This window comes from Streptomyces sp. SAS_270, assembly GCF_052543295.1.
Genome location: NZ_JBMNDS010000001.1, coordinates 1 through 109,547, shown reverse-complemented (window position 1 = coordinate 109,547; position 109,547 = coordinate 1). Strand labels below are relative to the sequence as shown.

Sequence of the window (109,547 nt, the reverse complement as noted above, 5' to 3'; positions counted from 1 at the left end):
CGGTCCCGGACAAGGGCGCCACGCTGCACGTCGTGCCGCGCCCGGGCGAGATCCACGTGTTCTCGACCTCCACGGGCGAGCGCCTCACCGACTGACCGTCGGAGCCGCTCCCACCCCCGTAAGGGGTGAATTCCCCCAAGTTGACGAAGAAGGCCCCGCAACCTGCTGCGGGGCCTTCTTCGTTGTCGACAAATACCCCGGCAGAGCGGTCATTTCGATACGTGTACGTCAACCCGCTACCCCGAATTCGGCACTTTCCCGTCCCTCGAATTGGTGACTAAATGTCGCCAAATCATCACCCCGCGCTACCCTCACTCGCGTGAAGCACTCCACCACTAACCAACGGACCCGGCATGGCCGTGGCCCCGCCCGCCGGATCGGCCGCACCCTCGCCCTCGTTCTGCCTGTCGTCCTGGTGCTCTCCGGGACACTCGCGGTCACCCGAGTCAACTGGTCGGGGAACTCCTCGGACTCGGTGCTCACCGCCTCCTCCGAGGACGTGTCCGCGCGCGCCTCGTCCCGCGCCCCGCAGGACGTCCTGCGCGACAGACTCCTGCTGGAACTCCAGGAGGACAACCCCGGCGTCGCCCTCACCCATCTCCAGGAGGCGGTGAACGGTCACCCGTCACTGACGAAGCACTGCGTCTCCATCGCCCGCGCCCTCGGCCGCGCCGCGGTCCGCGTGTACGGGCCCACCCGCGCCCAGTCGTACGCCCGGCCCGTCTGCGACACCGCCTTCGCCTCCGGCGTCGCGGCCCGGCAGAGCTGAGCGGCGGGCAGCGGCTGATCAAGGAACGGTTGCCCCAGAAATTCGCGGGCGGGGCGCGACGTACAGTTCGGTCATGACCGATCCGAACGCCGCGTCGCGCCCCGTTCAAGCCGTTGTCCTGGCCGGCGGCCAGGGCTCTCGGCTGCGTCCCTACACCGACGACCGGCCAAAGCCGATGGTCGAGATCCCCGGCACCGGGACCCCGATCATCGGCCACCAGCTGACCTGGCTGGCCGAAGAGGGCGTCACCGACGTGGTCGTCAGTTGCGGCCATCTCGCCGATGTCCTCCAGAAGTGGCTGGACTCGGCCGACCTTCCGGTGAACGTCACCACGGTCGTCGAGAACGAGCCCCTCGGCCGCGGCGGCGGCCTCAAGTACGCCGCCGCGCATCTGCCGCACCCGGACAAGCCGTGGTACGCGACCAACGGCGACATCTGGACCCGCTTCTCGCTGCGCGACATGGCGGACTTCCACACCGAGCGCGACGCGGTCGCCACCCTCGCGCTGGCCCGCCCCCGCATCCCGTGGGGCGCCGTCCAGACGGACGGCTTCGGCCACATCACGGACTTCATCGAGTCCCCGCCGACCCCGTTCGAGATCAACGCGGGCGTCTACGTCTTCGCCCCCGAGTTCGCCTCCCTGCTCCCCGAGCGCGGCGACCACGAGCGCACCACGTTCCCGCACCTGGCCCGCGAACGCCGCCTGGCCGGCTTCCCGCTCCCGCAGGGCTCCTACTGGCGCGCCATCGACACCGCCAAGGACCTCACGGAGGCCGCCAAGGAGCTCGCCACCCTGGGGCGTTGAGCAGCCGCCACAGAGCCTTGTGTACGTCGATGGGGCCCCGCACGTCACCGTGCGGGGCCCCATCCTCGTACTGCCCGACGCCGGCTACCCGAGCAGGCCGCCCACGAGGCCGGGCTGGCCGGAGGAGCTGCTGCCGCCGGACGAGCCACCGGTGGACGTGCCACCCGTGCCCCCGGAGGACGTCGGACCCGCCGTCGTGCTGGGCGCCTGCTGGGCCGGCGACGACTGCTGCGGCGGTGCCTGGTTGGTGCCCTGGGTCTGGCTGGGACCGCTGGTGGCCGTGCCGCCGGTCTCCCGGGCCGCGCCCGGCGTGGTCGTCGCGTCCGACGGGGCCGAGGAGGTGCTGCCCTGAGTGGGCGCCTCGGAGGCCGACGGGGAGGCCTTGTGGTGGCGCTTGCCGGGGGTCTCCGGCAGCGGGGAGCCCGGCAGTTCGTTGCGCGGGGCCTCGCCCGGTCCCGGGACGACGACCCGGTCGGCGTCGCGGACGGCTCCGCCGAGCAGCGAGCCGATCAGCAGCGTGAGCCCGACGACGATGGCCGCGACGAGCGCGCCGCGGCGCAGTACGCGTCGGCGCAGCTCCCAGATCTCGGCGCGCGGTCCGAGGGTGCGCCAGGCCTCGCCGGCGAGGCGTCCGTCGATGGAGTAGACGGGGGCGCCCGCGATGATCAGCGGCGACCAGGCGGCGAGGTAGATGATGTCGGGCGCGTCGTAGGCGGGGACCGTCTTCCAGCTGACGGTGACGATGAGCGCGGCGGAGAGCAGCGCGCCGACCACGGCGGCGACCCGCTGCCAGAGGCCGAGCACGGTCAGGACGCCGACGATGACCTGGAGGAAGGCGATGACGAGGCCGGCGCCGACGGGGTGCTGGAGCGCGAACTGCCGCAGTGGCTCGGCGACTTCCCACGGGTGCAGGGTGTTGAGCCACTTCATCATGGAGCCGCGCTTGCCGCCGTCGAAGTAGACGGGGTCGCAGAGCTTGCCCATGCCGGCGTAGATGGAGATGAAGCCGAGGAAGACCCTCAGCGGGAGCAGGACGACGCCGAGGTTCATCCGGCGGCCGGGGTAGTAGGCGTGCCGGACGGGGTCCGAGCCGTGTCGCTTGGCGGGCGCCTCCTCGCCGTCCTCGACGAGGTCGTCGTCCGCGAACTCCCCGTCCACGAACCCGGGTTCGTCGTACGTGCTGTCCACGCTGCGCATGTGCGGCAGCAGCCGGGTCTCGCCGGAGGCGGGTGGGCGCTGGCTGCCGACGACGGGCGTCTCCACCGTCTCGTCGGACACGTCGTCGACGCCGATGCGCGGGATGACCTGGGTCGCCCCGGCGTCACCGGTCGGGGGCTCGCCGTGGCGCAGGCTGGTGCCCCGCACGGCTTGCAGCAGGCGGTGGGCGCCGGTGTCGTCGGGCGCGGACTTGCCGCTCCAGACGACGGGTGCGCGCCGCCGCGCACCGGCACCGGGGGCGCCCGCTCTGCCGGCCGTACCGGCGACGGGGACGCGCGCGGCGTCCTCGGTGGAGCTCAAGTGCCGTGAGATGCGCGGGGACTGGCTCCGCGGCGTGGCGGCTAGCTGCACGCGGAAGCTCGCATGATTGACGATGACCTGCGCCGGATCGCTCGGCACCTTCACCATGCTCAGCGCGGGAGCGTCGTCGAATCCCGACGAGAGGTCCCCCGTGGGTGTGCGGGGTGTTCTGGTGTCCACACTCATCTAACCGAGTGACGTGTGTTTAGGACACTGCTTTGACCGGGCGGATCTGTCCGGACCGCGTCAAGGTCGTTCCGAACATCCCGAACATCCCGATCGCCCCACGGGAGTAGGCCCTGAACCCCTGCTCAGACGCGGCGCCGCGACGCCTCGTACAGCACAACTCCCGCCGCGACACCGGCGTTCAGCGACTCCGCGCCACCGGGCATCGGAATCCGCACCCGGAAGTCACAGGGCCCCTCCTGTCCGCCGCCCTCGCACGCTCCGCGGCTTCGGGACGGCTGCGCCGGACTCCGTCCGTCGGCCTCCGGCGGCCGCCCGCAGCACCTCAGACGCGACGACGCGACGCCTCGTACAACACAACCCCGGCCGCGACACCGGCGTTCAGCGACTCCGCGCCACCGGGCATCGGAATCCGCACCCGGAAGTCGCAGGTTTCGCCCACGAGTCGGGACAGGCCCTTGCCCTCGCTGCCGACGACGATGACGACCGGGCCGCCCAGGGCGGCCAGTTCGCCGACCTCGGACTCGCCGTCCGCGGCGAGGCCGACGATGGTGACACCGGCCTTCTTGTACGCCTCCAGGGCGCGCGTGAGGTTGGTGCAGCGTGCGACGGGCGTGCGGGCCGCCGTACCGGCGGACGACTTCCAGGCGCCGGCGGTCATGCCGGCGGCGCGCCGCTCGGGTACGACGACGCCGTGGCCGCCGAACGCGGAGACGGAGCGGACGACGGCGCCGAGGTTGCGCGGGTCGGTCACCCCGTCGAGGGCGACGATCAGCGGGTCCTCGCCCGCGTCGAACGCGGCGGCGACGAGGTCCTCGGGGTGCGCGTACTCGTACGGCGGGACCTGGAGGACCAGGCCCTGGTGGTTGAGTCCGTTGGTCATGCGGTCCAGCTCGGGGCGCGGGGCCTCCATGAGGTGGATGCCGCCGCGCTGGCCGACGAGCTGGAGCGCCTCGCGCACCCGCTCGTCGTTGTCGATGAACTGCTGCACGTACAGCGTCACCGCGGGCACGCCCTCGCGCAGCGCCTCGACGACGGGGTTGCGCCCGACGACCATCTCGGACGTGCCCTTGCCGCCGCGGCCGCGGGGCGCGGGGCGGCGCGCGGCCTGCTTCGCCTTGGCGTTCGCGATGCGGTTCGCCTTGTGCTTCTTGCGCATCTCGGCGGGCGGGGTCGGGCCCTTGCCCTCCAGGCCCTTGCGTCGCTGGCCGCCACTGCCGACCTGCGCGCCCTTCTTGCCGGACATGCGGCGGTTGTTAGCGGCCATGACCTACCTGTTCTGTGTTGAGCGTCGATATGTACCTGTGCGGACGCACGCGTGAATACGTACGTCAGTGCCAGTGTGCCGCCCGGAACGCCGGGCGGCACATCAGGCGGTGAACCGCTAGCGCGGCCCGAGCGTCCAGCGCGGTCCCTGCGGGCCGTCCTCGATGACGAGGCCCGACTGGTTGAGCTGGTCGCGGATGGCGTCGGCGGTGGCCCAGTCCTTGCGGCCGCGGGCCGCCTCGCGCTGCTGGAGCACCAGGCGTACGAGGGTGTCGACGACGCCGTGCAGGTCCTCGCCGCGGTCGCTCCCGTCGGCCCACTGGGGGTCGAGCGGGTCGAGGCCGAGGATGCCGAGCATGGCCCGGACCTCCGCCAGCCGTGCCACAGCGGCTTCCTTGTCGTCGGCCGCCAGGGCGCTGTTGCCCTGGCGGACCGTGGTGTGGATGACGGCGAGCGCCTGCGGGACGCCCAGGTCGTCGTCCATGGCCTCGGCGAAGGCGGGCGGCACCTCGGCCGAGGGCTCGACGGCTCCCCCGGCCTTCTCGACGACGCGCTGCACGAAGCCCTCGATGCGCGCGAACGCCGACTCGGCCTCGCGCAGGGCCTCTTCGCTGTACTCGATCATCGAGCGGTAGTGCGGGGTGCCGAGGTAGTACCGCAGCACGATGGGCCGCCAGTGCTTGACCATCTCGCTGACGAGGACCGAGTTCCCGAGGGACTTCGACATCTTCTCGCCGCTCATGGTGACCCAGGCGTTGTGCAGCCAGTACCTGGCGAACTCGTCGCCGTACGCCTTGGCCTGGGCGATCTCGTTCTCGTGGTGCGGGAAGATCAGGTCGAGTCCGCCGCCGTGGATGTCGAAGGCACTGCCCAGGTACTTGTGGGCCATGGCGGAGCATTCGAGGTGCCAGCCGGGGCGGCCGCGGCCCCACGGCGTCTCCCAGTCGGGCTCGCCGGGCTTGGACGCCTTCCACATGGCGAAGTCACGCGGGTCGCGCTTGCCTGCGACGCCCTCGTCGGGCTGGCGCAGGTCGTCGATGTCCTGGTTGGACAGCGCGAGGTAGCCGGGGAAGGACCGCACGTCGAAGTAGACGCTGCCGTCGGCCTCGTACGCGTGACCGCGTTCGATGAGACCGCGCATCATCTCGATCATCTCGGGGACGTGCCCGGTGGCGCGCGGTTCGTACGTGGGCGGGAGGCATCCGAGGGCGTGGTAGCCGTCGTTGAAGGCCCGCTCGTTCTCGTAGCCGATCGACCACCAGGGGCGGCCCTGCTCGGTCGACTTGTTGATGATCTTGTCGTCGATGTCCGTGACGTTGCGGATGAACGTGACGTCGTAGCCGCGGTGGGTGAACCAGCGGCGCAGGATGTCGAAGTTGAGATACGAGCGGACGTGCCCGATGTGCGGTGCCGCCTGGACAGTGGCGCCACAGAGGTAGATCGAGACACAACCCGGTGTGAGCGGGGAGAAGTCACGAATCTGCCGGGCGCTGGTGTCGTACAGGCGAATGGTCACCACACCAGGGTAGTGGCCCCCGGGTAGTGCACCATGCCCCTTCCGGTACAAGAGGAACGCATTCGTGATCGCCGTGGGCCCGTCCGCCGTTTCAGGGCGAGAAACCCCGAGGCTCAGTCGAGCCGCACCACCAGCGCCGTGGCGACTGCCATCAACCCCTCGTCGCGCCCCGGGAAACCGAGCCCGTCGGTCGTGGCGCCGGAGACCGAGACCGGCGCCCCGGCCGCATCGGAGAGGACCTTCTGCGCCTCGTCACGACGCTTGCCGATCTTGGGGCGGGGTCCGACCACCTGGACGGCGACGTTGCCGATGGTGAAGCCGGCCTCGCGGACGATACGGGCGGCCTCGGCGAGGAGCGCGACCCCCGGCGCCCCGGCCCACTCGGGCCGCCCGGTGCCGAAGTGCTGCCCGAGGTCACCGAGTCCGGCGGCGGAGAACAGCGCGTTGCAGGCGGCGTGCGCGACGACGTCCGCGTCGGAGTGCCCGGCGAGGCCCGGTCCCTCGTCCTCCCACTTCAGGCCCGCGCACCACAGCTCGCGGCCCTCCTCGAAGGCGTGGATGTCGGTGCCGATGCCGACCTGCGGCAACGCCACCCGCGGCTCAGAAGCCATCGTTGAGCCTCCTGCGGGCGAGGACCGCCTCCGCGAGGACGAGGTCCAGCGGGCGGGTGACCTTGAAGGCCTCCTCGTGCCCGGGCACGACGACGACCTGGAGGCCGAGCTGCTCGACCATGCTCGCGTCGTCGGTGACGTTGTCGGTCACCGTCGCGTGGGCGCGCACGAGCGTGTCGCGGTCGAAGCCCTGCGGGGTCTGCACGGCCCGCAGCCGCGCCCGCTCAGGTGTCGCCACGACGGGCTCGGGCCCGCCCGGGACCGCCGCGGGCTCGACCTGCTTGACGGTGTCCGCGAGGGGCAGCGCCGGGACGACGGCGGGTGCCCCGTCCCGTACGGCCTCGATGACGGCGTCCACCGTGTCGACCGGCACCAGCGGCCGGGCGGCGTCGTGCACCAGCACGATGTCGTGGCCGGGCGGCAGTGCGTCGAGGCCGAGCTTCACGGACTCCTGGCGCGACTCCCCGCCGGGGACCACGAGGAAGTCGGTGCGCTCGGGCAGCGCGTGGGCGTCGAGCAGTGATTTGACCTCGGCCGCTCCGTCGGGCGGGGCCACGACGACGACCAGGGAGACCGCGCGGGACGCGGCCATGGCGCGCACCGCGTGGATGAGCATGGGGGTGCCGTTCAGCGCGCGGAGCGCTTTGGGGGCGCCCGGACCGAGGCGCACGCCTCGTCCGGCGGCCGGAATCACGGCCGCGGTGCGAGCCCCCGCAGGCGAAGGGCGCGATTCGTCAGACATCGGTTCCTGTCAGGTTTGTGTACTCGGGGTGCGTGGGTATGGCCTCACCGAACGGGCGCTGGGCCTTGACCGGGGACCCTTCCGTGACCATCCGGTCAAGCCGAGCCGCCCGTCTCCCGGTACGTGTGCGAACGTATCCGGGCCGGTACGCGTCCGGCCACTTCCGGATACGAACATGCCGCAGCGCCCGGCGACAGCTAATGCGTCATCGGGCACCGCGGCATTTCATTGCGTCATCGCGCCGGTCTCCGTGGGCTCGCACCCTCGTGGGCCTGCGTCAGGACGCGAGAACCTCGTCGAGAAGAGCCTCGGCCTTGTCCTCGTTCGTGTTCTCCGCGAGGGCCAGCTCGCTCACCAGGATCTGGCGCGCCTTGGCCAGCATGCGCTTCTCACCTGCGGAGAGTCCGCGCTCGCGCTCACGACGCCACAGGTCACGCACGACTTCTGCGACCTTGATGACATCGCCGGAGGCGAGCTTCTCCAGATTTGCCTTGTAACGACGCGACCAGTTCGTGGGCTCCTCGGCGTACGGCGCGCGCAGCACCTCGAAGACCCGGTCCAGCCCGTCCTGACCGACCACATCACGTACGCCGACGAACTCCGCATTGTCCGCTGGCACACGCACCGTCAGGTCGCCCTGGGCGACCTTCAGCACCAAGTAGGTCTTGTCCACGCCTTTGATCTGGCGAGTTTCGATGGCCTCGATCAGCGCGGCCCCGTGATGGGGATAGACCACGGTGTCGCCAACCTTGAACGTCATGTGACAGGTACCCCTTCCGTGGCTATCCAGGGTAACACGGAAACTGCGTGTTCTGAATGGCGTTTTCGCAGGTCAGGGCATATCTCGGGGCTTGACAACCGCAACAGGAACGTGCTTCGGAGCGGGAGCGGAAGGGGGTATTCGCAGGTCGGAGCAGCTCTCCGGGCGACGAGAAACGCGTACGTTACACACACCAGAAGCCTCTGACCAGCGCCTGAACGTCCACTTTTGTCCCACTCCAGGAGTGCGACTTCCGCTACTCCGTTCGGTGACCGGAGCCGGGTACGAGACGAATCCGGAATTGATCACGGCCGTTGATGATCAATTTTCCGGACCGCCATGCATTCCTTACGCGCCCTTACGCATCCTTACCGGAAAATCCGCAGGCCGAAGTTGACTGTCGGCGCTTATGTGAATGGCGGACGGACAAGAGGCCGAAGTGGCTGATGGGCGATGTGGGAAGTGCGCGGTGAACGCTTCACCGGGACGGCGCGACGTGGTCCGTACAAGCGGGTCCGAGCCCGTTGAGGCGTCCCTGAACTTCACCGGGGTCGCTCAGGGGGCTTCTGACGGATCAGCGCGGAAGAAGGAGCGGGGTTCGGTGCGTGCTCTCGGCGTGCCGGGCGGATGTCCTCGTAGCGGAGCCACTAGGGCTTTCGTCCGGTGCGGCGAGAGTGCGTGCCGGGCGTCGCGACGCCGCGAAGATCCGTCAGAAGCCCCCTAGGGGCGGGTCGGGTGCAGCGGTGCGGGAACGGCTCGGTAACCTAAGGCCGCTGACAGACCCTTAGGGCGGCTTTACAGCCGTACGGCCGCCCGGACCCCGTACCGCCCACGTTCTAGGAGTTGCCGCCGCCGTGAGCAGCAGCCTTCGACGCGGCGCTCTCGCCGCCGCCGCCATCGCGTTCTCGATCGCCTCGCTCGCCGCGTGCGCCGCCGGAAACGACGCCCAGACGCTTGAGGTGAAGCCGGACAACGCCGCGGTCACCGTCGGCGCCATCAAGCTCCAGAACGTCTCCGTGATCACGCAGCCGGACCTGGAGTCGACGGGCCCGGCCGTGATCACCGCGACCGTGTTCAACAACGGCACCACCGCGCAGACGCTGGACTCCATCACCATCGCCGGCACCGGCAAGACCGCCGAGCTCCACTCCGCCAAGGGCAAGGGCAAGCTGGTCGTCCCGGCCGGCGGCTCCATCGTCATCGGCGGCAAGGACAACGCCTCCGCGGTGCTCCCCAGCAGCCGTGAGGCCGTCAAGGACGGCAACGCGCAGAAGGTCACCTTCGGCTTCAGCGAGGCCGGTGACGTGAGCCTGCGGGCCTTCGTCGTGCCGGCCGACCGCTACTTCAAGACATGGGGCCCGACCGAGCTGCCGACGCAGCCGTCCGAGTCCGCGAGCCCGAAGCCGACGGGGTCGGCGTCGGGTACGCCGACCGACGCGGCGTCGTCGAGCGCGACGGCCACGGCGACCTCCTCCGCCACCGCCACCGCCACGGAGTCCGCCGCTCAGTGACGTAGCCGTACAGAAGTCCAGACGTACGCATGCACGAAGGGCGGTACCCCTCCAGGGGTGCCGCCCTTCGTCGTGCCGTCGTGCCGCACGCGCGCGTGAGGACCGGTGGGCCGGTTTACGGCTCGAACTTGTATCCGAGACCACGCACCGTCACCAGGTACCGCGGGGCACCCGGGTCCGGCTCGATCTTGGCGCGCAGCCGCTTCACGTGGACGTCGAGGGTCTTGGTGTCACCGACGTAGTCGGCGCCCCAGACCCGGTCGATGAGCTGCATACGGGTGAGCACGCGGCCCGCGTTGCGCAGCAGCATCTCCAGGAGGTCGAACTCCTTGAGGGGAAGGTCGACCTTGGAGCCGGAGACGGTGACCACGTGACGGTCGACGTCCATACGGACCGGGCCGGCCTCCAGCGCGGCCGGGGTGACCTCCTCCGGCTCCCCGCGGCGGCGCAGGACGGCCCGGATGCGGGCGACCAGTTCGCGCGAGGAGAAGGGCTTGGTGACGTAGTCGTCGGCTCCTATTTCGAGGCCCACGACCTTGTCGATCTCACTGTCCTTGGCGGTCACCATGATCACCGGAACGTTGGAGCGGCCGCGCAGCTGGCGGCAGACCTCCGTGCCGGGCAGGCCCGGCAGCATCAGGTCGAGCAGGACGAGGTCGGCGCCGTTGCGCTCGAACTCGTCCAGCCCGTCGGGCCCGGTGGTCGCGATGGCGACCTCGAAGCCCTCCTTGCGAAGCATGTACGACAGGGCGTCGGAGAAGGACTCCTCGTCCTCGACGACGAGCACACGGGTCACGGAAGGACCTCCGGGGCAGGGAGCGGTTCATACGGGGATGTGACGGTGGTCGTCCCGTCGGGCTGTGCGAGGTGGTGCCCGGTCTCGTCGTCTTCGTCGAGTCCGGAGATGTGGTCGGTCACGCGGTCGCGGGCCGCACCCGCCTCCGGCAGCCGCAGGGTGAACGTGGAGCCCTGTCCCTCGGAGCTCCACACCGTGACCTCCCCGCCGTGCGAGGCGGCCACGTGCTTGACGATCGCGAGACCCAGACCCGTACCGCCGGTCTGGCGGGAACGGGCCGGGTCGACGCGGTAGAAGCGCTCGAAGACGCGCTCCTTGTCCTTGTCCGAGATGCCGATGCCCTGGTCGGTGACGGCGATCTCGATCAGGTCTCCGCCGGGCGCCGTCACGCGGCGCGCGGCTATGCCCACCCTGGTGCGGGCGGGCGAGTAGTTGACGGCGTTCTCGACGAGGTTTCCGAGGGCGGCGGCCAGCTGGCCCCTGTTCCCCCAGAGGCTCAGGTCGGCGGGGCCTCCGGCGGCCATGGTGATCTGCTTGGTGCCGGCCTGGTGGCGGCACCGGTCGATCGCCTCGGCGACCAGTTCGTCGACGCGCACCGGTTCGGCGTCCTCAAGAGGGTCGTCGTTCTGCACCCTCGACAGGTCGATGAGCTCCTGGACGAGGTTGGTGAGCCGGGTGGCCTCTATCTGCATGCGTCCGGCGAAGCGCTCCACGGCCTCGGGGTCGTCCGAGGCGTCCATGACGGCCTCGGAGAGGAGGGAGAGCGCGCCGACGGGGGTCTTCAGCTCGTGGCTCACATTGGCGACGAAGTCGCGTCGTACGGCCTCGATGCGCCGGGCCTCGGTGAGGTCCTCGACGAGCAGGAGCACGAGCCGGGAGCCGAGCGGGGCGACGCGCGCGGAGACGGCGAGGGCCTCCCCGCGGCCGGTGCCGCGCCGCGGCAGGTCCAGCTCCACCTGACGTATCTCCCCGTCGCGGCGGGTGTCGCGGGCCATCTTGACCATGGGCTCGACGGCCAGCTTCCCGCCGCGGACCAGCCCGAGGGCGTACGCGGCGGAGCTGGCCTTGACCACGGCGTCGGCCTCGTCGAGGACGACGGCCGAGGACCGGAGCACGGAGAGCACCGTGTCGACGCCCGGCGGAAGCACCGGGTCCGTGTGCAGAGAGGTGCGGGTGGGGCGTTTCTGGTCGCGTTCGCTCCAGCGGAACGCCAGCATGGCGATGACACCGGTGAGCACTCCGGCGATCGCTGCCGCTGCGGCGACCGCCGCGTTCACGTCCATGCATCCAGGTTAGGCATGTCGTCGCTCCTGGCCACAGCCATCCGGGTGCGACCTCGAACACTCGTCGCCCAGAGTTCACCTGGGAGCTAGGGATGGTTCATTTGGGATGCCGGAAACGGACGCGTACAGGCCGGAACGTGGGAGCGTGGGGTTCACAGGGCCGGTTTTACGCCAGTCCGTGGCTCCCCGGAACCCCCCGAGGCACACGTATGAGAGGGACATCCTGATGCGGGACGCGTACCACGAGGAACTTGACTCGATCGGCGAGGGCCTGGTCGAGATGGCCCGGCTCGTCGGGTCGGCGATCGGGCGCGCCACGACGGCCATCCTCGACTCCGACCTGAAGCTGGCCGAGAGCGTCATCGCGGCCGACGACAAGGTCGACGACCTTCAGCACGACCTGGAGGCCCGGGCGATAGCCCTGCTGGCGCGCCAGCAGCCGGTGGCGACGGACCTGCGGATCGTCGTGACGTCGCTGCGCATGTCGGCCGACCTGGAGCGTTCGGGCGACCTGGCCCAGCACGTCGCGAAGCTGGCCCGGCTGCGCTTCCCGGAGCGCGCGATCCCGCACGATCTGCACGCCACCGTCCTGGAGATGGGCCAGCTCGCCCAGCGCCTGATGGCGAAGGCGGCCGAGGTCATCATCACCAAGGACGTCGATCTCGCTCTCCAGCTGGAGCAGGACGACGACGAGATGGACCTGCTGCACCGCACCCTCTTCCAGCACCTGCTGGACGACAAGTGGAAGCACGGCATCGAGACGGCGGTCGACGTCACCCTGCTCGGCCGCTACTACGAGCGCTTCGCCGACCACGCGGTGTCCGTCGCCAAGCGCGTCGTCTTCCTCGTGACCGGTGAGCACGCGGACGACATCCAGCCCGACATCCAGCCGGTGACGGGGGCGGAGGGGGCCTGACCGCACGCCCCCGGGGGCGCGGGCGAGCCTCCGTGCGCCGTTGATGCGCCCGAGGATCTGGGCATGCACTGGTCGCAGGCATCCGCCTTCGAGGAGGGACCCATGGCCGAATCCCCCACCACGACCGATCCGACGCAGGAACGCGAGTCGCAGCAGCCCGCCGAGATCAAGAGCCTCCCGCTCTTCGGCGCCTGCGGCTGCGGCTCGGGCTGCGGCTGCGGTTGCCAGTCCGGCAACCCGTGCCAGTGCGGCTGACGGCCCACGCCGTCGCACACCCCGTACGCCACATCTCGTACGTCCCGTTCCGTACGACCACGAAGGGCCCCGGCACCACGCCGGGGCCCTTCGTGGTGCGCGACCCGTTCTCCCGTTCGCCGGTACGGCCGTACGGGCGCAGCATGGAGAGGACGGACCAGCCGAGGCCGTACGGAAGGAGGTGGGGAGACCATGACGCAGTTCATGGACGTCCACCACGGAATGGCGGGCATCACGGCCGAGCAGCTCATGCACGCGCACCAGGCCGACCTCGCCATCGAGAAGCAAGAGGGCGTGCACTTCGAGAAGGCCTGGGCGGATCCCGCCTCCGGCACTGTCTACTGCCTGTCCCAGGCGCCCTCGGCCGAAGCGGTTCAGCGCATCCACGAACGCGCGGGCCACAAGGCCGACGAGATCCACCCGGTACCGCTGTCGGTCTGAGACCGAGCGGGCGGAAACGTGGAGTGCTCCCCGGTTACCTGGTAGCGTCGACCCGGAAAGCGGGGAGCAGTCCCCGTTACCGGGGAGGGTGGGCATGGCGGACACGGCGCTGGTGTTGGGCGGGGGCGGGCTGACCGCGTACGCGTGGCAGGTCGGCGTACTGGCGGGGCTGGCCGAGGCCGGGGTGGACCTCAGCGGTGCGGACGTGCTCGCCGGCACCTCCGCCGGTTCGCTGCTCGCGGTGGAACTGGCCGACGGAGCGGCACCGGCTGACCTGTACGGGGTTCAGGTCAGCCGGAAGCGCGCCATGCCGGAGGTCGACTTCACCCTCGCCATGACGGTCAAATACCTGTGGGCGGCGCTCGGTTCACGCGATCCGGAGACCGTGGTCAAGCGGCTGGGCAGGCTCGCGCTGAGCATGCGGGGCGTGCCGGAGACGGTGGTCTTCGACGCGATGCGCTCCCAACTGCCGGTTCCGGAGTGGCCCGAGCGGACCGTACGGATGTTCTCCGTGGACGCGCTCACCGGCAAGGCGGCCGGCTTCGACGCCGGCAGCGGGGTCGATCTGGTGCGGGCGATGGCGGCCAGCTGCGCACTGCCGCCGCTGTACCCGCCGATCACGATCGGGGCGGGCCGCTGGATCGACGGGGGCGCACGCTCCACGACCAACGCCGATCTGGTGACCGACTGCCGCCGGGTCGTCGTACTGGCCCCGATCCCCAAGAGCCCGGGCGCCAGTCCGGACGTCTGCGACCATGTCGCCTCCCTCACGGCGGGCGGCGCACTGGCCACCGCCCTCACCCCCGACCGGGAGGCCCGCCGCGCCTTCGGCCGCGACCCCCTGGACGCCTCCCGCATCCCCGGCGCGGCCCGCGCGGGCCTGCGCCAGGCGGTCGAACACGCCGACCGCATCCGCACGGTGTGGCACGGCTGACCCTGCCGTACTCGGCTCTACGTCCGGCCGGTCACGGGGGCGGAGTGGCGGTCGACTCGTCGACGAGCTGGGCGAATGCGAAGCAGGGGCTCACGAGTTCCCTTCCCCGGCCTCGGCCGGGACGTCGAGCGGCCGCAGGAAGCGGCGTTCGTAGCGCTTGATGCAGCGGGTCTCGCGAGCCAGCTCGAACGCTTCCTGGCACTCCGGGTCGGCCATGCTGTCCGTGCGGTACTGCTCGTACGCGGCCAGGCTGGGAAACGAGAACAGCGCGTAGGCGATGTCGCTGTCGCCCTCGCTCGGCAGGAAGTAGCCGTGGTGCGTCCCACCGAACCGGTTCACGAGCCGCACCCACCGCCGCCCGTACTCCTCGAAGTCCGCAACCTTGTCGGCGTCGATCTCGTACTTGAGATGAATGGTGACCATGCCTGCATGATCCCGCAAGCCGGCCGTCAACAGCCGTGCCCGGTATGGACGTTGCTTCGAGCGCATGCCACGATGTCGCTTCTGTGCAGGCCTGATCATTGCCCAGGAGCGATCGGACCTCCACCCGGGCGCCCTCACCCCTCGAGCAGCTGTGGTCGGAGACCGCCCATGAAGAAGCAGATCGTGTTCACGCTCGCCACCGCCGCGTTGCTCATGGGAGCGACGACCACCTCGGCGAACGCGACCGTCACCAAGGCCGGGGACTACGCCGTCTCCATTCACATCGGAACGGCCGAATTCTGCCGCGCCAACACCCTCAGCCAGGGCGGCGCGAACTCCGACATCAAGGGACAGTTCACCGCGTCCAACGGCGGCGCCTGCCAGGCCTGGCTGGAGCGCAAGCGCTACAACGACGACGGCAGCCTGCAGTACAACTGGACGAAGATCTCGGACTACTACTTCCTGCAGAGCGGTGACCAACGGGAGACAGGCTGGCACTGGAACGGCGCCAACACCGGTTCCCGCGTCTGCGTCATCCTCACGAGCACCAGCGAGAAGGGTTGCTCCAACGGAATCTGGTAGACCGCGAAAATGCCCCCGCTCCGCGCCATGAGCGCAGGTCGGGGGCATGATCACAAAGGCTACTTCTTCTTGCCCTGATTCTTGACCGCCTCGATCGCCGCCGCCGCGGCGTCCGGGTCGAGGTAGGTGCCGCCGGGGTTGAGGGGCTTGAAGTCGGCGTCCAGCTCGTAGGAGAGGGGGATGCCGGTGGGGATGTTCAGGCCCGCGATGTCGGCGTCGGAGATGCCGTCGAGGTGCTTGACGAGGGCGCGGAGGCTGTTGCCGTGGGCCGCGACCAGGACCGTACGGCCGGCCAGGAGGTCGGGGACGATGCCGTCGTACCAGTACGGAAGCATGCGGACGACGACGTCCTTGAGGCACTCCGTGCGCGGGCGCAGCTCCGGCGGGATCGACGCGTAGCGCGCGTCCTCGGACTGGGAGAACTCCGTGCCGTCCTCAAGGGCGGGCGGCGGGGTGTCGTACGAGCGGCGCCACAGCATGAACTGCTCCTCGCCGAACTCGGCGAGGGTCTGCGCCTTGTCCTTGCCCTGGAGGGCGCCGTAGTGGCGCTCGTTCAGGCGCCAGCTGCGGTGGACGGGGATCCAGTGGCGGTCGGCGGACTCCAGCGAGAGCTGGGCCGTGCGGATCGCGCGCTTCTGGAGGGACGTGTGGACCACGTCGGGCAGCAGGCCGGCGTCCTTGAGCAGCTCACCGCCGCGGACTGCCTCCTTCTCGCCCTTCTCGTTGAGATTGACGTCCACCCAGCCGGTGAACAGGTTCTTCGCGTTCCATTCGCTCTCGCCGTGGCGGAGGAGGATCAGCTTGTACGGTGCGTCGGCCATGAGGTCGAGCGTAATGGACCCCGCTGATCGCTCGCGCGTCCGCCCGAGGACCGGACAGTTGACGGCATCTGTTAATTGAGTGGCTCTCCAGTACCGACCCCTCGTAAGTTGTGCTCACTGCTTGAGCCACTTACACAACTGCCTGACCGTGGGGGTCCCGTATGTCACTCGTCTCGCTGAGACGCGCCGCCCGCGAGACCGTTTCCGGGCTCCCTCGCGAGTTCTGGTGGCTGTGGACCAGCACCCTCGTCAACCGGCTGGGCGCGTTCGTCGCCACGTTCATGGCGCTCTACCTGACCCTCGACCGCGGGTACTCCGCCTCGTACGCCGGCCTCGTCGCCTCCCTCCACGGCCTGGGCGGCGTCGTCTCCTCGCTCGGCGCGGGTGTGATGACCGACAGGCTCGGCCGGCGGCCGACGCTGCTCATCGCGCAGTCGTCCACCGCCGTCTCGGTGGCCGTGCTCGGCTTCATGCACGACCCGGTCTCGATCGCGGCCGTCGCCTTCGTGGTGGGCATGGCGTCGAACGCCTCCCGGCCCGCCGTGCAGGCGATGATGGCCGACATCGTCCGCCCCGAGGACCGCGTCCGCGCGTTCTCCCTCAACTACTGGGCGATCAACCTCGGGTTCGCGATCTCCTCCATGGCGGCCGGTTTCATCGCCGAGTTCAGCTATCTGGCCGGGTTCATGATCGAGGCGGGCATGACCCTGGTCTGCGCGGTCGTCGTCTTCCTGAAGCTGCCGGAGTCGCGGCCGGTGCGCACGGCGACGGAGAAGGCCGCCGAGGAGGTCGGCCTGGGCACCGTGCTGCGCGACGGCCGCTTCATGAGCGTCGTCGGCCTGTCCTTCCTGGTCGCCGTCGTCTTCCAGCAGGGCTCGGTCGGTCTGCCCGTCGCCATGGGCACGGCCGGCTTCACCCCGGCCGACTACGGCCTCGCGATCGCGGTGAACGGCATCCTCATCGTCGCCCTGCAGATCCCGGTCACCCGGTTCATCGAGCACCGGGATCCGCGCCGCCTGCTCGTGATCTCGTCGATCCTCGCGGGCTACGGCTTCGGTCTCACCGCCTTCGCCGGGTCGGTCGGCGTCTTCGCCCTCACGGTGTGCGTGTGGACGCTGGCGGAGATCGTCAACGCCCCGACCCAGACCGGACTGGTCGTCCGCCTCTCCCCCGTCCACGGCCGCGGCCGCTACCAGGGCATGTACACCCTCTCCTGGTCCCTCGCCGCGCTCGTCGCCCCCCTGATGTCCGGCCTCGTCATCGACCGGTTCGGGGCCGAGTGGCTGTGGGGTCTGTGCGCGGTCGTCGGTACGGCGGCGGGGCTCGGCTACGGGCTGCTGATGCGGGGGCTGCCGGTGGAGGAGCCGGCCGTCGAGGCGCCCGCGGCCGCGAAGCCCGAGGTCAGCGCCGTCTGACGGGCTCAGGGATGCATCCGTGAGCCCTTCACCACCTTGTCCACCGCGTTCCGCGGCCCGTACACGGCGAGCCCGACCAGGTCCAGCTCCCCGGTCGGGACGGCCCGTACGGCCGCCCGGTTGTCGCGGTCGTTGCCGGTGGTGAACAGGTCGGACGTGAACACGGCGCGCGGCACGGCCCGGGACAGGGCCCGGCTGTGGGCGGCCTTCAGCGTCTCCTTCGTGGCCTCCAGGACGACGACCGGCTGGCGGAACATCGAGAGGTAGGAGACGCCGTCGGCGTCCTCGTACGGCTCGCCGATCACCTCGGGGACGGCTGTCCCGAGGCCGCTGACGAGAAAAGCGGTCACATTGAGTCGCTGCCAGGGCTCCAGGTCCTCGCGGAGCAGGACGGCGATCTTGGTGTCGAAGCGGAGGGGTGCGGGCGTCGGGGTGCTCATGAGGTGAGACTGCCGAACGTCGTACGACACCGTCTTGTACGTTCTTTGCATGGCCGCTCAGCGCGAGGTCTCCGCCTGGCGCCCGCGCGTTCCGGGCGTCGTGGAGGTCTTCCACGCCCACTTCACGCAGTACGCGTACCCGATGCACGTCCACGAGGCGTGGACGCTGCTGATCGTCGACGACGGCGCCGTGCGGTACGACCTGGACCGGCATGAGCACGGCACGCCGCACGACACGGTGTCGCTGCTGCCGCCGCACGTGCCGCACAACGGCTCCCCGGCGACCGAGGACGGCTTCCGCAAGCGGGTCCTCTACCTCGATGGCACGCACCTCGGCGAGGACCTCATCGGAGCCGCCGTGGACGGGCCCGACCTGCGGGACCCTGTCCTGCGGCAGCGGGTCGGCCGGTTGCACACCGCGCTCGCCCTTCCCGGGGACGAGCTGGAGGCCGAGAGCAGGCTGACGCTGATCGGGGAGCGGCTGCGCGGGCACCTGCGGCCCGGCGCCGTCCGCGCGGCCGCGCGCCCCGACCACGGCGTCGCCCACCGGCTGCGCGAACTCCTCGACGAGCGTGTCGTGGACGGCATCGGCCTGGACGAGGCGGCCCTGCTCCTGCACGCCCATCCCGCCCACCTGGTGCGGGCGTTCAGCGGCGCGTTCGGGATCGCGCCGCACCAGTACCTGATGTCACGGCGGGTGGACCGCGCCCGACGGCTGCTGCTGGAGGGCGGCCGCCCCGGCGAGGTGGCCGCCACGACCGGTTTCTACGACCAGTCCCATCTGACGCGGCACTTCAAGCGGTTGGTCGGGGTGTCCCCCGGGCGCTACCGGCTCAGCTCCCGCTGAGCCTCGTACAGATTGCGCGGCCGTACGACGTCCGTGGTGCCGTAGAGCTCCACGCGCGCGTGGAGGTCGCCGGAGAAGTCGGGGACGTCGATCTGGTCGAACTCCGTCACTTCGTTGAGGCCGACGGTGGCGGACCAGGGCGCGAGGCCGTCGATCTTCATCAGGCCCGCGCGGCCGTTGGTGACACGGACGTTCCAGTGGGTGAAGCGGGCGCCGAACAGCGGCCCCGCGCTGGCGTCCCCGCCGTGCCGGCCGTTGTTGTCGACGGTGATGTCCGTGCGGACGTTGGCGAACGGCATCCCTCGGTGCGAGTCGAAGGTGCCCATCCGCATGTCCCCGCGCGACCAGACGTTGTGGGACGACAGGCCCTCCACGTTGATGCCGTGGAGCTGGGTTCCGGCGGGGGTGGGGACCGTGCGCTGCTCGATGGTGAAGTCCTCGACGAGGTTGTCGTGCGAGCCCTCGCGGCAGAAGTACGGGTGGTGGGAGCCGCGGCCGGCCACGCGGGTGCGACGCAGGGTGCAGGAGGAGGCGGCCACGAGTCCGAAGCCGTTGTCGACGTGCCGGACGGTGACGTCGTCCACCCAGCAGTCGTACGCGCACTGGAGCGCGACTCCGTTGTAGCCCTTGTCGAGGAGGTGCGGGGACTGCGGGGTCTCGACGGCCTCCAGGGTGAGGCCCTCGACGCCGGAGCCGGTCAGGGGTTCGACGTGGGTGGTCAGGCGCGGGTCCCACTCGGGGCGCACGTCGAGCGGCAGCGGACGTTCGAGGGTGACCTTTTTGCCCTGCACGCGCGCGATGCGCACCGGCCACTCGTAGGGGACGTAACTCGTGAGCTTCGTCTTGTCGTCCCAGTAGTACGCCTCGGGGCCCGGGCCGCCGCCCGCCATGTGCTCCAGGAGGGTGTGGTCCGCGTCGTCCGCGAGACGGAGCAGGACGAGCCGGCCCGCCTTCAGCCGTGAGGCGTCGGCGACGGTCACCGACCACGAGCCTCGGGTGGCCGGGGCGAGTACCGTGAGCGTCTCCCACTCGTCGCGCTTGTTGCCGGTCCAGCCCTCGAAGGGCCATGCCTTCGCCTTGATGGCGGTGGTCAGGGAGTCCCAACGGGCGTTCGGGGCCAGCCAGATGAGGCCGCCCGCCCAGGACCAGGAGGACTTGTCGCCGCCGTAGCGGGAGCCGTAGACGCCGATCAGCTCGGTGAGGCTGCGGGTCGCGTGCAGCGTGGTGCGGGCGCTTCCGGCGCCGCGCAGGACGACGTTGTCGTATCCGATGCGGATCAGGCCGTCGATGCGGTAGGTGCCGGGCGGGATGAGAACCGTGCCACCGCCGGCCCTTCCGGCGGCAGCGATGGCACGGTTGATCGCGGGGGCGCAGTCCGTCGTGCCGTCCGCGACGGCTCCGTGGGCGCGGACGTCGGCGACGGCGGGGCGGCGGGGGAAGCCCCCCCCCCCGCCGCGGTAACCGGCCCGGCCGACATAGGGGATCTGCGGGTGAGTGAAGGGGGTGCGGGCGAACTCGTGCCAGAGGGCGGGGACTTGTCCCGCCGCCCCGGGCTCGGGTCTCTCGGTCCGCGTGGCGGCCGTCGCCGTGCCGCCGGTCGCGGCGGCGGCCGCCACGGCTATGGCGCCGCCGAGCAGGCCGCGTCTGCCGATACCCGCGCCCCGGTGCTCGTCCCCGTGTCTGTACTTCCCGGTCATGCCCGCACGCCCTTTCCAAGGAGGTGCATTTCCATGGATGTGAACGACGTTCAGATCTGCGTCGGCGGTGAGCATGCCACGGCGCCCGGGAGCCGGGAAGGGGGCGTGCAGCAGTTACTTAGTACGGACCTATATGGGCTGGGAAGTCAGCCAGTGGGGCGCTGGGTCAGATGCGTGAACGCGTCCAGGTTGCGTGTCGACTCACCGCGCGAGACCCGCCACGCGTACTCCTTGCGGATCGCGGACGCGAAACCGAGCTCCAGAAGGGTGTTGAAACTGCCGTCGGCGGCCTCCAGGACCGAGCCGAGCAGCCGGTCGATCTCCTCCGGGGTGACCGCGACCAGCGGCAGCTTGCCCACCAGGTACACGTCTCCGAGCCGGTCGACCGCGTAACTGACGCCGTAGAGCTTGAGATTGCGCTCCAGGAGCCAGCGCTGGACACCCTCTTCGTTCTCGTCGGGGTGGCGGATCACGAAGGCGTTCAGCGAGAGCGAGTGCCTGCCGACGATGAGGGAGACGGTCGTCGAGAGCTTGCGGGTACCGGGCAGCTTCACGACGTACGAACCGGGCCGCGGGCTCTCCCAGTCGAGCTCGGACTCCTTGAAAACCTGCTCGATGACCTGTCCGGCCCGCTGTACGTCAGCCATGGGGCGAGCGTACGTCAGGCCGAACGGTGCCGGTACGTCAGCCCGTACGGCCGGGCGCCGGGTCAGCCCAGGTGACTGCGGGCCCGGCGGCGGTGGGCCTGCATCGCCGCCGTGTACACGTCCGCCGTCGCGGCCGCGGACGTGTCCCAGCCGAAGGACTCCGCGTGCCGGGCGGCGGCGTCGCCCATCCGGGCCGGAAGCGTCGGGTCGTCCGCGAAATCACGCAGCACGCGCGCGTAGGCCGCGGGATCGTGCCCCTGCACCAGGAACCCGGTCCGCCGGTCGCGTACGGCGACGGGAAGGCCGCCGACGGAGGCGGCGAGCACCGGCGTACCGGCCGCCTGCGCCTCGATCGCCACCAGCCCGAACGACTCGTTGTACGACGGCATGACCAGCACCGAGGCGGCCCGGAACCAGTCCGCGAGCTGCTCCTGCCCGACCGGCGGCCGAAAGCGCACGACGTCCGCGATACCGAGCCGCGCGGCCAGCTTCTGCAGCCCCTCGGGCTTGGCGAGGCCGCTGCCGCTGGGTCCGCCGACGACGGGGACGACGATGTGCGAGCGCAGCTCGGGGCGCTCGTCGAGGAGGACGGCTACCGCGCGCAGCAGCACGTCGGGGGCCTTGAGCGGCTGTATGCGGCCGGCGAAGAGCGGGATCAGGGCGTCCTGCGGGAGGCCGAGACGGGCGCGGGCGGCGGCGCGGCCGTCGGCCGGACGGAAGCGTTCCAGGTTCACGCCCGGGTGGACGACGGCGACCCGGCCGGGGTCGGCCTCGTAGTGGCGTACGAGTTCGTCGGCCTCTTCGGCGGTGTTCGCGATGAGGCGGTCGGCGGCGCGCACGATCTGGGTCTCGCCGATGACGCGGGCGGCGGGCTCGGGCGTGTCACCGTCGGCGAGCGCGGCGTTCTTGACCTTGGCCATGGTGTGCATGGCGTGCACGAGGGGCGCGCCCCAGCGTTCGGCGGCGAGCCAGCCGACGTGGCCGGAGAGCCAGTAGTGGGAGTGCACCAGGTCGTAGTAGCCGGGGCGATGGCCGGCCCAGGCCTGCATGACGCCGTGGGTGAAGGCGCACAGCTGCGCGGGCAGCTCCTCCTTGGCGAGGCCTTCGTAGGGGCCCGCGTCGATGTGCCGTACGAGGACTCCGGGGGCCAGCTCCACCGTCGGGGGGAGGCCACCGGTCGTCGCGCGCGTGAAGATCTCCACCTCGATGTTGATGGCGGCGAGCCGCTGGGCGAGCTCCACGATGTAGACGTTCATGCCGCCCGCGTCGCCCGTGCCGGGCTGGTGCAGCGGCGAGGTGTGCACGGAGAGCATCGCGACGCGCCGGGGGCGCCGGTGGCCGACGGGGAGCCTCAGCCGTGAGGGTGCCGCCGGGGAGCGACGCCCGAGCCTGCTCACGTACTGGCTCACGTGGCGTTCCTCCTTGCTGCCTTACTGCGGGCATGCCGGTCGGGGGACGCACTGCGCCCTCCAAGACTCGGAACACCGGAGCGGTCCGCTCCATTTCCCGCTCGCCGCGCCTTCGCGCGTCTTTGCCGAATCATTACTGCAGGTAGCTCAACTGTTCGATGTCGGATTGCGTTCGTGTCGCCGTCGGCTCCGGCCGCCGGAGGGTTGTCCACAGGCCGGACCGGCCGTCGCCGAAGCCGCCTACTCTCGTACGCATGACAACCCGCGCAGCGTCCCGGCCCGTGGGAACGGTGACGCGCGGGACGACGAACCCCAACCGCCTGCGCCGCATGGACCGCTGGATCACGGCCGTGCACGGCGCCGAACTTCGCAGGTCGCACGAACCGGTCGCGGTCGACCTCGGCTACGGCGCGGCGCCCTGGACGGCCGTCGAGCTGCTCCAGCGGCTGCGGACGGCGGCACCCCGCGTCCGCGTGGTCGGCGTGGAGATCGAGCCTGCCCGGGTCGCCGCCGCGCGGCCGTACGAACGCGAGGGGCTCGTCTTCCGGCACGGCGGCTTCGAAGTCCCGGTGCAGGGGCGGCCGTCGCTGATCCGCGCGGCGAACGTGCTGCGCCAGTACGACGAGGAGCAGGTGGCCGCGGTCTGGGAGCGACTGTGCGCCCGGCTCGCCCCGGCGGGACCGGGCGGTCGGGGCGGACTGCTCGTCGAGGGGACCTGCGACGAGATCGGGCGTCGGCACGTGTGGGTCGCGCTCGGCCCGGAGGGTCCGCGCACCGTCACTTTCGCCACCCGGCTCGGCTCCCTGGACCGCCCGTCCGACCTGGCCGAACGCCTGCCGAAGGCGCTGATCCACCGGAACATACCGGGCGAGCCGGTGCACGCGTTCCTGCGTGACTTCGACCGCGCCTGGGCCGCCGCCGCGCCCTACGCCTCGTACGGCGCACGGCAGCGCTGGATAAGGGCGGTCCGTGACCTGAGGGCCGACTGGCCGGTGGCGGACGGGGTGTCGCGCTGGCGGCAGGGCGAAGTCACGGTGGCGTGGGCGGCGTTGGCCCCGAAGGGCTGACCTGCGGGGAACGTTCCGTGTGAGTCCTTCGTCACACAGGTGGGGAGATCGCGTTGAGGGGGCGCGAAGGGGGGAAGGGAGTTCCTGGCCGCCTCTGTACCGCCTCTGTCGCATTGTGCGACGGCATGGCACGATCCCCCAGACGTCCGTAAGTTACTGACGGTAAATCAGTTTGGGGGCGGAGTAATGGGATCCGGCAAGCAGAGCCTGACCATGGCGGCCATGGCCCTGGCCTGCGCCTGCGCGGTGCTGGCGGCACCGGGCACGGCGTATGCGAATCCTGCGTCGCACGCGGCGCGGACCCCGAATCCGGCGCCGACGCCCACACCGGCTCCCTCTTCGAGCACCACTCCAACGCCCCAGAGCACCAAGGATCTTGAGGCGGTCCGCAAGAAGCTGGACGACCTCTACCACGACGCCGCGGTCGCCACGGACGCGTACAACGCCGCGGAGGAGAAGGCCGACAAGCAGTCCGCCGAGATCGTCGATCTGGCCCGCGAGATCGTCAAGGGCCAGGCGAAGCTGGACAAGTTGAAGGACCGCGCGGGCGCGGCGGCCCGGGCGCAGTACCGGGGCGGCGGGCTGCCGCCCGAGGCGCGGCTGTGGCTGAGCGACGACCCCCAGCAGTTCCTGGACGGCGCGGGCCGGGTGCGGCAGGGCGAGCACGCGACGAAGGGCCTGCTCGCGGAGATGACGCGCACGCAGCAGGACCTGAAGCAGTACCAGAAGGACGCCTCCGCCCAGTGGAAGAAGCTGGAGGCCAACCGCAAGGCCAAGGCCGAGGCCAAGAAGAAGATCAAGAAGCAGATCGCCGCCGCCGAGAAGCTGGAGTCCCAGCTCGAGAAGGAAGAGAAGGCACGGCTGGCGAAGCTGGAGGAAGAGGCCGCGCAGAAGGCGCAGACTGCGTGGCTGAGCTCCGGCGTCCTCGCGGAGATCAACACAAAAGCGTCCGAACAGGGCAAGAAGGCCGTGAAGTTCGCGACGGACCAGATCAGCAAGCCCTACGAGTGGGGCGCGGAGGGTCCGAGGTCGTACGACTGCTCGGGGCTGACCTCGCAGGCCTGGCTGACCGCCGGACACGGCATTCCGCGGACCTCGCAGGAGCAGTGGAAGCAGCTCACCCACGTCGACGTGAAGGACATGCGCCCCGGCGACCTGATCATCTACTTCGACGACGCGAGCCATGTCGGGATGTACATCGGCGACGGCGCCGTGGTGCACGCGCCCCGGCCCGGGCGGACGGTGACGATCACCGGGGCGGGGTCCATGCCGATCCTGGGAGTCGTGCGGCCCGACGCGTGAGGGCGGGCCCCTGGCGCGGGGCACGCACGTGACGCACCGCGCGTGACGCACCGCACGTGACCTGGCACACGTTCCCCGAGCCACGCAACCTCGTGGACGTGACGTTCGTCATCCCCTCGGAAGGCGCGCCATGTCCAAGTGCGTTACAGGATGCGGCATATGACGGTGGCCCTTTGCCGCACCTGGTGTCCCACACCATTCCGTTGCGGCGCCGGCTAACGCTATGGTCCCCGTCGGCAGGTCGAGGTTCTTCGGTCCGCCACGCCCTCGGGGGGAGGGAAGGAAATCCAGACGATGCCCGTACCCGTGCCGCGGCAGAGAGCGATCCCGGCCGTGGAGTGTGGTCAGGCTCAGGCCGCGCTCACACCCGGCGGCCCCTCCTCGGAAGGAACCGCCCGCACCATCAAGGCCCCCGCCGACAGCGCCGCCCATCTGACCCTGCTGGTCATCGAGGACGACCCGGCCGGCTCGCTCGGCGTCCCCGAGATGCTGGACGCGGCCGGCAAGCCGATCCGTATCCGCACCGCCCGCAACCTCACCGAGGCGGAGCGGCTGCTCACCGACGACGTCCACTGCATCCTGCTCGACCTCACGCTGCCGGCCCCCGGCCGGGCCACCGCCGAGGCGCAGGACGAGCTGGCCGCGCTCAAGCACGTGCTGCGGCTCGCGCCCCGGCACGCCGTCCTCGCGCTCACCGCCTCCGGCGACGCCGAGGGGGGCGCCGAAGCGGTGCGCGTCGGCGCCCAGGACTATCTGTTCCGCGACGAGCTGGACGCCCGGCTGCTGAGCCGCGCGATCCGCTACGCGGTGGAGAGGAAACGTTCCGACACCGCCGAGCGGCGGCTCACGGAGTCCCGGCTGCGCGCCCAGGAGAACGCCCGTCTGGAGCGCGGCCTGCTGCCCAAGCCCCTCCTGGAGGGCTCCCCGCTGCGCTTCGCCGCCCGCTACCGCCCCGGCCGCTCCCGCGCGCTGCTCGGCGGCGACTTCTACGACACGGTCCGCACGCCCGACGGCACGGTGCACGCGATGATCGGCGACGTCTGCGGGCACGGGCCCGACGAGGCGGCGCTCGGCGTGGAGCTGCGCATCGCCTGGCGCGCGCTGACGCTCGCGGGCCTGTGCGGCGACGAACTGCTGTCCACGCTTCAGCAGGTGCTGGAGCACGAGCGCGCGGACGACGAGATCTTCGCGACGCTCTGCACGGTCGACATCGCTCCGGACGGCCGCCGCGCCGGGCTCTGCCTGGCCGGCCACCCGTCCCCGCTGATCGCCCGCCCCGGCCGGCCCGCCCAGCTGCTGCCGTACCAGAACAACGGGCCCGCGCTCGGCCTGCTGCCCGGCGCCCGCTGGCCGCGCCAGCAGGTGGAGCTGGGCGGCGCCTGGAGCCTGATGCTCTACACCGACGGCCTGATCGAGGGCCGGATCGGCGAGGGCCGCGAACGCCTCGGCCAGGACGGCATGGTGGAGATGATCCGCCGCCAGCTCGCCCAGGGCCTGACGGGCGAGAAGCTGCTGCGCGCCGCGGTGAACGAGGTCCGCGAACTCAACGGCGGAGAACTGACGGACGACGTGGCGGTACTGCTGCTGGATCGCGTGCGGTAGCCCTTGCCGGGCTGAGCGGGGGTCGCCCTTGCCTGGCCGGACTGGGTCGCCCTTGCCGGGCTGGGCCGGGCAGCCTTTGCCGGGCCCGGGTGGGGGGTTACCGGCCGCCGTTGTACGGGCCGTACGGGCCGTCGCTGCTGGAGCCGCGGCGGCCGCCGCGGCCTCCGCCGGAGACCTGCCGCAGGGCCGGGCGCACGTCGACGATGTAGACGATGCTGGCGATGACGCCGAGGATCGGCAGGAAGGACAGGATCGAGAACAGGTAGCTCACCACCAGGGCGATCCCGAGGATGACCAGCCAGAAGATCTTGTTCTGCTTGTCCGCGGCGCGGAAGGCGTCCTCGCGCCGGAACGCGGCGTCGAACAGCCCGAACGCGGCGAGGGCCATGAGGACGATCTTCAGCAGTCCCAAGAATCCCGCGAAGCCCAACATCAGCATGCTGCCACCCGCCCGTTCCTTCCCGACTCCCTTTGCGGCCACCGTACCCGTAGAACGGGCCGGGCACCCCAGAGGTGCCCGGCCCTGTCCCATACGGTCCGCCTGCTTGCCCGTACCGCCCGCTGGAACTACTTGGCCGGCGGCGTGGTCTTCTTCGCGGTGGTCTTGCGGGCCGGAGCCTTCTTCGCCACCGGCTTCTTCGCCGCGGAGTCGGCCGCGGTCTCGGCAGGCTTCTCCTCGTCCTTGACCTCGACGGGCTCCGCCTTCGGCTCGACGGCGACGGCCAGCTCCTCGATCTCCTCGGCCGCCTCGCCGCGCCAGGCCTTCACGGTCTCCTCGCCGTGCTCGGCGACCTTCTCGTACGTCTCCCGGGCCTTCACCGCGTACTCGGCGGCGACACCGACACCACGCAGGGCGAAGTCCTGGGCCGACTCACCGATCTTCTTCAGGTCGGTGTCGAGGGTGCCGAGGAACTCCGTCACCTTGGCCTGGAGGGTCTCCTGCGCCTCCTTGGCGCGGGTGGTGGCCTTCTCCTGCACGGCGGTCGGGTCGATGTTGCGGACGCTCTCGATGCGCGCCGGCGCCTCGGCACGGATCTGCTCGACGATCGCGGGCACCTTCTTGGCCTGCTGAACCGCCAGGTCGGCGGTGCCGGCGAGGAAGTAGAGCGGGGTCGGGTCGGCGGCGGCCTTGCGGATGTCGTCAGTGATGGCCATGGTGATGGTCCTCCCGGATGCGCTTTCGGTTGAGGGTTTTGGTCCTGCGTGGTGTGCGCGGCGAGACCGCACTGTCTGCCGTTGTTCCGGTCGTGCCCCACCGAGGACGGTGGGTGTTGCTCGCCCGCTGCTCGTCTGTCGCCCGTCAGCCGGCGGTCTGCTGTGGATCGGCATCACTGCCGTCGGCCGGAGGCGTGCGCCTCCGTGACCGCGACTGCGATGTCGACTTCGATTGCGATGGTGGCTCCGGCTCGGGCTCGGCGGTCTGCACGTCCTCGCTCGCCTGGGTGATCTCGAACCCGTTCTCCTTGCGGAAGGACTCGTAGATCTGGAGCAGCACCTGCTTCTGCCGCTCGTTCAGCGTGGGATCGGCGAGGATGACGGCGCGCGTCTCCACCTCGTCCCGGTCCCGCTCGGCGTCGAGGATGCCGGCCCGCACGTACAGCGTCTCGGCGGAGATCCGCAGGGCCTTGGCGACCTGCTGCAGCACCTCCGCGCTCGGCTTGCGCAGCCCGCGTTCGATCTGGCTCAGGTACGGATTCGACACCCCGGCGGCGTCGGCGAGCTGCCGCAGCGACAGTTGCGCGGTGCGCCGCTGTTCCCGCAGATACTCACCGAGATTGCCGACGTTGAGTGATGCCATGGCTCCACCCTGCACCACCGCCGCTAACTATTGCAAGCACCTGCTTGCAAAAGTGTGCCACGCCACTTCGGGCTCCCTGTCACATTCCCTCGCCTCCGCGGTTCATGACTGCAGAACCCCGAAGGAACCAAGGAATTGACGAAGGAACTGGAGACGACGATGACCACCACCTCCCCCATCCTGGTGACCGGCGGCACGGGCACGCTCGGCAGCCATGTAGTCCCGCTGCTGCGGGACGCGGGACACGAGGTAAGGGTGCTCAGCCGGCACGGCCGCGCCGCCGAGAACGGCGTCTCGTACGTGGCCGCCGATCTGCTCAAGGGCGAGGGGATCGAGGCCGCGCTGGAAGGCGTCGAGACCGTCCTGCACCTCGCGGGCGGCCCGAAGGGCGACGACGAGGCGACCCGCAACCTGGTGCGGGCCGCATCGCGAGCCGGGGTCCGGCACCTCGTCTACATCTCGGTGATCGGCGCGGACCGGCTCCCGGTGAAGTGGCTGCAGTCCAAGCTGGCCGCCGAGCAGGCGGTGAGCGAGTCCGGGATCCCGTGGACGACCCTGCGTGCCGCCCAGTTCCACGACCTGACCCTGAAGATGGTGCGGGGCATGGCGAAGCTTCCGGTGGTACCGGTGCCCGGCGGCCTGCGGCTGGAGCCGGTCGACTCCCGCGAGGTGGCGGCCCGGCTCGTGGAACTCACTCTCGGCGAGGCGGCCGGCCTGGTGCCCGACATCGCCGGACCGCGGGTGTACGACATGGCCGAGCTGATCCGCGGATACCTGAAGGTGAGCGGCAAGCGCCGGCCGAAGCTGCCGGTCCGGCTGCCGGGAAAGACCGGTCGCGCTTACCGGGCCGGCGAGAACCTGGCCCTCGAAGGGTCCCTCACGGGCAAGCTGACCTGGGAGGACTTCCTCGCCGAGCACGCGGGATAGCCCCCACATGCGTCGCTCCTCGCCGAACACCCGGGTCGGTTCCCACATGCGTCGCACCCGAGCGTCACCTGTCAGTCTCCTGACCGGGCGGGTCACCCAGGGCGGCTCACCAGGGCAGTGGGCGGCTGTGCACCACGTCCAGCCGGGACACCGCCCGCGTCAGGACGACGTACAGCCGGTGCAGTCCGCGCTCCTCCGCCTCGACCACGGTCGCGGGCTCGACGGCCACGACATGGTCGTACTCGAGGCCCTTGGCGAGGGCCGCGGGCAACACCGTGACACGGGCGCCCAGTTCGTCAGGACCGACGGTCCCGATGTCCGCCGCGTGCAGCGCCTCCCGCAGCCGTACGACATCCTCGTCGGCGACGATGACCCCGATGGAGCCCTCGTGCGCGAGCGCGTCGCGCACGGCGTCGACGGTTCCGGCGGGCAGGTCGGTCACCTCGCGGATCCTCAACTCCCCGTCCTGGCGCAGGGATCGGGCCGGTTGAACGCCCACGTCCAGTTGTTCCAGCAGGCGGTTGGCGAGTTCCACGACGGCGCCGGGCACCCGGAAGCCGATCGTCAGCGGCACCACCGCGGCATCCGGTTTGCCCAGGTGGCCGAGGAGTTCGGACCAGTCGCGCGCCGCCCAGGGGGTCGTGCCCTGCGCGAGATCACCGAGCACGGTCAGTGAACCGAACGGCGCACGGCGCGCGATCGCCCGGCACTCCATCGGCGACAGGTCCTGCGCCTCGTCGACGACCAAGTGGCCGTAACCCTCGGGGTGTTCGATCAGACCGGCGACCTCGTCGAGAAGAACAAGGTCGGCGGCCGACCACCGGGCCGACTTGTACGAACGCGGCGGCTTCGCCCAGAGCAGCGCCTTCTGCTCGTCCGCGTCGAGCATGCCGTCCGCGGCGGCGGCGAGCGCCTCGGGGTCGGTGAACAGCTCGGCCACCACCTCCTCGGCCCGGACCCGGGGCCAGACCGCGTCGACGTACGCCCCGACCGGCCGCGACCGCGCGATCTTCTGCACCCAGGCGTTCGTGCACGGCCCGGCCCGCAGCTCGGCCTGCGCCTGCAGATACCGGACGGCCCGGGTACGCACCCGCTCGCGCCCGATGGCGTACGGCGGCTCCTCGGCCCGTACGTCGTCGACGATCCGCCGCAGTTCCCGGTCGGGCACCCGCCAGCGGTACGAACCGTCCGGCACGACAACGGAGTTGACCTCCGCCGTCGCCGGCGCGACCCGCGCGTACAGGGCCCGGCGCAGCACCTCGGCCATGCGGGCGTCGTGCTTGACGCCGGCCGTGCGCGGGTCGTCCTCGGCGCGTACCGGATGGCGCGCGATCTCGTCCCCGATGGTCGACTGCCGTACGCCGGTCTCGCCGAGGGCGGGCAGCACCTCCGAGATGTAGGAGAGAAAGGTGCGGTTGGGGCCGAGGATGAGGAGGCCGCTGCGGCGGATGCGCTGCGGGTAGGTGTAGAGGAGATAGGCGGCGCGGTGTAGGCCGACGGCCGTCTTGCCGGTGCCCGGTGCGCCCTGCACGCAGACGGAGACGGCGAGTTCGCCTCGTACGAGATCGTCCTGTTCGGGCTGGATGGTCGCGGCGATGTCCCTCATGGGGCCGACGCGCGGCCGTTCGATCTCGCCCGCGAGGAGCCGGCTCTCCACCGCCTCGCCCGCTGCCAGGCGCTCGTCCTCAAGACCCGTGAGGTCGGCGGAGTCACCGCGGCTGCCGGGTGCCCAGCCGAAGCGCCGGCGGACTGCGACGCCCTGTGGATCGCGGGCGCTCGCCTGGTAGAAGGCGCGCGAGACGGGTGCGCGCCAGTCGACGACGAGGGGCGGGGCGGCGGGGTGCTCGGAGATGCGCAGCCGCCCGATGCGGTAGCTCTGGCCGGCGTGCTCGCGGTCCGCGCCGTTCTCGTCGCGGTCCAGGAAGTTCAACCGCCCGAAGAACAGGGGGCCTTCGGGCAGCTCGCGCATCTCCTTGGCCCGGCTGCGGAACTGGTAGCCGAGCACTTCGGCATCGGCACCGGAGGCGGAGACGTCCTCGCCGATGACGACCTGTTCCTCGGCGCCGTCGACCATGGCCGCGAGGGCGGCACGACAGGTGTCGTGGTAGACGCGTTCGCGGGCGAGGGAGGCGGCGAGGGCGGGGTCGGGTGACGTCATTCCACCAAGACTAGCGGAAAACGTAACCGAGTAACATTATGTACCGAGCCTCATCCGTGCGGCCTGCCCCGAGATCCGTGCCACCTGCCCCGAGATCTGCGTGATCTGACCCGAGATCCATGTGATCCGATCTGACCCGATCCGCTCTCAGGCGAACCGCGGCAACCCCGCCGCGAGCTGCGCGAACACCCGCTCGGCCGCCTCCACCGCATCGCCGCGCACCTGCTCCGCGCTCTCCCCCTCCGCGATCCGCCGCCAGTTGTCCAGAGCGAGAATCCGCTGTACGGCGATGATCTGCCCGGCGGCGACCCGCGCGTCCAGGTCTCCGCCGAGGGCCTCGCCGAGCGCGGCCTCGGACCGCTCCAGGTAGCCGTGCAGCCGTGCCGCCAGGGACGGGGTCCCGTAGAGCAGCCGGTGGAAGGCGAGGACGCCCGGGGCGTCGTTGAGTCCGGTGACCGGGTCGCACCGCTCCAGCCCGTCGAGGAAGTTCTGCCGCAGAGCCGCCAGCGGGGAGGGGCCGCGCGCCGCGACGCGGGCCGGCTCGTCCTCGTGGTCGGCGAACCGGTGCAGGACCAGGTCCTCCTTGGACGGGAAGTACCGGAAGAGGGTCGGCTTGGAGATCTCGGCGACGGCGGCGACCTCCGCGACGGACACCGCGTCGAACCCCTTCTCCAGGAAGAGCCCGATCGCGATGTCGGACACGGCCTGGTACATCCGCTGCTTCTTGCGCTCGCGCAGCCCGCTCTCACCCATGCCCCGAGCCTACGCACCGCATCGCGCCGCCCCTGCCACCCCTTGACCTCAACTCGACTTGAGGTCGAAGACTCCCCAACGACACCGTTCACGAACTTCGAACTTTGATCTCCGACGGAGTGATCCCATGCGTGCAGCACAGGTGAAGGAATTCGGCGGCCCCGAGGCCCTGGCCCCGGTCGAGGTACCGGACCTCCAGCCGGGACCGGGCGAGGTCCTGATCGACGTCGCATACGCCGACACGATCTTCGTCGAGACCCAGATCCGGGCGGGCTGGGGCCGCGACTTCTTCCCGGTGACACCGCCGTACGTCCCCGGGGGCGGCGTGTCGGGCGTGGTCGGCGCCCTCGGTCCGGACGTACCGGCCGAGTGGCTGGGCCGCCGTGTCACCGCGTTCGTGACCGGCAGCTACGCGGAGCGCGCCGTGGCCGCGACCTCGGCCCTCACGGTGGTCCCCGACGACCTCGACCTCCTCCCGGCCGCGGCCCTGGTCCACGACGGCGTCACCGCCACCGGCCTCCTCGAACTGACCGCGATCGGCCCCACCGACCGCGTCCTGGTCCTCGGCGCCTCCGGCGGCATGGGCACCCTGCTGATCCAACTTGCACACGCCCGCGGCGCACGGGTGGTGGGCGTGGCCCGGAGCGCCGAAAAGCTCGCCCTCATACGGGAGTTGGGCGCGGACGCGGCCGTCGACTCCACCTCACCCGACTGGCCGGACGCCGCCCGCGCGGCCCTCGGCGGCGCCGCCGACGTCGTCCTGGACGGAGTCGGCGGCCAACTCGGCGCAGCCGCCTTCCCGTTGACCTCCGACGGCGGCCGCTTCTCGGCCCACGGCGCCCCGTCCGGCGGCTTCTCCGCCGTGGACCCGGAGGAGGCCACCCGCCGGGGCATCACCCTCTACGGCATCGCGGACGTCCAGTTCGACCCGGCCGACCTGCGGCGCTACACGTCCGAGGCTTTGGCGGAGGCCGCGGCGGGGCGGTTGCGGCCGGTGATCGGCGAGGTGTTCCCGCTGGAGCGGGCGGGGGAAGCGCACGCGGCCATTGAAGGGCGGGGGGCGGTGGGGAAGGTGGTGTTGGAGGTGTGAGGGGACGGAACGAACCGGCATCGTCTGAAGGGCAGTACGCCGTAAGGGCGTTGGCGAACGGAGGCGGGACGGCCCGACTCAGGCCGCCGCCGAGCCGGCCGAACCGCCCGCCCCGGATCCGCCCGCACCGGATCCGGCCGTACTGCCGGCGCTGCCCGCACTGCCTGCACTGCCCGCCCCTGCCGATCCGTCCGGCCCGGCAGGCCCGGCAGGCCCGGCAGGCCCGGCAGGCCCGGCAGGCCGCCGCCAACTCGGCTTCAGCGACAGCTTCCACAGATCGTCGAGATGCTGGTTCCAGGTGGCGACCACGGCCCTGGCGTCATCCCCGGCCCCTCGGGACCAGACGCTGAGGTCGGTGCGGTAGCCCTTGGGGTCGTAGAACTCGGGGCCCGCACTGCGGAGCATGGTGCGCGCCGCCATGTTGTAGAGACCGTGGAGCACATGCTCCTGGTTGAAGACGCAGATCTTCTCCCTCGGTATGCCGGGATAGACGCGGTACTCGCACTCCGCGCTCACCCGCCCCAGGGCGTTGAGGCGCTCCTCGATCCCGGACAGCGTCTCGTCGTACTCCTTGCACTTCAGCTCCAGGCGGTTGCGGAAGTCCGGGTCGTCCACGGGCACGCCGTGCTCGCCGACGCGCGAGGGCACGGTCATCGGCAGTGCGAAGTCCGGGATCAGCACCCTGACCGAGACATGCCGGGTCGGTCCGGGATCCTCCAGGAGCCCTTCGAGACGGTGAAAGAGCTCGTTGCAGAGCGTCTCTCCCGTGTAGCCGAGGAAGGAGATCTCCACTTCCCGGGCGTGGAACGCCTCGTTCACGAAGCTGCCCAGTTCCCGGGACTCGACCTGGATGCGCGGTGGCAGCCGGATCGACACGGCCAGGTCCTTCACCGTGTCGTACAGCACGTAACCGACCAGACTGAGCAGGGCGCCACCGAGGAACGCCTTGTCCTGCAGGGCGTCTCCCACGGGCTTCACGAACTGGGCCGTCAGTCCGGTGACGAAGATCGCCATCAGCAGGAACCGCGTGAACGCCGGCTCGTAGCGGGACTGGAACCGCTTCAGTCGATCGCCCATCGTGTCGTCGACCGTCCTGCTCCCGCCACCGGACATCCGCAGACCCCTCCCCCAAGGCCAAGGCGCCCGGCGGTGGTTCAGCAGTCCGCGGGGACCCCGGCTGTCCATCGACCTCCATGGTCGCCGTGCGGCAGCGCACGGGCAAGATAGGGGTTCGCCGTCGACTTGCCCTTCAGCCCGAGTGCCGCCGTGGCCGAGGCCAGGGTCATCGCGTACGTGTCCACGGCGCGCCGGACGTTGGGGGCGTCCAGGCTGTCACCGGTCACCAGACGGTCGAGGTCGACGTAGGCCGAGCGGACCACCTCGATCCACCGGTAGACCTGCCAGTCGTCGCGCCAGCCCTTGGTGCAGTCCTCCGGCAGACGGGCGGCCCAACGGGCGAACAGGCGCTCGCGGATCTCAGGCCGTGTCGGGGTGAGGTGCATATGGCGGACCAGGTCGTACAGCGGGTCGCCGACCATCGCCATCTCCCAGTCGATGAGGGTCAGGCCGCCCTGTTCCCTGCGGACGAGGTTCCACGGGTTGAGGTCACCGTGCAGGAGCACCGGCCGACGGGGGGTCAGGATATGGCGGTCGAGGATCTCCCCCAGCCGGAAGCTGCTGGGCAGTCCCAGCTCCCGCGCCAAGTCACGTGTCCCGGTGGGAAGTTCATTCACCATGCGGACCAGCTCGTCCTGGAGCTCCCGGTGGAAGTCGAGTCCCCTGCCGGGACCCACTTTCTCGCAGTCCACTCTGGTCAGCGCGCACAGCTGGTCCACGAGATCGTCCGCCTCATGGGGCCGGAGGCCATCCGCGGGGTGATCAGGCGGGCTCCCGTCCGCGGGCCCTTCATAGGAGTGGATCGTGAACGGTTCCTGCAGGCCGCTGGTGCCCAGGGCCAGCACCCGGGGCGCCCGTACGGAAACGCCGGACCGCTCGATCGCCCGCAGCACCGCGTGCTCGTTGAGAAACCGGCGTTCCCGGGGGTTCACCGACCCCACCTTCCGGCGAACCATGACCGGGAAGTCGACTCCCTGCACCCGAACCGCCGTACTGAGGTGAGCCGTTCCCTTGAACACACGGTCCGCGGAAGCGGCGCCCTCCTCGAACAGCGCCCTGCTCACCGCCGACAAGGTGAACTCCGGATGCACAGGAACCCTGTAGTCGCGCTGCCAGACGATCTGCGACACGGACCTGCGCTGATTGCGCCGGCCTCCGTGTGACTCGTTCCACCGGTAGAGAATGCGCTCGATCTCGTTCTCGTCAGGCACGCTCTTGAGCTGCAACGGTTCCTCTGCCGCGATCAGCGCACGGAACACCGCCTGGGTCGCGGCATCAAGATCCCGCTGGCCGAAGGAGTCGCCGAGCGCGGTGGCGGCGCGCATCACATCCGGGTAGACGGACTGGGCACGCTCAAAGGCGACGTAGTGCTTCAGATCCCGGTCGAGTCCGTTGACGGCCTTGCTGCGGCGCTCGCCCATGACCTCGCGCCAGGCCGCGATCACCTCGGGCCACTGGTAGTCGGGGTACTGCATCCGCACCAGGTGCGTCGCGAGGTCGTGCAGCGGATCGCCGTAGGTGGCGAGTTCCCAGTCGACGCAGATCAGAGGCGGGTCACCGTGATACGAGACGATCACGTTGTCCCGGTGCAGATCGGTGTGGAGCAGGCTGAAGGGGCGGCTGATGAGCCTGGGCACCCGCTCCGCGAACCGCACCATCGCGTTCTCGGGGATGCCCAGCATCGCGAACAGCCCGCCGAACTCCGCCCAGTTGCGCTGCCTGATCTGTTCTTCGGCCGCGAACGCCAACGCACGCAGGAAAGCACTGCTGTCCCGGCTGGAGCGAGGCCAGGACATCGGTACGGGGGGCAGATCCTTCCTGCGCACCTCGGTCATGTCCGCGAGGAGGTGGGCGAGGGCGTGGATCAGATCGGGGTCCACCGGCTTGCCGCCGGGGCAGATACTGGACAGCGGCACACCCTCGACATAACTGAGGATGGTCATGTCCCGGCGCTTGACCAGGCATTGCGGGACATGCGGCAGCACGGCACGGATCGTGTTGAGGATCTCCGCCTCGTCCTGCCACGTCCTGATGACCACGGGCAGCGCCGACGGAATCCGCAGCCGCACGGTGACCGGCTGCCCGCTGTCGCCGCCCACCAGACGGGACTGGGCCTCGGTGAGCGGCCGCACCATGTAGTTCAGGTTGTGGTGCCCACGGCCGAACGACCCGAAGGCCCGGGCGTAGCGCACGAAGTCTGCGTACGCGCCGTCCACCCTTTCCAGAGCGGGCAAACCGGGCCTTGGTGGACCGCCCACGGGTCACTCCTGAATAACTGTGTGTCGCCGCTGATGTTCATGCGCCGCGAGAGAAGTGAGCACACCTTAGTGCCCGCCCACAGGTACGGCTGCGAGGACTCCGGCATTCGATACCGACTTGAGAGGGATACCACCCGTGAGCCTCACGCCGTTCGAAGTCCGCTGGATTCCGAGCGGGTTTCAGACCGGATCGGCGAGGAGTTCCCAGCAGGAGTCGAACCAGTCCTGCATGCTCCCCATGAACACGGAACCCGGGGCGTCCGGGTCGCCCTCGTCGTTGACGAAGCGGGTCAGCGCCGAGCCCAGGCCGAGGACGTCCAGGGCGGCGACCTCGGTGCCGTCGTCCAGCAGGATGGGGCGCTCGATCACTTTGTACGGGCCGAACAGGGCCTCGACCCCCGGACGCAGATACAGCTTGAACGTCGGGGTCAGCCGGACGTGCCGAATCTCCACGCTCGCATGGGGCACCAGACCTTCCGCCTGAAGGTCGCGCAGTGCGGTACGCAACGAGGTCGTGTGCCGGCGGGTGATGCCCCGCAGCCGCTCCTGCAACCGATTGGGCTGGTCGGGGTCCTGCCGCGGCCCCTCCTCACCGTTCGGCTGCTGCGCGCGGGGATACGGGTGATCGAACGACTCCGAGGGCAACAGCATGCGCAGCGTCACGCGTTGGGGCGCGATCTCGCCGAGGCGGATCCGCTCCGCCTGCAGCCGGATGTGGGCGTCCAGGGACTCGGACGTAAGAGTGAAGACGTCCAATTGGACGGTCGGCTGAGCGAAGGCTCGCGCGATGAAGGTGCCCAGGGCCGCCCGCACCCGAGGTGCCTCCGGCTCCGAGGCCCGCAGGTGAATGGGGCTCTTCACCACCCGCGATCCGCTGCCCTGACGGGACTTGATCCAGCCCTCGCTGTTCATCTCGCGCATGACGCGCTGCACGGTGTCGCGCGACACCCCCAACTCATCGGCGAGTTCACGTTGCGGTGGCAGTTGAGTGCCCTCCGCGTACGTGCCGTCGGCGATACGGGTGCGCAGCACATCCAGGACACGCTCGAACTCCGTGCCGCTGCCGCCACCGCCTCCGTCGCCGCGCTCTTCGCTCACATCGCGACCGTACCGCGCTCTGCCTTCGGGCAAACGCTTCCAGTCACATTGGTGGCTGGATCTGCCGGTCGGCACATCCATAAGCGGCCTGGAAGTTAAGGGATCTAGCAGGTAGGGCAGACCAACTTCAAGGCAATCAGTCCAATTGGACGGGTAGTTGATCGAATCACTGAAGTGGACAGGTGGGGGACATGGTTTTCTTTCAACTCTTAGGTGCGGCTGTCGAATTCTCAGCAACGCAATTGGTGCAGACGAGGCTCGGACTCGTGGGCCTGGTCCTGCTGACCCTGCTGCTGGTGGGCATCCGGGCGGGCCACCCTCGCCTGGTCGGCTGGACGGCCTTCGCGCTCCTGCTGCTGATCCTTCAGCTTCAGGCCTGACCCCGCAACACCCGCAACACCGGCTCCAACGACCCCACCACATCCTCGGCGCCCGCGTCCCGCAGCCACTTCTCCTTGTCGGCGTTACGCGCGTAGCCGAGGAACGGAACGCCGGCGCGCCGGGCCGCGGCCAGGTCCGAGGGGGCGTCGCCGATCATGAGGGCGGTGGAGGGGGCGGCGCCCAGGGCGTTCAGGGCGCGGTTGAGGCAGTGGGGGTGGGGCTTGAGGTGTTCCAGTTCCTGGGTGCGGCCGTAGATGTTGGGGGCGAAGCAGTCGGTGAGGCCGCGGGTCTCGAGGTAACGGGCAGCGGTGCCCGCCGAGTTGTTGGTGGCGATGGCCAGCCGGGCTCCGACGGCGCTCCAGGTCCGTATCAGCGGGTCCGCGTACGCGGTGGGCCAGGCGGAGGGCACCGCCTTCAGCTCCTGCTGGGTGAGCCGCTCCTCCAGCTCGGTCACCAGATCGCTGTGCGGATGGCGCCGGTTGACCGCGTACAGGACGGCCATCGGGTCCGGGTGGACGCGCTCCTCCTCGGTCAGCAGTCCGCGCAGTCCCTGCCGCCCGAGCCACTCCACCAGATCCTTCGCCACGTCCTCCGCCGAGTGCCCCGCGAACAACCGGCAGATCGGTCCGTCGAAGTCGAAGAGCACGAAGCGAGCGCGTTCGATCACTTTCCGCAGGTTCTCTGTCTCCGCTGCCACTTGTTCGGAAGCCACCTGTTCGGTCTGCGCCGTATCAGAAGTCACTAGGAGAGTGTCAGGTCAGTGGTGATGGTTTCCCAGAGGGCGTTGAACCACTTCTGAGATTCCTCCACAAACGCGGCGTCCCGCTGGCCGGCCCGCTTCTCGAAGGAGAACAGCAAGGACTTGCCGCCGAGCGCGTCGTACATCTCCAGCGTCCCGTCGCCCACCTCCTCCTCGCGCTTGGTGACCATGTAGTACGCGAAGAGGGCCTCCGCCTCGTTGAGCAGGTACAGCTTCATGGGCGGGGTGAACGGCAGCGCGCGGAACGTCACGCGGACGTCGATGCCGTGCGAGCGGCGCAGCGCCTGGAGGTTGTGGCGCAGGACGTGCCCCTGGGCGTTGCGCTGGTCGAGCCAGCGTTTGTGGACCGGGTCGCCCGCGCCGGTGGTGTCCACCGGTGCCGGGAAGGCGAGGTCGATCTCGCGGCTGGGCAGCAGGATGCGTACGTCGATCGAGTCGGGGCGGATCCGGCCCTCGTGGATCAGGCGGACCGGCTCGCCGAGGGCCAGCATCAGTGTCTCGGCGGTGAGGCAGGCGGCATCGACGCGGACGTCCGGGGACGCGAACGCCTCGGCCAGCCGGGGCGCCAGCGCGACCATCGTCGGCTGCGGTTCCCCCCGCGTCGGCGCCACCTCGGCGATGCGCGGCGGGCTTCCCTTGCTCACGTTGCTCAGCAGCCCGTCGTCCTGGAGGGCGCGCAGCGCCTGGCGGACGGTGCCGCGTTCCACGCCGAACTCGTCGGCCAGTTCGGCCTGGGTGGGCAGGCGGTCCCCCGCCCTGAGGTCCCCGGTCCGGATCCGGTCCCGCAGGACGTCGGCGATCTCCTGCGGCGAGAGCCTTCTGCTGCCGTTCACTGCAACGTTCTCCTGGGTCACGACCAAACGCTACAACTTCCATCCATCTATGGGGAGTTGCTTGAAAGTTGTTTATGACTGGTAGCCAAGTGGGGACAACTTAATCAGAGTTGGTTACCAACTTAGCCAAGTTGGCGGAAGTTTTGCCTCCGGAGGTACCACGCCACCCATGTAACAGAAGAAGCAGGAGGAACCACCATGCCCGTCATCGCCCTCCTCTCCGCCGTCTTCGTCGTCGGCTTCGAGCAGATCGTCCAATGGCAGTACGGGCCCTCGGGCATCGTCGGACTGCTGCTGCTCAGCATCGGCATCAAGGCCAAGAGCCCCGCGTGCAGCTCCATCGGGGCGGTCGTCCTCGCCCTGACGGTCACCGGCCCGACCCTGTGACCTGCACGGATCCACACGCCGCCGCACAACGACACGGTCGCACAACCGCCCGCACGCGCACGAACGGCCCGGGAGGCCTCAGCTCGTCAGGACAAGGTCCGAGCTGATGGTCTCCCACAGTGCGTTGAACCACAGATGGGACTGCTCGACGAACGTGGTGTCCCGCAGCCCGGTCCCCTGCGCGAAGGGGAACAGCATCGACTGCGTGCCCTCCGCGTCGTACATCTCCAGATACTCGTGGTCGATCTCCTCGCCCCGCCGCGTGAGCGTGTAGTACGCGAAGAGCGCCTCGGCCTCGCCCAGCAGGTACAACTTCACCGGCGGCGTGAACGGCAGCGCGCGGAACGTCACCCGTACGTCGACGCCGTGCGTGGAGCGCAGTGCCAGCAGGTTGTGCTGCAGGACCTGCCCCTGGGCGTTGCGCTGGGCCAGCCAGCGGCGCTGCAGCCGGTCGTCGTCGGTGTCGTCCACCCTCGCCGGGAAGGCGAGGTCGATGTCCCGGCTGGGCAGCAGCACCCGGACGTCGATCCTGGCCGGTTTTATTCGCCCCGAGTGGATCTGGCGCAACGGCTCACCCATCGCGAGCGTGAGCGAGACACACGTCAGGCACAGGGCGTCGATCTCCACATGAGGCTTCGCGAAGGCTGCGGTGATCCGCGGGCCGAGCGCCACCGTGGTGGGCTGCGGCGGGGCTTCCGGCCCGGTCAGGGCCCTTCCCCAGCTCTGCGCGACGGTCGCCGGGCTGCCCTTGGAGACGTTCACGAGCAGATGCTCCGACTGCAGGATGCGCAGCGCCTGGCGCACCGCGCCGCGCTCGACACCGAACTCGTCGGCCAGCTTGGCCTGCGTGGGCATGCGCTCGCCCGGCCGCAGCTGCCCGGACCTGATACGGCTGCGCAGCTCGTCGGCCACCTCGTGGTGCGACCGCGGCGGCCGTGGTGACCTGTTCCGCCCGTTGACGGCGGCATGTTCCGGCTCCACAACCAAACACTACAACTTCCCGCCATCTTTGGGGACTTGATGGATAGGTGGTTATGAGTCGTCCCAACGCGGAGATAAGTAAGAGTAAGTTGGTCGCCAACTTCAGCAACATGGTCAAACTTCAAAGGGGTTGGCCACCGTAGACAACTTTGTCGACCAGGTGAGCCAAGCCCCCAGCGGGGGCCCGCCTCCCCGTCCCGAAGGAGGGACCGCATGCCGCTCATCGCCATCGCCGTCGCAGCCCTCGCCATTGGGTTCGAGCAGCTCATCCAGTGGAAGTACGGGCCGATGGGCATCATCGCGTTCGTCGCGCTGTCCATCGGACTCAAGGCCAAGAACACCGTGATCAGCGGCATCGGGGCTGTGATCCTCGTGATGCTGCTCGCCCAGTCCGGCTGACCGGGCACCGCCTGGCAGTCCGGCTGGCCGGGCTCCCCTCCGGAGGGGAGCCGGGAGCTCGGCCAGTCCGCACCACCGCACAACAACTTCATCGCTACGGATACGGCACCACCCACCCGCACGGAGGGAGCACCGCTCAGGAGAGTTCAGGAGATCAGAAGATGTCCGGGCACCAAGGCCGCCTGGACGTGCGCAGCAGGGCGTCGGCAACGGAGGCGGCGCCCGCTCGTTCTTCCCGCACCCGGCCGAGCGCCGCAAGCCGCACCGCCGACTCGTCGCCCAGCCACAGCGCCGCCAACTCGCCGACATCGAGGCTGAGTTCGGCGGCGTCCTGCGTGTTCGGCACACACCGGGCACCGTCCGGCCCCGCCGCGTCGAGCCGGTACCGCCCGGCGGACAGCCCGTCCCGGTCGGTCACCTCCAGGACGAGACTCCCCGACCCCTCGTACGTACGCGCTTCCATCGCCCGTACGACGTCCAGGATCCGCACCCACAGCCAGTCCGCCTGCGAGGTGATCCGGGCGGCGCGCGGATCGGGCAGGAGGTGCGGCAGCAGATCGTCGGGTGCGCGCCGGCCCGACTTGAGGCGGACGATCCAGTCGATCGAGCACAGGTACTGCCACAGGGCCCGCTCGGCAGCAGGGGTCACCGCGATGAGCCCCTTCACGGTCGCCGTGTTCAACGGCTGCTTGGCGTCGCCCCAGTTGTCGTCGCACGTGTACGCGACCAGGCCGTCCACCTCGCCGCCCGCCGAGCGGTACACCGCGTAGAAGGGCTCCGCCCACGGGGCGCGGTCCAGCCTCAGCGCACCCGTGCTGACCTGCCACCAGCGCTCGTCCCGGCTGACCACGCCCGGCTGCGCGCTCCGCAGCCGCTCGTGCAGTTCGGGGCCGACCTTGCGGACGTCCGCGGCGTCCACGAGGTCGACACGGCCGCCGTCCGCGGGGCCCGACCAACGGGGATCCAGGCCCGTACGCGGTACGTCGACGGTCCACTCCGTGGCGTGTGTGACGGGGCCGAAGCCGAAGCGGCCGTAGATCGGGTACTCGGCGGCGATCAGCGTCGCGACGACGTCGCCGCGTGCCTTCGCCGCGGCCAGGTCCTGGCCCATCATGCGGCTGAGGAGGCCACGGCGGCGGTGCGTGGCGGTGACCGTGACGTTCGAGATGGCGTCCGCGGGGACGGGGCGGCCACCGACCGCGGTGAGCTCCTGCGGGAACGAACGGAAGGTCGCCACGCAGCGGGTGCCGTCGAAGGCGCCGAGGGTCCGTGACGGCAGGATGTACGAACTCCGGTCCTCGACCTCCCGGTCCGACACCGTGGGGGGCCTCAGGAACCCGGTGTTCAGCGCTCTGATCCAGTCCGGGATCTCGGCCTCGGTGATCGGGCGTACGTCGATGTCCTTGACGTCCTCGCGGCGGCTCATGGGACCACGCTAGGCGTACGGGGCCGGGGGCGTCGCGGGGTTTTCCCCGCCTCAGAACGCCGCCCTGATCTCCCCCACCTCAAGCGCCCCGCCCATCAACGGCGCCCGTCCGATGCGCGTCACCACCGGTGCCTGCACGCCCAGCAGGGCGAGGCCGCGGGCCAGTACGGGGCCCAGGGCCCGTCCCGCGCCGTCGTCGATCTTGAAGGCGAGGGCGCGGCCGTCGGGGAGGGCGACGGCCTGGACGGCCTCCGCGCCCATCTTGGACAGGGCGCCCGGCACCTCGTGCATGAGCCAGGTGTCGGGGCGCCGGGTGCCCGCGACGTACTCGGGGTGGGTGCGCATCGCGTCGGCGACGCGGCGCTCGGCGGAGCCGTCCTCGGCCAGGACGAAGGAGCGGAAGGCGCGGGCCAGGCCCGTCAGGGTGATCGCCATCAGCGGGGCGCCGCAGCCGTCCGTACCGACCGCCGCGACCTGCTCCCCCGACGCCTCCTCGACCACGGTGCGGATCAGCTGCTGGAGCGGGTGCCCGGGGTCGAGGTAGGAGTCCAGCGGCCATCCCCGCTGCGCGCACACCGCGAGCATCGCCGTGTGCTTGCCGGAGCAGTTCATGGTCACCCGGTCGCGGACACCGCCCGCGGCGAGGTACGTCTCGGTCTCCACCGGGTCCAGCGGCAGGTCGGGCGGGCACTGGAGCTGCGCGGCCGTCAGCCCGTGCTCGGTCAGCATCTTCTGGACGAGGTCGCGGTGGAAGGTCTCACCGGAGTGGCTGGCGGCGGCGAGGGCCAGCCGCTCCCCGCTCAGCTCCAGCCCGGCCCGCAGGATGCCCGCCGCCTGCATGGGCTTGTTGGAGGAGCGCGGGAACACCGGTGCGCTCACGTCCCCGAGCGCCAGCTCGACCGATCCGTCGGCGGCCAGCAGCACCAGGCTGCCCCGGTGACGGCCCTCGACGAAGCCGGACCGTACGACCTCGGCAAGAACGGGTGCCGCGGCGGGCACGGGGGATATGACGGGGTCAGCGAGGGCGGCGGACATCGGCGGTGGCCTTCCGGGACGAGGCGGTGCGGGAACGCGGGCGGGTGACGACCACCCCCACTCCCGACTTCGCCGAGCGGCGGGGGACCCCCGTCCGCGGCGACTGACCGAAACCGCCATCCGGAAGGCGCCCCGGTCGGGGCCCCGGATCACGCCGGCCGTCGGGCACCCGGGATCACCGGGGGCCACCACGTCACATGAGGAGGTCGTCCACTTGTGCTTCCCCTTCACGGTACCTGCGCGCGATCTCCGCGCTGCAATCGTCGGCCGTGCGCTGCAGCACCTGCCGCCTGCGGGACACCTGCTGCTCGTAGCGGACCAGTCGCCCCATCCCGGCGCCGAGCTCGTCGTCCGTACGCGCCTCCAGGTCCGACAGCTCGACCTCGCCGAGCATGTCCGCGGCCAGCCGCCGGTACTCCTCGCCGTACGGAGTGCCCACCGTCACATGGCGGGCCGACGAGCGGTGCCGGGCCGGCGCGTCCGTGAGGATCTCCGAAAGCCGCTCCATGACCCCGGCAGGCGCCGCCAGGCCGCCGCGGCGCGCCAGCTCGGCCCGCAGGATGTCGATGCGCCCCTGGAGGAGCCGTCGCACGTAGCTGAGGTCGGCCTCGTCGCGCTGGGCGTCGCGGCGCAGCGTGCGCAGCTCGGCCAGCCGCAGCACGGCGAGGTCGTGGAGAGGCGGCTGCGGCGCGAGCAGCGTGCTGTCGGTGCGCTGCGCCGGCGGCCGGATCACGACGCCGCCCGGCCGCCCGCCGGTGCCCGCGGCGCCCCCGTTCCGCTCCCGTGGAGTCGCCCGGGTCAGTGACACGGTCCCGGGCGGCTGCTGCCCGTACCTCGGTGTGCTCATGTGCCTCTACCGTCCCCTCGACCGGCGCGGTCCACCCCGCGGATGCACCGCAACACCCCGCATCGTGCCACCCCAAGTGGTCGCTATGTGACCGAGTGCCCCCGATCGGCCCCAGATGGGGGGTTCGAGACCCCGGAAATCACGCGAAGGGCCCGCACGGCGGGTGGACCGGACGGGCACGGCATGATGGTCGTCATGCGTGCGGTGGTGCAGAGAGTGGACGGCGCGAGCGTCGTCGTCGAAGGCGAGACGGTCGGCGAGATCGACGGCGAGGGCCTGTGCGTCCTCGTCGGGGTGACGCACGAGGACACCAAGGAGAAGGCGGCCCAACTGGCCCGCAAGCTCTGGTCGATCCGCATGCTGAGCGACGAGAGGTCGTGCAGCGACATCGACGCCCCGCTGCTGGTCATCAGCCAGTTCACCCTCTACGGTGACGCCCGCAAGGGCCGCCGCCCCACGTGGAACGCGGCGGCTCCCGGCGATGTCGCCGAGCCCCTCGTCGACGAGGTGGTCGCCCAACTCCGCTCACTGGGCGCGACGGTGGCGACGGGCCGGTTCGGCGCGCAGATGCGCGTCTCGCTGACGAACGACGGCCCGTTCACGGTCCTGCTGGAGATGTGAGCCCCGAGCCACTGAGCCGCTGAGCCGCTGAGCCCTAGGGCTCGACCACCGTCTCCTGCGCGGCGGCCGTCGTGTCGGCCAGCAGCGGCGCGTCCACGGGCACGTTCCGCTTGACCAGGGCCAGCGCGATCGGGCCGAGTTCGTGGTGGCGTACGGACGTGGTGATGAAGCCGATCTTCCGGCCGTCGGGTCCCTCGTCCGCGCGGCGCAGTTCCGTGCCGTGCGGCGGGAGATGGACCTCGCTGCCGTCCAGGTGGAGGAAGACGAGGCGACGCGGCGGCTTGCCGAGGTTCTGCACGCGGGCGACGGTCTCCTGCCCGCGGTAGCAGCCCTTCTGGAGGTGAACGGCCGTGCCGATCCAGCCCAGTTCGTGCGGGATGGTGCGGTGGTCGGTCTCGAAGCCGAGGCGCGGCTGGTGGTTCTCGACGCGCAGCGCCTCGTGGGCGAGGAGCCCGGCCGCGGGACCGGCCTTCTGCGCGTACGACTCCAGGTCCGCGCGGGGCAGGAACAGATCACGCCCGTACGCCGTCTCGCGTACGACGGCGCCGTCCGGGACATCGGCGATCGAACCGGCCGGCAGGTGCACCACCGCGAACTCGTCGGTCCGGTCGGCGACTTCGACGCGGTAGAAGAACTTCATCGACTCCAGGTAGGCGATCAGCGCGTCCTGGGTGCCGGGTTCGGTGTGCATCCACACCGTGGCGCCGTCGTCGACGAGGTACAGGGCGTGCTCGATGTGGCCGTGCGCGGAGAGGATCAGCGCCTCGGTGGCGCGGCCCGCCGGGAGATCGGTGACGTGCTGGGTGAGCAGCAGGTGCAGCCAGCTCAGCCGGTCGTCGCCGGTGACGGTGAGGACCCCGCGATGCGAGAGGTCCACGAATCCGGTTCCGTCGGCGAGGGCACGCTGTTCGCGGAACAGGTCGCCGTAGTGGGCGGCGACGCCTTCGTCCACGCCCTCGGCGGGGACGGCGCCGGGCAGGGACAGCAGGGGGCTCTTCATGTGCCTAAGCCTACGACTCGGTAGTTGAATTCTTCAGCGAGCTCTTGCGCGTGCAGTCCTTGCACCGCCCGAAGATCGCGAAGTGCTTCATGTCGGTGTCGAAGCCGAACGACTCGCGCAGCCGTGCCCGGAAGTCGTCGGCGACCTCGACGTCGGCCTCGATGACGTTGGTGCAGTCCCGGCACACCAGGTGGATGTGGTGGTGCCGGTCGGCCAGGTGGTACGTCGGCGCCCCGTGCCCGAGGTGGGCATGGCTGACCAGGCCGAGCTCCTCCAGGAGCTCCAGCGTCCGGTAGACCGTCGAGATGTTCACGCCCGACGCCGTCTTGCGCACTTCGACCAGGATGTCGTCCGGGGTCGCGTGCTCCAGCGTGTCCACGGCTTCGAGCACAAGCTGCCGCTGCGGAGTCAGCCGGTAACCGCGCTGCCGCAGATCACTCTTCCAGTCGGTGCTCACCACGCCGCCCAGTCTAGGACCCCAGGATCTGTCGCACGCGCGTGACGACGTTCTCCAGGTCGAAAGGCTTGGGGAGGAGGACGACCGGGACGTCGTGGCCGTCCTCGCGCAGGATGCGGACCACCTGGCGGCTGTCGAGGTCCGGGAGCCGCATGTCCAGGACGACGACGTCCGGGGCCCGGCTGTAGACGGTGTTCAGCGCGGCGACCCCGCCGGCGACGGTGATGACCTCGAAGCCGGCCAGGCCGAAGGTCTGTGCGAGCAGCTCGCGGACGGCGGGCTCGTCGTCGACGACGAGGACGCTGGCGGCGGAAACGCGTGTGGGACCGGTCACTCCAGCAGAGTTACCGGCCCCACATCAAAGGAGCGTGAACGTTCGCTTGATACGGCTTGAGAGATGCCGTACGCGAACGGCGGGCGTCCGGGGTGCGCGTCCTACTTGAAGAACGCGATCCCGTCGTCCGGCATGTCGTCGGGCAGGTCCTTGGCCCAGCGCTCGACATCCTCCGGGGTGACGACCTTCTTCAGGTGCGCCGACATGTAGGGGCGCAGCTCGACCTCGGGGGTCTGCTTCTCGCCGACCCACATGAGGTCGCTCTTCACGTACCCGTAAAGCCGCTTGCCACCGGTGTACGGGCCCGAGGCCGCCGTGCGTGCGACGGCGTCCGTGACCAGGTCGATCTGCGGCTTCTTGTCCGCCAGGTCGCCGTACCAGATCTCCACGACACCGTCGTCGCGGGTCATGACGACCTCGACCTTGCGGTTGTCGTCGATGCGCCAGAAGCCGGACTCGGTCTCCAGCGGGCTGACCTTGTTCCCCTCGGCGTCGAGCACCCAGGTACGCGAGTGGTACTCCAGGAAGTCCCGGCCGTCGTGGCTGAAGGTGACCTCCTGACCGAAGTTGCACTTCTCGGAACCCGGGAAGTCGTGCACGCCGGCACCGGCCCAGTCGCCGAGCAGGAAGGCCAGGGGGACCAGGCCCTTGTGGAGGTCGGACGGGATCTCGATCATGAGGTCGGCAGTTCCTTGATGGGGGTCAGCGCTGGCCCTGGTACAGCTTCTTCACGGTCAGACCGGCGAAGGCGAGAACGCCGACGCAGACCAGGACCAGCAGGGTTTCGAAGAAGATCTCCACGGGTGCTCCTCGGATGAGCGGGTGCGCGTATGTACACAGGACCGAGCCCCAATCCTAGTCGCCCGGGGCCCGGCCCTCTCCATGAGGTACGCCATGCAGGCTCAGCTCAGCAGCTGGCTCTGCAGCACCACCGTCTGCTGGAACGGCACGGCCTGCGCGGTGCCCTTGCGGGACTGCACGATCAGGGCGAGGGTGTCGCCGGCCGTGAGATACGCCTGCCGCTCGTTCGTGGCTCCGTACGGCTTCGCCTCGGCGTACACGTAGTGCTGCACGTCCTCGATCGTCGCCTTCTCCGGGAAGCCCTCGTCGGTGTGCACCTCGGCGGCGCCCCGCACCATGTACCGCGGACTGTCGAAGCCGAACACGTCCTCCTGGATGCTGTCCACGACGGCCGCCGTATTGAACTGGAGCAGATAGATCCGCGTGTGCGTGCCGTCCCCGGTGGTCCAGCCGCGCGCCGCGACGTGCCGCAGGCCGTTGTCGGTCAGCAACCCGCCGAGTTCCTCGCGGTCGTCCGACACCGGGTACTCCGCCAGGAAGTCCTTCGTCCGCAGCCAGCCGTCCTCGCCGCGCAGCGCCTTGTCGGCCTTGGCGCCCTTGGGCGCGGGCAGGACGAGTTTCCGCAGGTCCGCGTAGTGGGCACCCGCCACGTTCTCGTCGGCGAAGGGACCGGGGCTGCCGGCGGGCAGCGGCGGCTTGCTGATCGTCGGGTAGTCCCAGCGCCCGTCCGACTCGGTCGCCAGACCGGGTACGTCCGTCCGCTCCATCCGCGTGATGCCATACGCGGCCGACGTACCGACTGCCCCGAAGACCACGACGGCGGCGGTCCACCGCAGGACGGCACGCAGGACCCGGCGGTCCTTCCTGACCTTGACGGGAGCCACGTCCGCGAGCTGCGCGTCGGGAGCCACCACCACTGTCTGCGGGTGCTGCTCGGCCTGTTCCATCTGCTCGGTCATACCGCCTCCCCGGGTTCTGCGATGCGGTCGAGCTGTTCGCGCAGCAGCGTCGCGACGAGAGTGGTGTCCATCGACTTGACCGCATGCGCGGTGAGGCTGACCAGCACGTCGCCCTGGTAGGCGGAGCAGACCATCGTGTCGAGCTTCTCGCCCGCGATCTTGGGCGGCAGGAAGCAGTGGGCGTTCTTGTAGCCCTTGATCTCCGGGCCCTTGCGGAAGATCTTGAGGGCGCTGAGAAACTCGTTCTGGAACTTCACGCTGTCCCGTATGGCTGCCTTGTTCTCCATCTGGGAGAGCACGATGCTCACAGTGGGGGGATCGATGTTTATCGAGTCGTAGTAGCTGCGCATCGCCATGCCCTTGATGCGCTCCTTGTCGATCTCCTTCTCCAGCTGCCGCCGCGTGGAGCGGGGCAGGTCGCGCAGCGACTCCTTGCGCAGGGCGGTGGCCTGACGTCCGCTCAACTCGGCGTCGGAGCCGAACTCGGCGATGTCCGGGCCCCGGTTCCAGCCGTCGGGACCGAACGGCACGAGCATGCCTGCCAGTCCGGAGCCCTCCTTCACCTTCACGACGCCGTGCTCGGCCGCGGGGAGGCGCCAACGCGGCGCGCCCGCGTCACGGTCGGCATCCTGGACGGTCACGACGGTGTAGCCGACGCCGCCGATGACGGCTCCCAGCAGGAGGACGGCACCGGCGACGGCGGCGACACTGCCGGGCCGCAGGCGCTTCTTCTTCGGTGCCTGCTCGGGATCCTGTACAGGGGCCTGCACCGGCGGTTCCTGAACAGGGGCCTGCACCGGCGGTTCCTGAACAGGGGTTTCCTGTACGGGCTCCACGGGTGTCGTCGGTTCCATGGGCGCGGTCGGGTTCTCGTTCACAGCCGCCCCATCTGCCGCTCGGCCAGGTCCATGATCGTCTTCTTGGGGATCGGCTTGCTGTCGTAGACCCAGATCTCCATGGCGATGTCGCCGCGGTAGGCGTGCGCTTCGGCCTCGTACAGCGGCAGATAGCCCGGCCTGGTGTCGGGGTCGGCGTGGACGTACGCCATGCCGTCCCCCGTGCCGGGGATGGACCAGCTGTCGGTGCCGCTGTCCTTCTCCGCCCAGAAGAGCGAGTTGTCGAACTCGTCGGAGGCGCCGATGCCCTCCTCCTGGCGGTACTGCACGAGACGGATCTCGACGCTGTACGTGCTCCCCCTCTGCCAGCCGGTGACGGCGGCCCGGCGGAACTCGTCCTGGACGAGGTTCTTGAAGCCGACGTCCGGCTTCTTGAACGACTCCGAGTAGTCGGCCACGTCCATCCAGCCGTCCTTGCCCGTGAGGTACTTGGACGCCTGCGTCCCCTTCGGCCGCTTGACCAGCAGCCTGCGCAGGTCGCCGTCGACCTTCACCTTGCGGTCCTGCGCGGCCGACAGCGGCTCGGGGCCGTCGCCCTTGGCCTGCTTGACCACGGGCTGCGAGAGGTACGGCAGCTCGGTGGGCTCGCGGTCGGCCTGGACGAGATAGCCGGCGCACGTGCCGGCGACGAGCCCCAGCACGGCGGCGGTGGCGATCAGCAGCGTCGTACGGCCGCGCCGGCGGACCCGCGGAGCACCTGCCGCGACTTCGGCCACCCCGGAGGCCTCCGACGCCTCGGGTCTTTCCGTGACTTCCGCGACTTCCTGTACTTCTGGCACTTCTGGCACTTCCAAGACGTCCCCCCACAGAACGTGAAGCGCGGATTCCGTATTCGCGCGCACAGGAGACTCACGGGTGACACACGGGGTTGCGCGCGCGTTGGTTACGATTCGGACTACCGTTCGGGGCATACGATTCGGGCATGGCGAAGAAGCTCGTGATCAAGGTGACGGCGGGGGCCGACGCCCCCGAGAGGTGCTCCCAGGCGTTCACGGTCGCGGCGGTCGCCGTGGCCAGCGGTGTCGACGTCTCCCTCTGGCTGACCGGCGAGTCCGCCTGGTTCGCGCTGCCGGGCCGCGCCGCCGAGTTCGAGCTGCCGCACGCGGCCCCGCTCCCCGACCTGATCGATTCGGTCCTGGCCGCCGGCCGCGTCACCCTGTGCACGCAGTGCGCGGCCCGCCGCGACATCACGGAGAAGGACGTCCTCGACGGCGTACGCATCGCGGGCGCGCAGGTGTTCGTCCAGGAGGCGATGGCGGACGAGACGCAGGCACTCGTCTACTGATCTCGTCCACTGGTACCGAGCCCCGGCCGGACGACGGCCCGGTCACCGGCTCAGACCTACTGGCGGCGCTTCTTCCCGTCCAGCTCGTCCCACCAGTCGTCGGACTTCGGGTCGCCGGACGGGTCGTCCCACCAGCGGTCCTCGGGGCCGCGCCGGTTGGCGACCATCGCGGCGAGCGGCGGAATCACCATCGCCACCACGCACATCCCGACGGCCGCCGGAATCGACCAGAGGCGCACGACTCCCCAGGCCAGGACGAAGAGCCCGATGCACGTCCCCATCATGGCGAAGTAAACGTGTCGCCTTCGCGCGTACATACGTCCAGCGTATGCCGGACGCAGCCGAAGGGCCGCACCCCGATCCGGTAAGCGTCCAACCCCCGGGGGTGCGGCCCTTCGGCCGTTCATGACGTACGGCCGTCACACCGTACGAACTGCCGTCAGACGGCGATGGCGACCTCCGCGAGGCCGCCCGTCTGGGCGACGACCGTACGGTCCGCGGTGCCGCCGGGGACCAGCGCCCGGACGGTCCAGGTTCCTTCGGCCGCGTAGAAGCGGAACTGACCCGTCGCGGAGGTGGGGACCTCCGCGGTGAACTCGCCGGTCGAGTCCAGGAGACGGACGTAGCCCGTCACGGGCTCGCCGTCGCGGGTCACCTGACCCTGGATCGTGGTCTCACCGGGCTTGATCGTCGAGGCGTCGGGGCCGCCGGCCTTCGCTCCACACATGTTCGTTTCCGTCCTTCAGGCCTTGACTACGAGGATTACTTGTTGGCGCCGAGCTCGATCGGGACGCCGACCAGGGAGCCGTACTCGGTCCAGGAGCCGTCGTAGTTCTTGACGTTCTCCACACCGAGCAGCTCGTGCAGCACGAACCAGGTGAGCGCGGAACGCTCACCGATACGGCAGTAGGCGATGGTGTCCTTGGCGAGGTCGACCTGCTCCTCGGCGTAGAGCTCCTTGAGCTCGTCGTCCGACTTGAAGGTGCCGTCGTCGTTGGCGTTCTTCGACCACGGGATGTTGCGGGCGGACGGGACGTGGCCCGGACGCTGCGACTGCTCCTGCGGAAGGTGCGCCGGGGCGAGCAGCTTGCCGCTGAACTCGTCGGGCGAACGGACGTCGACCAGGTTCTGCGAGCCGATCGCGGCGACGACGTCGTCACGGAAGGCGCGGATCGCGGTGTTCTGCGCCTTCGCCTTGTAGTCGGTGGCGGGGCGGGTGGGCACCTCGGCGACCAGGTCGCGGGAGTCCAGCTCCCACTTCTTGCGGCCGCCGTCGAGGAGCTTGACGTTCTCGTGGCCGTACAGCTTGAAGTACCAGTAGGCGTACGACGCGAACCAGTTGTTGTTGCCGCCGTAGAGGACGACGAGGGTGTCGTTGCCGATGCCCTTGGCCGAGAGGAGCTTCTCGAAGCCCTCCTGGTCGATGAAGTCACGGCGGACCGGGTCCTGGAGGTCCTTCGTCCAGTCGATCCGGATCGCGTTGGTGATGTGGTTCTTCTCGTAGGCGGACGTGTCCTCGTCGACCTCGACGATGGCCACGCTCGGGTCATCCAGGTGCTCCTGGACCCAGTCGGCGTCTACCAGGACGTCGCTGCGGCTCATGCTCGTTCTCCTCCGGGGCAGTTGCGGCGGGGTGGTGCGTCAGAGAGGGGTGCGCGCTCGGGCCTGGAAGCGGCGTACGCGGCGCACGAGGGCCCTGGCAAGAGGGCCGGGGAACGCGGAAGTCGGCGCTTCCGCTCAGAAGGAGCGACAGAGCATGGCGGCGACGCGGCACAGGTCTACTGCCCGCCGCTTCGTGAGATCCGCCTGTCGCTTCATGTCGTCGATCGTAGGGACGCACAGGCGGACATGTCACCGGCGTGTCGCATGGTGAGACGCGATCGTCCGCAATGTGAGACCAGTGAGGGGTCGACGCCGCTCCCGCAGGGGTTCCGGGCCCTTGTATCCGTCGTCACACCTGCCGGACGGACGGGGGCGTCTCGCCTTTCGGACGCCTGTCCGCCCACGGAGGGGTCCTACCCGACCAGCTTGACGTCCGAACCCTTCACCGTGATCTCGACACCGTTGGGGGCCGCCTCGACCTTGTCGAGCTGGATGCCGCCGGGCAGTTGGTCGATCTTCTGCTGGAAGTCGGTGATCGCGCGGATCTTGCCCTCGGCGAGCTCGACGCCCAGCCTGGGCAGGGAGTCGGCGTGCACCTTGACCGTTTCGCCCTCGACGCTGACCGAGCTGAGCACGGAGACCGGCTGGGGCAGCTTCGTGCCGAGCACGGTCGCCTCGACCTTGACCTTGATCTTGCCGTTGCCGCCGTCCGAGAGGCCCACCACCTCGGCGGTGACCCCGGGGCCGACCGCGACGGGCCCGGACTTGGCCGCCTTCAGCAACTCGTCGTACGCGATGCTCGCGGTGCCGCTGGCGCTGTTGGCGGTGGCGGAGCTGTAGTCGCCGTCGAAGACCACGCCGTGCATCTCGGCGCTCAGGTCGTCGATGCGGATCTTGGCCGTGGCGGCACTGGTGCTGCCCGTCACCGCCTCGTAGCTCTTGATGCCTATCTTCACGTCGTCGAGCTCGCCGCCGGCCACCTGGGTGAGGAACGGGAAGCCGTCGATGGACACGTCGGGGGTGCTGGACAGACCCTCGGTGGTCCTGATCCGGTCCGCGGCCTTGTCCTCGGCGAAGCCGACCGCCACCCGGTCCGCGATCACGAACAGACCGCCCAGGATGACGACGACGATCAGAAGTATTCGCAGTGCGCGCATGCTCGGTGTTCCCCCACCTCGGCCGGATCTCACGTCCTGACGACCCGAGTGGCCGTCTCGCGCGAGACTAACCCTGGCCGAGGCCTTGGCCGGAGGGTTACCCGGAGTTGTCGATCACCTGTGACAGGCGGCCGTCGACCCGTCGAGCCCCTCCGGCCGGACTACCCGAGCGCCCTGCCCAGTACGTAGATGGCCGGAGCCGCCGCGGCCAGCGGCAGCGCCACCCCCGCCGTGAAGTGCACGAAACGGGACGGGTAGTCGTAGCTGGCGACCCGGTGGCCGACCAGCGCGCAGACGCCCGCGCCGAGGCCCAGGAAGGCTCCCTGGGTGCCGAGGTCCGTCATCCCGCCCACGGCGATACCGGCGCCCGAGGCGGCCAGCAGGGCGACGACCACCGAGGCCGGCGTGGGCAGCGGCAGCGCGCGGGCGAGGACCGCGACGGCGACCGCGGCCGCGCCGACCGAGACGGCGTCGGGGTCGGCGGCGAGGTGCCCGGCCGCGACGATCGCCAGCGCCGCCGAGGCGACGGTCGCCATCAGGCCGGACATCCGGGTGTCGGGGTCGGCGTGGCTGCGCAGTTGCAGGACGAGGGTGAGCAGGACCCACACGCCGAGGGTGCCGAGGATCGCGGCGGGCGCGTGTTCGCGGCCCGCGGCGAGCAGCGCGACGTCCGCCGTGAGCGCGCCCGCGAAGGCCAGCGCGATGCCCTGCCGGGCGGGCCACATCCCGTTCAGCCGGAACCAGCCCGCGGCCGTCACGGCCTGCAGCAGCACCAGCGGTACGGCGAGCGCGTACTCCCCGACCGGGGCCGCCACCGCGAGCAGCAGCCCGAGGACGGCGGTCAGGGCGGCGGGCTGGATCCCGGGCTCGATGATCGGCGACCGGCCCTCGGCACGGGCGCGCTGGGCGTCGGTGACACGGGTGTTGCCGGTGGTGGTGGCGGGGCCGTAGCCGGGGTCGGCGCCCTCTTCGGCGGCGGCACCGGAGTGAACGCCGGGCGTCGTGCCGCCGGGGCGGGCGGAGTGCGCGTGGGCGAAGCCGTCGGCGCCCGGTGCCTGGTGGGCGGCCTGGGCGTGCTCGGGCGTCCACTGCGGCGTCGGCGCCTCCGGCGGGAGGGAGTGCGCGGCCGCGCCGTAGGGCTCGGCGTATCCCTGCGGAGGCAGGTACGCCGTGTCCGCGGCGGCCGGGGGCTGCTGCGCCTGGGTCTGCGTCTCCCAGGTCTGCCCCTCCCACTGCTGTGTGTACTGGTGCTGCTGCGAGGGGTCGTCGTATCCCTGCTGCTGCCCGGGCCACCCGGGCTCCTGCGGCGGCTGGTACGGCTGCTGCTGCTGTTGCCCCTGCTGCGGGTGCGGCTGCGGCTGATACGGCTGCTGGTGCTGCGGGTGCTGGTACGGGTCGTAGCCCTCGTACCCACCGGGTCCACCGGACCCTTCGTACCCGCCGGCCCCGTCGTACCCCTCGTACCCGTCGTACGGCTGTTGGTTGCTCATCGTCTCGCTCACCCTCCTGCGAACGGCGGGAGCACCTCGACCGTGCCGCCCTCGGCCAGCCGTACCGTCTCATGTCCGCGGGTCCCCACGGGGTCACCGTCGATGAGGAACGAGCATCGCAGCAGGACACGGACGAGTTCGCCGGGGTGTCGCTCGCGGGCGGTGTCGAGCGCCTCGGCGAGCGTGCCCGCGTCGTACGGCTCCTCGGCGACGCCTGCCGCGGCCTTGGCGGCGGCCCAGTAGCGCACTGTGCCCTTGGCCATCTCATTCCTCATTCAGTGGTTGCTGTGAACACCGCCAGGCTAGCTCTCGTCGGTGCCGGCCCGGCCCGCGTGGGCGGCGGCCCAGTCGCCGATGCGGGTGAGCAGTCCGTCGTCCGCCGCGTGCTCGGCGTGCCCCATGCCGTGCTCCAGCCAGAGTTCGGCGTGCCCGTCGGCCGCGGCGGCCAGCATCCGCGGGTGGTCGACGGGGAAGTAGCCGTCCCGGTCGCCGTGAACGACGAGGAGCGGGGTCGGGGCGATGCGGGGGACGGACTCGACGGGTGAGAGCGGCACCGGGTCCCACTCCTGGTGGTGGATGCGGGTGCGCAGGCCGTAGCGGCCGACGGCGCGGCCGACCGGGCGGGTTACCAGCCAGTGCAGGCGCCGCATAGGGGCGGTGCCCCGGTAGTACCAGCGGGCGGGAGCGCTCACCGAAACCACCGCGTCCGTACGCGCCTCCGTGCGCCCCGCGTGCTCCTGCCCCGCCGAGCCGTACAGGGCGGCATGGCGCAGCACCACGGAGCCGCCCATGGAGAAGCCGACGGTCGCCACGCGCGTGTGCCCGAGTTCGCGGGCCCAGGCCACGGCGGCCGCCAGGTCGAGGACCTCCCGGTCGCCCACCGTCGAGTGGCCGCCGGAGGCCCCGTGACCGCGGAAGGAGAATGTGACCACCGCCGCAAACTGCGCGAACGCCTGTGCGGCACGGCGTACGTGCGGACGTTCGAGGTCGCCGGTGAATCCGTGCGCCACGACGATCGCGAGGTCTTGGGAGGGCCCGGTTCCGGGGTCGTACGCCGCATCGATGGTGACGCCGTCCACCGTCCGAAGAAACGTCCGAGCAGGGGCTCCGCGGCCCGTCTCAGTAGGTGGACCATTGGAAGATCGCGTCGTTTGACCTGCCGGACCTGAGCTCATGTGGGCTATTCTGCTGGGCAGAGGACTCGGGCAGCGTAGCCCCCGGGTCCTTTTGTGCTTTCTGAAGCGTTGTATACGAAGCGGGAAACCGCAGGTGTACGAAGGTGGGGAATGCATGGCGGCTCCCAAGGCGCGCGGGAACCGCAGTACGAAGCAGTGCCGCAAACGTCCTCGCAGGGACCGAGGAGGAGACGACGTTATGGGCGAGCGAACCGTGCACGATCTCAGGACGACCCGGGCAGGTGGGGCGCGATGAGCTCTCTGCTGCTCCTTACGAATGCCCTTCAGCCGTCGACGGAGGTGCTTCCCGCCCTCGGCCTGCTGCTGCACAACGTGCGCGTCGCCCCGGCGGAGGGCCCCGCACTCGTCGACACCCCCGGTGCCGACGTCATCCTCATCGACGGCCGCCGCGACCTCCCGCAGGTGCGCAGCCTCTGCCAGCTGCTGCGGTCCACCGGGCCCGGCTGTCCGCTCATCCTCGTGGTCACCGAGGGCGGCCTCGCGGCCGTCACCGCCGACTGGGGCATCGACGACGTACTCCTCGACACGGCAGGTCCGGCCGAGGTGGAGGCCCGGCTGCGCCTCGCCATGGGCCGCCAGCAGATCGTCAACGACGACTCCCCCATGGAGATCCGCAACGGCGACCTGTCGGTCGACGAGGCGACGTACAGCGCGAAGCTCAAGGGCCGGGTCCTCGACCTGACCTTCAAGGAGTTCGAACTCCTGAAGTACCTCGCCCAGCACCCGGGCCGCGTCTTCACGCGCGCCCAGCTGCTCCAGGAGGTCTGGGGCTACGACTACTTCGGCGGCACCCGCACGGTCGACGTCCACGTACGGCGGCTGCGCGCGAAGCTCGGACCCGAGCACGAGTCGCTCATCGGAACCGTCCGGAACGTCGGTTATCGATTCGTTACGCCGGAGAAGGTGGACCGCGCCTCGGACGAGGCGAAGGCCAAGGCGGCCCAGCCAAAGCCGGATGATGCGGACGAGACGGCGCACCTGGACGCCGTGGAGGCCGTCGAGGTCACCGCGGAGCCTTAGGAAGCCTGCTGTACGCCCTGCCCAGGGGCGGTCCATCCGCGTAGACTCCGCGCGTGGCCAAGGTGACTCGGGATGACGTAGCGCGACTGGCAGGGACGTCGACTGCCGTCGTCAGCTATGTCATCAACAACGGACCCCGGCCGGTTGCCCCGGCCACGCGCGAGCGCGTTCTCGCCGCGATCAAGGAGCTGGCGTACCGGCCCGACCGGGTTGCCCAGGCCATGGCCTCGCGCAAGACCGAGCTCATAGGCCTGATCGTGCCGGACGCACGCCAGCCCTTCTTCGGGGAGATGGCGCACGCGGTCGAACAGGCCGCCGCCGAGCGCGGAAAAATGGTGCTGGTAGGCAACTCGGACTACATCGCGGAGCGCGAGGTCCACTATCTGCGGGCCTTCCTCGGGATGCGGGTCTCCGGACTGATCCTGGTCAGCCACGCACTGAATGACAACGCTGCCGCGGAGATCGAGGCCTGGGACGCCCGGGTCGTGCTGCTGCACGAACGGCCCGAGGCGATCGACGACGTCGCGGTCGTCACGGACGACATCGGCGGCGCCCAGCTCGCCACCCGCCACCTCATCGAGCACGGTCACGAGTACGTGGCCTGTCTCGGCGGTACGGCAGATACGCCGTCCGTCGGCGACCCCGTCTCCGACCACGTCGAGGGCTGGCGGCGCGCGATGCAGGAGGCCGGGATCCCCACCGAGGGCCGCCTCTTCGAAGCCCCGTACAACCGCTACGACGCCTACCAGGTGGGCCTCCAGCTGCTGGCCGGGCCCGACCGCCCGCCGGCCATCTTCTGCTCCACCGACGACCAGGCCATCGGCGTGCTGCGGGCCGCCCGCGAGCTGCGCATCGACGTCCCGGGCGAGCTGGCGGTCGCCGGCTTCGACGACGTCAAGGAAGCCGCGCTCACCGACCCGCCGCTGACCACGGTCGGCACGGATCGCTCCGGGATGGCCCGCGCGGCCGTCGACCTCGTCCTCGACGACGGCCTGCGGGTCGCCGGGTCGCGGCGCGAGCGGCTGAAGCAGTTCCCGTCCCGGCTCGTGGTGCGCCGGTCCTGCGGCTGCGGCTGAGCCGGACACCCCTGCCTCCCGGGCTCCTGCGCCTTTATATCGGGCATACGAGCTTCTGTCGGGCTTCTCAGGGGGCACTCAGGGAGCTCTCATGATCGGGCGACAAGCTCTGTTCCATGACCGAGAGCTTCCGCCGCAGCGGCGAGTACGAGAACCCCCAGGGTCCCGACCAGCAGTCGGCGTACCCCCAGCAGCAGCACGCCTCTTCCCCCGTGAACCCCGAGTGGCCGCCCCCGCCGGCGTACGAGCCGGCCCAGCCGGGGACCGCCGAGACCCAGGTGCAGCCGCAGGTCCAGCCCCAGGTGCAGCCCCAGCCCCAGGCTTCGGCCGACGGCGGTTACGGCGGCGGGCACGACGGCGGCGGTACGGCCCTTCTCGGCGCACCCCCCGTCCCCATGGCCCCCGCCCCGGCTCCGGCCCCGGCTCCGAAGAAGCGCGCCAAGGGTCCGCTCGCCCTGCTCGCCGCCGTCGCGATCGCGGCCGCCGCGGTGGGTGGCGGTACCGCGTACGCCTTCCAGGAGCTGACCGGCAAGGACACCGTCTCCTCCAGCTCCACCAGCACGAACGTGATCCCCTCCAGCGCCAAGGGCACGGTGTCCGGCGTCGCCAAGGCGGTCACCCCGAGCATCGTCGAGATCAGCGCGGCCTCGAACTCCGGCTCCTCGACCGGAGCCGGCGTGATCATCACGACCGGCGGCGAGATCATCACCAACAACCACGTCATCTCGGGTGCCTCCTCGATCAAGGTGCAGCTGAGCAACGGCAAGTCGTACACCGCGAAGGTCGTCGGCACCGACAGCAAGAAGGACCTCGCGCTCATCAAGCTGGAGGACGCGCCGTCCGGCCTCACCGCCGCCACGCTCGGCAACTCCGACGGCGTACAGGTCGGCGACCAGGTCGTCGCGATCGGCTCCCCCGAGGGCCTGACCGGCACCGTCACCAGCGGCATCGTCTCGGCGCTGAACCGCGACGTGACCGTCTCGACCGACGAGAGCCAGGGCCAGGAGCAGCAACAGCAGGGCGGCGGCAACGGCCAGTGGCCCTTCTCGTTCGGCGGTCAGCAGTTCAACGGCGACACGGGTTCGTCGACGACGACGTACAAGGCGCTCCAGACGGACGCGTCCCTCAACCCCGGCAACTCCGGCGGCGCCCTCATCGACATGAACGGCAACATCGTCGGCATCAACTCCGCGATGTACTCGGCCGCTTCGGACTCCTCGTCGTCCTCGTCGAGCGCGGGCAGTGTCGGCCTCGGCTTCGCCATCCCGATCAACACGGTCAAGGCCGACCTGGCCACGCTGCGGGCCGGCGGCTCGGACAGCTGACCCTGCTCGCCCCACCCCTCTGCGACCTCTGGAGGTCGACATGACCGAGACAGTGAAGATGATCAAGAGCGTCACTCACACCGTCGTCGTCGGCAGCGACCCCGCCGGGTTCGGCCTGGCTCTCGCCGTGGCCCGCGAGCTGCACGCGCCGGTGGCGCGGGCGCCCGAGGTGGCGACCTCCGCCGCGGGCGCCCGGCCCGCCCTCAGGGCCTCGGCCCGCCGCCGTACCGTACGCGGCTGATCCTTTACCGGACCGCCCGCTGACGTGCGAGGCTGATGGCACCCGACCCCGCCCCACCGCATCCGAGGAATCCGAGCCCATGAGCCCCGCCGAAGGCGACCGTGAACCCCAGCGCATCCTGATCGTGGACGACGAGCCGGCGGTGCGCGAAGCGCTCCAGCGCAGCCTCGCCTTCGAGGGGTACGGCACCGAGGTCGCCGTGGACGGCGCGGACGCACTGGAGAAGGCGACCGCCTACCAGCCCGACCTGGTCGTGCTGGACGTGCAGATGCCGAGGATGGACGGCCTGACCGCCGCCCGCCGCATGCGTGGCGCGGGCACCACGACGCCGATCCTCATGCTCACCGCCCGCGACACGGTCGGCGACCGCGTCACCGGCCTGGACGCGGGCGCCGACGACTACCTCGTCAAGCCGTTCGAACTGGACGAACTCTTCGCCCGGGTCCGGGCCCTGCTGCGGCGCAGCTCGTACGCCTCCTCGGCGGGCGCCGCCCCGGACGACGACGCCCTCACCTTCGGCGACCTCCGCATGGACCTCTCGACCCGCGAGGTCACGCGCGGCGGCCGCGCCGTCGAACTGACCCGCACCGAGTTCACCCTGCTGGAGATGTTCCTCGCCCACCCGCGCCAGGTCCTCACGCGGGAACAGATCCTGAAGGCGGTCTGGGGCTTCGACTTCGAGCCTTCGTCCAACTCGCTCGACGTGTACGTCATGTACCTGCGCCGCAAGACCGAGGCGGGCGGCGAGCCCCGTCTCGTCCACACCGTGCGGGGCGTGGGCTACGTGCTCCGATCGGGCGGCGCGGAGTGAACAAGGTGGTACGCCGCTTCCGCTCCCTGCCGATCCGGTCACGACTGGCGATGCTGGTGGCGGCGGCGGTGGCGTTCGGGGTGGCGGCGGTTTCGGTCACTTGTTGGTTCATCGTCCAGAAGAAGCTGTACGACGAGGTCGACGGCCAGCTCAAGAGCCAGGCGACGCGCCCGCAGCAGCGCAGCGTCATGGACGCCATCAACAACTGCAACCAGGCCGGCTCGTCGACGACGAACGAGAACAGCTTCCACCCGCCCTCCGAGTACTACTTCCAGCTGGTCAGGGACAACGGCAAGTCCTGTCTGCCCTCGGACTCCCCCGGCACGGTGAAGGTCACTGGTTCCGACACCGAAGTGGCCAAGAACCCGACCGAGGGCATCATTCACAACGGGACCGACACCGACGGAAAGTCCGTGCGGGTGTATACCGTGCCCCTGGTCATCATCGACGACGGTGGAAACCGATCGGTGTTTCAGGGCGCCGCCCTCATGTACGCCCTGCCGCTCAAAGGCACGGAGTCCACTCTCAACGAACTCGCCCTCGTCCTTCTCGCCGTCTCCGGCATCGGAGTCGTGGGCGCCGGAGCCGCAGGCCTCTGGGTCGCCCGCGCAGGCCTACGCCCCGTCGACAAACTCACCGACGCCGTGGAGCACGTGGCCCGCACCGAGGACTTGACGATCCGCATCCCCGTGGAAGAGGACAGCGAGGACGAGATCGCGCGCCTCTCGCGTTCCTTCAACTCGATGACCTCGGCCCTCGCCTCCTCCCGCGAGCTGCAACAGCAGCTGATCGCGGACGCGGGCCACGAACTCCGCACCCCCCTCACCTCCCTCCGCACGAACATCGAGCTGCTCACCCGCAGCGAGGAGACCGGCCGCCCCATCCCCGAGGCGGACCGCAAGGCGCTGCTCGCCTCCGTGAAGGCGCAGATGACCGAACTGGCCGCGCTGATCGGTGACTTGCAGACGCTGTCGCGGTCGGACGCGGGCCAGCAGGCGAACACCGTCCAGGTGGTCGCCCTCCAGGACACGGTCGAGGCGGCGCTGCGCCGAGCGCGACTGCGCGGGCCGGAGCTGTCGATCTCGGCGGATGTGCAGCCCTGGTATGTCCGGGCGGAGCCCACCGCGTTGGAGCGGGCGATCGTGAACATCCTGGACAACGCGGTGAAGTTCAGCCCCGAGGGCGGCACGATCGACGTCGTGCTCAAGGACGGCGAACTGACCGTCCGCGACCACGGCCCCGGCATCGACGCCGAGGAACTCCCGCACGTCTTCGACCGCTTCTGGCGCTCCCCGAGCGCCCGCGCCCTCCCCGGCTCGGGCCTCGGCCTGTCGATCGTGGCCCGTACGGTGCAGCAGTCGGGCGGTGAAGTGTCCCTGACCCCCGCCGAGGGCGGCGGCACGGTGGCGACGGTGCGCCTGCCGGGGGCGGCTACGCCTCCGCCGGAGACGCTCTGACCGCGGCTCCGCGGACAGTCGCCTTCGCGCCCGCAAGCCCGGCCGGCGAGGCGAGCCGCGTGTACACCCCTGCCCGCGCCATCAGCTCCTCGTGCGTACCCGCCTCCACCAGCCGGCCGTCGTCGACGACGAGGATGCGGTCCGCGTCGGGGGCGAGGCTCAGGTCGTGCGTGATCATGATCGTTGTGCGGCCCGCCATCAGGCGGCGCAGGGGCTGGAGCACCCGTCGGGCGGCGATCGCGTCGAGGCCGGCGGTCGGTTCGTCGAGGACGAGGACGGGGGCGCGGCGGAGCATGGCGCGGGCGATGGCGATGCGCTGGAGCTGGCCGCCGGAGAGGGCGGCCGTGCCGGGGGCGATCTCGGTGTCGTAGCCGTCCGGGAGAGCGGCGACGAAGTCGTGCGCCGCCGCCTCCCTGGCCGCCCTCACGATGTCGTCGTCGCTCGCCCCCGGCCGCCCGCACTCGATGTTCTCGCGGATCGAGCCGTGCAGGATCAGCGTCTCCTGGGGCAGCAGGGCCACGTTCTCGCGCAGGAACTCCAGGGGTACGTCGGTCAGCGGGACGCCGTCGAGGGAGATCACTCCCGCCGAGGGGTCGTAGAAGCGCGTGAGGAGTTTGGAGAGGGTGGACTTGCCGGCGCCGCTCGCGCCCGTGACCAGGACCAGTTCGCCCGGGCCCGCCGTGAACGTCACGTCGCGCAGGGACTCCTTCGCCGCGCCCGGGTAGCGGAACGACGTGCCGTGGAAGCCGACCCAGCCGCGGACGGGCCACGGGCGGACCGGTTCGGCGGGGTCGCTCACCGCGGGCTCGGTGTCGAGGATCTCCTGGAGGCGTTCCGCGCCGGCCGTGGCTGCGGTGAGGGTGAGGCCGAGTTGGCCGAGGTTGCGGATCGGCGGGTAGAGGTAGCCGAGGAAGGCGGCGAAGGCCAGCAACTGGCCCAGCGACATGCGCCCTTGGGAGATCTCCCAGGCACCGAGACCGATGACGGCGAGGACGCACAGCGTCTCGACGACCTCGACGAACTGCTCGTACATCTCGCTCGCGCGCGCCCCGCGCACGGACGCCCGCATCCACGCGCGTGCCTCGCGGTCGAGCCTCCTCTCCTCCGCCCGCCGGCGGTTGTACGCCTGGGTCAGCACCACATTGCCGAGGGACTCCTCGACGACCGAGGTGATCGCGCCGTCGGCGGCCCGCTCGTCCTGGGACGCCTTCCTGATACGGCCGGAGAAGCGACGGGCCGCGAGGAGGAAGAGGGGCGCGAGGAGGAACGTGACGAGGGCCAGGTCCCAGCGGAGCCAGAGCGCGGCGGCGGAGTAGAAGACCGCCGAGAAGAGCGCGGAGACCGTCCCCACCACTCCCGACACGACCATCTGCTCGATGGCCTCGACGTCACCGGTCAGACGCTCCACCAGATCACCCTGGCGGTGCTTCTGGAAGAAGTCGGGTGGCAGGTCCTGCACATGGCGGAACACGCCCGCGCGCAGCCGGAGTACGAATCTCTCCGCGGTCCATACGGCAAGGGAGTTGCCGAAAAAGCCGACGAGCGCGCCGAGTACGGCGACACCCAGCCAGGCCCCGGCCGGACCCCAGAACGCGGAGACCGAACCGGCCTTCAACGCATGGTCGGTGAGCTCCGCGAAGAGCAGGATCGACGCGGTCTCGGCGAGCGCGGCCACGATCACGCAGCCGATGATCAGCGCGAGCCATTTACGGTCGCCGCGCGTGAGCGGCCAGAAGCGCGTGAACGCCCCTTTCACTTCCTGCATTCCCTGTTCCTGCCTTCCCCGTTTTCCCTTTCCGGTCCCGAACACGCCCGAGGCGGGCCCCCGCGTCGGAACGCCGGGGCCCGCCTCGAAGGGGGTGTCAGCAGCCCTTGCCGCCACCCTTGCCGCCGACCGGGCGGCGGTTGGTGCGCTGCGCGGCCGGGGCGGCCTTCTTCGGCGCGGCCTTCTTCGGCGCGGGGGCGGCCTTGCGGTGGCTCTTGACGGGGGCGACCTTGTGGAAGCTCATGGGGTTCTCCTTCTTCCTTCGGGTGAATTCCCTTTGCCGTTCGCGCTGTTCGCTTTCGACATGGAAAACACTACGGGAGCCTGGAGCAGGGAGTCACCAATTCCCCTTAGACCTGAATGAATTGCGACTGAGATCAATTTTCAGGCGACTCGGGGAACCGACTCCCACTTCACACAGGGTTTATTACAGGCCTCACTTGGAATTTACCGAGCCAATTGCCAGGGAAGACCCCGTCACCCGCACCCGGATCCCGTCCTTCTGCACCCGCACATCCCGCAGGCGCACCTCCCCGTCCGCCGGATGCGGGAGACGGAAGCCGAGGGAGAGCTGGTCGACGAGGACCGGGCGGGTGAGCCGGGACAGGCCGTCGAGGAGGGCCGGGTCGAGGCCGAGGCGCTTCAGCAGCAGTGGGTGGCCGACGGCCACGTCGACGAGGTTGAGGCGCATCGCCTGGCGGACGAACCGTGCCGAACCCGTGAGCCGCGCGAGCTTGGTGTCGTCGCGCAGCGCCTCACGCACCGCCGTGTCCGGAACCCCCAGGCGGTGCACGACCGCCGGGACGGAGAGCAGGGCCCTCGCCTTGCCGGTCTCCTTGCCGAGGCGCGCGGCCGAGCGGGATGTCAGGTGCAGACCCTCGGAGGCGCGGACGCCGGGGCGGTATGTCGCCAGGTCACCTATGTCCAGGCGCATTCCGCCGATCTGCGTCGAGATGCCGCGCTCGCCGTCACGGCGGATGCGGGCGTCGGCGCGCAGCCGCAGGTCATGGCCCGCCACCGGCAGCCTGCCGCGCGCCCGGACCTGATCGCCGCCGTGGCCCGTGAACGTCACCTGGGACGCGCCGAGTTCACGGTTGAGGTCGGCGAAGGAGAGCAGCACCTCGCCGTGCAGTTCGGGGATCCGGGCGCCGCGCACGGTGGTGGGCCCGTCGGCGTCGAGCCGTACGTCCGTCGCGGTCGCCGTCACCCTGGCGAGGGTGACCCGGTCGGCGGCCACGTCCGGCACGGTGACCTTCACGCGGTCGAGCCGGTCGTCGGCCAGCTGGGTGAGGAACGGGAAGCCCCCGATCTCCACCTCGGGCGCGGCGCTCAGGTCCAGTTCGCCCTGGAGTCTGTCGGCGGCCTTCCGCTCGGCGTACAGCAGTGCCCAGCGGTCGGCGAGGGTGAGGAAGGCGGCGAGGACGAGGACACCGATCACGGCCTTGAGCGCGAGGGGCAGTCCGGCGAACCGTTTTCGGCGCCGCCGGGAGCCGCGCCGGTGCTGGGGCGGAGCCCATTCCTCCTCGGGCTCCGCCTCCTCCTGGAGGAACTCCTCCAGTGGCCCTTGGTCGAGGGCGCCCAACTCTTCGTAGGCATTCGGATAGGGATGCACTGGTATGCGGTGGGGGGTGCGCATCGTCTCACCCGACCATGCGTACCCCCCCTGCCCGCAACCGCTACAGCCCGTATGCGATCTAGGTCACTAGCAACTGCCCACTGCCGTATGCCTACTTCACGACCGTGATCCGGTCGGCCGTCGGCACCGGATACGGCGTCGTGGCCGAGGAGTTGGCCTTCAGGTAGGCCTCGAAGGCGGCCAGGTCGTCGCCGCCGACGACGACGTTCGCGCCCTTGCCGAGTTCGGTGAAGCCGTCGCCGCCGCCCGCGAGGAAGGAGTTCATCGCGACGCGGTAGGTGGCGGCCGGGTCGATGGCGACGCCGTTGAGCTTCACGGAGTCGGCGACGACGCGCGCGGCGCCCGTCTTGGTCAGGTCCAGGGTGTACGTGAGTCCGCGGGAGATCTGCAGGATCTTCGGCGCGGCGTCGTTGCCACCGCTGACCTGCTGCTGGAGCGCGGTGACCACCTGAGCGCCGGTGAGATCAACCAGGTTCACGGTGTTGGCGAACGGCTGGACCGTGTACGCCTCGCCGTAGGTCACCACGCCGTCGCCCTCGCCGCCGCTCGACGTGTAGGTGAGGCCGGCGCGGATGCCGCCCGGGTTCATCACCGCCAGGTCGGCCGACGGGTCGACGGACTTGGCGTACGCGAGCTGCGCGTCGGCGATCAGGTCGCCGAGCGGGGACTCGTTGCCGATGTTGCCGATCTCGCCCGCGATGTAGCCGATGGGGCGGGAGGCGACCGGCGCGGAGAGGGTCTTCCACTTGGTGATCAGGTTCGTCATGTCGGCGGCCTTGGCCACGTCACGGGTGACGACGTGGTTCGCGGACTTCACGGCCGTACGGGCGATGTCGCCGGTCCGGCGGTCGTACGTCAGCGTCGTGTCGGTGTAGAGACGGCCGAAGGACGCGGCCGAGGTGACCATGCGGGGCTTGCCCGACGGGTCGGGGATCGTGCAGGCGTACGCCTGGTGGGTGTGGCCGGTGACCAGCGCGTCCACGGCGGGCGTCACGTTCTTGGCGATGTCGACGATCGGGCCGGAGATGCCGTCACCGGCGCCGGGGCTGTCGCAGTCGTAGTTGTAGGCGCTCGACGCGGGCGCGCCGCCCTCGTGGATCAGCGCGACGATCGACTTCACGCCCTGCTTCTGCAGCACCTTGGCGTACTTGTTGATCGTCTCGACCTCGTCGCCGAACTTCAGGCCCTTGACGCCGTCGGCGGACACGATGTTGGGCGTGCCCTCCAGCGTGACGCCGATGAATCCGACCTTGACGCCGTTCTTCTTCCACACCCAGTAGGGCTTGAGGATCGGCTTGCCGGTCTTCTCGTTGGTCACGTTCGCGGCGAGGTAGGGGAAGTTGGCGCCCTCGAACTTCTCGCTGTTGTTGTAACAGCCGTCCGTGGGGTGGCATCCGCCGTTCTGCAGGCGGGCCAGTTCCTTGGCGCCCTCGTCGAACTCGTGGTTGCCGACGGAGGTGACGTCGAGGCGGAGCTTGTTCAGCGCCTCGATCGTCGGCTCGTCGTGGAAGAGGCCGGAGATGAGCGGCGAGGCGCCGACCATGTCGCCGGCGGCGGCCGTGATCGAGTACGGGTTGCCCTTGCGGGCGGTCCGCAGGTGCGTGGCGAGGTACTCGACGCCGCCCGCGTCGATCGTCTTGGTCGTGCCGTCCGCTTCCTTCTCCGTCACACGGCCCGAGGAGCCGGTCGGGGGCTCCAGGTTGCCGTGCAGGTCGTTGAAGGACAGCAGCTGTACGTCCTGGTAGCGGCCGCTGCCGGGGTGGTGGGCCGGGGTCACGCTCCGGCTCTGGCCTGCGCTTGCCGGCATCGCGGCGGCCAGTGCGCCCACGGTGGCCAGGCCTGCGGCCGCGGCGAGTATCCGGTACGTGCGTCTGGGTCGTGGCGTGGACGCCATGTTCCCCCCTGGGAGTCGTGAGGCGGCTGTGGCTCCCGCGCAGCCTAGATTCAACGCGCGTAGCGCAACAGAGCCTTGACGTTACGGACTGGTTGCCGTCACCTGACAAACCCCGCGCACCCGGCGTTGTTGCCGGCCGGGGGTGGGTCTCGCAGCCCGGCGCTCACGGGGCGCCGCTGCGCCCACCCGTGCCGCCCCTGGCGGCACGATTGCCCGCAGTGACGAGGCTCCGCCGGCCCCCGGCGACAGGCGCCCCCGCCAACTCCCTTGTCCAGAAATCGCCGAGCCGTACCCTCGTATCCATGACCAGCAACGACACCGCATCGGCTGCCCTTTCCCGCTCCATCGAGACGTACTCGGAGCTCCCCGCAGAGCTGGCCGAGGCCGTGCTCGTGCTGCTCGACGAGGCCGCCCGGGCCGACGGCCGGCAGTCGGTGTCCGAGCAGGGGCGGCTGCAGCTGAAGGGCGGCGCGCGCGGCGGCGTACGGCATCTGCTGCTGAGCGTCGGCGGTGTACTGGCCGGATACGCGCAGCTGGAGGACACCGACCCGGTGGAGGCACCGGCCGCCGAGCTGGTCGTCCACCCCTCCTACCGAGGGCACGGCCACGGCCGGGCCCTCGGCGCGGCCCTCCTCGCGGAGTCGGGCAAGCGCCTGCGCGTATGGGCGCACGGCGGCCACTCCGCCGCACGGCACCTCGCGCAGGTCCTCGGCCTGACCCTGTTCCGCGAACTGCGCCAGATGCGCCGTCCGTTGACGGACCTGGACCTGCCCGAGCCGACCCTCCCGGACGATGTGAGCGTCCGTACGTTCGTGCCGGGCCGGGACGACACGGACTGGCTCACCGTGAACGCGGAGGCGTTCGCACACCACCCCGAGCAGGGCTCCCTCACTCAGCGCGACCTGGACGACCGCAAGGCGCAGCCGTGGTTCGACCCGGCCGGGTTCTTCCTCGCCTTCCGCGGCGACACACTCGTCGGCTTCCACTGGACGAAGGTCCACGCGCAGGAGCAGCTCGGCGAGGTGTACGTCCTCGGCGTCCGCCCCGGCACCCAGGGCGGCGGCCTCGGCAAGGCCCTGACGACGATCGGCCTGCGCCACCTCGCCGCCCAGGGCCTGCCCACCGCGATGCTCTATGTCGACGCCGACAACAAGGCGGCGGTGACGGTGTACGAGCGCCTCGGCTTCGTCACGCACGAGACGGACCTGATGTACCGCACGGAGTCGTGAACGAACCTCAGCGCCCGGCCGGCGAAACCCGACGCACCCAACCCCCCACCCGAGCCGGAACCCGCCCCCGTACAGGTTCCATGACCAGGTAAGCCCACGCCGGCACGGCCGCAGCAAGCGCACCCGCCCACCGCGCATGGGCGGCGTCCCAGTGCACGGAGCCCACCTGCACCAGCAGCGGCCACCGGTCGGGCAGCAGCAGCGGCACGGCCACCGCGAAGGCAAGGAACCCGGCCGCGACGACGGTCCCCGGCTCGGCCCCGCCGGACAGCCGCACGGCGGCGGCCGCGCCGGCCAGGACGAGCGCGGCGACGGCGGCGGCCTCCAGGGTGGCGCCGCCCACCGGGGGCCGCGCCCCCTCCGGTACGAGGAGCAGCGCGGCCGTCCACCAGAGCGCGGCGAGCGGAAGGACGAGGGCCAGCCGCAGCCCGGCGCGCAGCGGCCGGCGGGCGGGCACCGCTTCGGTGGTGTGCCGGGCCGGGTCGTCGAGCAGGAACGCCAGCCCGAGGGCGAAGGCGAGCGCGGCGGCCCGCAGCAGGTTGAGGTTGAGCCGGGGGTCCTGCCCACCGGAGGCCATCCGGGTGCTCCAGGCGGCCAGCAGTCCCGTGCCGGCGCCCGCGGCGAGGGCCCGCCACGGCAGGGTGCGTGCCACGGGCCGCAGCAGGGCCCGGGCCATGGCGGCTACTTCTCGCACCATTCACCGTCCCCGCTGCCCTTGGGCGCGGCGGGCACGCCCAGCAGTTCGGCCACCCGTGCCATGGACGTCTTGGGAGAGGTGAGCTCGGTCCAGTGGGCCTTCACGCGGGCGGTCACGCCGTAGCGGGGCATGTTCAGCAACTCCCTGACGATCCGGGTCTGTTCGGTGCTCATGATGAGCGGCGCCGTGGGGGCGAGGACGAGGCTGGAGCCGGTGACGTTGTCCTCGAGACGGACGTTGCGCAGGGCGGCCATCGGGTCGGGGTCGGCGCCGAGTGCCAGCCACATGATGGTCACCACGCGGCCGTCGCACACCGTGCCGCCGGACCGCTCGTCGCCGCCCACCAGGACACCGGCGAGGCCGACGGCGAACTCGGGGACGCGGTTGCCGCCCCAGCGGGTGCCGACGGTGACCTGGCCGCGCCCGGTGAGCGGATCCATCGAGGCGCCGCCCTCCAGCCCCTGACGGGCGTCGACACGCTGCCGTACGGTCAGCCGTTCGCCGCCGGCGGCGCCGCCCGCGAGGGACTGGACGCGCTTGACCACGGCGGCCCAGTCCTCGCTGCGGCCTGCCCACTCGGGGTAGGCGCAGTACGTCGTTGTGCCGATCTCCCGGCAGGACTGGACCTTCTCCGGGTGGAGGTACGCCTTGGCGCGGGCCGCGGTCAGTGCGGCCGAGTCCCCCGGGGACTGCCCGGCGATCCCTGCGACGGTGGCGGCGAGGGCGACGGCGGTGGCCGCCTTGACCAGCCGTGTCCGGCCACCGGCGCGCAGTACCGCCGCGCCGAGGACGAGCGCGACGAGCCCCGCCAGATACAGCGCGTGCCAGGCGGCCGGGCGGCCCATCAGGTCGGAGGGGAAGGCGTCGGGGCCGGTCTCGTCGACGACCGGGGACAGCCAGCGCAGCCAGTGGGCGTCGGTGACGAGCTGGGGCACGACGGCCGTGGCGACGAAGCCGGCGATCACGAAGAGCGGTCCGCCCAGCACCGACGGGATCAGGCGGGCGAGCAGCACGCCGAGAACACCGGCCAGCAGGACCGTCAGCGGGCTCACGACGAGTTCGAGGACCGAGCCGTGGCCGACCGCGCCCGGCTTCAGCGCCGCCCAGGTGAAGTCGAGGGTGACGGTCAGCGCGACGGCGGCGGCCAGGGGTACGGCCGACAGCGCGTGTGCGACCGTACGCCGCCACGGGTCCATGACGAGCGTCTCGAAGTGCCGGTCGGTGTCGCGGCGGCGGGAGAGCAGCGTGGCCCGGTTGACGCCGGTGAGCACGAAGACGGAGACGAGCAGGGCGCCGTTCTGGGTGGCCCGGTCGACGTCCTGGAGGGCCGGGTAGTCGTTCATGCCCTCGTGCTTGAAGAACAGCTTCCAGCAGGTGGCGCCGAAGTAGAGCAGGAAGAAGACGAACACCGGTGCCTGGAGCAGCAGTTGGCGCGCCTCGAACCGGGCGAGGACGAGGACGGCCGCCCCGCGGTTGCGGCGGCCCGGCAGCGGCTCCACCCCCGTGGGTGCCGCTGCCACGCCCGCGCCCTCGCCCGCCCCGGCCCCCGCACCCGTACTCATACGCGTACTCGTGCTCATCAGGCAGCCACCTCCGCCGTGCTCTCCCCGTCGAGGGTGAGCAAGTAGCCGTCCTCCAGGGTGGGTTCGAGCAGGTCGGCGCCCTTGGGCGGGTCGCCGACGTTACGGAAGGTGCCGGCGCCCGTACGCCATCCGGCGCGCGCCCCGGGGTCGCGTTCGGTGCTGCTCCACACTCGTCCGGCCGCGCGGGCGGTCAGCTCGGCGGGGGTGCCCTCGAAGCGGACGCGGCCCTGCGCCATGACGACGACGCGGTGGCAGAGCATCGCGACGTCCTCCGTCTGGTGGGTGGAGAGCAGGACGGTGCGCCCCTCGCCCGCCTGGGCGATCAACTCCCGGAAGCGCATGCGCTGTTCGGGGTCGAGGCCGACGGTCGGCTCGTCGAGGACGAGGAAGCCGGGGTCGCCGACGAGCGCGGCGGCCAGCGCGACCCGCTGCCGCATCCCGCCGGACAGCTTCTTGATGCGCTTGCCGCGTACGCCGGACAGGTCGACGGAGTCGAGTACGCCGCTCACCGCCCGGTGCCGGGCCCTGCGGTCGGTCATCTCCTTCAGGATCGCGACGTAGTCGACGAACTCGAAGGGCGTGAAGTCCGGGTGGAAACCGGGGGTCTGCGGCAGATAGCCCAGCGCCCGCCGTACGTCCAGGCGTCCGGCCGTCGTACCGGGGTCGTTGCCGAGGACCGTGAAGGCGCCCCGGTCGGCGGGCACGGCGGTGGCGAGCACCCTCAACAGGGTTGTCTTGCCGGCCCCGTTGGGCCCGAGCAGCCCGGTGACGCCTTCGTACAGCCTCATCGACACGTCGTCGAGGGCGGCGGTCCTGCCGTAGCGCAGGGTCAGCCCGGAGGCGGAGAGCGTGGGAATGGTCATGCGTTCGCTGGTCACGCGAAGCTCCTGTGGAAGAGAGCGAAGGGGTGGAGGAAGGAGCGGGCAGGCACCGGGGCCGTCACGAGTCACCGCCGCCGTCGTCCCCGTCACCACCACTGCCCGAAGACGTGCGCGACGAGCTCGTGAGCACGACGTACAGCACCTCGGCCACCACCACGGCCACCGCACCCACCGCGTACAGCGCCGCCTTGCCCCACAGAACCCACCGCCGGGAAGACCCGCCGGGCCTCTTGGTCACCACGTCACTCATGGCGTCACTCATCACGCCCTGCCCCCGTCCGAAAATCGGTCAAACGATCCGAAAGATTCCAGTGCCGTGCGCGACGACTCGAACCGGTCGCGCACCACGTACAGCAGCCCCGCGGCAAGCGCCGCCGCCCCCGCCGCGACGCCCTGCCCCGCCGCCGTGAACGGCGCGAGGATCACGTCGGTGCCGTCGGCCGAGAGCCGGGCGGCCACCAGCAGTCCGACCCATGCCCCGCCGACCAGGCCGGGTGCGAGGACGGGGCCGAGGCGGGGTGTCAGGGCGAGCCCGGTCGCGGTGAGGGCGAGGGCGGGCAGCAGCCAGGCGAGGGCGCGCAGGCCGTACTCGGGCAGTGCGAGCGTGGCGAGCCCGTTCAGGCCGAGGCCGACGGCCAGCACGGCGAACGTGCGGACCATCAGCAGCCGGAAGCCGTTCATCGGCGCGACGACGGTCATCTCGTACGTCGGGTCGAGGACGGGCCCGTACGACAGTGCGACCCCGGCGAGCGGCAGCAGCGGTGCGAGGGCGAGGAAGAGGGTGGGCGAGGACGCGGTGCGGACCGCGTCGGCCGCCGCCACCGTCATCATCAGGACCGCGGCGACGGCGCCGAGCCAGGACCGGCGCAGCACAGGCGTGGCGGCGAGCAGTCGCGCGGTGTGGTCGGCGACGCCGATCCGCACGAGCAGCGACTCGACGAGGCCGGGCCGCGGCGCGTCGAGTTCGGCGTCGAGCCGTTCCCATCCCGCGTCGAGGGCGACCGGATCGCTCACCTCGGCCAGCGCGGACCGGCAGCGGGCGCACGCGGCGAGGTGGGTGTCGACGGACCAGAGCCGGGGAGCGGTCAGCTCGCCCTGGACGTAGGCGCGCAGATCGTCGCCGTCCGCGTGCCAGGCGCCCTCCCCGGAGGGCTTCTCGTTGGTGCTGTTGACGCTCACGCCAGCTCCTCCCGCAACTGCTTGCGGGCCCGCAGTGCCCGCGTCTTGACCGTGCCGGGCGGAATGCCGAGCAGGACGGCCGCTTCCCGGGTGGTGAGCCCGTCGATCACCGTGGCCTGGAGCACCGCCCGCAGTTCGGGCGAGAGCCGCACCAGCGCGCCGGCGAGATCGCCGTGCTCGACGCCGGCCAGCACCCGTTCCTCGGCGGACGCCTCGTCGCGGTGGCGCAGCCGGGACAGCGTCTGCCGCAGCCGGCCGCGTGCCCCGTCGCCGCGCAGCGCGTCGATCAGCCGCCGGGAGCCGATGCGCCAGAGCCAGCCGGCCGCGTCGCCCTCCTCCCGGTAGCGGGCGGTGCCGCGCCACACGGCCAGGAAGGTTTCCTGGACGACGTCGTCGACGACCCCGGCGTCGGCGCAGCGGCCGCGCAGCCGTGCGGTCAGCCAGGGCGCGTACCGCCGGTACAGCTCCTCGAAGGCGCGCCGGTCCCCGTCCGCCGCGATGGCCCGCAGCAGCTCCCCGTCGCTTCTTGTTTCCCTCACGACCCCTCATCGGACGAGCCCCCGCGATCGGTTCACGGAGACGGACTTGACTTCGGAGGAAGTCTTGCATCACCCTTTCACTACTCAATTAGTGAAAGGGGGGTTACGCCATGGGGGAACCCGGCATCGAGTACCGCATCGATCGCCGCAGCGGCGTCGCCACCTACGTCCAGATCGTCCAGCAGACCAAACAAGCCCTCCGTCTCGGCCTGCTCGAACCCGGCGACAAGCTCCCGACGGCCCGCGAGGTCGTGGAGGCCACCGCCATCAACCCGAACACCGTCCTGAAGGCCTACCGCGAACTCGAACGAGAGGGTCTCGTCGAGGCCCGCCGCGGCCTCGGCACCTTCGTGCAGCGTTCCCTGAGCACCACCCCCGCCGATTCCCCCCTGCGCGCCGAACTCGACGCCTGGGCGAAGAGCGCCCACGCCGCGGGCCTCGGCCGCGAGGACGTGGCCGCACTGTTCGGCTCCGTGATCGACACACACTTCCCGAAGGGGGACCAGTGAGTTCCACCAGCACCACCCCGGCCGTGGCCCTGGAGGCATCCGGGCTCGGCAAGCGGTACGGAAGGCGGGCGGCCGCCGCCCTCGACGACTGCTCCTTCCGTCTCCCCGCCGGCCGGATCAGTGCGCTGGTCGGCCCCAACGGAGCCGGTAAGTCCACGCTGCTGGCGATAGCGGCCGGCCTGCTGCGGCCCTCCTCCGGAACCCTCACCGTGCTCGGCGCGGCCCCCGGCGAGGCCCGCGACCGGGTCGCCCACCTCGGCCAGGACAAGCCGCTGCACCCCCAGCTGACCATCGCGGACACCCTGCGCATGGGCGCCGAGCTCAACCCGGCCCGCTGGGACGCGACGTACGCCTTCTCGATCGTCGAGCAGGGCGACCTCGACCCCAAGGCGAAGATCCGGGGGCTCTCCGGCGGCCAGCGCACCCGCGTCGCGCTCGCCCTCGCGCTCGGCAAGCGGCCCGAGCTGATGCTGCTCGACGAGCCGATGGCCGACCTCGACCCGCTGGCCCGCCACGAGATGATGGGCACGCTGATGGCGGACGCCGCCGAGCGCGGTACGACCGTCCTGATGTCCTCGCACATCGTCTCCGAGCTCGCCGACGCCTGCGACCACCTGCTCCTGCTGAGCGACGGCCGCATCCGGCTCGGCGGCGGCATCGACGACCTGCTCGCCGCGCACACCCTGGTGACCGGCCGCGGCACGGCCGCCGACCTCGCCCCGCACACCGTCGTCGAGTCCCGCGCCACCGGCCGCGGCCTCACCGCGCTGATCCGCCTCGACGGCCGCCTCGACGACAGCTGGGAAGCCACGCAGCCGTCCCTGGAGGAGCTGCTGCTCGCCCACCTCCGCTCCCCCGCCACCCCGGCCCTGATCACCCCGGGCACGTCCGCGATCCGTACGGCGGTGACGGCATGAGCGCCGCCACCCTCTCCGCCCCCGTCCGCCGCTCGCTCCCGCGCCCCCGCGGCCTGCTCTGGACCGTCCTGCGCCTGCACCGCACGGCCCTGTGGATCTGGCTCGCCTTCGTGGCCGCCACCGCGGCACTCCTGCTGTGGCTGCTGGGGCCGGGCGCCGACGCCACGCAGCACAAGCTCGACACGTTCGGCTACGCCGGCGTACTGGATGACGCCTACTCCGCGAAGACGCTCCTCGCCTTCACCTCGGGCACGTACAACGACCTCTTCTACGACCCGGCGACCATGATCAACATCGCCTCGTTCGCGATCGCCCTGTTCGCGGGCGGCCCGCTCATCGCCCGTGAGCTGGAGAGCGGCACCGCGCGGCTGGCCTGGACGCAGTCCGTCTCCCCGGCCCGCTGGCTCGCGGCCAAGCTCGTCGTGCCGGCGTCCTTCATCGTCCTCGGCATGACCCTGCTGGTCGTGCTGTACCGGCAGCTGTGGTCCGCGCACAGCAACCTCCTGATCGCCGGTATCGGGCCCAGGTCGATCTACTTCGCGATCGGCCCGTCCACCGTCGCCGCACCCCTGCTGGGCCTCGCCATCGGCGCGCTCGCCGCCGTTGCGCTGCGCCGCACCCTGCCCGCCCTCGCGGTCGCCGGCTTCGGGTACTTCCTGGTCTACGCCTTCCTCGGCAACCACTGGCCCTTCCAGGGCCGCCACCAGCAGCCCGAGGTCTCCTCGCGCAGCCATGCGATCACCTCAAGCGGCGCCCGGATCGCCGACCCGGGGTGCTACGACAGCCAGGCCTGCCTGGCCAAGCACGACATCGTCCGCTTCACCCGCGAGTACCTGCCCTCCCCCGACTACTGGCCCCGCCAGCTCCTGGAGACCGGCGTCCTGCTGGCCCTGACCGCCCTCCTCGTCACCGCCGCCTTCGCCGTCCTGCGCAGAAGGGGAACCACGACATGAGCTCCCTCGCCCTCAAGGACCTCCGGCGCCCGTCCGGGCTGACCTGGACCGTGCTGCGCCTGCACCGCTCGGCCCTGCTCATCTGGGGCGGCTTCGTCCTGGCCACCGTCGCGACCCTCGCGTGGACGGTCTGGATCACCGCGGACACCGCACTCCAGGAGCGGGCCTACTGCCTCCACCACTCGCCCTGCTCCATCCTGACGAGCCTCCGCTACAGCGAGCGGATCGGCTACGTCGGCACCGCCGCCTGCTACAGCTTCCTGGCCGTCGCCGCCTTCGCCGGCGGTGCGCTGATCGGCCGCGAGCTGGAGAACGGCACCGCGCGGCTGGCCTGGACCCAGTCGGTCACCCCGGTGCGCTGGCTGGCCGCCAAACTCGCCGTGCCCGCAACTCTGATCACCCTCGGCGGCACCGTGCTCGTCGTGGCGTACCGCTGGGCCTGGTCGGCACACCCCGGCCTGACCGACCGCGACTGGACGTTCCAGGACGCCTTCGTCGCACGCGGCCCGCTGATGGTGGCGTACGCCCTGTGCGCCCTGGCCCTCGGAACGCTCACCGCGCTCGTACTGCGCCGCGCGCTGCCCGCCCTGGGCGTCTCGCTGGCCCTGCTGTTCGCGCTGAACTTCGCCCTGACGAGGCTGCGCTGGGACCTGTGGCCCACGCTCACCCGCGTCCAGGGACCCGACGACCCCTTCTCGCTCCCGACGTACGCGAAGGTGGCGGAGTGGGGTGCGGTCACCACCTCGGGCGCGCACCAGGAAGGCTCCTCCTCCTCCTGCCTCGGCTTCGAGTCCGCCGAACGCAGGCGGTGCCTGACGGAGCACGGCCTGACGGGCACCTACGTGAAATACCACCCCGAGTCCCACTTCTGGCCCCTCCACCTCGTGGAGACCGGCATCGTCCTCGCCGTGGCCGCCGCCGCGACGGCCGCCGCCTTCTGGCTGCTGCGCCGCCGCACCGCCTGAGCCCGTACGCCCCTCGCGGGGGTGAGGGCGTACCCGGCCCCCGGTCGTGTCGACGTCCGGGGGCCGCCCCCCGATATCCCGCACGTCATGTCGCCGTAACCATCGATTCAGACGGGCTTGCGACGCTCGGCGAATGAAGCCCGCCGTGCCTGAGCCTTCGCCACCGCCGGACCACGAACACCGGCCCCCGGCGGAGAACGAGCCCGTGCGAGGGACGCAGAGCACCGTCGTCCGCCTCGCGGAGCTCCCCCGTGCGCTCTCCGACGCGCCCGTCTCGCCCTCGGCGCGGAAGAATGGGTCCATGAACCAGCCCAGCGCCCAGGCACAGGTCCAGCATCCGCAGCCGTCCGTCGGCTCCATAGCCGCGCACCGCCCGCACACCGTGTCGGCCGTGGTCTCCGATCTCGAACCCGACCTCGACGCCGACCTCGACGCGTACGAGGACACGGTGCAGGACGGCATCCAGTTGCCGCAGGGCCGGTTCCTGGACCGGGAGCGCAGCTGGCTCGCCTTCAACGAACGCGTGCTCGAACTGGCCGAGGACCCGAACACGCCGCTGCTCGAACGGGCGAACTTCCTGGCAATCTTCGCCAGCAACCTCGACGAGTTCTTCATGGTCCGGGTGGCCGGCCTGAAGCGCCGTATCGCCACCGGCGTCGCCACGAAGTCCGCCTCCGGCCTCCAGCCCCGCGAGGTGCTGGAGATGATCTGGGCCCGCTCGCGCGAACTCATGGCCCGCCACGCGGCCTGCTACCAGGAGGACATCGCCCCCGCGCTCGCCGAGGAGGGCATCCACCTGGTCCGCTGGAGCGAGCTGACCGAGAAGGAGCAGGCGCGCCTCTTCACGCTCTTCCGGCACCAGATCTTCCCGGTCCTCACCCCGCTGGCCGTCGACCCCGCGCACCCCTTCCCGTACATCTCGGGTCTCTCCCTGAACCTCGCGGTCGTCGTCCGCAACCCGGTCTCCGGCCACCGCCACTTCGCCCGCGTCAAGGTCCCGCCGCTGCTCTCCCGCTTCCTGGAGGCCTCCCCCAACCGCTACGTCCCCATCGAGGACGTCATCGCGGCCCACCTGGAGGAGCTCTTCCCGGGCATGGAGGTGCTCCAGCACCACACCTTCCGCCTCACCCGCAACGAGGACCTGGAGGTCGAGGAGGACGACGCCGAGAACCTGCTCCAGGCGCTGGAGAAGGAGCTCATGCGGCGCCGCTTCGGGCCGCCGGTGCGCCTGGAGGTCGAGGAGTCCATCGACCGGTACGTACTCGACCTGCTGGTACGGGAGTTGAAGATCTCCGAGGCCGAGGTGTACCCGCTGCCGGGCCCCCTCGACCTGACCGGCCTCTTCGGCATCGGCGGCCTCGACCGGCCCGAGCTGAAGTACCAGAAGTTCATCGCGGGCACCCACCGCGACCTCGCCGAGGTCGAGTCGGCGTCCGCGCCCGACATCTTCGCCGCCCTGCGCGAGCGCGACGTCCTGCTCCACCACCCGTACGACTCCTTCTCCACCTCCGTGCAGGCCTTCCTGGAGCAGGCGGCGTCCGACCCCGACGTCCTCGCCATCAAGCAGACCCTGTACCGGACTTCGGGCGACTCGCCGATAGTCGACGCGCTCATCGACGCCGCCGAGTCCGGCAAGCAGGTCCTGGTCCTGGTGGAGATCAAGGCCCGCTTCGACGAGCAGGCCAACATCAAGTGGGCCAGGAAGCTCGAGGAGGCCGGCTGCCATGTGGTGTACGGCCTCGTCGGCCTGAAGACGCACTGCAAGCTGTCGCTGGTGGTCCGCCAGGAGGGCGACACCCTGCGGCGCTACTCCCACGTGGGCACGGGCAACTACCACCCGAAGACGGCCCGCCTCTACGAGGACCTCGGACTGCTCACCGCGGACCCGCAGGTCGGCGCGGACCTCTCCGACCTCTTCAACCGGCTCTCCGGCTACTCCCGCCGCGAGACCTACCGCCGGCTGCTCGTCGCCCCCAAGTCCCTGCGCGACGGCCTGATCGCCCGGATCAACAAGGAAGTCCAGCACCACCAGGCGGGCCGCCCCGCCCACGTCCGCATCAAGGTCAACTCGATGGTGGACGAGGCGCTCATCGACTCCCTCTACCGCGCCTCCCAGGCCGGAGTGCCGGTCGACGTGTGGGTGCGCGGCATCTGCGCCGTACGGCCGGGCGTCACGGGCCTGTCCGAGAACATCCGGGTCCGCTCCGTCCTCGGCCGCTTCCTGGAGCACTCCCGGGTCTTCGGCTTCGGCAACGGCGGCGAACCCGAGGTGTGGATCGGCAGCGCCGACATGATGCACCGCAACCTCGACCGCCGTATCGAGGCCCTCGTGAGGGTCACCGACCCGGCCCACCGGGCGGCCCTCAACCGGCTGCTGGAGACCGGCATGTCCGACACCACCTCCTCCTGGCATCTGGGCCCGGACGGCGAGTGGACGCGGCACGCGACGGATTCCGAAGGCCAGCCCCTGCGCAACGTCCAGGAGATGCTCATAGACGCCCGGAGGCGCCGGCGTGGCACAGCAGCACCTTGATCCCCCCACCGACCCCGCGGCCGTTACCGGGTCCGCGTCCGCGGACGCCCTCGCGTGCTATCTGCGGGCGCAGGCCACGGAGTTCCTCCGCGCGCTGCGCCAGCACCGGGAGACCGGCGGCAACGGAGGTCTCCCCGCCCGGGCGCAGGCCCGCACCGCGGAGGGCGGCGCCGAGGAGACGGCCGATGCGGCGCGCGCCCTGCGCCGCTCGGCACGCCGCATCAGCGGCACCCTCCACACCTTCCGGCCGCTGCTCGACACCGACTGGTCGGAGGGCATGCGGCCCGAACTCGCGTGGCTGTCCGGCACATTGGCGCGCGAGCACGCGTACGCGGCACGCCTGGAGCGGCTGCTGCTCGCGCTGCACCGGCTGTCGGGCTCGTCGGCGTTCCCGCAGCAGCCCGCGGCGCCGGCCACGCAAGCCGTCGGCACCGGCCCGCGCCCCCAACTCACCCCGGACCGCGGCAACCTGACGGTGGGCGCGGCCAAGGCGGGCGCCCTCCTGGAGCGCCAGCTGACCCTCGCCCGGACCCGGGCCCACTCGGCGGCCCTGCAGGCCCTCGGCTCCTCCCGCTTCCACGCGGTCGCCGACAACGTGGCCGTACTGGCCAGCGAGGTCCCGCTGACCCCGGGTGCCGCCGGCGCCGACCTGCGCCCGCCCGCCGCGGCTGCCGAGGAACGGCTGTGCGACGCGGTCACCGCGCTGCCCCTGGTCACCGCGGGCCACCCGTACAACGCGGAGGCCCTCGTGCACGGCCTCTCCGCCGACACCGCGCCCCACCCCCAGGACGCCCCCTGGCACCAGGTACGCCTGCTGCTGCGCCTGCACCGCTACGCCCGGGACGTCCTGCACGGCGAGGACGCGGCCGTGGACGTACGGCTGCTCGCCGCGGGCCAGGCTCTCGACCGGCACCGGGACGCGTCGGAGGCGGCCTCGGCCGCGGCGTCGGCGGCCCGCACCCCGCGCATCGCCCCGGCGACGGCGTACGCACTCGGCGTGCTCCACGCCGACCAGCGCCACGAGGTGGAGGCGGCGCGCTTCGCGTTCCAGCAGTCCTGGCAGAAGACCCCGGCGGTCGCTCCATAGGCCACGTTGATCCCGTGCGGGCGAGGGAGGTCCCATGACCGACGACACGATCCTGGCGGCGGGCTGCGTGCTGTGGCGCCGCTCCCCTGTCGACGGCGAGCTGGAGATCGCCCTCGTCCACCGGCCGAAGTACGACGACTGGTCGCACCCCAAGGGCAAGCTGAAGCGCGGTGAGAGCGCCCTCGCCGGCGCGCTGCGCGAGGTCGAGGAGGAGACCGGATTCCGCTGCGAGCCGGGCGCCCGTCTCCCCTCGGTCCTCTACTACGCGGGCGGCCGCCGCAAGTCGGTGAGTTACTGGGCCGCCGAGGCCGCCGAAGGCCACTTCACCCCCAACCGCGAGGTCGACCGGCTGCGCTGGCTCTCCCCGGCCGCCGCCCGCACCCGCCTCACCCAGCCCCGCGACCAGGACCTGGTCGACGAGCTCCTGGCCGTGCTCCGCCACGCGTAGAGCCGGCGTTCCGAACACCTGAGCCCCTCGATGTCCGCGTGAGTGACACACGGGAAAGCGGAGGCGAACGGGGGATGTCCGGAACTCCGTAGCCGTACGCACACGATCAGGTCCGATCGGTTGCGTACCGTCACGAGCCACGCGTGAGCGGCCGGAATGACTCCGTGTCCTCGGCGTAAGCGTTCCGTTACCTCACCGCACCGTCCGCAGGGGTTCACCCCCCGTTCACTTCCGGCCATCGGCGCCTTCACCTGTTCTGCCTACTTTCGGCCTTACCGATGCGAGAGGCGTCCTGGATGCCTCCCCGTGTCTCGCAGACTCCGCACGCCGCCGAATTCAGGACGGCGGCTCCTGGAAGGAACTCCCTCAGTGAAGCTTCAGCGCATGAACCGGCGGGCCCTCACCCTCGGTGCTCTCGCCGTCTCCGGCGCCCTGGCCCTCACGGCGTGCGGCTCCGACGACACCGGCAGCAAGGACAACGGCGGCAAGACCTCCACCGCCGCTGCCGGTTCGATCAAGTGTGACGACGCCAAGGGCCAGCTCCTCGCCGACGGCTCGTCCGCGCAGAAGAACGCGATCGACGCCTGGGTCAAGGCGTTCACGCAGGCCTGCTCGGGTGTGCAGATCAACTACAAGGGCGGCGGCTCCGGCGCCGGCGTCACCGCGTTCACCCAGGGCACGGTCGCCTTCGCCGGTTCGGACTCCGCGCTGAAGCCCGAAGAGGTCGCCGCCTCCAAGAAGGTCTGCTCCGGCGGCACGGGCATCGACCTCCCGATGGTCGGCGGCCCGATCGCCGTCGGCTACAACGTTCCCGGTGTCGACGGTCTGGTGCTGGACGCCCCGACCCTCGCGAAGATCTTCGACAGCAAGATCACCAAGTGGAACGACGCGGCGATCAAGAAGCTGAACCCCGACGCGAAGCTTCCCGACCTCAAGATCCAGGCGTTCCACCGCTCGGACGAGTCCGGCACCACGGACAACTTCACGAAGTACCTGATCGCCGCGACGCCCGACAACTGGAAGTACTCCGGCGGCAAGGCCTGGCAGGCCAAGGGCGGCCAGTCCGCTCCGCAGTCCTCCGGTGTCGCCCAGCAGGTGAAGCAGACCTCCGGCGCGATCGGCTACATGGAGCTGTCGTACGCCAAGGACGGCATCACCCCGGCCAAGCTCGCCACCGGCGCCTCCGCCCCGGTCGAGGCCAGCGTCGACAGCGCCACCAAGGCCATCGCGGCCGCCAAGGTCGTCGGCACCGGCAAGGACCTGTCGCTGAAGATGGACTACGCGACGAAGGCCGAGGGCGCCTACCCGATCACGCTCGTCACCTACGAGATCGTCTGCGACAAGGGCAACAAGGCCGACACGCTGCCCGCGACGAAGGCGTTCCTGCGCTACATCGCCAGCGAGGACGGCCAGAAGGTCCTGTCCGGCATCGACTACGCGCCGGTCCCGACCGAGATCATCACCAAGGTCCGTACGACCATCGACGGCCTTAGCTGACCCCAGCGTGCGGCCTGGCCCCCCAGCGGGGCCGGGCCGCACCGTCCGGTGCACCGCCGCCTGGAGCCGTACGTCGCGTATGGCTCCGCAGACCGGAGATCCCGATGGATATATCGACGCAGAACACCGACGCCCCTCCCCCCACCCCCCTGCCTTCCGCGGTCGAGCCGAAGGGCACGAGCCGCGGCGCCACCCGCCCCGGAGACCGGATCTTCCTCGCTCTCTCCCGCGGGTCCGGCATCTTCCTCCTGGTGATCATGGCCGCCATCGCGGTCTTCCTCACCTACCGTGCGTCCCTCGCCATCAGCAAGGACCACGGCAACTTCCTCACCACCTTCGAGTGGAACACCAACCTCGTCCCGCCGACCTTCGGCATCGCGGTGCTGGCCTTCGGCACGGTCGTCTCCTCGATCATCGCCATGGCCCTCGCGGTCCCGATCGCCGTCGCCATCGCGCTGTTCATCACGCACTACGCCCCGCGCCGCTTCGGCGGCCCCATCGCGTACGTGATCGACCTGCTCGCCGCCGTGCCGTCCATCGTGTACGGCCTGTGGGGCGCCCTCATCCTCGTGCCGCACATGACCGGCCTCTACGGCTGGCTCGACACCTACCTCGGCTGGACCGGGATCTTCGAGTGGCAGGGCGGCGCCCCGCGCTCCATGCTCACCGTCGGCATCCTGCTCGCGATCATGATCCTGCCGATCATCACCAACGTGAGCCGTGAGGTCTTCCGGCAGGTGCCGCAGATGCACGAGGAGGCCGCGCTGGCCCTCGGCGCCACGCGCTGGGAGGTCATCCGCATGTCGGTGCTGCCCTTCGGCCGCTCCGGCGTGATCTCCGCCTCGATGCTCGGCCTCGGCCGCGCCCTCGGCGAGACGATGGCCGTCGCCACCGTGCTCTCGCCGGACTTCCTGATCCACGGCAGCCTGCTGGACCCGGGCGGCGGCACCTTCGCGCAGAACATCGCCAGCAAGTTCGGCGAGGCGACCGAGCAGGGCCGTGACGCCCTCATCGCCTCCGGTCTGGTGCTGTTCGTCATCACCCTGCTGGTCAACGGCGCGGCCCGCGCGATCATCGCCCGCCGCAAGGAGTACTCGGGGGCCAACGCATGAGCAACGCCGTCGTCACCGAAGAGCGCCCCAGCACCCTGCGCGGCGCCCGGCTGCCCAAGTGGGGACCGTGGGCGATCGCCCTCGGCTCCGTCGTCGTCGCGATCGGGATCGGCCTCGTCGCCGACCTCGACAGCAAGGTCCAGCAGGGCCTGATCGCCGCGATCCTCTTCCTCCTCGGCACGTTCGGCATCGCCGCCCGCGTCGAGGGCCGCCGCCAGGCCAAGGACCGCATCGCCACCTCGCTGGTCTGGGTCGCCTTCCTCATCGCGATCGTCCCGCTGGCCTCGCTGATCTGGACGACCGTCTCGCGCGGTGTGAAGGTCTTCGACGTCTACTTCCTGACCCACTCGATGGGTGTGGTCGCCGACTCCGAGACCGGCGGCGGTATCTACCACGCCATCATCGGCACCCTGGAGCAGGTCGGCCTCGCCACCCTGATCGCGGCGCCGATCGGTGTGCTCACCGCGGTCTACCTCGTGGAGTACGGACGCGGGAAGCTCTCCACCGCCATCACGTTCTTCGTCGACGTGATGACCGGCATCCCCTCGATCGTCGCGGGCCTGTTCATCCTCAGCCTGATGCTGATCTTCGAGATGCAGCCCTTCGGCTTCGCCGGTTCGCTCGCGCTGGCCATCCTGATGATGCCGGTCGTGGTCCGCTCCACCGAGGAGATGCTCAAGCTCGTCCCGAACGAGCTGCGCGAGGCGTCCCTGGCGCTCGGCGTGCCCAAGTGGCGCACCATCCTCAAGGTGGTCCTGCCGACCTCCATCGGCGGCATCACCACCGGCATCATGCTGTCGATCGCCCGCATCACCGGCGAGACCGCGCCCGTACTGCTGCTGGTGTGGGGCACGAACTTCATCAACACCAACCCCTTCGAGGGCGCACAGGCCTCGCTGCCGCTGTACATCTACCAGCAGTACGCGAACAGCGCGGGCTCCAACGCGGCGTACGACCGCGCATGGGCGGCGGCGCTCGCCCTGATCGCCTTTGTGATGATCCTCAACCTGGTGGCCCGCGGCATCGCCCGCTGGAAGGCCCCCAAGACGGGCCGCTGACGCGGCCGATCAGCGACCCGACGTACTTCCCCCTCGAAAGAAGCAGTGATCCCCATGGCCAAGCGAATCGACGTAAGCGGTCTGACCGCCTACTACAGCGCTCACAAGGCGATCGAAGACATCTCCATGACCGTCGAGCCCCGCTCGGTGACGGCCTTCATCGGCCCCTCCGGCTGCGGCAAGTCGACGTTCCTGCGCACCCTCAACCGTATGCACGAGGTCACCCCCGGCGGCCGCGTCGAGGGCAAGGTGCTCCTGGACGACGAGGACCTGTACGGCTCCGGCATCGACCCGGTGTCGGTACGCCGCGAGGTCGGGATGGTCTTCCAGCGCCCGAACCCGTTCCCCACCATGTCGATCTTCGACAACGTGGCGGCGGGCCTGCGGCTCAACGGCTCGTACAAGAAGTCGGAGCTGGCGGACGTCGTGGAGAAGTCCCTCAAGGGCGCGAACCTCTGGAACGAGGTCAAGGACCGCCTGAACAAGCCGGGTTCCGGTCTGTCCGGTGGTCAGCAGCAGCGCCTGTGCATCGCCCGCGCGATCGCGGTCGAGCCGAAGGTCCTCCTCATGGACGAGCCCTGCTCGGCGCTCGACCCGATCTCCACCCTCGCGATCGAGGACCTGATCGGCGAGCTGAAGGAGCGCTTCACGATCGTCATCGTGACGCACAACATGCAGCAGGCCGCCCGCGTCTCCGACCGCACGGCGTTCTTCAACCTCTCGGCGGTCGGCCAGCCCGGCCGGCTCATCGAGATCGACGACACGGAGCGGATCTTCTCCAACCCGTCCGTCCAGGCGACCGAGGACTACATCTCGGGCCGCTTCGGCTGAGCCACCCAGACCCCTCGCGGTGCTGCATGGCGGTGCCACCGCGAGGACGAGAAGGGCCCGCCCCCTGGCTCCCAGGGGGCGGGCCCGTTTCAGTTGTGCCCAGCCCGTCCGGCGTAGATATCCAGCCCCTCCGGCGTTTGAGGAGCGGGGGTTCGGGGGCAGAGCCCCCGAGTACGGGACGGGTAGGGGCGGAGGGGGCGAAAACCCCGTAGGGCCCACCCCCAGCACCCACCCCTACAGGAACGCCAGGTTCACGACCCAGAAGCTGGCGGCAGCCACCAGCGCTGCCGCGGGCATCGTGATGAACCAGCCCAGGATGATGTTCTTCGCGACACCCCACCGCACGGCCTTCACACGCTTCGTCGCCCCGACGCCCATGATCGCGGACGTGATGACGTGAGTCGTCGAGATCGGCGCCTTGAAGATGAACGCCGTGGCGAACATGATCGACGCCCCCGTCGTCTCCGCGGCGAACCCCTGCGGCGGATCCAGCTCGATGATCTTGCGACCGAGCGTCCGCATGATCCGCCAGCCACCCGCATACGTACCGAGCGACAGCATCAGCGCACAGGCGATCTTCACCCACACCGGGATCGGGTCGTCGGCACCCTGGACGTCCCCGATGACCAGGGCCATCACCACGATGCCCATCGTCTTCTGGGCGTCCTGAAGACCGTGCCCGAGCGCCATACCGGCCGCCGACACCGTCTGTGCGATACGGAAACCGCGCTTGGCCTTGTGCGGGTTGGACCGCCGGAACAGCCACATGATCGCGCACATCACGAGATAACCGGCGATCAGACCGACCACCGGCGAGATGAACATCGGGATGACGACCTTGTCCAGGACGCCGGACCAGATGACGTCCGTACCGCCCGCGAGCGCCGCGCCCACCATGCCGCCGAACAGAGCGTGCGAGGAGGACGAGGGAAGACCGAAGTACCAGGTGACGAGGTTCCAGACGATCGCGCCGATGAGGGCGGCGAACAGGATCCCCATCCCCTTGGAGCCGTCGGGTGTCTCGATCAGGCCCTTGCTGACCGTGTGCGCGACCCCGCTGCCCAGGAAGGCACCGGCGAGGTTCATCACGGCGGCCATCGCGAGCGCGGCCCGCGGCGTCAGCGCGCGCGTCGAGACCGAGGTCGCGATCGCGTTCGCCGAGTCGTGGAAGCCGTTGGTGTAGGTGAAGCCGAGCGCGACGGCGATCGTCACGACCAGCGCAAAGGTGTCCATGAAAGGGTCAGGACTCCTTGACCGCGATGGTCTCCACCGTGTTCGCCACGTGCTCGAACGCGTCCGCCGCCTCTTCCAGCACGTCCACGATCTGCTTGAGCTTGAGTACCTCGATGGCTTCGTACTTGCCGTTGAAGAGGTGGGCCAGCAGCTTGCGGTGGATCTGGTCGGCCTGGTTCTCCAGGCGGTTGACCTCGATCCAGTACTCCGTGAGGTTGTCCATGGTGCGGAGGTTCGGCATGGCCTCGGCGGTCAGCTCGGCCGCGCGGGCGAGCACCTCGATCTGCTGCTCGACACCCTTCGGCAGCTCCTCCACGTTGTAGAGGACGACCAGGTCGACGGCCTCCTCCATGAAGTCCATGATGTCGTCGAGGGACGACGCGAGGTTGTAGATGTCCTCACGGTCGAACGGCGTGATGAACGAGGAGTTCAACTGGTGGAAGATCGCGTGCGTGGCGTCGTCACCGGCGTGTTCCGCGGCCCGCATACGCTCTGCGATCTCGGCCCGGCCGGCGGTGTCCGCCCCGAGCAGTTCCATGAGGAGCTTCGAGCCCGTGACGATGTTGTCCGCGGAGGCGGAGAACATGTCGTAGAAGCTCGTCTCCCTGGGGGTCAGACGAAAGCGCACAAGGGGTCCTCGGGGTGCATCGGTTTCGGTCAGGCTGATGCTAGGCGCATCATCCGGCCACGGCTAATGGGCCGTCCCCCAGTGTCGCCCATCAGGCAGAGTGATCGACACGGGGGCGGTACGGGGTCCGGCCAGGGCCGTCACCAAGAGCCATATACCCTGCGAAGTTCGATACCATATACCCACCAGGGGTATCTGTCGGTATCCGATACGAGGAGGACGCCATGACGACCACCGAGGCCGACGCGACGGCGCCCTCCGGCGACGGCCCGGCCCAGGAGCTGGTGACCGACCACGACCGGGGCGTCCACGGCTACCACAAGCAGAAGGACGAGCACCTCAAGCGACTGCGCCGGATCGAGGGCCAGATCCGCGGCCTGCAGCGCATGGTCGACGAGGACACCTACTGCATCGACATACTCACCCAGGTCTCCGCCTCCACGAAGGCCCTGCAGTCCTTCGCGCTCCAGCTCCTGGAGGAGCATTTGCGCCACTGCGTCGCCGACGCCGCGGTCAAGGGCGGCACCGAGATCGACGCGAAGGTCGAGGAGGCCACGAAGGCCATCGGGCGACTGCTGCGCACGTGAGCGACGCGTATGCGAGAGGCGCGTACATGAGAGGCGGGGCGTGGCGGGGGCCCGGCCACGCCTGGTGCGTGGGGGTTCGGCCTACCGCGTGCCGGTGTCCCCGGGCGGGGACTCGTGGGCGCGCTCTTCGGCCACTTTCAGCACCTCGTCGATGCTCTCAAGGCTGAGCCGGTCCTCACGGGCGGCCGAGGCCGCGATGATCAGGTCGCCGCACAGCTCGATCTCGGCGAGGGCCACGTGGTCCTGAACTGCCGTACCGCCGACCGGAGCCACGTGCATCACCTCTTCCTGCCGTCACCGACTTCCTAGAGTAGGGAGCGGCCTACGCACCGCGCATGGCACGGAAGGGCCATTTCCAGCCCCCCAACTCCTCCTACGCCGCCCCCACCGCGGCTACCCTCGACCGCTCCCCGTACTCCCTCCCTGTCCCGCCCCTACTCCGCGATCTTCCCGGCGTAGATGTCCCGGGCCCGCGGCAGCCGTACGTCCGCGCGGACCCCGAAGTCGTACAGCAGCGTCGTCGAGGCGACCGCGACGGTGCCCTTCTGCTGTCCGTTGACGAAGCTGAAGCGATGCCGGACCTTGCGGATGCGCCCCTGGTCGTCGAGGTAGGCGTCGAACGGCACTTGGGCGGTGGCGAACCCTTTCGCCGCCGCCCCCAACGCGTTCCGGTTGCCCTTCGACGCGCTCCGCGCGGCCACGGTCAGATCGGCGGTGCCGCGGTAGTGCCGCACCGGCGTCCCGGCCACCTCGGTCTTGCCGATGTACGTCGCCGTCCGCGCCCCCCGCAGCAACTCGGCGGCGGCGAACGGGTCGGTGGCGCCGCCCGTCACCAGGTTCCCGTCGGAGAGGCCGGCCGTGTCGACGCGCACCCACTTGTCGGCGGGCACACCCGCTCCCCTGTTCTTCATGAACAGGGCGCCCGGGGCGAGGAGTTCGGTGATCGGCCGGTGCTCGCTGGTGCCCGCCGGGTCCTGCGGCAGCAGCACCTTCATCCGGCCCAGCTGCTTCGTGTAGTCGTACACACCCGCGCCGCGAATGGTGACGCGGGTACCGCCGGTGGCCATCTCCATCGACGTACGGGCCTTGGAACTGCCCGCCCGCACCAGGGTGTCGGCGGCCCGGTGCAGGGCGTCGACGGGAGCGGCTGCGGCGCGCGCGTCCTCGCCGCCGTCCCCGCCGCCCGCGCATCCGGTGGCGCAGATCATGAGCCCCGCCGCGGCCGCGAGGACCCCTGCGCCCGTACGCCGCCTGTGCTGCTGCCCCACCATCGCCTGCCGACCCCCAGCCGGTCCGTACCGGGTCCTTCCGTTGTCCGGTTAACGACGAGTAGGGGCCACCGTCACGCGGGCACGAATCGTTCACTTGCCTTGGGTAACGTTGTCGGTGTGGCGCAGCACGACGAGGTCGACACCTCCGCGGAACACCGGACGACGACGATCGAGCAGGGGCGCTTCTGCCTGGCCCGCTGCACCTGCGGCTGGCGCGGCCCGGCCCGCCGGGCGCGGAGCCTGGCGAGAGCGGACGCGGAGGGACACGACGGGCTGAGCCCCGGGGCCTGATACCCCCCGGTGTCGTGGAGGTTCCGGGAAAGTCGTCTTGGAACCCCTGGGACCGGAGACTCGTCTCGTTCCACGGGAACCAACAGGAGGCGGGGCGCACATGCAACGGCGTACGTTCATCGGCGGCGCGGCGGCCGCGATCGCGACGGCGGCCACGTCCGCGTGCAACGGCGACGACGGCGGCGGCAAGGCGGCGGGAGCCGGCGAGACCACCGGCACGACGACCGCGACAGCGACCCGTACGTCGACCCACACGTCCGCCACCGGCGCGAGCACCGGCACCCGTGCCGCCGCCGCGAACCTGAGCGCCCTGGCCAGGGACCTGGACGGCGCCCTGATCCGGCCGGGCGACCGCGCCTGGGCGGCGGCCCGCCAGCTGTACAACACCCGCTTCGACTCCCTGAAGCCCACGGCCGTCGCCTACGTCGCGCACGCGGACGACATCCGCACGACGCTGGCGTACGCACACGCCCACAACGTGAAGGTGTCGATCCGCAACGGCGGCCACTCGTACGCGGGGTGGTCCTCCGGGAACGGCCGGCTCGTTCTCGATGTGTCCAAGCTGAACAAGATCCGGGCGAGCGGCGGCACGGCGGTGGTCGGCGCCGGTTCCAAGCTGATCGACGTCTACCGCGCCCTCGCCGCGCAGGGCGTGACCATTCCCGCGGGCTCCTGCCCCACCGTCGGCGTCTCGGGTCTGACCCTCGGCGGCGGCCACGGTGTGGTCTCCCGCGCGTACGGCCTGACCTGCGACAGCCTCACGCAGGCGACGCTGATCACGGCCGACGGCAAGCAGCTCACCGCGAACGCCACGGAGAACAAGGATCTCTTCTGGGCGCTGCGCGGCGCGGGCAACGGCAACTTCGGTGTCGTCACCGAGCTGCGCTTCAAGACCCACCCGGCGCCGCAGGCCGTCTCGGCGTACATGACCTGGCCCTGGGCGAAGGCCGCCGCCGTGATCAAGGCCTGGCAGGAGTGGGGCCCCAACCAGCCGGACGAGATCTGGTCCTCGTGCCACCTCGCGAACGCGGCCGGGGGGACGCCCACGATCTCCATAGCCGCGTTCTCGCTCGGCACGTACGGCGAACTCCAGAACGCGGTGGACCGCCTGGCGGACAGGATCGGCGCCCCGGCGCGCAGCGTCTCGCTCAAGCGCCGCTCGTACGAGGACTCGATGGAGGTGTACGCGGGCTGTTCGTCCTTCGCCACGGACGCCCAGTGCCACCTGCCGGGTTCGACACCGGGCCGCTCCCCGCAGGGTGCGCTGGGCCGCGAGACGTACGCGGCCCGCTCGGACTTCTTCGACGTCTCGCTGTCGGCCGCCGGCATCCAGACCCTGATGAAGCAGATGACGACGGTACGGGGCGGCGCGGGCAGCATCGCCCTGACGGCGCTCGGCGGGGCGGTCAACCGGGTCTCGCCCACGGCGACGGCCTTCGTGCACCGCCGCTCGCGGATGCTCGCCCAGTACATCGTCTCCTGGCAGGCGGGCACCTCCGGCACGACCGGCCAGTCCTGGCTGACCGCAGCCCACACCGCCATGGAGCCCTACGCCTCCGGCGCCGCCTACCAGAACTACACCGACCCCACCCTCACCAACTGGCGCGAGGCCTACTACGGCCCCGCCGCCTCCCGCCTGAAAACCCTGAAGAACCAGTACGACCCAAACCGCTTCTTCACGTTCCCGCAGGCGCTGTAGGGGGTTCAGCCCGTCCGCCGCTTGATCTTTCAGCCCGTCCGGCGCTTGAGAACACCCCACCATCCCCCACCCACCCGATGGGGGCGCATTTCAGCCCGTCCGGCGTTTGAGGACGAGGCCGTTCAGGCCGAAGCGGGGGAAAGGGGGCGCAGCCCCCAGGTCAACGGGAAGGGTAGGGGCGGAGGGGGCGAAAAACCCTCCGGCTCAGCCCTACGCGGCGAGATCCCGCTCCTCGGCAGACGCCCCCGCCCGAGCCCCGGGAATCGCCGCCTCCTGCCCCACAGCCACCGCACCCCGCGCCCGAACCAGCCACCCCACCCGAGGCGACCGCTCCACCGCTTTGGCCACCGGCGTCAGCAGAAGCATCGCGAGCGGCGACAGCAGCAGAGCAACCGCCGTGCCGAGCGCGAACCCACCCACGACATCCGTCGGATAGTGCACGCCCATGTACACCCGGCAGAACCCCTCAAGCAGCGCCAGCCCGATCCCCACCAGCCCGAACTTCCGGTTCGCGACGAACAGCGCGACCCCCATCGCCATGGTGAGCGTCGCGTGATCGCTCACGAACGAGAAGTCGCTCTTGCCGCTGACGAGCACGTCGAGCCCCTGATGGTCGACAAAGGGCCGGGGCCGCTCCACGAACCCCCGTATCGGCACGTTCACGAGCACAGCGATCCCGGCGGCGAGCGGCGCCCACACAAGCCCGGCCACGGAAGCCGCCGCGCCCTCGTCGCCCCGGCGCCGCACGGTCCACCAGCACCACAGCACGAGCAGCACCATGGCGAGCAGCAGCCCGTACTCACCGACGAACTCCATGACCCGGTCGAACCAGCGCGGCGCGTCCTTGGCCAGGCCATTGATGTTGTAGAGCAGCTCGACGTCGGGGTTCGAACCGGATTCGGCGAGTCCAGCCATGGTGCTGCGGCCCCTTCGTCGTCATGTTCTCGCGGGCGCACCTTTCGCGCGCCGCTCGTCCCACCCCCGTGGTCGTAGATCCGCGTCGAAGACTCGCCCCTACGTGAACGTCTACTGAAAAGGAACGCACGGCTTCCTTCAATACGTTCCACACTCCACCGAATGATCACGCAGACGTTATCGAAGAGAGACACATTGCCGCAGCTCAGGGGGTGGGTTCACGGTGGGTTCACACCGTGGTGGGCAATGCTTTCGCGCCATCTTCGGTGACCCGGGTCGCCCCGAAGTAGTCGGGGGTGTCGATGGAGTCGAAGCGGATGACGGCGCCCGGTTTCGGCGCATCAATCATGTATCCGCCGCCGACATAAATCCCCACATGCCGGATGGCCCGGGAATTGGTGAGGTCGTCCGAGAAGAACACGAGATCCCCCGGAAGCAGCTCTTCCCGCTTGGGGTGCGGCCCGGCGTTGTACTGGTCGTTGGCGACCCGCGGCAGGGTGACCCCGACGGCGTCGTACGCGGCTTTTGTCAGCCCGGAGCAGTCGAAGCGTCCGCCCTGGTCGGAGGTGCCGTTGCCACCCCAGAGGTAGGGGGTGCCGAGCTTCTTCTGCGCGTAGTAGATCGCTCCGGCCGCCTGTTTCGAGGGGTCCACCCGGGTCACGGGCGCGGCGAAGCTCTTCTCCAGACTCGTAATCGTCTTCACGTAGTTCTGGGTTTCCCGGTACGGCGGTACGCCCCCGTACTTGATGACGGCGTACGCCCCCGCGTTGTACGCGGCGAGCATGTTCTCCGTCTGGTTGCCGGGCGCGTCCTTCACGTACGAGGCGAGCTTGCAGTCGTACGACGCGGCCGACGGAATCGCGTCATTGGGGTCCCAGACATCGCGGTCCCCGTCGCCGTCGCCGTCGATTCCGTGCGTGGCCCAGGTCCCCGGAATGAACTGCGCTATTCCCTCCGCCTTCGCCGGGCTCTTGGCGTTCGGATTGAACCCGCTCTCCTGATACAGCTGGGCAGCCAGCAGCGCAGGATTGATGGCGGAGCACAGGTTGCCCCACTTCTGCACGACCGTCTGGTACGCGGCCGGTACGGCGCCCTTGGCGAGCGCGACGGCACCCTGCCCGACCCCGCCCGCGAGGTTCCCCGCGACCATGTAGACGCCGACGACGAGCAGCATCACGAAGCCGACCCCTGCCGCGGCGGCAGCGGTCGCTACGATCCATGCCCTACGCACCGTCAACCGCCCCTCGCCGACCAGGAGTCCGCCGACCGTCAGTGTAGAGGCGGCCCGGGCACTCCGGGACGATCATCCACAAGGAGAAACCGCACGTGGCGACCCCGCCCCAGCATCCGAACGCGTCTCAGGGCAACCCCTACGCCCCGCAAGGCGATTACGCGCCAAACCAGGCCGCGTACGGCCAGAACCCGCCGTACGGGCAGAACTCGTACGCACAGGGACAGCCGCAGCCCGGGCAGCCGCAGTACGCGCAGGGACAGCCCCAGTACGCGCAGGGACAGGTCCCGCCGCAGGCCGGCTATGTCCACAACCCGAATCCGTACGGCCAGCCGGGCGCCGCCGCCCCGACGACTCCCCCCTGCCGTATCTGCGGGGCGCAGCCGGCCGGTGACGTGACGATTCGTCAGCACACGGGGCTGCTGGTCGCGATGCGGTTCTCCAAGATGGAGGGCCCGCTGTGCCGCTCGTGCGCGACCTCGGTCCACCGTGACATGACGACGAAGACGCTGGCGGGCGGCTGGTGGAGCGTGGGCTCGATCCTCTTCTACGTCTGGTTCACCCTGCTGGCGAACCTGCACGCCCACTCGAAGATCAAGAAGCTGCCGCAGCCGACCCCGTCGCCGACGGGTGTCGTGCTCGACCCGGGAAAGCCGGTCTGGCAGCGCCCGCTCGCGTACGTGTGGCTGCTCCTGCCGCTGGGCTGGATCGCCGCGTTCGTCGCCAACCAGGCGAACTAGGGGGTGTCGGCCGCCGGCTTCAACTCCTGTCGGCCGCCGCACTGTACAGCGCGGCGGCCTCGTCCCCGAGGACGACGCTGTAGGAGATGTCTGCGGTGCTCCCGCCCTGCTCGTGCCCGCCGAGGATCCCGACGACCGCGCCGTCGCCGTTCACCCAGGGGCTTCCGCTGGTGCCGCCGGTGAAGTCGGGGCACTCGATGCGCTGCTGGCTGGAGCTGTGCGCGGTGGGCTTGTTGGTGCAGGTGATGGGCGTGTCGAGGGTGTTGGGGTAGCCGGTGACGGTGACGGCGGTGGCCCCGGTCGTGCGGTGGGTGGCGAAGGCGTTGCCCCCGACGACGTCCTCGACGCTCTCGCCCTCGTCGTCGTCGGCAACGACGGCGAAGGCGACGTCACTGTCCTCGTCCTGCGCCCCGGTCCACGCGTCGCCGAGGTAGGTCCTCTCGACCTCCCACACGCCGTACGGCGCCTTCCCGTCCCGGTAACCGGGCGCGAACCGGAGCTTTCCGCCGCCGTCCACGCAGTGCGCGGCGGTGACGATCAGGTCCCGCCCCTTGCTGTGCACGACCGAGGCCGTACAGAAGTGCCCGTCCGCGAGATGGCCCCGGAACAGGGCTCCTACCCGGGCGCTCGCCGAGTTCGCGGCGGCCTGCACGGTCACACCGAAGGGGCCCGGCCCGTCGTCCGCCGCCGCCAACGAGGACGACGTCGCCGCCAGCAGCAGGACGGCGCCGAAGGCCGCGTACCGGTGGGTTCCAGTGAGACGCGTGAGGTGCTTCATCACTCAGCACTGTGACCCACGAGGGTGAGAAAAAACCTCGGACGGGCTTGGAGGACGCTGAGAATTCACTGTGCCGACCCATGAGCTGCCCGGATCACGCTCCGATCACACCCCCTCACCGTAGGCCACCCCACTGACACTCGGCCCAGAGCAGCTTGCCGTCCTGGGTGGCGGCCGCGCCCCACGCGTCGGCGCAGGCTCGCACCAGGTGCAGACCGCGGCCGTGCTCCTCGGTGTCCGCGGGCCGCGGGGGTACGCCGGGGTCGCCGAAGCCGGGCGGGAGGAGCGGATCGGAGTCCCATACGGCGATACGGAGGCGGTCGGAGCCCTCGGTGTGGACGCGGAGGGCGTACGGGCCGGCGGTGTGGAGATGGGCGTTGGTGAGGAGTTCCGAGGCCAGCAGCTCGGCGGTGGGGGTGAGCCCGGTCAAGCCGTGCGCGGCGAGGACGGTACGGAGGGTTGCCCGGGCGATCCCCGGTGCGCGTGGATCGTGCGGGAGTTGAAGGGTGTAGGCCCAGGTGGGGGATACGGTGGCCATCGGAAGTCTCCGATCACGGAGGGGAGTTGAGTGGTCTCACTGCGGTGCCCAGTGACCAGGCCGCTCCGTCGAGCGGGGTGCTTCTGGGTGACATGGCGCCCGAGAAGAAGCTAGCGCTAAGTTGTAAGTTCTTAGACCCAGATACCTGAAGTGCTTCAGGGTTCATACGTGTGGGTGACAGGGAGAACGACGGTGGCCATGAGAGGAACCCCCACGGGGCGTCAACTCCGGCTGGGGGCCGAACTCCGCAAGCTGCGCGAGCGGTCCGGCCTGAGCTCCACACAGGCGGCACAGCTACTCGGCATCAAGCAGAACCAGGTCAGCAATATCGAGGCCGGCCGTCATGGCGTAAGCCCAGACCGCCTGCGCACCATCGCCTGCCACTACGACTGCTCGGACAAGGCTCTTGTTGAGGCGCTCGCGGGCATGACCCCTGGTCGCAAGCGGGGGTGGTGGGAGGAGTACCGCGAGCTGTTGCCCGCCGCCCTCCTGGACCTTGCGGAACTCGAACATCACGCCACGCGGCTGCGTACGGCCGTGACCGTGCACATCCCAGGTCTCTTCCAGACCACGGAGTACGCCCGCGAGATCTTTCGTCAGGCCGTACCAGAACTCCCGCCGCCGGATGTGGAACACCGGGTGACGTTCCGGGTCAAGCGGCAGGCCATCCTCTTCCGGGTCCCCCCGACCCCGCACCAAGTGATCATTCACGAGGCCGCCCTGCGCATGAAGTTCGCCGGGCCGGATGTGACCCGAGAGCAGCTCAAGTACTTGCTGGACATGAACGAGCGGGACCACATCGCCATCCATGTCATCCCGTTCGACTCGAACGTCTTCCCCGGCTCCGGCCAGTCGATCTACTACGCCGAGGGGCCCGTACCGCTCCTCGACACCGTGAACCTCGACCAGTCGCACGGCCCGGTGTTCCTCGACGCCGAAGCCCAGCTGGACAAGTACCGCGTACTGCTCGACCGCATGGAGTCTGCAGCCCTCGCCCCTGATGAGTCGCAGGCGTTCATCCACAACATCCTCAAGGACCGGTGAAGGAGCCCGAGATGCCCACACTCGATTGGCAGAAGTCGTCGTACTGCCCAGAAGGAAACTCCTGCGTGCACGTCGCCGCCGCCCCCGGTGCCATCCAACTCACCGAAACCGCCGACCCCGGCGAAGCAATACTGAAGGCGGCCCCCGCCGCCTTCCGCACCCTCCTCCGCACCCTCAAGAAGGAAAGCCCCCGTGGCTGAAATCCCCCCGAACCTCGACTGGGTCCGCGCCGCCCCCGACGACGCGACCGGCCCCGGCCCCTGGATCGAGCTGGCCTTCGGCGAAGGCGAGGACGGCGACGCCCCGGTCTACATCCGCGAGACCAGCGACCCGGACAACGTGGTGACCACGAACCGCCGGAAGTGGGACGCCTTCGTACTCGGCGTACAGGCAGGCGAGTTCGACCACTTCGTCGAGGGGCTGACGGACCAGTAGAGGTGACCGTCGGGTGAAACCAGCGCCCCCACCGAGATCGTCCCTGCCCAAAAGGCAGGGACGACAGAAGGAGACGGACGATCTCAGGCACCGAAAAGACCAAGCTGACCCGCCGCACCCTCCTCGCAGGAGGCGCCGCCACCACGCTCGCGCTCACCGCAGGTCAGGCGCACGCGGGCACCCGTAGCGGGGGCGTGCACGTCCTGCTGCGCGAGCTCGAGGAGCAACACGGCGCCAGGCTGGGCGTGTTCGCGTACGACCTCGGGACGAAGGCCACCGTGAGACACCGCGCGGCGGAACGATTCCCCATGATGTCGGTGTTCAAGACACTGGCCGCGGCGGCCGTCCTCAGGGATCTCGACCGGGACGGCGAGACGCTCGCCAAGCGGATCTTCTACACGCAGGCGGACCTGGACCGGGCGCAGGGCTCCCCGGAGACGGGCAAGCACCTGGCCGAGGGCATGACCATCGCGGAACTCTGCGCGGCGGCGATCTGCCAGAGCGACAACGCCGCGGGGAACCTGCTGCTGCGCGAGCTCGGCGGCCCCGCGGCGGTGACCCGCTTCTGCCGCTCCGTCGGCGACGGCATGACGCGGCTCGACCGCTGGGAGCCGGACGTCAACACGTGCGAGCCGTGGCGGACGCAGGACACCACGACCCCGGCCGCGATCGGCCGCACGTACGGCCGTCTGATCCTCGGCAGCGCGTTGGACGCGCCGGACCGTGAACGCCTGACCGGCTGGCTGCTGGCCAACACGACCAGCGGCGAACGCTTCCGCAAGGGCCTGCCGAAGGACTGGACGATCGCCGACAAGACGGGTGCCGGCGCCTACGGCTCCAACAACAACGTGGGCATCGCCTGGACGCCGGACGGTACCCCGATCGTGCTGGCCGTCCTCACCACCAAGCCGGACGCGACCGCCGCCCCGGACAATCCGCTGATCGCCGAGACGGCGGCCGTACTCGCGCAGGCGGTGACCCGGCCCTCGTAAACCCCCCGGCAGTTCCTGTGAGTTGGGTCAAGGCAACGTCAGCTTCCAGCCATCGAGCTGCCATTGATCGGTAACGCGGAATCCTGCGTTCAGTAAGCCGGGGGTCAGGATTCCGGATCGCTCTTGTTGTCACGTACTCAACAAGGTCAAGGTCTACGCGGGTCACAGACCCGGCCCGCCGGGTCCACACAGCGCCCGGCGGGTGGCACCCGCACTGCCCCTGTCCACAACTCTCAGGAGCTGTACGTTGCGTACCGAAACCCCCCACAGCGCCCCCGACAACAGACGTCCCATACGCGCCGGTTGGCGTCGAATAGGCTCCGCGGCCGCCGCCACCGCCGCCCTGCTGGTCGCCGGACTCGGCACCGCTGTCGACGCCAGTGCCGCACCGGCCGTCACGCCGTCCGCCGCGGCCAAGGCCGCCTCCTCCAAGGTCACTTGGACCCCGGAAGGCTGCGCCACGCCCAAGAAGAAGGGCGACCTGACCTGCAACGCGCTGCGCGTCACGGGTGGCGTCACCGCCTTCCAGAAGGAACAGGCGAAGAAGAAGGGCGTCACGGCGAAGGCCGTCTCGCCGAAGGCGGCCTCCGCCACCCCCACCGGCTACGGCCCGAGTGACCTCCAGGACGCCTACGGCCTGACGGACGCCGCGTCCTCCAACGGCTCCGGCGAGACCATCGCGATCGTCGACGCGTACGACGACCCGAACGCCGCGGCCGACCTCACGGCCTACCGCTCGTACTACGGCCTCCCGGCGTGCACCACCGCCAGCGGCTGCTTCAAGAAGGTCAGCCAGACCGGCTCCACGACCTCCCTCCCCACCGCCGACAGCGGCTGGGCCGGTGAGATCTCGCTCGACGTCGACATGGCCAGCGCCATCTGCCCGAACTGCAACATCCTGCTCGTCGAGGCCAAGTCGTCCTCCATGGCCAACCTCGGCACGGCCGTGAACGAGGCCGTCAAGCTCGGCGCGAAGTTCGTCTCCAACAGCTACGGCGGCTCGGAGTCCTCCTCCGACACGTCGTACGACTCCTCGTACTTCAACCACGCCGGCGTCGCCATCACCGTCAGCGCGGGCGACGAGGGCTACGGCGCCGAGTACCCTGCCGCCTCCCGCTACGTCACCGCCGTCGGCGGCACCGCCCTCTCCACCAGCTCCAACTCCCGCGGCTGGACCGAGAAGGTCTGGAACACCAGCAGCACCGAGGGCACCGGCTCCGGCTGCTCCGCGTACGACACCAAGCCGACCTGGCAGACCGACACCGGCTGCACCAAGCGCATGGAGTCCGACGTCTCCGCCGTCGCCGACCCCGCCACCGGCGTCTCGGTCTACGACACCTACGGCGCCGACGGCACCGGCTGGAACACCTACGGCGGCACCAGCGCCTCCGCCCCGATCATCGCCGGCGTCTACGCCCTCGCGGGCACCCCGGGCACCAGCGACTACCCGGCCCAGTACCCGTACAACGCGGCCGGCACCTCCGCCCTCAACGACGTGACCAGCGGCAGCAACGGCACCTGCACCACCAGCTACTTCTGCACCGCGAAGTCGGGCTACGACGGCCCGACCGGCTGGGGCACGCCCGAGGGCCTCGACGCCTTCACCGGCTGATCCGAGCCAACCTCCGGGAAGATGCGGGCCGCGGCGACCAGCCGCGGCCCGTTCGCCGTGTCCGGGATAGCCTTCACCCGGAGAACACCGGCTCGACCGCCGACTCGACCACCCGCCCGACCACCCGTCAGAAACAGGGATACGGCCGGGTCGTGGCCGTAGAAGGGGTTAACGACGGAACCACACCACAGGTTCCGGTTCGACCTCATTGCCCGGCGTGACCTGCCGTGATACACAGAGTGACCATACGACTCCTCGTAAACCGATCCGCACTCCCGTGAGGGTTCCGTGTGGACCGGCGACCAGGTATTCGTACGAAACCCGCCAACCAATGACGCCAAGTCGACATACGGCAGCGTCATTCTCGGCGAGAATGGGCCCGACCTCTGCGCACCGTGGGCAGAGGGGGCAGAACTACCCACTAGGGGCGGTGACTTACATGCTTCTTGCAGCCGAAAAGGGCGACATCACCACGATCATCGGCGGGATCGCCCCGGACTGGGGCCCCTTCGGCAGCCTGGGCAACGAGGCGCGCGTGATGATCGAGGTCGTGATGGCGGTCGCCATCCTGCTCTGCCTCGGCATCGCGATCTGGGGCGCGGCCAAGCAGCGCATCGGCGCCACGGCCCTGCGCGACACCTTCAGCGCCGAGCAGGGCAAGGGCCTCATCATCGCGGGCCTGACCGGAGTCTTCATCATCGGCTCCCTCGGCACGCTCTTCACCATCGTGTACGGCATGGCCGTGTAGCCCGGCCGCCGGCAGCACCCGGATCCCCCTGCTCCCCTTCAACCCACCCGTCCGTCGTGCCCACCGGCTGAGGTTGCGTTTCCCTGATGTCGAGTCACCACACCGCGCCCGCGCGGCGGCCAGCACGGCTACCGTCGTACTACGCGGTTCACCAAGAGGTCGAGGGGGCGTACGCGGCATGAGTCTCGGCGACGAGCCCGGATACGGCGACACCTCGCGCGACGACGAAGGGGGCTACGGCGGCACCGGCCAGACCCGGACCCGCCTCCCCGACCGCGGCGGCGACCCCTACGGTGGCGCCCGGCGCGGCCGGTCCTCCTCCCGCAGCCTGGTCACCGTGGTCGGTGTGGTCGTCCTGCTGATTGCGGCCATCGCCTTCGCGAACCGCGGCGGCGACGACGACTCCTCTTCGGGCAGCGACAGCACCAACAAGACCAAGACCTCGGCCACAGCACCCTCCGGCGAGCGCCCGGTGGATTCAAAGGTCGCCGGAATCCCATCGGGCTTCGCCCACAGCGAGCAGGGGGCGCAGAGCGCGGCGGCGAACTATGCGGTGGTCCTGGGGTCCGAGGGCATGTTCAACGCCGCCAAGCGGCACGAGATCGTGCAGAACCTTGCCGATCCCGGTGCGCTGAACCGACTCCAGTCCGGGTTCGACGCCGACTACACGGCAGACTTCTTCAAGAAGCTCGGCCTCAAGGACGACGGCAGCGCACCCGCGGGCAGCACCTTCGTGAACCGCACGCTGCCCGCGGGCACCAAGATCACGTCCTCCGGCGCTGACGCGGCCACCGTCGAAGTCTGGTGCAACAGCCTGTTCGGTCTCACCGGCGAAGCCTCCACCACCCCCGTGTCCAACGGCTGGTTCACCGTGACGATGAAGCTGAACTGGACCGGTGGTGACTGGAAGATCCTTGAGACCAGTCAGAAAACCGGCCCAACCCCCGTCAACGCCGACGACCCCGTCTCCGGGGCCGAGGACATCGGCAAGGCTGTCGAGGAGTTCGGAGGGTTCACGTATGCCCGGTAGCCAGCACCGCGTGCTCAAGCTCACCAGCATCGTGGCCGCCGCTCAGGCGACCGCAGTCCTGCTGGCGACCCGAGCCGTCGCCGCCCCCAGCCCGAAGCCCTCATCCAGCACCGACCCCTGCTCACGGATCTCGGGCCCCGCAAAGCAGTACTGCGAACGCGGCAACAACAAATCCGGCTCCGGCGTAACCGGCAACAACGACCCCACCAGCACCCTCGACCCCCTCTCCTCCCTGGCAAAGGGCTGCGCGGAGGCGGCCTCCTGGACGGTCGACAAGCTCAGCGAAGCCGTGAAGGACACGGCGAACGTGGACTTCACGAACCAGAAGTTCCTCCAGCAGTACGCCGTGGTCTTCGCCGCGTCGACGATCCTGACCCTGCTGCTGTGGCTGCTGGCCGTGGCCAAGAGGGCGGTGCGAGGCGTCCCCCTCACCACCGCGCTCTCGGAGGCGATCGGCTTCCTCTGGCTCACCGTCCTGGCCTCGGCGTTCACCCCGCTGATCCTGTACACGGTCGTGTCCGCGACCGACGGCGTCACCGAAGTCCTGGCGAAGACGACCGGCAACCAGACGGACACCTTCTTCGGCACGTTCTCCGAGGCGCTGAAGAAGAACACGGACATCGGCGGCGGCCCGATCATGCTGATCGTGGTGTCGCTGGTGTCGATCCTCGCCGCAGGCGTGCTCTGGCTGGAGCTGGTGATCAGAGCCGCGCTGCTGTACGTCGGTGCGCTCCTCGGCACGGTCGTGTACGCGGGGCTCGTCGACAAGAACCTGTGGGGCCACGTCCGCCGCTGGGCAGGCATCATGATCGCGGTGATCCTGGTGAAACCGGTCATCGTCATCGTGCTGGGCCTGGCCGGCGCCCTGTCCGCGGACGACGGACCCGACGCCTTCTCCGCCGTGGTCTCCGGCCTCGCCATCATCCTGCTCGCCATCTTCGCGAGCGCGATGATCTACCGCTTCGTCCCGGGCTTCGGCGACGAGATCGCGGGCTCCCGCAACAACCGCATCATGCAGGGCGCCGAGGGCAAGGCCGCGGCCGTGATCAGCTCCCCGGCGACCCTGGTCGCGCAGGGCATCAAGACCCACAGCTCCCGCGCGGACAACAACGGCGGCGGGGGAGGCGGTGGCGGCAACCAGCGGCCCACCAACCCCGCGTCCGGCGGCGTGGCCGCTCACAGCACACGTACGCCCACGGGTGGCGGCGGATCTGTCCCCTCCGCCGCACCCCCGCCGCGCAGCAGCCCGGCGAACACACCGCACGCGAGCAACAGCCGCAACGGCAGTACAGGTACCAGCAGAAGCAACCGCACGGGAGGTGAAGGGCGTTGACGACCGAGTCCCACGTGTCCCATCCGGTCACGCCCCGCCGTACATATCTGATCGGCCGCGCCCGGCCGAACGCGATCGTCGGCAGGAACCGCGAGTCCGGCGAGATCGCGCTGATCATCGTGGGCGCGTTCCTCGGCATGATGTGCGGGCTCCTCGTCCCCGTCCTCTTGTTCCGCATCGTGCTGCTGATGGGCTTCCCGCTGGTCGCCCTCGCCGCGGTGTACGTCCCGTACAAGCGGCGGACGTTCTACAAGTGGTTCGAGATCAACCGCAGTTACAAGCGCAGCCTGCGCAAGGGCACGGCGTACCGAAGCAACGTCATGGAGGCGGGCACCCGCGTCGACGGCCGCGAGGTCGAGATCGGCCCGCCGCCCGGCATCGGCCGGATCAGCTGGCTCGCCGCACCGTTCGGGCCCGACGAGATCGCCGTACTCCTGCACGCCGACCGGCGCACGGTCACGGCCGCGCTCGAGATCGAGGGCCCGGGCGTCGGCCTGCGCGACAGCGAGGACCAGGAAGCCCTCGTCGACCGCTTCGGCACACTGCTGAAGCACGTCGCGAACGGCGACGGCTTCGTCACCCGCATCCAGATGCTCGCCCGCACCCTCCCCGCCGACCCGGACGCCCACGCCAAGGACGTCTCCGTACGCGGGGACGACCGGTCCCCCGGCTGGCTGCAGAAGTCGTACGACCAGCTCCAGTCCATGGTGTCGACCAGCAGCGAGCAGCACCGCGCCTACCTCGTCGCCTGCATGCACTACTCGCGTGAACTGGCCGCCGAGGCACAGGCGATGGCCCGTGCGGCGCGACCGCAGGGCGGCCGGAAGATCGACCGGGACGCGGGACTCGCCGTCGTCATGGCCCGCGAGCTGACCGACATCTGCTCGCGGCTGCAGGAAGCCGACATCCGCGTACGACAGCCACTGGGCCAGGGTCGGTTGGCGTCGCTCGTGCACTCCATGTACGACCCGGACCACCCCATCGACCACATCCAGGCGATGACGAAGCGGAACGCCTGGCCGGCCGAGCTCGACGCGATGGAGCCGACGTACCTCCAGGCGAAGACCCGCGAGTCCTCCACGCGCGCGCCCTGGTGCCACTCCACGGCCTGGGTGAAGGAGTGGCCGATGACCCCGGTCGGCGTCAACTTCCTTGCCCCGCTGCTGGTTCACACCCCGGACGTCATCCGCACGGTCGCCGTCACGATGGACCTCGAACCCACCGAGATCGCCATCGAGCGCATGCTGACCGAGAAGACGAACGACGACGCGGAGGCGTCCCGCGCCGCCAAGATGAACCGCACCGTCGACCCGCGCGACATCGCCTCGCACAACCGCCTGGACCAGCGCGGTGAGGACCTCGCGAGCGGCGCCGCCGGCGTCAACCTGGTCGGCTACATCACCGTCTCCTCACGCTCCCCGGAGGCCCTGGCCCGCGACAAGCGCACGATCCGTGCCTCCGCCGGCAAGTCGTATCTGAAGCTGGAGTGGTGCGACCGCGAGCACCACCGCGCCTTCGTGAACACACTGCCGTTCGCGACCGGAATCCGCAGGTAGGGGCCGACTTTCTGATGGGGCCGATGTTCTGATGGGGCTGATGATCTGATGCGGGATCCGCTGACCGCCGCCACCGACGCCTTCACGTCCTTCCTCTTCGGCAAGATCGAGACCACCCGGCTTCCGGTGCGTACGTCGACGGGCCAGGCCCAGGCGGTCTACCTGCCGACCGCCGCACCCGGCCTCGGCGACTCCGGCGTCATCATCGGACGCGAGGTGTACTCCGGGAAGGGCTACATCTACGACCCCTTCCAGCTGTACGGCCAGCAGCTCCCGGCACCGCACTGGCTGGTCCTCGGCGAGTCCGGCAACGGCAAGTCGGCGCTCGAGAAGACGTACGTCCTACGGCAGTTGAGGTTCCGCGACCGTCAGGTCGTCGTCCTCGACGCACAGGGCGAGGACGGCGTCGGCGAATGGAACCTCATCGCGGAAGAGCTGGGGATAACCCCCATCCGGCTGGACCCGACGGCGGCCCTGGACATGGGGATCCGCCTCAACCCCCTGGACCCGGCGATCACGACGACCGGACAGCTGGCGCTGCTCCGGACCATCATCGAGGTCGCGATGGGCCACGGCCTCGACGAGCGCTCCGGCTTCGCGCTCAAGGTCGCGCACGCGTACGTGAACGAGACGATCCTCGACCGCCAGCCCGTCCTGACCGACATCGTGGAGCAACTGCGCCACCCGGAACCGGAGTCGGCCGAGGCGATGAACGTCGCCATAGACGACGTACGGGCCTGGGGACTCGACGTCGCCCTGGTTCTGGACCGCCTGGTCGACGGCGACCTGAGGGGCATGTTCGACGGCCCCACGACGGTCGGCATCGACCTGGACGCGCCCCTCATCGTCTTCGACCTCTCCCACATCGACCGCAACTCCATCGCCATGCCCATCCTGATGGCGATCGTCGGCGTGTGGCTGGAGCACACCTGGATCCGCCCCGACCGCAAGAAGCGCATCTTCCTGGTCGAGGAGGCGTGGCACATCATCAACAGCCCCTTCGTCGCCCAGCTCTTCCAGCGTCTGCTGAAGTTCGGCCGACGGCTCGGTCTGTCGTTCGTGGCGGTCGTCCACCACCTGTCGGACGTGGTGGACGGGGCGGCGGCCAAGGAGGCGGCCGCCATCCTGAAGATGGCCTCGACCCGGACTATCTACGCCCAGAAGGCGGACGAGGCGAGGGCGACAGGACGCGTGATCGGCCTGCCCCGGTGGGCGGTGGAGATCATCCCGACCCTGACCCCCGGCATCGCGGTCTGGGACGTCAACGGCAATGTCCAGGTGGTCAAGCACCTGATCACGGAGACCGAACGCCCCCTCGTCTTCACCGACCGCGCCATGACCGAGTCCTCCGTCGACCACCTCTCCGACGACGCGCTGCACGCAGCCGAGCTGGAGGCGGAGGAGCGCGCGGCGGCCTTCATGGAGCAACATCTCAGCGATCTCGACGACTCGTCCGAGTCCACGGTGGCGTGAGAGCGGCGAGCGGAGAGCGGGGACCTGAGATGAGACCGGACGAGCGCGGGCGCGACCGCCGCCCTGATCAGCGCCGCGAGGCCCGCCGCGAGGGCGAAGGGGGCATCCCCGACGGCCTGTTGGTCGGGTTCCTCGCCTTCCTCCTCGGCATGACCCTGATGGTGTGGTCGGCCACGGGCCTCGCGGCCTGGTTCGCCCAGGGCACCTGGCCCGACCACGTCACCTTCGCGCGCACCCCCTTGGCCATGCACCACCTGATCGGCCGGCCGCACGACGTCCCCGGCGCCTGGCCGGACACCCCCAAGAACCAACTGTCCGGCTACGGCCTCTTCTGGGGCCTGTTCATCGGCCAGCTGATGGTGCTGTTCGTACTGACGGTGTTCGTGATGGGCACGGTGACGAGATGGCGAGCGGTCCGACGAGCCAGGTCAGCCCGTCCGGCGTTTGAGGACGAGGCCGTCCAGGCCGAAGCAGGGGGCAAGGGGGCGCAGCCCCCAGAAACGGGAAGGGAAGGGGCGGAGGGGGCGAAGGAAATCCCCACCCCCCACGAACAGCCCGCGCCTGCACCAGCCCCAGTCCCAGTCCCTCAGCCCGAGCCCCAACTACAGGTCCCCGCCCCCCGAGGCCCCGTCCTCCTCGGCCCCGCCGAGACCCGGCACCCGGTGGCCATCCAGGCCGTACGGGACGCCGAGGGCCCCGTCCTGGTCGTCACCTCGAACCCGACGGTCTGGTCGGAGACCAAGGACGCGAGAGCCAAGCTGGGCCCCGTCCTCCTCTACGACCCCACGCACCTGTGCGACACCCCGGCCCGCCTCCACTGGTCCCCGGCCACGGGCTGCGAGGACAAGGCGACGGCCGTGGCAAGGGCGGCGGCGCTGCTCGCCCCGGTGCGCCCCGGCGCCAAGGTGGACCAGGCGATGGCAGACGTCGCGGAAACGCTCCTGCGGAGCTATCTCCACGCCGCCGCGGTGGAGGGCAGGGCGTTCCGCCACGTCCACCGCTGGGCACAGGGCACCCAGGTCCAGGACGCCGTACGAACCCTCCGTACGAACCCCAAGGCCGCGTCCGGAGCTGCCGGCGAACTGGAGGCGGCGCTCACCTCGCACCCCGAACGGCGCGACATAGCGCAGGAGTTGACGGCTCGCGCGCTGTCCGCCCTGTTCACGGTCAACATCCGGGAATCCTGCACATCGAATCGAACTGACACCCTCGCCTTGGATTCCTTTGTCAACGAAGGGGGCACGCTTTATGTGGTCGGTGAACCCATCGAGGACCCCAAGGCGAACCCCGGCGCGATGCCGCTCCTGACGGCCCTCGCCTCAAGCGTGGTCGAGCGTGGCCGGCGCATGGCCGAACGGTCATCCTCCGGTCGCCTCGACCCACCACTTACGCTCGTCCTGGACGACGTGGCGGCGGTGGCTCCGCTTCCCCAGCTGCCGGAGCTGCTGTCCGCCGGCCCTGACCGGGGCCTGCCGACGCTGGCCCTGCTCCGCTCCCGGGAACAGGGCCGGGCGCGCTGGCCGCAGTACGAGCTACCGGTGTAGCACCGCCCCGGTACGACGGCAGGGACTGCGACGGCAGGACTTACAAGGCCCGGACCTATGACGGCAGGATCGCGAACTCCAGCTCCAGCGAGCTCTCGTCGCCGGGTACGGGAGCGGTGCCGCCGGTCGCGGCGAACCCGCTCCGGCGGTAGAACGCCTCGGCGCGCGAGTTCTTCTCGTGCACGAAGAGCCGGACCCGCTCCAGGCCCATCGCCCAGGACCACTCAAGGGCGGCGTCGAAGAGCGCCCCGGTGATCCCGTTCGCGCTCCCGCGGTGCTCCGGCCGTACGAAGACCCCCACCACATGCCCCTGGCGCTGTTCGACCGGCTGCCCGAAGGGGTCCTGCGTCCCGGCCTCCTCGACCAGCACGATCGCGGTTCCGGCCCACACCCCGTCCGGCCCCACGGCGACGAACTGCTGCCGCTCGGTCGTCCCGACCGCCGCGCCCGCCGCCCGCTCCTGCCAGTACGCGTCCGCTCTGGCGATGGCGTCCTCGTACGTCTCCAGGAACGCCAGGTGGGCAACCGGGTCCTTCAGTGCGGCCAGCCGGAGTTCCTTCACGGCGGGCCATTCCTCGGAACGTATGGAGCGGATCACGTGGTTCATACAGGCCACCGTAATATCCAGGTGCTACACCGCCACTCCATTATTCGCAGAGAGAAGCAGGGAGATTCCTGCATGCCCAAGCCCACGCTCGAAGAACTCCGTCACGTCATCCACCCCCCGGGGAAACTGGACAGCCGCGCGGAACACTGGGCAGGCCGCCTCTACATGCGCTCGATCTCCCTGCGCGTGACCCGCCACATGCTCGGCACCCGGCTCTCGCCGAACCAGATCACGGCCGTCATGGTCGTCGCGGGCGTCCTCTCCGGAGTCGCCCTGATCCTGCCGGGCCTGGGCGGCGCCGTACTGTCCGTCGTCTTCATGCAGTTGTATCTGCTGCTCGACTGCGTGGACGGCGAAGTCGCCCGCTGGCGCAAGCAGTTCAGCCCGCTCGGCGTCTACCTGGACCGGCTCGGCGCCTACCTCGCCGACGCCGCCGTCATGGTCGGCATGGGCTGGCGCGCCGCCGAACTCGGCCTGGACCTCTACCTGGTGGCCGGCCTCGCGGCCGCCATCGGCGTCCTTCTCCTCAAGTCGTCCTCCGACCTCGTGCACGTGGCCCGGTCGGACAGCGGCATGGAGAAGGCCACCGACCAGTCCGTCGTTCCTCGCTCCAGCGGCCTGGCCCGAATCCGCCGTATCGCCTCGGCTGTCCAACTGCACCGCCTGGTCAACGGAATCGAGTGCACGATCCTGCTGCTCGTCACCGCGATCATCGACCTGTCCCTCGGCGACCTGACGGCCACACGGATCGCAACGGTCGCCGTCACGGCGATCACCTGGCTTCTGGTCCCGGCACACATCGTGTCGATCGTGGCGTCGTCGCGCCTGAAGTAGCTCTGAAGCGGTACCGGTAACGGCGGTGGGCCCCGGCTCACGAGCCGGGGACCCCCGCTTCGCTGTCTCCTCAGGGCTCGGCCGCCACAGGTGCTGGGACCGGGGCCCCTTGGCCATGCAGAGAGCGCCCTGTGCCCGTGGAGAGACCTTCACCGACGCCTTCTGTACGGGCGTGGAGGCACCGTGACATGGCTGTGCTGACGTGCCAGTGCTGACGTGAGCATGACCGCCCGGTGAACGTGAAAAAGCCCCAACTCCCGGGTGTGTACCCGGTAGTTGGGGCTTTCTCTTAAAAGGAGTTCGGCGGCGTCCTACTCTCCCACAGGGTCCCCCCTGCAGTACCATCGGCGCTGTGAGGCTTAGCTTCCGGGTTCGGAATGTAACCGGGCGTTTCCCTCACGCTATGACCACCGAAACACTATGAAACTGTCAACCGGAGCCGTGGCATGGCTACGACGGTTGTTCGTGGTTTCAGAACCAACACAGTGGACGCGAGCAACTGAGGACAAGCCCTCGGCCTATTAGTACCAGTCACCTCCAGCGGTTACCCGCCTTCCAGATCTGGCCTATCAACCCAGT

117 protein-coding genes, 1 rRNA gene and 1 pseudogene (1 of these 119 running past the window's edge) are annotated in these 109,547 nt (G+C 70.3%); 55 read left to right on the top strand and 64 right to left on the bottom strand.

What is annotated here, in order from left to right:
- The 3 genes from ACN6LB_RS00595 to ACN6LB_RS00585 all read left to right on the top strand — a co-directional run.
- On the top strand, nt 1-95 hold the 3' portion of the coding sequence (locus tag ACN6LB_RS00595) for an ABC transporter ATP-binding protein (RefSeq protein ID WP_356144010.1). 1,042 nt of this gene lie to the left of the window's left edge; the window shows 95 of its 1,137 coding nt (coding positions 1,043-1,137); its start codon lies beyond the left edge, outside the window; the stop codon is at nt 93-95.
- A 224-nt stretch (nt 96-319) separates the two neighbouring features.
- Complete coding sequence (locus tag ACN6LB_RS00590; RefSeq protein WP_356144012.1) at nt 320-769, top strand: hypothetical protein; 450 nt, start codon at nt 320-322, stop codon at nt 767-769.
- 73 nt (nt 770-842) lie between these two features.
- Entirely contained in the window at nt 843-1,574 is a 732-nt protein-coding gene (locus ACN6LB_RS00585) for a nucleotidyltransferase family protein (RefSeq protein ID WP_356144014.1), read from the top strand.
- A gap of 84 nt (nt 1,575-1,658) precedes the next feature.
- Here the strand turns inward: ACN6LB_RS00585 and ACN6LB_RS00580 are convergent, their stop codons facing one another.
- From ACN6LB_RS00580 to ACN6LB_RS00550, 7 genes and pseudogenes are all read right to left on the bottom strand, one after another.
- Entirely contained in the window at nt 1,659-3,278 is a 1,620-nt protein-coding gene (locus ACN6LB_RS00580; RefSeq protein WP_356139683.1) for a DoxX family membrane protein, read from the bottom strand.
- Nucleotides 3,279-3,403: 125 nt separating this feature from the next.
- Nucleotides 3,404-3,508, bottom strand: a pseudogene (locus ACN6LB_RS00575) (TrmH family RNA methyltransferase); the annotation flags it as partial.
- A 95-nt stretch (nt 3,509-3,603) separates the two neighbouring features.
- Nucleotides 3,604-4,545, bottom strand: a complete 942-nt coding sequence (gene rlmB / locus ACN6LB_RS00570) for a 23S rRNA (guanosine(2251)-2'-O)-methyltransferase RlmB (RefSeq protein ID WP_445024072.1) — start codon at nt 4,543-4,545, stop codon at nt 3,604-3,606.
- 117 nt (nt 4,546-4,662) lie between these two features.
- Complete coding sequence (gene cysS, locus ACN6LB_RS00565; protein WP_356139685.1) at nt 4,663-6,060, bottom strand: cysteine--tRNA ligase; 1,398 nt, start codon at nt 6,058-6,060, stop codon at nt 4,663-4,665.
- A gap of 113 nt (nt 6,061-6,173) precedes the next feature.
- On the bottom strand, nt 6,174-6,671 hold the full coding sequence (gene ispF, locus ACN6LB_RS00560) for a 2-C-methyl-D-erythritol 2,4-cyclodiphosphate synthase (protein WP_445024071.1): 498 nt from the start codon (nt 6,669-6,671) through the stop codon (nt 6,174-6,176).
- The gene (ispD, locus tag ACN6LB_RS00555; protein WP_356139687.1) at nt 6,661-7,413 is read right to left on the bottom strand and encodes a 2-C-methyl-D-erythritol 4-phosphate cytidylyltransferase; all 753 of its coding nucleotides are present in this window, start codon (nt 7,411-7,413) and stop codon (nt 6,661-6,663) included. Before ispD ends, ispF begins: the two co-directional genes overlap by 11 nt.
- A 277-nt stretch (nt 7,414-7,690) precedes the next feature.
- Entirely contained in the window at nt 7,691-8,173 is a 483-nt protein-coding gene (locus ACN6LB_RS00550; protein ID WP_003953493.1) for a CarD family transcriptional regulator, read from the bottom strand.
- A gap of 854 nt (nt 8,174-9,027) precedes the next feature.
- Here ACN6LB_RS00550 and ACN6LB_RS00545 point away from each other — a divergent pair.
- A complete protein-coding gene (locus ACN6LB_RS00545) occupies nt 9,028-9,684 on the top strand; it encodes a DUF461 domain-containing protein (RefSeq protein ID WP_445024070.1) in 657 nt (218 codons plus the stop codon).
- A 115-nt stretch (nt 9,685-9,799) separates the two neighbouring features.
- On the opposite strand, the gene ACN6LB_RS00540 is transcribed toward ACN6LB_RS00545, so the two are convergent.
- Together ACN6LB_RS00540 and ACN6LB_RS00535 are read right to left on the bottom strand one after the other, a co-directional pair.
- Nucleotides 9,800-10,480, bottom strand: coding sequence for a response regulator transcription factor (locus tag ACN6LB_RS00540; RefSeq protein WP_009340348.1), 681 nt, complete (start codon nt 10,478-10,480; stop codon nt 9,800-9,802).
- On the bottom strand, nt 10,477-11,763 hold the full coding sequence (locus tag ACN6LB_RS00535) for a sensor histidine kinase (protein ID WP_445024069.1): 1,287 nt from the start codon (nt 11,761-11,763) through the stop codon (nt 10,477-10,479). Before ACN6LB_RS00535 ends, ACN6LB_RS00540 begins: the two co-directional genes overlap by 4 nt.
- Nucleotides 11,764-11,989: 226 nt before the next feature.
- Here ACN6LB_RS00535 and phoU point away from each other — a divergent pair, with 226 nt between their 5' ends.
- From phoU to ACN6LB_RS00515, 4 genes are all read left to right on the top strand, one after another.
- A complete protein-coding gene (phoU, locus tag ACN6LB_RS00530) occupies nt 11,990-12,679 on the top strand; it encodes a phosphate signaling complex protein PhoU (RefSeq protein WP_356139690.1) in 690 nt (229 codons plus the stop codon).
- A gap of 102 nt (nt 12,680-12,781) precedes the next feature.
- A complete protein-coding gene (locus tag ACN6LB_RS00525; RefSeq protein WP_356139691.1) occupies nt 12,782-12,934 on the top strand; it encodes a hypothetical protein in 153 nt (50 codons plus the stop codon).
- 192 nt (nt 12,935-13,126) lie between these two features.
- A complete protein-coding gene (locus ACN6LB_RS00520; protein WP_445024068.1) occupies nt 13,127-13,375 on the top strand; it encodes an SCO4226 family nickel-binding protein in 249 nt (82 codons plus the stop codon).
- Between the two features lie 94 nt (nt 13,376-13,469).
- Nucleotides 13,470-14,309, top strand: a complete 840-nt coding sequence (locus tag ACN6LB_RS00515) for a patatin-like phospholipase family protein (RefSeq protein WP_445024067.1) — start codon at nt 13,470-13,472, stop codon at nt 14,307-14,309.
- Nucleotides 14,310-14,399: 90 nt separating this feature from the next.
- On the opposite strand, the gene ACN6LB_RS00510 is transcribed toward ACN6LB_RS00515, so the two are convergent.
- On the bottom strand, nt 14,400-14,732 hold the full coding sequence (locus ACN6LB_RS00510; RefSeq protein ID WP_356139695.1) for an NIPSNAP family protein: 333 nt from the start codon (nt 14,730-14,732) through the stop codon (nt 14,400-14,402).
- A gap of 168 nt (nt 14,733-14,900) precedes the next feature.
- Between ACN6LB_RS00510 and ACN6LB_RS00505 the strand changes: the two genes are divergently transcribed.
- Nucleotides 14,901-15,314 carry a hypothetical protein gene (locus tag ACN6LB_RS00505; RefSeq protein WP_445024066.1) on the top strand — a complete coding sequence of 138 codons (414 nt, stop codon included), beginning with the start codon at nt 14,901-14,903 and terminating at the stop codon, nt 15,312-15,314.
- Nucleotides 15,315-15,373: 59 nt separating this feature from the next.
- Here the strand turns inward: ACN6LB_RS00505 and ACN6LB_RS00500 are convergent, their stop codons facing one another.
- Complete coding sequence (locus tag ACN6LB_RS00500; protein ID WP_356139697.1) at nt 15,374-16,135, bottom strand: phosphoglyceromutase; 762 nt, start codon at nt 16,133-16,135, stop codon at nt 15,374-15,376.
- Nucleotides 16,136-16,296: 161 nt separating this feature from the next.
- On the opposite strand from ACN6LB_RS00500, the gene ACN6LB_RS00495 reads away from it, so the two are divergent.
- Nucleotides 16,297-17,550: an MDR family MFS transporter gene (locus tag ACN6LB_RS00495; protein WP_356139698.1), complete on the top strand. Its 1,254-nt coding sequence runs from the start codon at nt 16,297-16,299 to the stop codon at nt 17,548-17,550.
- A gap of 5 nt (nt 17,551-17,555) precedes the next feature.
- Here the strand turns inward: ACN6LB_RS00495 and ACN6LB_RS00490 are convergent, their stop codons facing one another.
- Nucleotides 17,556-17,990, bottom strand: a complete 435-nt coding sequence (locus ACN6LB_RS00490; RefSeq protein ID WP_445024065.1) for a DUF2000 family protein — start codon at nt 17,988-17,990, stop codon at nt 17,556-17,558.
- A gap of 49 nt (nt 17,991-18,039) precedes the next feature.
- Here ACN6LB_RS00490 and ACN6LB_RS00485 point away from each other — a divergent pair, with 49 nt between their 5' ends.
- The gene (locus ACN6LB_RS00485; protein WP_356139700.1) at nt 18,040-18,837 is read left to right on the top strand and encodes a helix-turn-helix transcriptional regulator; all 798 of its coding nucleotides are present in this window, start codon (nt 18,040-18,042) and stop codon (nt 18,835-18,837) included.
- On the opposite strand, the gene ACN6LB_RS00480 is transcribed toward ACN6LB_RS00485, so the two are convergent.
- The 3 genes from ACN6LB_RS00480 to mshA all read right to left on the bottom strand — a co-directional run bounded on the left by ACN6LB_RS00480 (nt 18,816) and on the right by mshA (nt 22,590).
- A complete protein-coding gene (locus ACN6LB_RS00480; RefSeq protein WP_445024064.1) occupies nt 18,816-20,534 on the bottom strand; it encodes a glycosyl hydrolase family 28-related protein in 1,719 nt (572 codons plus the stop codon). The two genes, ACN6LB_RS00485 and ACN6LB_RS00480, sit on opposite strands and share 22 nt — an antisense overlap.
- Nucleotides 20,535-20,680: 146 nt before the next feature.
- Nucleotides 20,681-21,181, bottom strand: a complete 501-nt coding sequence (locus tag ACN6LB_RS00475) for a type III secretion system chaperone family protein (RefSeq protein ID WP_356139702.1) — start codon at nt 21,179-21,181, stop codon at nt 20,681-20,683.
- A gap of 62 nt (nt 21,182-21,243) precedes the next feature.
- Nucleotides 21,244-22,590, bottom strand: coding sequence for a D-inositol-3-phosphate glycosyltransferase (gene mshA / locus ACN6LB_RS00470; protein ID WP_445024063.1), 1,347 nt, complete (start codon nt 22,588-22,590; stop codon nt 21,244-21,246).
- 254 nt (nt 22,591-22,844) lie between these two features.
- Here mshA and ACN6LB_RS00465 point away from each other — a divergent pair, with 254 nt between their 5' ends.
- The 3 genes from ACN6LB_RS00465 (at nt 22,845) to ACN6LB_RS00455 (ending at nt 26,561) form a co-directional block, all read left to right on the top strand.
- On the top strand, nt 22,845-23,657 hold the full coding sequence (locus ACN6LB_RS00465) for a class I SAM-dependent methyltransferase (RefSeq protein ID WP_445024062.1): 813 nt from the start codon (nt 22,845-22,847) through the stop codon (nt 23,655-23,657).
- Nucleotides 23,658-23,843: 186 nt separating this feature from the next.
- Entirely contained in the window at nt 23,844-24,959 is a 1,116-nt protein-coding gene (locus ACN6LB_RS00460; RefSeq protein WP_356139705.1) for a C40 family peptidase, read from the top strand.
- A gap of 294 nt (nt 24,960-25,253) precedes the next feature.
- Entirely contained in the window at nt 25,254-26,561 is a 1,308-nt protein-coding gene (locus ACN6LB_RS00455) for a PP2C family protein-serine/threonine phosphatase (protein ID WP_445024061.1), read from the top strand.
- Between the two features lie 97 nt (nt 26,562-26,658).
- Here the strand turns inward: ACN6LB_RS00455 and ACN6LB_RS00450 are convergent, their stop codons facing one another.
- The 3 genes from ACN6LB_RS00450 to ACN6LB_RS00440 form a co-directional block, all read right to left on the bottom strand.
- Nucleotides 26,659-27,000 carry a DUF2516 family protein gene (locus tag ACN6LB_RS00450; protein ID WP_356139707.1) on the bottom strand — a complete coding sequence of 114 codons (342 nt, stop codon included), beginning with the start codon at nt 26,998-27,000 and terminating at the stop codon, nt 26,659-26,661.
- A 128-nt stretch (nt 27,001-27,128) separates the two neighbouring features.
- Entirely contained in the window at nt 27,129-27,716 is a 588-nt protein-coding gene (locus ACN6LB_RS00445) for a hypothetical protein (protein WP_356139708.1), read from the bottom strand.
- A gap of 145 nt (nt 27,717-27,861) precedes the next feature.
- A complete protein-coding gene (locus ACN6LB_RS00440) occupies nt 27,862-28,359 on the bottom strand; it encodes a helix-turn-helix domain-containing protein (protein ID WP_356139709.1) in 498 nt (165 codons plus the stop codon).
- Nucleotides 28,360-28,518: 159 nt separating this feature from the next.
- Here ACN6LB_RS00440 and ACN6LB_RS00435 point away from each other — a divergent pair, with 159 nt between their 5' ends.
- The gene (locus ACN6LB_RS00435; RefSeq protein WP_445024191.1) at nt 28,519-29,286 is read left to right on the top strand and encodes an SDR family oxidoreductase; all 768 of its coding nucleotides are present in this window, start codon (nt 28,519-28,521) and stop codon (nt 29,284-29,286) included.
- Between the two features lie 106 nt (nt 29,287-29,392).
- Here the strand turns inward: ACN6LB_RS00435 and ACN6LB_RS00430 are convergent, their stop codons facing one another.
- Nucleotides 29,393-31,444: a HelD family protein gene (locus tag ACN6LB_RS00430; RefSeq protein ID WP_445024060.1), complete on the bottom strand. Its 2,052-nt coding sequence runs from the start codon at nt 31,442-31,444 to the stop codon at nt 29,393-29,395.
- A 147-nt stretch (nt 31,445-31,591) separates the two neighbouring features.
- The gene (locus ACN6LB_RS00425; protein WP_445024059.1) at nt 31,592-32,197 is read right to left on the bottom strand and encodes a TetR/AcrR family transcriptional regulator; all 606 of its coding nucleotides are present in this window, start codon (nt 32,195-32,197) and stop codon (nt 31,592-31,594) included.
- A gap of 127 nt (nt 32,198-32,324) precedes the next feature.
- Between ACN6LB_RS00425 and ACN6LB_RS00420 the strand changes: the two genes are divergently transcribed.
- Entirely contained in the window at nt 32,325-33,287 is a 963-nt protein-coding gene (locus ACN6LB_RS00420) for a zinc-binding dehydrogenase (protein ID WP_445024058.1), read from the top strand.
- 78 nt (nt 33,288-33,365) lie between these two features.
- Here ACN6LB_RS00420 and ACN6LB_RS00415 read toward each other — a convergent pair whose 3' ends face one another.
- The 3 genes from ACN6LB_RS00415 to ACN6LB_RS00405 form a co-directional block, all read right to left on the bottom strand.
- Nucleotides 33,366-34,400 carry a hypothetical protein gene (locus ACN6LB_RS00415; RefSeq protein ID WP_445024057.1) on the bottom strand — a complete coding sequence of 345 codons (1,035 nt, stop codon included), beginning with the start codon at nt 34,398-34,400 and terminating at the stop codon, nt 33,366-33,368.
- Nucleotides 34,401-34,441: 41 nt separating this feature from the next.
- The gene (locus ACN6LB_RS00410) at nt 34,442-36,538 is read right to left on the bottom strand and encodes a phosphotransferase family protein (RefSeq protein WP_445024190.1); all 2,097 of its coding nucleotides are present in this window, start codon (nt 36,536-36,538) and stop codon (nt 34,442-34,444) included.
- A gap of 303 nt (nt 36,539-36,841) precedes the next feature.
- On the bottom strand, nt 36,842-37,759 hold the full coding sequence (locus tag ACN6LB_RS00405) for a GntR family transcriptional regulator (protein WP_445024056.1): 918 nt from the start codon (nt 37,757-37,759) through the stop codon (nt 36,842-36,844).
- Between the two features lie 245 nt (nt 37,760-38,004).
- On the opposite strand from ACN6LB_RS00405, the gene ACN6LB_RS00400 reads away from it, so the two are divergent.
- Nucleotides 38,005-38,139: a hypothetical protein gene (locus ACN6LB_RS00400; protein WP_356139715.1), complete on the top strand. Its 135-nt coding sequence runs from the start codon at nt 38,005-38,007 to the stop codon at nt 38,137-38,139.
- Here the strand turns inward: ACN6LB_RS00400 and ACN6LB_RS00395 are convergent.
- The gene (locus ACN6LB_RS00395) at nt 38,130-38,807 is read right to left on the bottom strand and encodes an HAD family hydrolase (protein WP_445024055.1); all 678 of its coding nucleotides are present in this window, start codon (nt 38,805-38,807) and stop codon (nt 38,130-38,132) included. The genes ACN6LB_RS00400 and ACN6LB_RS00395 overlap by 10 nt on opposite strands.
- A gap of 74 nt (nt 38,808-38,881) precedes the next feature.
- Nucleotides 38,882-39,760, bottom strand: coding sequence for a winged helix-turn-helix domain-containing protein (locus tag ACN6LB_RS00390; RefSeq protein WP_356139717.1), 879 nt, complete (start codon nt 39,758-39,760; stop codon nt 38,882-38,884).
- A gap of 171 nt (nt 39,761-39,931) precedes the next feature.
- Here ACN6LB_RS00390 and ACN6LB_RS00385 point away from each other — a divergent pair, with 171 nt between their 5' ends.
- Nucleotides 39,932-40,120, top strand: a complete 189-nt coding sequence (locus ACN6LB_RS00385) for a hypothetical protein (RefSeq protein WP_356139718.1) — start codon at nt 39,932-39,934, stop codon at nt 40,118-40,120.
- 78 nt (nt 40,121-40,198) lie between these two features.
- Here the strand turns inward: ACN6LB_RS00385 and ACN6LB_RS00380 are convergent, their stop codons facing one another.
- Nucleotides 40,199-41,107 (bottom strand): GntR family transcriptional regulator, encoded by a 909-nt coding sequence (locus tag ACN6LB_RS00380; RefSeq protein ID WP_356139719.1) that lies wholly within the window; start codon nt 41,105-41,107, stop codon nt 40,199-40,201.
- 207 nt (nt 41,108-41,314) lie between these two features.
- On the opposite strand from ACN6LB_RS00380, the gene ACN6LB_RS00375 reads away from it, so the two are divergent.
- Entirely contained in the window at nt 41,315-41,500 is a 186-nt protein-coding gene (locus tag ACN6LB_RS00375) for a hypothetical protein (RefSeq protein ID WP_356139720.1), read from the top strand.
- A gap of 154 nt (nt 41,501-41,654) precedes the next feature.
- On the opposite strand, the gene ACN6LB_RS00370 is transcribed toward ACN6LB_RS00375, so the two are convergent.
- The 3 genes from ACN6LB_RS00370 to ACN6LB_RS00360 form a co-directional block, all read right to left on the bottom strand.
- A complete protein-coding gene (locus ACN6LB_RS00370; protein ID WP_445024054.1) occupies nt 41,655-42,926 on the bottom strand; it encodes a GNAT family N-acetyltransferase in 1,272 nt (423 codons plus the stop codon).
- A gap of 51 nt (nt 42,927-42,977) precedes the next feature.
- Nucleotides 42,978-43,961, bottom strand: a complete 984-nt coding sequence (locus ACN6LB_RS00365) for an asparaginase (RefSeq protein ID WP_445024053.1) — start codon at nt 43,959-43,961, stop codon at nt 42,978-42,980.
- A 193-nt stretch (nt 43,962-44,154) separates the two neighbouring features.
- Nucleotides 44,155-44,808, bottom strand: coding sequence for an RsiG family protein (locus ACN6LB_RS00360; RefSeq protein WP_445024052.1), 654 nt, complete (start codon nt 44,806-44,808; stop codon nt 44,155-44,157).
- 195 nt (nt 44,809-45,003) lie between these two features.
- Between ACN6LB_RS00360 and dtd the strand changes: the two genes are divergently transcribed.
- A complete protein-coding gene (dtd, locus tag ACN6LB_RS00355) occupies nt 45,004-45,429 on the top strand; it encodes a D-aminoacyl-tRNA deacylase (RefSeq protein ID WP_445024051.1) in 426 nt (141 codons plus the stop codon).
- Between the two features lie 34 nt (nt 45,430-45,463).
- Here the strand turns inward: dtd and ygfZ are convergent, their stop codons facing one another.
- The 7 genes from ygfZ to ACN6LB_RS00320 all read right to left on the bottom strand — a co-directional run bounded on the left by ygfZ (nt 45,464) and on the right by ACN6LB_RS00320 (nt 50,592).
- Nucleotides 45,464-46,429: a CAF17-like 4Fe-4S cluster assembly/insertion protein YgfZ gene (gene ygfZ, locus ACN6LB_RS00350; protein WP_445024050.1), complete on the bottom strand. Its 966-nt coding sequence runs from the start codon at nt 46,427-46,429 to the stop codon at nt 45,464-45,466.
- 10 nt (nt 46,430-46,439) lie between these two features.
- Nucleotides 46,440-46,889 carry a Fur family transcriptional regulator gene (locus tag ACN6LB_RS00345; RefSeq protein ID WP_445024049.1) on the bottom strand — a complete coding sequence of 150 codons (450 nt, stop codon included), beginning with the start codon at nt 46,887-46,889 and terminating at the stop codon, nt 46,440-46,442.
- A 10-nt stretch (nt 46,890-46,899) separates the two neighbouring features.
- Nucleotides 46,900-47,220: a response regulator transcription factor gene (locus tag ACN6LB_RS00340; RefSeq protein ID WP_356139727.1), complete on the bottom strand. Its 321-nt coding sequence runs from the start codon at nt 47,218-47,220 to the stop codon at nt 46,900-46,902.
- Nucleotides 47,221-47,321: 101 nt separating this feature from the next.
- Nucleotides 47,322-47,897, bottom strand: a complete 576-nt coding sequence (locus ACN6LB_RS00335) for an FABP family protein (RefSeq protein WP_445024048.1) — start codon at nt 47,895-47,897, stop codon at nt 47,322-47,324.
- Nucleotides 47,898-48,122: 225 nt separating this feature from the next.
- A complete protein-coding gene (locus ACN6LB_RS00330) occupies nt 48,123-48,980 on the bottom strand; it encodes a hypothetical protein (RefSeq protein ID WP_445024047.1) in 858 nt (285 codons plus the stop codon).
- Entirely contained in the window at nt 48,977-49,750 is a 774-nt protein-coding gene (locus ACN6LB_RS00325; RefSeq protein ID WP_445024046.1) for a hypothetical protein, read from the bottom strand. The genes ACN6LB_RS00330 and ACN6LB_RS00325 overlap by 4 nt, the downstream gene beginning before the upstream one ends.
- Before the next feature lie 104 nt (nt 49,751-49,854).
- Complete coding sequence (locus ACN6LB_RS00320; protein ID WP_445024045.1) at nt 49,855-50,592, bottom strand: hypothetical protein; 738 nt, start codon at nt 50,590-50,592, stop codon at nt 49,855-49,857.
- A gap of 206 nt (nt 50,593-50,798) precedes the next feature.
- Between ACN6LB_RS00320 and ACN6LB_RS00315 the strand changes: the two genes are divergently transcribed.
- On the top strand, nt 50,799-51,161 hold the full coding sequence (locus tag ACN6LB_RS00315; RefSeq protein ID WP_445024044.1) for a DsrE family protein: 363 nt from the start codon (nt 50,799-50,801) through the stop codon (nt 51,159-51,161).
- A 56-nt stretch (nt 51,162-51,217) separates the two neighbouring features.
- On the opposite strand, the gene ACN6LB_RS00310 is transcribed toward ACN6LB_RS00315, so the two are convergent.
- From ACN6LB_RS00310 to ACN6LB_RS00275, 8 genes are all read right to left on the bottom strand, one after another.
- On the bottom strand, nt 51,218-51,478 hold the full coding sequence (locus ACN6LB_RS00310; RefSeq protein ID WP_445024043.1) for a DUF3099 domain-containing protein: 261 nt from the start codon (nt 51,476-51,478) through the stop codon (nt 51,218-51,220).
- A 122-nt stretch (nt 51,479-51,600) separates the two neighbouring features.
- A complete protein-coding gene (locus ACN6LB_RS00305; RefSeq protein WP_054232391.1) occupies nt 51,601-51,888 on the bottom strand; it encodes a DUF1416 domain-containing protein in 288 nt (95 codons plus the stop codon).
- A gap of 35 nt (nt 51,889-51,923) precedes the next feature.
- On the bottom strand, nt 51,924-52,763 hold the full coding sequence (locus ACN6LB_RS00300; RefSeq protein WP_356142529.1) for a sulfurtransferase: 840 nt from the start codon (nt 52,761-52,763) through the stop codon (nt 51,924-51,926).
- A gap of 135 nt (nt 52,764-52,898) precedes the next feature.
- Entirely contained in the window at nt 52,899-52,979 is an 81-nt protein-coding gene (locus tag ACN6LB_RS00295) for a putative leader peptide (protein ID WP_351515640.1), read from the bottom strand.
- A gap of 197 nt (nt 52,980-53,176) precedes the next feature.
- A complete protein-coding gene (locus tag ACN6LB_RS00290; protein WP_445024042.1) occupies nt 53,177-53,920 on the bottom strand; it encodes an LmeA family phospholipid-binding protein in 744 nt (247 codons plus the stop codon).
- Nucleotides 53,921-54,081: 161 nt separating this feature from the next.
- Nucleotides 54,082-55,410: a hypothetical protein gene (locus tag ACN6LB_RS00285; protein ID WP_445024041.1), complete on the bottom strand. Its 1,329-nt coding sequence runs from the start codon at nt 55,408-55,410 to the stop codon at nt 54,082-54,084.
- Between the two features lie 8 nt (nt 55,411-55,418).
- Nucleotides 55,419-55,673, bottom strand: a complete 255-nt coding sequence (locus ACN6LB_RS00280) for a MoaD/ThiS family protein (protein WP_356142522.1) — start codon at nt 55,671-55,673, stop codon at nt 55,419-55,421.
- A gap of 39 nt (nt 55,674-55,712) precedes the next feature.
- A complete protein-coding gene (locus ACN6LB_RS00275) occupies nt 55,713-56,585 on the bottom strand; it encodes an alpha/beta hydrolase (RefSeq protein ID WP_445024040.1) in 873 nt (290 codons plus the stop codon).
- Between the two features lie 252 nt (nt 56,586-56,837).
- On the opposite strand from ACN6LB_RS00275, the gene ACN6LB_RS00270 reads away from it, so the two are divergent.
- The 6 genes from ACN6LB_RS00270 to ACN6LB_RS00245 all read left to right on the top strand — a co-directional run bounded on the left by ACN6LB_RS00270 (nt 56,838) and on the right by ACN6LB_RS00245 (nt 62,536).
- A complete protein-coding gene (locus ACN6LB_RS00270) occupies nt 56,838-57,626 on the top strand; it encodes a winged helix-turn-helix transcriptional regulator (RefSeq protein WP_356142518.1) in 789 nt (262 codons plus the stop codon).
- A gap of 53 nt (nt 57,627-57,679) precedes the next feature.
- On the top strand, nt 57,680-58,702 hold the full coding sequence (locus tag ACN6LB_RS00265; RefSeq protein WP_356142516.1) for a LacI family DNA-binding transcriptional regulator: 1,023 nt from the start codon (nt 57,680-57,682) through the stop codon (nt 58,700-58,702).
- Nucleotides 58,703-58,818: 116 nt separating this feature from the next.
- Entirely contained in the window at nt 58,819-60,027 is a 1,209-nt protein-coding gene (locus ACN6LB_RS00260; protein ID WP_445024039.1) for a S1C family serine protease, read from the top strand.
- Between the two features lie 40 nt (nt 60,028-60,067).
- Nucleotides 60,068-60,268, top strand: a complete 201-nt coding sequence (locus ACN6LB_RS00255) for a hypothetical protein (RefSeq protein ID WP_445024038.1) — start codon at nt 60,068-60,070, stop codon at nt 60,266-60,268.
- 79 nt (nt 60,269-60,347) lie between these two features.
- Nucleotides 60,348-61,079 (top strand): response regulator transcription factor, encoded by a 732-nt coding sequence (locus ACN6LB_RS00250; RefSeq protein ID WP_356142512.1) that lies wholly within the window; start codon nt 60,348-60,350, stop codon nt 61,077-61,079.
- The gene (locus tag ACN6LB_RS00245; RefSeq protein ID WP_445024037.1) at nt 61,076-62,536 is read left to right on the top strand and encodes a sensor histidine kinase; all 1,461 of its coding nucleotides are present in this window, start codon (nt 61,076-61,078) and stop codon (nt 62,534-62,536) included. The genes ACN6LB_RS00250 and ACN6LB_RS00245 overlap by 4 nt, the downstream gene beginning before the upstream one ends.
- Here the strand turns inward: ACN6LB_RS00245 and ACN6LB_RS00240 are convergent.
- The 4 genes from ACN6LB_RS00240 to ACN6LB_RS00225 form a co-directional block, all read right to left on the bottom strand.
- Nucleotides 62,511-64,301 carry an ABC transporter ATP-binding protein gene (locus tag ACN6LB_RS00240; protein ID WP_445024036.1) on the bottom strand — a complete coding sequence of 597 codons (1,791 nt, stop codon included), beginning with the start codon at nt 64,299-64,301 and terminating at the stop codon, nt 62,511-62,513. The two genes, ACN6LB_RS00245 and ACN6LB_RS00240, sit on opposite strands and share 26 nt — an antisense overlap.
- Nucleotides 64,302-64,398: 97 nt before the next feature.
- Entirely contained in the window at nt 64,399-64,545 is a 147-nt protein-coding gene (locus ACN6LB_RS00235) for a hypothetical protein (RefSeq protein ID WP_445024035.1), read from the bottom strand.
- Nucleotides 64,546-64,737: 192 nt separating this feature from the next.
- On the bottom strand, nt 64,738-65,937 hold the full coding sequence (locus ACN6LB_RS00230; RefSeq protein ID WP_356142506.1) for a DUF2993 domain-containing protein: 1,200 nt from the start codon (nt 65,935-65,937) through the stop codon (nt 64,738-64,740).
- A 91-nt stretch (nt 65,938-66,028) separates the two neighbouring features.
- Nucleotides 66,029-67,831 (bottom strand): bifunctional metallophosphatase/5'-nucleotidase, encoded by a 1,803-nt coding sequence (locus ACN6LB_RS00225; RefSeq protein WP_445024034.1) that lies wholly within the window; start codon nt 67,829-67,831, stop codon nt 66,029-66,031.
- Nucleotides 67,832-68,133: 302 nt separating this feature from the next.
- Here ACN6LB_RS00225 and mshD point away from each other — a divergent pair, with 302 nt between their 5' ends.
- On the top strand, nt 68,134-69,060 hold the full coding sequence (gene mshD / locus ACN6LB_RS00220) for a mycothiol synthase (protein WP_445024033.1): 927 nt from the start codon (nt 68,134-68,136) through the stop codon (nt 69,058-69,060).
- Nucleotides 69,061-69,067: 7 nt separating this feature from the next.
- On the opposite strand, the gene ACN6LB_RS00215 is transcribed toward mshD, so the two are convergent.
- The 6 genes from ACN6LB_RS00215 to ACN6LB_RS00190 all read right to left on the bottom strand — a co-directional run bounded on the left by ACN6LB_RS00215 (nt 69,068) and on the right by ACN6LB_RS00190 (nt 73,939).
- Nucleotides 69,068-69,757, bottom strand: a complete 690-nt coding sequence (locus ACN6LB_RS00215; protein WP_445024032.1) for an ABC transporter — start codon at nt 69,755-69,757, stop codon at nt 69,068-69,070.
- Nucleotides 69,742-71,337, bottom strand: coding sequence for an ABC transporter permease (locus ACN6LB_RS00210; RefSeq protein ID WP_445024031.1), 1,596 nt, complete (start codon nt 71,335-71,337; stop codon nt 69,742-69,744). Before ACN6LB_RS00210 ends, ACN6LB_RS00215 begins: the two co-directional genes overlap by 16 nt.
- Nucleotides 71,337-72,203 carry an ABC transporter ATP-binding protein gene (locus ACN6LB_RS00205; RefSeq protein ID WP_445024189.1) on the bottom strand — a complete coding sequence of 289 codons (867 nt, stop codon included), beginning with the start codon at nt 72,201-72,203 and terminating at the stop codon, nt 71,337-71,339. The genes ACN6LB_RS00210 and ACN6LB_RS00205 overlap by 1 nt, the downstream gene beginning before the upstream one ends.
- A gap of 76 nt (nt 72,204-72,279) precedes the next feature.
- On the bottom strand, nt 72,280-72,471 hold the full coding sequence (locus ACN6LB_RS00200) for a hypothetical protein (protein ID WP_445024030.1): 192 nt from the start codon (nt 72,469-72,471) through the stop codon (nt 72,280-72,282).
- 11 nt (nt 72,472-72,482) lie between these two features.
- Nucleotides 72,483-73,400 (bottom strand): anti-sigma factor family protein, encoded by a 918-nt coding sequence (locus ACN6LB_RS00195; protein ID WP_356142492.1) that lies wholly within the window; start codon nt 73,398-73,400, stop codon nt 72,483-72,485.
- A complete protein-coding gene (locus ACN6LB_RS00190) occupies nt 73,397-73,939 on the bottom strand; it encodes an RNA polymerase sigma factor (protein WP_356142490.1) in 543 nt (180 codons plus the stop codon). Before ACN6LB_RS00190 ends, ACN6LB_RS00195 begins: the two co-directional genes overlap by 4 nt.
- 110 nt (nt 73,940-74,049) lie before the next feature.
- On the opposite strand from ACN6LB_RS00190, the gene ACN6LB_RS00185 reads away from it, so the two are divergent.
- From ACN6LB_RS00185 to pstB, 11 genes are all read left to right on the top strand, one after another.
- On the top strand, nt 74,050-74,448 hold the full coding sequence (locus tag ACN6LB_RS00185; protein WP_356142487.1) for a GntR family transcriptional regulator: 399 nt from the start codon (nt 74,050-74,052) through the stop codon (nt 74,446-74,448).
- Nucleotides 74,445-75,365: an ABC transporter ATP-binding protein gene (locus ACN6LB_RS00180; RefSeq protein ID WP_445024029.1), complete on the top strand. Its 921-nt coding sequence runs from the start codon at nt 74,445-74,447 to the stop codon at nt 75,363-75,365. The genes ACN6LB_RS00185 and ACN6LB_RS00180 overlap by 4 nt, the downstream gene beginning before the upstream one ends.
- Nucleotides 75,362-76,318 carry a hypothetical protein gene (locus ACN6LB_RS00175; protein ID WP_445024028.1) on the top strand — a complete coding sequence of 319 codons (957 nt, stop codon included), beginning with the start codon at nt 75,362-75,364 and terminating at the stop codon, nt 76,316-76,318. The genes ACN6LB_RS00180 and ACN6LB_RS00175 overlap by 4 nt, the downstream gene beginning before the upstream one ends.
- Nucleotides 76,315-77,283 (top strand): hypothetical protein, encoded by a 969-nt coding sequence (locus tag ACN6LB_RS00170; RefSeq protein WP_356142481.1) that lies wholly within the window; start codon nt 76,315-76,317, stop codon nt 77,281-77,283. Before ACN6LB_RS00175 ends, ACN6LB_RS00170 begins: the two co-directional genes overlap by 4 nt.
- A gap of 301 nt (nt 77,284-77,584) precedes the next feature.
- Nucleotides 77,585-79,816 (top strand): RNA degradosome polyphosphate kinase, encoded by a 2,232-nt coding sequence (locus ACN6LB_RS00165; protein WP_356142479.1) that lies wholly within the window; start codon nt 77,585-77,587, stop codon nt 79,814-79,816.
- Nucleotides 79,797-80,903 carry a CHAD domain-containing protein gene (locus ACN6LB_RS00160; RefSeq protein ID WP_356142477.1) on the top strand — a complete coding sequence of 369 codons (1,107 nt, stop codon included), beginning with the start codon at nt 79,797-79,799 and terminating at the stop codon, nt 80,901-80,903. Before ACN6LB_RS00165 ends, ACN6LB_RS00160 begins: the two co-directional genes overlap by 20 nt.
- Nucleotides 80,904-80,937: 34 nt before the next feature.
- Nucleotides 80,938-81,351 carry an NUDIX hydrolase gene (locus ACN6LB_RS00155; protein ID WP_356142475.1) on the top strand — a complete coding sequence of 138 codons (414 nt, stop codon included), beginning with the start codon at nt 80,938-80,940 and terminating at the stop codon, nt 81,349-81,351.
- Between the two features lie 369 nt (nt 81,352-81,720).
- Nucleotides 81,721-82,848, top strand: coding sequence for a phosphate ABC transporter substrate-binding protein PstS (gene pstS / locus ACN6LB_RS00150; RefSeq protein ID WP_356142473.1), 1,128 nt, complete (start codon nt 81,721-81,723; stop codon nt 82,846-82,848).
- 104 nt (nt 82,849-82,952) lie between these two features.
- Nucleotides 82,953-83,960, top strand: a complete 1,008-nt coding sequence (gene pstC / locus ACN6LB_RS00145) for a phosphate ABC transporter permease subunit PstC (RefSeq protein ID WP_356142471.1) — start codon at nt 82,953-82,955, stop codon at nt 83,958-83,960.
- On the top strand, nt 83,957-85,018 hold the full coding sequence (gene pstA, locus ACN6LB_RS00140; protein WP_445024027.1) for a phosphate ABC transporter permease PstA: 1,062 nt from the start codon (nt 83,957-83,959) through the stop codon (nt 85,016-85,018). Before pstC ends, pstA begins: the two co-directional genes overlap by 4 nt.
- A 54-nt stretch (nt 85,019-85,072) precedes the next feature.
- Nucleotides 85,073-85,849, top strand: a complete 777-nt coding sequence (gene pstB / locus ACN6LB_RS00135; RefSeq protein WP_369234871.1) for a phosphate ABC transporter ATP-binding protein PstB — start codon at nt 85,073-85,075, stop codon at nt 85,847-85,849.
- Nucleotides 85,850-86,083: 234 nt separating this feature from the next.
- Here pstB and ACN6LB_RS00130 read toward each other — a convergent pair whose 3' ends face one another.
- Together ACN6LB_RS00130 and ACN6LB_RS00125 are read right to left on the bottom strand one after the other, a co-directional pair.
- Nucleotides 86,084-87,082, bottom strand: a complete 999-nt coding sequence (locus ACN6LB_RS00130) for an inorganic phosphate transporter (RefSeq protein WP_356144592.1) — start codon at nt 87,080-87,082, stop codon at nt 86,084-86,086.
- A 7-nt stretch (nt 87,083-87,089) separates the two neighbouring features.
- Entirely contained in the window at nt 87,090-87,710 is a 621-nt protein-coding gene (locus ACN6LB_RS00125) for a DUF47 domain-containing protein (RefSeq protein ID WP_356144594.1), read from the bottom strand.
- Nucleotides 87,711-87,934: 224 nt separating this feature from the next.
- Here ACN6LB_RS00125 and ACN6LB_RS00120 point away from each other — a divergent pair, with 224 nt between their 5' ends.
- Nucleotides 87,935-88,297 (top strand): metal-sensitive transcriptional regulator, encoded by a 363-nt coding sequence (locus tag ACN6LB_RS00120; protein WP_445024026.1) that lies wholly within the window; start codon nt 87,935-87,937, stop codon nt 88,295-88,297.
- An 81-nt stretch (nt 88,298-88,378) separates the two neighbouring features.
- On the opposite strand, the gene ACN6LB_RS00115 is transcribed toward ACN6LB_RS00120, so the two are convergent.
- Both ACN6LB_RS00115 and ACN6LB_RS00110 read right to left on the bottom strand, forming a co-directional pair.
- Nucleotides 88,379-88,576 (bottom strand): hypothetical protein, encoded by a 198-nt coding sequence (locus tag ACN6LB_RS00115; RefSeq protein WP_356144598.1) that lies wholly within the window; start codon nt 88,574-88,576, stop codon nt 88,379-88,381.
- A gap of 155 nt (nt 88,577-88,731) precedes the next feature.
- Nucleotides 88,732-89,568: a hypothetical protein gene (locus ACN6LB_RS00110; RefSeq protein ID WP_445024025.1), complete on the bottom strand. Its 837-nt coding sequence runs from the start codon at nt 89,566-89,568 to the stop codon at nt 88,732-88,734.
- Between the two features lie 117 nt (nt 89,569-89,685).
- Between ACN6LB_RS00110 and ACN6LB_RS00105 the strand changes: the two genes are divergently transcribed.
- Together ACN6LB_RS00105 and ACN6LB_RS00100 are read left to right on the top strand one after the other, a co-directional pair.
- Nucleotides 89,686-89,859, top strand: coding sequence for a hypothetical protein (locus ACN6LB_RS00105; protein ID WP_356144602.1), 174 nt, complete (start codon nt 89,686-89,688; stop codon nt 89,857-89,859).
- 100 nt (nt 89,860-89,959) lie between these two features.
- Nucleotides 89,960-91,558 carry an FAD-binding oxidoreductase gene (locus ACN6LB_RS00100; RefSeq protein WP_445024024.1) on the top strand — a complete coding sequence of 533 codons (1,599 nt, stop codon included), beginning with the start codon at nt 89,960-89,962 and terminating at the stop codon, nt 91,556-91,558.
- Between the two features lie 210 nt (nt 91,559-91,768).
- Here the strand turns inward: ACN6LB_RS00100 and ACN6LB_RS00095 are convergent, their stop codons facing one another.
- Nucleotides 91,769-92,473 carry a phosphatase PAP2 family protein gene (locus ACN6LB_RS00095; protein ID WP_445024023.1) on the bottom strand — a complete coding sequence of 235 codons (705 nt, stop codon included), beginning with the start codon at nt 92,471-92,473 and terminating at the stop codon, nt 91,769-91,771.
- Nucleotides 92,474-92,702: 229 nt separating this feature from the next.
- On the bottom strand, nt 92,703-93,710 hold the full coding sequence (locus ACN6LB_RS00090) for a C40 family peptidase (RefSeq protein WP_445024022.1): 1,008 nt from the start codon (nt 93,708-93,710) through the stop codon (nt 92,703-92,705).
- Between the two features lie 89 nt (nt 93,711-93,799).
- Between ACN6LB_RS00090 and ACN6LB_RS00085 the strand changes: the two genes are divergently transcribed.
- Entirely contained in the window at nt 93,800-94,444 is a 645-nt protein-coding gene (locus tag ACN6LB_RS00085) for a hypothetical protein (RefSeq protein ID WP_445024021.1), read from the top strand.
- Nucleotides 94,445-94,463: 19 nt separating this feature from the next.
- Here ACN6LB_RS00085 and ACN6LB_RS00080 read toward each other — a convergent pair whose 3' ends face one another.
- Nucleotides 94,464-95,222: a trypsin-like serine peptidase gene (locus ACN6LB_RS00080; RefSeq protein ID WP_445024020.1), complete on the bottom strand. Its 759-nt coding sequence runs from the start codon at nt 95,220-95,222 to the stop codon at nt 94,464-94,466.
- Between the two features lie 115 nt (nt 95,223-95,337).
- Entirely contained in the window at nt 95,338-95,760 is a 423-nt protein-coding gene (locus tag ACN6LB_RS00075; protein ID WP_445024019.1) for an ATP-binding protein, read from the bottom strand.
- 198 nt (nt 95,761-95,958) lie between these two features.
- Between ACN6LB_RS00075 and ACN6LB_RS00070 the strand changes: the two genes are divergently transcribed.
- The 11 genes from ACN6LB_RS00070 (at nt 95,959) to ACN6LB_RS00020 (ending at nt 107,527) form a co-directional block, all read left to right on the top strand.
- Nucleotides 95,959-96,804, top strand: a complete 846-nt coding sequence (locus ACN6LB_RS00070; protein ID WP_445024018.1) for a helix-turn-helix domain-containing protein — start codon at nt 95,959-95,961, stop codon at nt 96,802-96,804.
- 11 nt (nt 96,805-96,815) lie between these two features.
- On the top strand, nt 96,816-97,004 hold the full coding sequence (locus tag ACN6LB_RS00065) for a DUF397 domain-containing protein (RefSeq protein WP_356144618.1): 189 nt from the start codon (nt 96,816-96,818) through the stop codon (nt 97,002-97,004).
- Nucleotides 96,997-97,239: a DUF397 domain-containing protein gene (locus ACN6LB_RS00060; protein ID WP_445024017.1), complete on the top strand. Its 243-nt coding sequence runs from the start codon at nt 96,997-96,999 to the stop codon at nt 97,237-97,239. The genes ACN6LB_RS00065 and ACN6LB_RS00060 overlap by 8 nt, the downstream gene beginning before the upstream one ends.
- A gap of 80 nt (nt 97,240-97,319) precedes the next feature.
- Nucleotides 97,320-98,231: a class A beta-lactamase gene (gene bla, locus ACN6LB_RS00055; RefSeq protein WP_445024188.1), complete on the top strand. Its 912-nt coding sequence runs from the start codon at nt 97,320-97,322 to the stop codon at nt 98,229-98,231.
- A gap of 247 nt (nt 98,232-98,478) precedes the next feature.
- On the top strand, nt 98,479-99,843 hold the full coding sequence (locus ACN6LB_RS00050) for a S53 family peptidase (protein WP_445024016.1): 1,365 nt from the start codon (nt 98,479-98,481) through the stop codon (nt 99,841-99,843).
- Between the two features lie 439 nt (nt 99,844-100,282).
- Nucleotides 100,283-100,591 (top strand): hypothetical protein, encoded by a 309-nt coding sequence (locus tag ACN6LB_RS00045; RefSeq protein WP_018527881.1) that lies wholly within the window; start codon nt 100,283-100,285, stop codon nt 100,589-100,591.
- Nucleotides 100,592-100,769: 178 nt separating this feature from the next.
- The gene (locus ACN6LB_RS00040) at nt 100,770-101,621 is read left to right on the top strand and encodes a hypothetical protein (RefSeq protein WP_445024015.1); all 852 of its coding nucleotides are present in this window, start codon (nt 100,770-100,772) and stop codon (nt 101,619-101,621) included.
- Nucleotides 101,611-102,954, top strand: coding sequence for a hypothetical protein (locus ACN6LB_RS00035; protein WP_445024014.1), 1,344 nt, complete (start codon nt 101,611-101,613; stop codon nt 102,952-102,954). The genes ACN6LB_RS00040 and ACN6LB_RS00035 overlap by 11 nt, the downstream gene beginning before the upstream one ends.
- Nucleotides 102,951-104,510, top strand: a complete 1,560-nt coding sequence (locus ACN6LB_RS00030) for an SCO6880 family protein (RefSeq protein ID WP_356144629.1) — start codon at nt 102,951-102,953, stop codon at nt 104,508-104,510. The genes ACN6LB_RS00035 and ACN6LB_RS00030 overlap by 4 nt, the downstream gene beginning before the upstream one ends.
- Before the next feature lie 48 nt (nt 104,511-104,558).
- Nucleotides 104,559-105,983, top strand: coding sequence for an ATP-binding protein (locus ACN6LB_RS00025; RefSeq protein ID WP_356144631.1), 1,425 nt, complete (start codon nt 104,559-104,561; stop codon nt 105,981-105,983).
- Nucleotides 105,984-106,012: 29 nt separating this feature from the next.
- The gene (locus tag ACN6LB_RS00020) at nt 106,013-107,527 is read left to right on the top strand and encodes a type IV secretory system conjugative DNA transfer family protein (protein ID WP_445024013.1); all 1,515 of its coding nucleotides are present in this window, start codon (nt 106,013-106,015) and stop codon (nt 107,525-107,527) included.
- A 55-nt stretch (nt 107,528-107,582) separates the two neighbouring features.
- Here ACN6LB_RS00020 and ACN6LB_RS00015 read toward each other — a convergent pair whose 3' ends face one another.
- A complete protein-coding gene (locus ACN6LB_RS00015) occupies nt 107,583-108,134 on the bottom strand; it encodes a GNAT family N-acetyltransferase (RefSeq protein ID WP_445024012.1) in 552 nt (183 codons plus the stop codon).
- Between the two features lie 72 nt (nt 108,135-108,206).
- Between ACN6LB_RS00015 and ACN6LB_RS00010 the strand changes: the two genes are divergently transcribed.
- The gene (locus ACN6LB_RS00010; protein ID WP_445024011.1) at nt 108,207-108,968 is read left to right on the top strand and encodes a CDP-alcohol phosphatidyltransferase family protein; all 762 of its coding nucleotides are present in this window, start codon (nt 108,207-108,209) and stop codon (nt 108,966-108,968) included.
- Between the two features lie 298 nt (nt 108,969-109,266).
- Here ACN6LB_RS00010 and rrf read toward each other — a convergent pair.
- Nucleotides 109,267-109,383: ribosomal RNA gene (gene rrf / locus ACN6LB_RS00005) — 5S ribosomal RNA — on the bottom strand.
- Nucleotides 109,384-109,547: the final 164 nt, after the last annotated feature.

Excerpts from the sequence above, each read along its gene's own strand:
- ACN6LB_RS00585 (WP_356144014.1), top strand. The coding sequence starts at position 843 with ATGACCGATCCGAACGCCGCGTCGCGCCCCGTTCAAGCCGTTGTCCTG.
- ACN6LB_RS00580 (WP_356139683.1), bottom strand. The coding sequence starts at position 3,278 with ATGAGTGTGGACACCAGAACACCCCGCACACCCACGGGGGACCTCTCG.
- rlmB (WP_445024072.1), bottom strand. The coding sequence starts at position 4,545 with ATGGCCGCTAACAACCGCCGCATGTCCGGCAAGAAGGGCGCGCAGGTC.
- ispF (WP_445024071.1), bottom strand. The coding sequence starts at position 6,671 with ATGGCTTCTGAGCCGCGGGTGGCGTTGCCGCAGGTCGGCATCGGCACC.
- ispD (WP_356139687.1), bottom strand. The coding sequence starts at position 7,413 with ATGTCTGACGAATCGCGCCCTTCGCCTGCGGGGGCTCGCACCGCGGCC.
- ACN6LB_RS00550 (WP_003953493.1), bottom strand. The coding sequence starts at position 8,173 with ATGACGTTCAAGGTTGGCGACACCGTGGTCTATCCCCATCACGGGGCC.
- ACN6LB_RS00535 (WP_445024069.1), bottom strand. The coding sequence starts at position 11,763 with ATGGACGTGAACGCGGCGGTCGCCGCAGCGGCAGCGATCGCCGGAGTG.
- phoU (WP_356139690.1), top strand. The coding sequence starts at position 11,990 with ATGCGGGACGCGTACCACGAGGAACTTGACTCGATCGGCGAGGGCCTG.
- ACN6LB_RS00525 (WP_356139691.1), top strand. The coding sequence starts at position 12,782 with ATGGCCGAATCCCCCACCACGACCGATCCGACGCAGGAACGCGAGTCG.
- ACN6LB_RS00520 (WP_445024068.1), top strand. The coding sequence starts at position 13,127 with ATGACGCAGTTCATGGACGTCCACCACGGAATGGCGGGCATCACGGCC.
- ACN6LB_RS00515 (WP_445024067.1), top strand. The coding sequence starts at position 13,470 with ATGGCGGACACGGCGCTGGTGTTGGGCGGGGGCGGGCTGACCGCGTAC.
- ACN6LB_RS00510 (WP_356139695.1), bottom strand. The coding sequence starts at position 14,732 with ATGGTCACCATTCATCTCAAGTACGAGATCGACGCCGACAAGGTTGCG.
- ACN6LB_RS00505 (WP_445024066.1), top strand. The coding sequence starts at position 14,901 with ATGAAGAAGCAGATCGTGTTCACGCTCGCCACCGCCGCGTTGCTCATG.
- ACN6LB_RS00500 (WP_356139697.1), bottom strand. The coding sequence starts at position 16,135 with ATGGCCGACGCACCGTACAAGCTGATCCTCCTCCGCCACGGCGAGAGC.
- ACN6LB_RS00495 (WP_356139698.1), top strand. The coding sequence starts at position 16,297 with ATGTCACTCGTCTCGCTGAGACGCGCCGCCCGCGAGACCGTTTCCGGG.
- ACN6LB_RS00490 (WP_445024065.1), bottom strand. The coding sequence starts at position 17,990 with ATGAGCACCCCGACGCCCGCACCCCTCCGCTTCGACACCAAGATCGCC.
- ACN6LB_RS00485 (WP_356139700.1), top strand. The coding sequence starts at position 18,040 with ATGGCCGCTCAGCGCGAGGTCTCCGCCTGGCGCCCGCGCGTTCCGGGC.
- ACN6LB_RS00480 (WP_445024064.1), bottom strand. The coding sequence starts at position 20,534 with ATGACCGGGAAGTACAGACACGGGGACGAGCACCGGGGCGCGGGTATC.
- ACN6LB_RS00475 (WP_356139702.1), bottom strand. The coding sequence starts at position 21,181 with ATGGCTGACGTACAGCGGGCCGGACAGGTCATCGAGCAGGTTTTCAAG.
- ACN6LB_RS00465 (WP_445024062.1), top strand. The coding sequence starts at position 22,845 with ATGACAACCCGCGCAGCGTCCCGGCCCGTGGGAACGGTGACGCGCGGG.
- ACN6LB_RS00460 (WP_356139705.1), top strand. The coding sequence starts at position 23,844 with ATGGGATCCGGCAAGCAGAGCCTGACCATGGCGGCCATGGCCCTGGCC.
- ACN6LB_RS00455 (WP_445024061.1), top strand. The coding sequence starts at position 25,254 with ATGCCCGTACCCGTGCCGCGGCAGAGAGCGATCCCGGCCGTGGAGTGT.
- ACN6LB_RS00450 (WP_356139707.1), bottom strand. The coding sequence starts at position 27,000 with ATGCTGATGTTGGGCTTCGCGGGATTCTTGGGACTGCTGAAGATCGTC.
- ACN6LB_RS00445 (WP_356139708.1), bottom strand. The coding sequence starts at position 27,716 with ATGGCCATCACTGACGACATCCGCAAGGCCGCCGCCGACCCGACCCCG.
- ACN6LB_RS00440 (WP_356139709.1), bottom strand. The coding sequence starts at position 28,359 with ATGGCATCACTCAACGTCGGCAATCTCGGTGAGTATCTGCGGGAACAG.
- ACN6LB_RS00435 (WP_445024191.1), top strand. The coding sequence starts at position 28,519 with ATGACCACCACCTCCCCCATCCTGGTGACCGGCGGCACGGGCACGCTC.
- ACN6LB_RS00430 (WP_445024060.1), bottom strand. The coding sequence starts at position 31,444 with ATGACGTCACCCGACCCCGCCCTCGCCGCCTCCCTCGCCCGCGAACGC.
- ACN6LB_RS00425 (WP_445024059.1), bottom strand. The coding sequence starts at position 32,197 with ATGGGTGAGAGCGGGCTGCGCGAGCGCAAGAAGCAGCGGATGTACCAG.
- ACN6LB_RS00420 (WP_445024058.1), top strand. The coding sequence starts at position 32,325 with ATGCGTGCAGCACAGGTGAAGGAATTCGGCGGCCCCGAGGCCCTGGCC.
- ACN6LB_RS00415 (WP_445024057.1), bottom strand. The coding sequence starts at position 34,400 with ATGTCCGGTGGCGGGAGCAGGACGGTCGACGACACGATGGGCGATCGA.
- ACN6LB_RS00410 (WP_445024190.1), bottom strand. The coding sequence starts at position 36,538 with ATGGTGCGGCCGCTCACCGAGGCCCAGTCCCGTCTGGTGGGCGGCGAC.
- ACN6LB_RS00385 (WP_356139718.1), top strand. The coding sequence starts at position 39,932 with ATGCCCGTCATCGCCCTCCTCTCCGCCGTCTTCGTCGTCGGCTTCGAG.
- ACN6LB_RS00375 (WP_356139720.1), top strand. The coding sequence starts at position 41,315 with ATGCCGCTCATCGCCATCGCCGTCGCAGCCCTCGCCATTGGGTTCGAG.
- ACN6LB_RS00370 (WP_445024054.1), bottom strand. The coding sequence starts at position 42,926 with ATGAGCCGCCGCGAGGACGTCAAGGACATCGACGTACGCCCGATCACC.
- ACN6LB_RS00365 (WP_445024053.1), bottom strand. The coding sequence starts at position 43,961 with ATGTCCGCCGCCCTCGCTGACCCCGTCATATCCCCCGTGCCCGCCGCG.
- ACN6LB_RS00360 (WP_445024052.1), bottom strand. The coding sequence starts at position 44,808 with ATGAGCACACCGAGGTACGGGCAGCAGCCGCCCGGGACCGTGTCACTG.
- dtd (WP_445024051.1), top strand. The coding sequence starts at position 45,004 with ATGCGTGCGGTGGTGCAGAGAGTGGACGGCGCGAGCGTCGTCGTCGAA.
- ygfZ (WP_445024050.1), bottom strand. The coding sequence starts at position 46,429 with ATGAAGAGCCCCCTGCTGTCCCTGCCCGGCGCCGTCCCCGCCGAGGGC.
- ACN6LB_RS00335 (WP_445024048.1), bottom strand. The coding sequence starts at position 47,897 with ATGATCGAGATCCCGTCCGACCTCCACAAGGGCCTGGTCCCCCTGGCC.
- ACN6LB_RS00330 (WP_445024047.1), bottom strand. The coding sequence starts at position 48,980 with ATGACCGAGCAGATGGAACAGGCCGAGCAGCACCCGCAGACAGTGGTG.
- ACN6LB_RS00315 (WP_445024044.1), top strand. The coding sequence starts at position 50,799 with ATGGCGAAGAAGCTCGTGATCAAGGTGACGGCGGGGGCCGACGCCCCC.
- ACN6LB_RS00310 (WP_445024043.1), bottom strand. The coding sequence starts at position 51,478 with ATGTACGCGCGAAGGCGACACGTTTACTTCGCCATGATGGGGACGTGC.
- ACN6LB_RS00305 (WP_054232391.1), bottom strand. The coding sequence starts at position 51,888 with ATGTGTGGAGCGAAGGCCGGCGGCCCCGACGCCTCGACGATCAAGCCC.
- ACN6LB_RS00300 (WP_356142529.1), bottom strand. The coding sequence starts at position 52,763 with ATGAGCCGCAGCGACGTCCTGGTAGACGCCGACTGGGTCCAGGAGCAC.
- ACN6LB_RS00295 (WP_351515640.1), bottom strand. The coding sequence starts at position 52,979 with ATGAAGCGACAGGCGGATCTCACGAAGCGGCGGGCAGTAGACCTGTGC.
- ACN6LB_RS00290 (WP_445024042.1), bottom strand. The coding sequence starts at position 53,920 with ATGCGCGCACTGCGAATACTTCTGATCGTCGTCGTCATCCTGGGCGGT.
- ACN6LB_RS00285 (WP_445024041.1), bottom strand. The coding sequence starts at position 55,410 with ATGAGCAACCAACAGCCGTACGACGGGTACGAGGGGTACGACGGGGCC.
- ACN6LB_RS00280 (WP_356142522.1), bottom strand. The coding sequence starts at position 55,673 with ATGGCCAAGGGCACAGTGCGCTACTGGGCCGCCGCCAAGGCCGCGGCA.
- ACN6LB_RS00275 (WP_445024040.1), bottom strand. The coding sequence starts at position 56,585 with ATGAGCTCAGGTCCGGCAGGTCAAACGACGCGATCTTCCAATGGTCCA.
- ACN6LB_RS00270 (WP_356142518.1), top strand. The coding sequence starts at position 56,838 with ATGAGCTCTCTGCTGCTCCTTACGAATGCCCTTCAGCCGTCGACGGAG.
- ACN6LB_RS00260 (WP_445024039.1), top strand. The coding sequence starts at position 58,819 with ATGACCGAGAGCTTCCGCCGCAGCGGCGAGTACGAGAACCCCCAGGGT.
- ACN6LB_RS00255 (WP_445024038.1), top strand. The coding sequence starts at position 60,068 with ATGACCGAGACAGTGAAGATGATCAAGAGCGTCACTCACACCGTCGTC.
- ACN6LB_RS00250 (WP_356142512.1), top strand. The coding sequence starts at position 60,348 with ATGAGCCCCGCCGAAGGCGACCGTGAACCCCAGCGCATCCTGATCGTG.
- ACN6LB_RS00240 (WP_445024036.1), bottom strand. The coding sequence starts at position 64,301 with ATGCAGGAAGTGAAAGGGGCGTTCACGCGCTTCTGGCCGCTCACGCGC.
- ACN6LB_RS00235 (WP_445024035.1), bottom strand. The coding sequence starts at position 64,545 with ATGAGCTTCCACAAGGTCGCCCCCGTCAAGAGCCACCGCAAGGCCGCC.
- ACN6LB_RS00230 (WP_356142506.1), bottom strand. The coding sequence starts at position 65,937 with ATGCGCACCCCCCACCGCATACCAGTGCATCCCTATCCGAATGCCTAC.
- ACN6LB_RS00225 (WP_445024034.1), bottom strand. The coding sequence starts at position 67,831 with ATGGCGTCCACGCCACGACCCAGACGCACGTACCGGATACTCGCCGCG.
- mshD (WP_445024033.1), top strand. The coding sequence starts at position 68,134 with ATGACCAGCAACGACACCGCATCGGCTGCCCTTTCCCGCTCCATCGAG.
- ACN6LB_RS00215 (WP_445024032.1), bottom strand. The coding sequence starts at position 69,757 with ATGGTGCGAGAAGTAGCCGCCATGGCCCGGGCCCTGCTGCGGCCCGTG.
- ACN6LB_RS00210 (WP_445024031.1), bottom strand. The coding sequence starts at position 71,337 with ATGAGCACGAGTACGCGTATGAGTACGGGTGCGGGGGCCGGGGCGGGC.
- ACN6LB_RS00205 (WP_445024189.1), bottom strand. The coding sequence starts at position 72,203 with ATGACCATTCCCACGCTCTCCGCCTCCGGGCTGACCCTGCGCTACGGC.
- ACN6LB_RS00200 (WP_445024030.1), bottom strand. The coding sequence starts at position 72,471 with ATGAGTGACGTGGTGACCAAGAGGCCCGGCGGGTCTTCCCGGCGGTGG.
- ACN6LB_RS00185 (WP_356142487.1), top strand. The coding sequence starts at position 74,050 with ATGGGGGAACCCGGCATCGAGTACCGCATCGATCGCCGCAGCGGCGTC.
- ACN6LB_RS00175 (WP_445024028.1), top strand. The coding sequence starts at position 75,362 with ATGAGCGCCGCCACCCTCTCCGCCCCCGTCCGCCGCTCGCTCCCGCGC.
- ACN6LB_RS00170 (WP_356142481.1), top strand. The coding sequence starts at position 76,315 with ATGAGCTCCCTCGCCCTCAAGGACCTCCGGCGCCCGTCCGGGCTGACC.
- ACN6LB_RS00165 (WP_356142479.1), top strand. The coding sequence starts at position 77,585 with ATGAACCAGCCCAGCGCCCAGGCACAGGTCCAGCATCCGCAGCCGTCC.
- ACN6LB_RS00155 (WP_356142475.1), top strand. The coding sequence starts at position 80,938 with ATGACCGACGACACGATCCTGGCGGCGGGCTGCGTGCTGTGGCGCCGC.
- pstC (WP_356142471.1), top strand. The coding sequence starts at position 82,953 with ATGGATATATCGACGCAGAACACCGACGCCCCTCCCCCCACCCCCCTG.
- pstA (WP_445024027.1), top strand. The coding sequence starts at position 83,957 with ATGAGCAACGCCGTCGTCACCGAAGAGCGCCCCAGCACCCTGCGCGGC.
- pstB (WP_369234871.1), top strand. The coding sequence starts at position 85,073 with ATGGCCAAGCGAATCGACGTAAGCGGTCTGACCGCCTACTACAGCGCT.
- ACN6LB_RS00130 (WP_356144592.1), bottom strand. The coding sequence starts at position 87,082 with ATGGACACCTTTGCGCTGGTCGTGACGATCGCCGTCGCGCTCGGCTTC.
- ACN6LB_RS00120 (WP_445024026.1), top strand. The coding sequence starts at position 87,935 with ATGACGACCACCGAGGCCGACGCGACGGCGCCCTCCGGCGACGGCCCG.
- ACN6LB_RS00115 (WP_356144598.1), bottom strand. The coding sequence starts at position 88,576 with ATGCACGTGGCTCCGGTCGGCGGTACGGCAGTTCAGGACCACGTGGCC.
- ACN6LB_RS00110 (WP_445024025.1), bottom strand. The coding sequence starts at position 89,568 with ATGGTGGGGCAGCAGCACAGGCGGCGTACGGGCGCAGGGGTCCTCGCG.
- ACN6LB_RS00100 (WP_445024024.1), top strand. The coding sequence starts at position 89,960 with ATGCAACGGCGTACGTTCATCGGCGGCGCGGCGGCCGCGATCGCGACG.
- ACN6LB_RS00095 (WP_445024023.1), bottom strand. The coding sequence starts at position 92,473 with ATGGCTGGACTCGCCGAATCCGGTTCGAACCCCGACGTCGAGCTGCTC.
- ACN6LB_RS00080 (WP_445024020.1), bottom strand. The coding sequence starts at position 95,222 with ATGAAGCACCTCACGCGTCTCACTGGAACCCACCGGTACGCGGCCTTC.
- ACN6LB_RS00075 (WP_445024019.1), bottom strand. The coding sequence starts at position 95,760 with ATGGCCACCGTATCCCCCACCTGGGCCTACACCCTTCAACTCCCGCAC.
- ACN6LB_RS00070 (WP_445024018.1), top strand. The coding sequence starts at position 95,959 with ATGAGAGGAACCCCCACGGGGCGTCAACTCCGGCTGGGGGCCGAACTC.
- ACN6LB_RS00065 (WP_356144618.1), top strand. The coding sequence starts at position 96,816 with ATGCCCACACTCGATTGGCAGAAGTCGTCGTACTGCCCAGAAGGAAAC.
- ACN6LB_RS00045 (WP_018527881.1), top strand. The coding sequence starts at position 100,283 with ATGCTTCTTGCAGCCGAAAAGGGCGACATCACCACGATCATCGGCGGG.
- ACN6LB_RS00040 (WP_445024015.1), top strand. The coding sequence starts at position 100,770 with ATGAGTCTCGGCGACGAGCCCGGATACGGCGACACCTCGCGCGACGAC.
- ACN6LB_RS00035 (WP_445024014.1), top strand. The coding sequence starts at position 101,611 with ATGCCCGGTAGCCAGCACCGCGTGCTCAAGCTCACCAGCATCGTGGCC.
- ACN6LB_RS00025 (WP_356144631.1), top strand. The coding sequence starts at position 104,559 with ATGCGGGATCCGCTGACCGCCGCCACCGACGCCTTCACGTCCTTCCTC.
- ACN6LB_RS00020 (WP_445024013.1), top strand. The coding sequence starts at position 106,013 with ATGAGACCGGACGAGCGCGGGCGCGACCGCCGCCCTGATCAGCGCCGC.
- ACN6LB_RS00015 (WP_445024012.1), bottom strand. The coding sequence starts at position 108,134 with ATGAACCACGTGATCCGCTCCATACGTTCCGAGGAATGGCCCGCCGTG.
- ACN6LB_RS00010 (WP_445024011.1), top strand. The coding sequence starts at position 108,207 with ATGCCCAAGCCCACGCTCGAAGAACTCCGTCACGTCATCCACCCCCCG.